The sequence below is a fragment of the Ferrigenium kumadai genome (genome assembly GCF_018324385.1).
Taxonomy (GTDB): domain Bacteria; phylum Pseudomonadota; class Gammaproteobacteria; order Burkholderiales; family Gallionellaceae; genus Gallionella; species Gallionella kumadai.
This window is the reverse complement of sequence record NZ_AP019536.1, coordinates 2,098,648-2,211,847: the sequence shown is the minus strand read 5'-3', so window position 1 is coordinate 2,211,847 and position 113,200 is coordinate 2,098,648. Positions and strand designations below refer to the sequence as shown.

General features: G+C 61.5%; 107 protein-coding genes and 3 tRNA genes (2 of these 110 running past the window's edge). 67 read left to right on the top strand and 43 right to left on the bottom strand.

The features are described from left to right. From FGKAn22_RS10730 to FGKAn22_RS10705, 6 genes are all read left to right on the top strand, one after another. Positions 1-127, top strand: partial view of a sigma-54-dependent transcriptional regulator gene (locus FGKAn22_RS10730; protein WP_212785632.1) — the end only. Its footprint begins 1,214 nt before the window's first position; only the last 127 of its 1,341 coding nucleotides appear in the window; its start codon lies beyond the left edge, outside the window; its stop codon occupies positions 125-127. Beyond that, on the top strand, positions 117-656 hold the full coding sequence (gene ampD / locus FGKAn22_RS10725) for a 1,6-anhydro-N-acetylmuramyl-L-alanine amidase AmpD (RefSeq protein WP_212787215.1): 540 nt from the start codon (positions 117-119) through the stop codon (positions 654-656). Before FGKAn22_RS10730 ends, ampD begins: the two co-directional genes overlap by 11 nt. A 155-nt stretch (positions 657-811) precedes the next feature. After that, positions 812-3,664 carry a ribonucleoside-diphosphate reductase subunit alpha gene (locus FGKAn22_RS10720; protein WP_212785631.1) on the top strand — a complete coding sequence of 951 codons (2,853 nt, stop codon included), beginning with the start codon at positions 812-814 and terminating at the stop codon, positions 3,662-3,664. Between the two features lie 193 nt (positions 3,665-3,857). Continuing rightward, the gene (locus FGKAn22_RS10715) at positions 3,858-4,988 is read left to right on the top strand and encodes a ribonucleotide-diphosphate reductase subunit beta (RefSeq protein ID WP_212785630.1); all 1,131 of its coding nucleotides are present in this window, start codon (positions 3,858-3,860) and stop codon (positions 4,986-4,988) included. Positions 4,989-5,385: 397 nt separating this feature from the next. Next, a complete protein-coding gene (locus tag FGKAn22_RS10710) occupies positions 5,386-6,207 on the top strand; it encodes a histone (protein ID WP_212785629.1) in 822 nt (273 codons plus the stop codon). A gap of 173 nt (positions 6,208-6,380) precedes the next feature. After that, a complete protein-coding gene (locus tag FGKAn22_RS10705) occupies positions 6,381-7,367 on the top strand; it encodes a patatin-like phospholipase family protein (RefSeq protein WP_246487393.1) in 987 nt (328 codons plus the stop codon). Here the strand turns inward: FGKAn22_RS10705 and FGKAn22_RS10700 are convergent. Next, the gene (locus FGKAn22_RS10700; RefSeq protein WP_212785628.1) at positions 7,364-7,933 is read right to left on the bottom strand and encodes an Ntn hydrolase family protein; all 570 of its coding nucleotides are present in this window, start codon (positions 7,931-7,933) and stop codon (positions 7,364-7,366) included. The two genes, FGKAn22_RS10705 and FGKAn22_RS10700, sit on opposite strands and share 4 nt — an antisense overlap. Positions 7,934-7,978: 45 nt before the next feature. On the opposite strand from FGKAn22_RS10700, the gene pabB reads away from it, so the two are divergent. Beyond that, positions 7,979-9,310 (top strand): aminodeoxychorismate synthase component I, encoded by a 1,332-nt coding sequence (gene pabB / locus FGKAn22_RS10695; RefSeq protein ID WP_212785627.1) that lies wholly within the window; start codon positions 7,979-7,981, stop codon positions 9,308-9,310. 101 nt (positions 9,311-9,411) lie between these two features. Here the strand turns inward: pabB and FGKAn22_RS10690 are convergent, their stop codons facing one another. Genes FGKAn22_RS10690 through FGKAn22_RS10675 form a run of 4 tightly spaced genes read right to left on the bottom strand, consistent with a single transcriptional unit; the run spans position 9,412 to position 13,239 of the window. Further along, entirely contained in the window at positions 9,412-11,523 is a 2,112-nt protein-coding gene (locus FGKAn22_RS10690; RefSeq protein WP_212785626.1) for a RelA/SpoT family protein, read from the bottom strand. Positions 11,524-11,544: 21 nt separating this feature from the next. Further along, on the bottom strand, positions 11,545-11,751 hold the full coding sequence (rpoZ, locus tag FGKAn22_RS10685) for a DNA-directed RNA polymerase subunit omega (RefSeq protein ID WP_212785625.1): 207 nt from the start codon (positions 11,749-11,751) through the stop codon (positions 11,545-11,547). 3 nt (positions 11,752-11,754) lie between these two features. After that, entirely contained in the window at positions 11,755-12,372 is a 618-nt protein-coding gene (gene gmk, locus FGKAn22_RS10680) for a guanylate kinase (protein ID WP_212785624.1), read from the bottom strand. Positions 12,373-12,375: 3 nt separating this feature from the next. Beyond that, on the bottom strand, positions 12,376-13,239 hold the full coding sequence (locus FGKAn22_RS10675; RefSeq protein ID WP_212785623.1) for a YicC/YloC family endoribonuclease: 864 nt from the start codon (positions 13,237-13,239) through the stop codon (positions 12,376-12,378). 61 nt (positions 13,240-13,300) lie between these two features. On the opposite strand from FGKAn22_RS10675, the gene FGKAn22_RS10670 reads away from it, so the two are divergent. The 5 genes from FGKAn22_RS10670 to hemW are packed head-to-tail and all read left to right on the top strand — an operon-like array spanning position 13,301 to position 17,815. Beyond that, positions 13,301-14,092: a PP2C family protein-serine/threonine phosphatase gene (locus FGKAn22_RS10670; protein WP_212785622.1), complete on the top strand. Its 792-nt coding sequence runs from the start codon at positions 13,301-13,303 to the stop codon at positions 14,090-14,092. A gap of 25 nt (positions 14,093-14,117) precedes the next feature. Further along, positions 14,118-14,837: a ribonuclease PH gene (rph, locus tag FGKAn22_RS10665; RefSeq protein ID WP_212785621.1), complete on the top strand. Its 720-nt coding sequence runs from the start codon at positions 14,118-14,120 to the stop codon at positions 14,835-14,837. Positions 14,838-14,866: 29 nt separating this feature from the next. Next, entirely contained in the window at positions 14,867-15,460 is a 594-nt protein-coding gene (gene rdgB / locus FGKAn22_RS10660) for an RdgB/HAM1 family non-canonical purine NTP pyrophosphatase (protein ID WP_212785620.1), read from the top strand. A 49-nt stretch (positions 15,461-15,509) separates the two neighbouring features. After that, positions 15,510-16,610, top strand: coding sequence for a DUF484 family protein (locus FGKAn22_RS10655; protein ID WP_212785619.1), 1,101 nt, complete (start codon positions 15,510-15,512; stop codon positions 16,608-16,610). An 11-nt stretch (positions 16,611-16,621) separates the two neighbouring features. Further along, positions 16,622-17,815 carry a radical SAM family heme chaperone HemW gene (gene hemW, locus FGKAn22_RS10650; RefSeq protein WP_212785618.1) on the top strand — a complete coding sequence of 398 codons (1,194 nt, stop codon included), beginning with the start codon at positions 16,622-16,624 and terminating at the stop codon, positions 17,813-17,815. Between the two features lie 87 nt (positions 17,816-17,902). On the opposite strand, the gene FGKAn22_RS10645 is transcribed toward hemW, so the two are convergent. The 4 genes from FGKAn22_RS10645 to thiS all read right to left on the bottom strand — a co-directional run bounded on the left by FGKAn22_RS10645 (position 17,903) and on the right by thiS (position 20,435). Next, positions 17,903-18,427, bottom strand: coding sequence for a hypothetical protein (locus FGKAn22_RS10645; RefSeq protein ID WP_212785617.1), 525 nt, complete (start codon positions 18,425-18,427; stop codon positions 17,903-17,905). Between the two features lie 57 nt (positions 18,428-18,484). Then, a complete protein-coding gene (trmB, locus tag FGKAn22_RS10640) occupies positions 18,485-19,180 on the bottom strand; it encodes a tRNA (guanosine(46)-N7)-methyltransferase TrmB (protein WP_212787213.1) in 696 nt (231 codons plus the stop codon). 83 nt (positions 19,181-19,263) lie between these two features. Further along, on the bottom strand, positions 19,264-20,058 hold the full coding sequence (locus FGKAn22_RS10635; RefSeq protein ID WP_212785616.1) for a thiazole synthase: 795 nt from the start codon (positions 20,056-20,058) through the stop codon (positions 19,264-19,266). Positions 20,059-20,231: 173 nt separating this feature from the next. Further along, positions 20,232-20,435: a sulfur carrier protein ThiS gene (thiS, locus tag FGKAn22_RS10630; protein WP_212785615.1), complete on the bottom strand. Its 204-nt coding sequence runs from the start codon at positions 20,433-20,435 to the stop codon at positions 20,232-20,234. Between the two features lie 58 nt (positions 20,436-20,493). On the opposite strand from thiS, the gene FGKAn22_RS10625 reads away from it, so the two are divergent. After that, positions 20,494-20,567: transfer RNA gene (locus FGKAn22_RS10625), tRNA-Gly, on the top strand. A gap of 128 nt (positions 20,568-20,695) precedes the next feature. Then, entirely contained in the window at positions 20,696-21,469 is a 774-nt protein-coding gene (locus tag FGKAn22_RS10620) for a nuclease-related domain-containing protein (RefSeq protein ID WP_212785614.1), read from the top strand. A 63-nt stretch (positions 21,470-21,532) separates the two neighbouring features. Here FGKAn22_RS10620 and FGKAn22_RS10615 read toward each other — a convergent pair whose 3' ends face one another. From FGKAn22_RS10615 to FGKAn22_RS10600, 4 genes are read right to left on the bottom strand one after another with little or no spacing between them, the layout of a single operon-like run. Further along, positions 21,533-22,495: a M48 family metalloprotease gene (locus FGKAn22_RS10615; RefSeq protein ID WP_212785613.1), complete on the bottom strand. Its 963-nt coding sequence runs from the start codon at positions 22,493-22,495 to the stop codon at positions 21,533-21,535. An 11-nt stretch (positions 22,496-22,506) separates the two neighbouring features. Next, the gene (locus FGKAn22_RS10610; protein ID WP_212785612.1) at positions 22,507-23,004 is read right to left on the bottom strand and encodes an SH3 domain-containing protein; all 498 of its coding nucleotides are present in this window, start codon (positions 23,002-23,004) and stop codon (positions 22,507-22,509) included. After that, entirely contained in the window at positions 23,001-24,710 is a 1,710-nt protein-coding gene (locus FGKAn22_RS10605) for a CHASE2 domain-containing protein (protein ID WP_212785611.1), read from the bottom strand. Before FGKAn22_RS10605 ends, FGKAn22_RS10610 begins: the two co-directional genes overlap by 4 nt. A 30-nt stretch (positions 24,711-24,740) precedes the next feature. Continuing rightward, positions 24,741-25,958, bottom strand: a complete 1,218-nt coding sequence (locus FGKAn22_RS10600; RefSeq protein WP_212785610.1) for an MFS transporter — start codon at positions 25,956-25,958, stop codon at positions 24,741-24,743. 112 nt (positions 25,959-26,070) lie between these two features. Here FGKAn22_RS10600 and dnaE point away from each other — a divergent pair, with 112 nt between their 5' ends. The 9 genes from dnaE to FGKAn22_RS10555 all read left to right on the top strand — a co-directional run bounded on the left by dnaE (position 26,071) and on the right by FGKAn22_RS10555 (position 39,418). Further along, a complete protein-coding gene (gene dnaE / locus FGKAn22_RS10595) occupies positions 26,071-29,595 on the top strand; it encodes a DNA polymerase III subunit alpha (RefSeq protein WP_212785609.1) in 3,525 nt (1,174 codons plus the stop codon). Between the two features lie 165 nt (positions 29,596-29,760). After that, complete coding sequence (locus FGKAn22_RS10590) at positions 29,761-30,114, top strand: hypothetical protein (protein WP_212785608.1); 354 nt, start codon at positions 29,761-29,763, stop codon at positions 30,112-30,114. Between the two features lie 41 nt (positions 30,115-30,155). After that, positions 30,156-31,889 (top strand): S8 family peptidase, encoded by a 1,734-nt coding sequence (locus FGKAn22_RS10585; RefSeq protein ID WP_212785607.1) that lies wholly within the window; start codon positions 30,156-30,158, stop codon positions 31,887-31,889. Positions 31,890-32,108: 219 nt separating this feature from the next. Further along, positions 32,109-32,828, top strand: a complete 720-nt coding sequence (locus FGKAn22_RS10580) for a glutathione binding-like protein (RefSeq protein ID WP_212785606.1) — start codon at positions 32,109-32,111, stop codon at positions 32,826-32,828. A 56-nt stretch (positions 32,829-32,884) separates the two neighbouring features. Beyond that, complete coding sequence (locus tag FGKAn22_RS10575) at positions 32,885-34,027, top strand: efflux RND transporter periplasmic adaptor subunit (protein WP_212785605.1); 1,143 nt, start codon at positions 32,885-32,887, stop codon at positions 34,025-34,027. A 22-nt stretch (positions 34,028-34,049) separates the two neighbouring features. Further along, entirely contained in the window at positions 34,050-37,235 is a 3,186-nt protein-coding gene (locus FGKAn22_RS10570) for an efflux RND transporter permease subunit (RefSeq protein ID WP_212785604.1), read from the top strand. After that, positions 37,232-38,641 carry an efflux transporter outer membrane subunit gene (locus FGKAn22_RS10565; RefSeq protein WP_212785603.1) on the top strand — a complete coding sequence of 470 codons (1,410 nt, stop codon included), beginning with the start codon at positions 37,232-37,234 and terminating at the stop codon, positions 38,639-38,641. Before FGKAn22_RS10570 ends, FGKAn22_RS10565 begins: the two co-directional genes overlap by 4 nt. Beyond that, positions 38,638-39,135, top strand: coding sequence for a hypothetical protein (locus FGKAn22_RS10560; RefSeq protein WP_212785602.1), 498 nt, complete (start codon positions 38,638-38,640; stop codon positions 39,133-39,135). The genes FGKAn22_RS10565 and FGKAn22_RS10560 overlap by 4 nt, the downstream gene beginning before the upstream one ends. Positions 39,136-39,202: 67 nt before the next feature. Beyond that, positions 39,203-39,418 (top strand): YgaP family membrane protein, encoded by a 216-nt coding sequence (locus tag FGKAn22_RS10555; protein ID WP_212785601.1) that lies wholly within the window; start codon positions 39,203-39,205, stop codon positions 39,416-39,418. 31 nt (positions 39,419-39,449) lie between these two features. On the opposite strand, the gene pgl is transcribed toward FGKAn22_RS10555, so the two are convergent. Both pgl and gnd read right to left on the bottom strand, forming a co-directional pair. After that, positions 39,450-40,175, bottom strand: coding sequence for a 6-phosphogluconolactonase (gene pgl / locus FGKAn22_RS10550; protein WP_212785600.1), 726 nt, complete (start codon positions 40,173-40,175; stop codon positions 39,450-39,452). Between the two features lie 8 nt (positions 40,176-40,183). Continuing rightward, complete coding sequence (gene gnd, locus FGKAn22_RS10545; RefSeq protein ID WP_212785599.1) at positions 40,184-41,161, bottom strand: phosphogluconate dehydrogenase (NAD(+)-dependent, decarboxylating); 978 nt, start codon at positions 41,159-41,161, stop codon at positions 40,184-40,186. Positions 41,162-41,337: 176 nt separating this feature from the next. On the opposite strand from gnd, the gene zwf reads away from it, so the two are divergent. Next, positions 41,338-42,849: a glucose-6-phosphate dehydrogenase gene (gene zwf / locus FGKAn22_RS10540; protein ID WP_212785598.1), complete on the top strand. Its 1,512-nt coding sequence runs from the start codon at positions 41,338-41,340 to the stop codon at positions 42,847-42,849. Between the two features lie 56 nt (positions 42,850-42,905). After that, positions 42,906-43,250, top strand: a complete 345-nt coding sequence (locus tag FGKAn22_RS10535) for a cupin domain-containing protein (protein WP_212785597.1) — start codon at positions 42,906-42,908, stop codon at positions 43,248-43,250. 87 nt (positions 43,251-43,337) lie between these two features. On the opposite strand, the gene FGKAn22_RS10530 is transcribed toward FGKAn22_RS10535, so the two are convergent. Continuing rightward, a complete protein-coding gene (locus FGKAn22_RS10530) occupies positions 43,338-43,988 on the bottom strand; it encodes an SGNH/GDSL hydrolase family protein (RefSeq protein ID WP_212785596.1) in 651 nt (216 codons plus the stop codon). Between the two features lie 281 nt (positions 43,989-44,269). Here FGKAn22_RS10530 and FGKAn22_RS10525 point away from each other — a divergent pair, with 281 nt between their 5' ends. Next, a complete protein-coding gene (locus FGKAn22_RS10525; RefSeq protein ID WP_212785595.1) occupies positions 44,270-44,680 on the top strand; it encodes a YciI family protein in 411 nt (136 codons plus the stop codon). Positions 44,681-44,739: 59 nt separating this feature from the next. Then, complete coding sequence (locus FGKAn22_RS10520) at positions 44,740-45,006, top strand: hypothetical protein (RefSeq protein ID WP_212785594.1); 267 nt, start codon at positions 44,740-44,742, stop codon at positions 45,004-45,006. 27 nt (positions 45,007-45,033) lie between these two features. On the opposite strand, the gene FGKAn22_RS10515 is transcribed toward FGKAn22_RS10520, so the two are convergent. The 4 genes from FGKAn22_RS10515 to metG form a co-directional block, all read right to left on the bottom strand. Beyond that, positions 45,034-45,840, bottom strand: coding sequence for an SDR family NAD(P)-dependent oxidoreductase (locus FGKAn22_RS10515; RefSeq protein ID WP_212785593.1), 807 nt, complete (start codon positions 45,838-45,840; stop codon positions 45,034-45,036). A 12-nt stretch (positions 45,841-45,852) separates the two neighbouring features. Continuing rightward, positions 45,853-46,137, bottom strand: coding sequence for an acylphosphatase (locus tag FGKAn22_RS10510; RefSeq protein WP_212785592.1), 285 nt, complete (start codon positions 46,135-46,137; stop codon positions 45,853-45,855). After that, positions 46,134-47,819: a SulP family inorganic anion transporter gene (locus FGKAn22_RS10505; protein WP_246487392.1), complete on the bottom strand. Its 1,686-nt coding sequence runs from the start codon at positions 47,817-47,819 to the stop codon at positions 46,134-46,136. Before FGKAn22_RS10505 ends, FGKAn22_RS10510 begins: the two co-directional genes overlap by 4 nt. A 132-nt stretch (positions 47,820-47,951) precedes the next feature. Further along, positions 47,952-50,048, bottom strand: coding sequence for a methionine--tRNA ligase (gene metG, locus FGKAn22_RS10500; RefSeq protein ID WP_212785591.1), 2,097 nt, complete (start codon positions 50,046-50,048; stop codon positions 47,952-47,954). A 102-nt stretch (positions 50,049-50,150) separates the two neighbouring features. Between metG and dcd the strand changes: the two genes are divergently transcribed. From dcd to FGKAn22_RS10470, 6 genes are all read left to right on the top strand, one after another. Beyond that, the gene (dcd, locus tag FGKAn22_RS10495; RefSeq protein ID WP_212785590.1) at positions 50,151-50,717 is read left to right on the top strand and encodes a dCTP deaminase; all 567 of its coding nucleotides are present in this window, start codon (positions 50,151-50,153) and stop codon (positions 50,715-50,717) included. Between the two features lie 4 nt (positions 50,718-50,721). Continuing rightward, on the top strand, positions 50,722-50,943 hold the full coding sequence (locus tag FGKAn22_RS10490; protein WP_212785589.1) for a hypothetical protein: 222 nt from the start codon (positions 50,722-50,724) through the stop codon (positions 50,941-50,943). 78 nt (positions 50,944-51,021) lie between these two features. Next, positions 51,022-53,274 (top strand): arginine/lysine/ornithine decarboxylase, encoded by a 2,253-nt coding sequence (locus tag FGKAn22_RS10485; RefSeq protein ID WP_212785588.1) that lies wholly within the window; start codon positions 51,022-51,024, stop codon positions 53,272-53,274. Between the two features lie 19 nt (positions 53,275-53,293). Further along, positions 53,294-53,806: an O-acetyl-ADP-ribose deacetylase gene (locus tag FGKAn22_RS10480; RefSeq protein ID WP_212785587.1), complete on the top strand. Its 513-nt coding sequence runs from the start codon at positions 53,294-53,296 to the stop codon at positions 53,804-53,806. Further along, entirely contained in the window at positions 53,803-54,225 is a 423-nt protein-coding gene (locus tag FGKAn22_RS10475; RefSeq protein ID WP_212785586.1) for an RNA-binding S4 domain-containing protein, read from the top strand. The genes FGKAn22_RS10480 and FGKAn22_RS10475 overlap by 4 nt, the downstream gene beginning before the upstream one ends. Before the next feature lie 40 nt (positions 54,226-54,265). After that, a complete protein-coding gene (locus FGKAn22_RS10470) occupies positions 54,266-55,333 on the top strand; it encodes an NADH:flavin oxidoreductase/NADH oxidase (protein ID WP_212785585.1) in 1,068 nt (355 codons plus the stop codon). 79 nt (positions 55,334-55,412) lie between these two features. Here the strand turns inward: FGKAn22_RS10470 and FGKAn22_RS10465 are convergent, their stop codons facing one another. Further along, entirely contained in the window at positions 55,413-56,318 is a 906-nt protein-coding gene (locus FGKAn22_RS10465; protein ID WP_212785584.1) for a LysR family transcriptional regulator, read from the bottom strand. Positions 56,319-56,409: 91 nt separating this feature from the next. Between FGKAn22_RS10465 and FGKAn22_RS10460 the strand changes: the two genes are divergently transcribed. From FGKAn22_RS10460 to FGKAn22_RS10445, 4 genes are all read left to right on the top strand, one after another. Beyond that, entirely contained in the window at positions 56,410-57,276 is an 867-nt protein-coding gene (locus FGKAn22_RS10460) for a pirin family protein (protein ID WP_212785583.1), read from the top strand. 89 nt (positions 57,277-57,365) lie between these two features. Then, positions 57,366-57,767, top strand: a complete 402-nt coding sequence (locus tag FGKAn22_RS10455) for a VOC family protein (RefSeq protein ID WP_212785582.1) — start codon at positions 57,366-57,368, stop codon at positions 57,765-57,767. Between the two features lie 54 nt (positions 57,768-57,821). Continuing rightward, positions 57,822-58,889: an alkene reductase gene (locus FGKAn22_RS10450; RefSeq protein ID WP_212785581.1), complete on the top strand. Its 1,068-nt coding sequence runs from the start codon at positions 57,822-57,824 to the stop codon at positions 58,887-58,889. Then, positions 58,889-59,434: a protein disulfide oxidoreductase gene (locus FGKAn22_RS10445; protein WP_212785580.1), complete on the top strand. Its 546-nt coding sequence runs from the start codon at positions 58,889-58,891 to the stop codon at positions 59,432-59,434. Before FGKAn22_RS10450 ends, FGKAn22_RS10445 begins: the two co-directional genes overlap by 1 nt. 9 nt (positions 59,435-59,443) lie before the next feature. On the opposite strand, the gene FGKAn22_RS10440 is transcribed toward FGKAn22_RS10445, so the two are convergent. The 3 genes from FGKAn22_RS10440 to FGKAn22_RS10425 all read right to left on the bottom strand — a co-directional run bounded on the left by FGKAn22_RS10440 (position 59,444) and on the right by FGKAn22_RS10425 (position 63,321). Continuing rightward, positions 59,444-60,568 (bottom strand): hypothetical protein, encoded by a 1,125-nt coding sequence (locus FGKAn22_RS10440; protein WP_212785579.1) that lies wholly within the window; start codon positions 60,566-60,568, stop codon positions 59,444-59,446. Positions 60,569-60,872: 304 nt separating this feature from the next. Beyond that, a complete protein-coding gene (locus FGKAn22_RS10435) occupies positions 60,873-61,160 on the bottom strand; it encodes a hypothetical protein (RefSeq protein ID WP_212785578.1) in 288 nt (95 codons plus the stop codon). Between the two features lie 46 nt (positions 61,161-61,206). Then, on the bottom strand, positions 61,207-63,321 hold the full coding sequence (locus FGKAn22_RS10425; RefSeq protein ID WP_246487391.1) for a peptidase U32 family protein: 2,115 nt from the start codon (positions 63,319-63,321) through the stop codon (positions 61,207-61,209). A gap of 134 nt (positions 63,322-63,455) precedes the next feature. Between FGKAn22_RS10425 and FGKAn22_RS10420 the strand changes: the two genes are divergently transcribed. Beyond that, entirely contained in the window at positions 63,456-64,382 is a 927-nt protein-coding gene (locus FGKAn22_RS10420; protein WP_212785577.1) for a hypothetical protein, read from the top strand. A gap of 5 nt (positions 64,383-64,387) precedes the next feature. On the opposite strand, the gene FGKAn22_RS10415 is transcribed toward FGKAn22_RS10420, so the two are convergent. From FGKAn22_RS10415 to FGKAn22_RS10405, 3 genes are read right to left on the bottom strand one after another with little or no spacing between them, the layout of a single operon-like run. Next, the gene (locus tag FGKAn22_RS10415) at positions 64,388-64,927 is read right to left on the bottom strand and encodes a dihydrofolate reductase (protein WP_212785576.1); all 540 of its coding nucleotides are present in this window, start codon (positions 64,925-64,927) and stop codon (positions 64,388-64,390) included. 2 nt (positions 64,928-64,929) lie between these two features. Continuing rightward, positions 64,930-65,289, bottom strand: a complete 360-nt coding sequence (locus tag FGKAn22_RS10410; RefSeq protein ID WP_212785575.1) for a four helix bundle protein — start codon at positions 65,287-65,289, stop codon at positions 64,930-64,932. A 41-nt stretch (positions 65,290-65,330) separates the two neighbouring features. Further along, positions 65,331-66,125, bottom strand: coding sequence for a thymidylate synthase (locus tag FGKAn22_RS10405; protein WP_212785574.1), 795 nt, complete (start codon positions 66,123-66,125; stop codon positions 65,331-65,333). Positions 66,126-66,185: 60 nt separating this feature from the next. Between FGKAn22_RS10405 and FGKAn22_RS10400 the strand changes: the two genes are divergently transcribed. Next, positions 66,186-67,634, top strand: a complete 1,449-nt coding sequence (locus FGKAn22_RS10400; protein WP_212785573.1) for a M17 family metallopeptidase — start codon at positions 66,186-66,188, stop codon at positions 67,632-67,634. 17 nt (positions 67,635-67,651) lie between these two features. On the opposite strand, the gene FGKAn22_RS10395 is transcribed toward FGKAn22_RS10400, so the two are convergent. The 3 genes from FGKAn22_RS10395 to FGKAn22_RS10385 form a co-directional block, all read right to left on the bottom strand. Then, complete coding sequence (locus tag FGKAn22_RS10395) at positions 67,652-68,908, bottom strand: sensor domain-containing phosphodiesterase (RefSeq protein ID WP_212785572.1); 1,257 nt, start codon at positions 68,906-68,908, stop codon at positions 67,652-67,654. 11 nt (positions 68,909-68,919) lie between these two features. Then, positions 68,920-71,043, bottom strand: a complete 2,124-nt coding sequence (locus FGKAn22_RS10390) for a methyl-accepting chemotaxis protein (RefSeq protein ID WP_246487390.1) — start codon at positions 71,041-71,043, stop codon at positions 68,920-68,922. A gap of 294 nt (positions 71,044-71,337) precedes the next feature. After that, positions 71,338-72,003: a dUTP diphosphatase gene (locus FGKAn22_RS10385; RefSeq protein WP_212785570.1), complete on the bottom strand. Its 666-nt coding sequence runs from the start codon at positions 72,001-72,003 to the stop codon at positions 71,338-71,340. A 213-nt stretch (positions 72,004-72,216) separates the two neighbouring features. Between FGKAn22_RS10385 and FGKAn22_RS10380 the strand changes: the two genes are divergently transcribed. Next, positions 72,217-72,477, top strand: a complete 261-nt coding sequence (locus FGKAn22_RS10380) for a DUF5062 family protein (protein ID WP_212785569.1) — start codon at positions 72,217-72,219, stop codon at positions 72,475-72,477. A 55-nt stretch (positions 72,478-72,532) separates the two neighbouring features. Here the strand turns inward: FGKAn22_RS10380 and FGKAn22_RS10375 are convergent, their stop codons facing one another. From FGKAn22_RS10375 to FGKAn22_RS10355, 5 genes are all read right to left on the bottom strand, one after another. Next, positions 72,533-73,033, bottom strand: coding sequence for a BCAM0308 family protein (locus tag FGKAn22_RS10375; RefSeq protein WP_212785568.1), 501 nt, complete (start codon positions 73,031-73,033; stop codon positions 72,533-72,535). Positions 73,034-73,151: 118 nt separating this feature from the next. Then, positions 73,152-73,568: a YqaA family protein gene (locus tag FGKAn22_RS10370; RefSeq protein WP_212785567.1), complete on the bottom strand. Its 417-nt coding sequence runs from the start codon at positions 73,566-73,568 to the stop codon at positions 73,152-73,154. A 10-nt stretch (positions 73,569-73,578) separates the two neighbouring features. After that, a complete protein-coding gene (locus FGKAn22_RS10365; protein WP_212785566.1) occupies positions 73,579-74,385 on the bottom strand; it encodes a DUF4197 domain-containing protein in 807 nt (268 codons plus the stop codon). Positions 74,386-74,393: 8 nt separating this feature from the next. After that, positions 74,394-76,154, bottom strand: coding sequence for a dihydrolipoyl dehydrogenase (gene lpdA / locus FGKAn22_RS10360; RefSeq protein ID WP_212785565.1), 1,761 nt, complete (start codon positions 76,152-76,154; stop codon positions 74,394-74,396). A 16-nt stretch (positions 76,155-76,170) separates the two neighbouring features. Next, complete coding sequence (locus tag FGKAn22_RS10355) at positions 76,171-77,430, bottom strand: glutamate-5-semialdehyde dehydrogenase (protein ID WP_212787211.1); 1,260 nt, start codon at positions 77,428-77,430, stop codon at positions 76,171-76,173. 75 nt (positions 77,431-77,505) lie between these two features. Between FGKAn22_RS10355 and trpC the strand changes: the two genes are divergently transcribed. Further along, a complete protein-coding gene (trpC, locus tag FGKAn22_RS10350; protein WP_212785564.1) occupies positions 77,506-78,294 on the top strand; it encodes an indole-3-glycerol phosphate synthase TrpC in 789 nt (262 codons plus the stop codon). 18 nt (positions 78,295-78,312) lie between these two features. Then, on the top strand, positions 78,313-78,939 hold the full coding sequence (coq7, locus tag FGKAn22_RS10345; RefSeq protein ID WP_212785563.1) for a 2-polyprenyl-3-methyl-6-methoxy-1,4-benzoquinone monooxygenase: 627 nt from the start codon (positions 78,313-78,315) through the stop codon (positions 78,937-78,939). 84 nt (positions 78,940-79,023) lie between these two features. Here the strand turns inward: coq7 and FGKAn22_RS10340 are convergent, their stop codons facing one another. Continuing rightward, a complete protein-coding gene (locus FGKAn22_RS10340) occupies positions 79,024-79,440 on the bottom strand; it encodes an OsmC family protein (RefSeq protein WP_212785562.1) in 417 nt (138 codons plus the stop codon). Between the two features lie 10 nt (positions 79,441-79,450). Then, positions 79,451-80,215, bottom strand: coding sequence for a YdcF family protein (locus FGKAn22_RS10335; RefSeq protein WP_212785561.1), 765 nt, complete (start codon positions 80,213-80,215; stop codon positions 79,451-79,453). A 181-nt stretch (positions 80,216-80,396) separates the two neighbouring features. On the opposite strand from FGKAn22_RS10335, the gene rplM reads away from it, so the two are divergent. The 6 genes from rplM to erpA all read left to right on the top strand — a co-directional run bounded on the left by rplM (position 80,397) and on the right by erpA (position 83,882). After that, positions 80,397-80,834, top strand: a complete 438-nt coding sequence (gene rplM, locus FGKAn22_RS10330; protein WP_212785560.1) for a 50S ribosomal protein L13 — start codon at positions 80,397-80,399, stop codon at positions 80,832-80,834. Between the two features lie 2 nt (positions 80,835-80,836). Further along, positions 80,837-81,229 (top strand): 30S ribosomal protein S9, encoded by a 393-nt coding sequence (gene rpsI, locus FGKAn22_RS10325; RefSeq protein WP_212785559.1) that lies wholly within the window; start codon positions 80,837-80,839, stop codon positions 81,227-81,229. A 93-nt stretch (positions 81,230-81,322) separates the two neighbouring features. Beyond that, the gene (argC, locus tag FGKAn22_RS10320) at positions 81,323-82,351 is read left to right on the top strand and encodes an N-acetyl-gamma-glutamyl-phosphate reductase (RefSeq protein WP_212785558.1); all 1,029 of its coding nucleotides are present in this window, start codon (positions 81,323-81,325) and stop codon (positions 82,349-82,351) included. Beyond that, entirely contained in the window at positions 82,348-83,091 is a 744-nt protein-coding gene (locus FGKAn22_RS10315; protein WP_212785557.1) for a DUF6776 family protein, read from the top strand. Before argC ends, FGKAn22_RS10315 begins: the two co-directional genes overlap by 4 nt. A gap of 13 nt (positions 83,092-83,104) precedes the next feature. Continuing rightward, positions 83,105-83,512 (top strand): bactofilin family protein, encoded by a 408-nt coding sequence (locus FGKAn22_RS10310; RefSeq protein WP_212785556.1) that lies wholly within the window; start codon positions 83,105-83,107, stop codon positions 83,510-83,512. A 19-nt stretch (positions 83,513-83,531) separates the two neighbouring features. After that, complete coding sequence (erpA, locus tag FGKAn22_RS10305; protein WP_212785555.1) at positions 83,532-83,882, top strand: iron-sulfur cluster insertion protein ErpA; 351 nt, start codon at positions 83,532-83,534, stop codon at positions 83,880-83,882. Between the two features lie 50 nt (positions 83,883-83,932). On the opposite strand, the gene FGKAn22_RS10300 is transcribed toward erpA, so the two are convergent. Continuing rightward, positions 83,933-85,033: an anhydro-N-acetylmuramic acid kinase gene (locus FGKAn22_RS10300; protein WP_212785554.1), complete on the bottom strand. Its 1,101-nt coding sequence runs from the start codon at positions 85,031-85,033 to the stop codon at positions 83,933-83,935. Between the two features lie 7 nt (positions 85,034-85,040). Then, the gene (locus FGKAn22_RS10295) at positions 85,041-86,342 is read right to left on the bottom strand and encodes a M23 family metallopeptidase (RefSeq protein ID WP_212785553.1); all 1,302 of its coding nucleotides are present in this window, start codon (positions 86,340-86,342) and stop codon (positions 85,041-85,043) included. 203 nt (positions 86,343-86,545) lie between these two features. Between FGKAn22_RS10295 and tyrS the strand changes: the two genes are divergently transcribed. Both tyrS and FGKAn22_RS10285 read left to right on the top strand, forming a co-directional pair. Beyond that, positions 86,546-87,742 (top strand): tyrosine--tRNA ligase, encoded by a 1,197-nt coding sequence (gene tyrS / locus FGKAn22_RS10290; protein ID WP_212785552.1) that lies wholly within the window; start codon positions 86,546-86,548, stop codon positions 87,740-87,742. Positions 87,743-87,806: 64 nt separating this feature from the next. Continuing rightward, complete coding sequence (locus FGKAn22_RS10285; RefSeq protein WP_212785551.1) at positions 87,807-88,715, top strand: adenylate/guanylate cyclase domain-containing protein; 909 nt, start codon at positions 87,807-87,809, stop codon at positions 88,713-88,715. A 27-nt stretch (positions 88,716-88,742) separates the two neighbouring features. On the opposite strand, the gene FGKAn22_RS10280 is transcribed toward FGKAn22_RS10285, so the two are convergent. The 4 genes from FGKAn22_RS10280 to FGKAn22_RS10265 all read right to left on the bottom strand — a co-directional run bounded on the left by FGKAn22_RS10280 (position 88,743) and on the right by FGKAn22_RS10265 (position 94,774). Next, positions 88,743-90,458 carry a protein kinase domain-containing protein gene (locus tag FGKAn22_RS10280; RefSeq protein WP_212785550.1) on the bottom strand — a complete coding sequence of 572 codons (1,716 nt, stop codon included), beginning with the start codon at positions 90,456-90,458 and terminating at the stop codon, positions 88,743-88,745. 45 nt (positions 90,459-90,503) lie between these two features. Continuing rightward, a complete protein-coding gene (locus tag FGKAn22_RS10275; protein ID WP_212785549.1) occupies positions 90,504-92,087 on the bottom strand; it encodes an EH signature domain-containing protein in 1,584 nt (527 codons plus the stop codon). Beyond that, the gene (locus tag FGKAn22_RS10270; protein ID WP_212785548.1) at positions 92,084-92,731 is read right to left on the bottom strand and encodes a flagellar motor protein MotB; all 648 of its coding nucleotides are present in this window, start codon (positions 92,729-92,731) and stop codon (positions 92,084-92,086) included. The genes FGKAn22_RS10275 and FGKAn22_RS10270 overlap by 4 nt, the downstream gene beginning before the upstream one ends. 81 nt (positions 92,732-92,812) lie before the next feature. Continuing rightward, positions 92,813-94,774, bottom strand: a complete 1,962-nt coding sequence (locus FGKAn22_RS10265) for a MotA/TolQ/ExbB proton channel family protein (RefSeq protein WP_212785547.1) — start codon at positions 94,772-94,774, stop codon at positions 92,813-92,815. Between the two features lie 224 nt (positions 94,775-94,998). Between FGKAn22_RS10265 and rpsU the strand changes: the two genes are divergently transcribed. From rpsU to FGKAn22_RS10180, 17 genes are all read left to right on the top strand, one after another. Further along, entirely contained in the window at positions 94,999-95,211 is a 213-nt protein-coding gene (gene rpsU / locus FGKAn22_RS10260) for a 30S ribosomal protein S21 (RefSeq protein WP_013292349.1), read from the top strand. A gap of 33 nt (positions 95,212-95,244) precedes the next feature. Then, complete coding sequence (locus tag FGKAn22_RS10255; protein ID WP_212785546.1) at positions 95,245-95,691, top strand: GatB/YqeY domain-containing protein; 447 nt, start codon at positions 95,245-95,247, stop codon at positions 95,689-95,691. A 59-nt stretch (positions 95,692-95,750) separates the two neighbouring features. Beyond that, on the top strand, positions 95,751-97,475 hold the full coding sequence (gene dnaG, locus FGKAn22_RS10250) for a DNA primase (RefSeq protein WP_212785545.1): 1,725 nt from the start codon (positions 95,751-95,753) through the stop codon (positions 97,473-97,475). Between the two features lie 104 nt (positions 97,476-97,579). Beyond that, a complete protein-coding gene (gene rpoD / locus FGKAn22_RS10245) occupies positions 97,580-99,511 on the top strand; it encodes an RNA polymerase sigma factor RpoD (RefSeq protein WP_212785544.1) in 1,932 nt (643 codons plus the stop codon). Between the two features lie 8 nt (positions 99,512-99,519). Next, a tRNA-Ile gene (locus FGKAn22_RS10240) sits at positions 99,520-99,596 on the top strand. 55 nt (positions 99,597-99,651) lie between these two features. Next, positions 99,652-103,425 carry an ATP-dependent RNA helicase HrpA gene (gene hrpA, locus FGKAn22_RS10235; protein WP_212785543.1) on the top strand — a complete coding sequence of 1,258 codons (3,774 nt, stop codon included), beginning with the start codon at positions 99,652-99,654 and terminating at the stop codon, positions 103,423-103,425. 45 nt (positions 103,426-103,470) lie between these two features. Further along, positions 103,471-105,657, top strand: a complete 2,187-nt coding sequence (locus FGKAn22_RS10230) for an NADP-dependent malic enzyme (protein ID WP_212785542.1) — start codon at positions 103,471-103,473, stop codon at positions 105,655-105,657. 9 nt (positions 105,658-105,666) lie between these two features. Continuing rightward, positions 105,667-105,900 (top strand): hypothetical protein, encoded by a 234-nt coding sequence (locus FGKAn22_RS10225; RefSeq protein ID WP_212785541.1) that lies wholly within the window; start codon positions 105,667-105,669, stop codon positions 105,898-105,900. 7 nt (positions 105,901-105,907) lie between these two features. Beyond that, complete coding sequence (locus FGKAn22_RS10220; RefSeq protein ID WP_212785540.1) at positions 105,908-107,074, top strand: patatin-like phospholipase family protein; 1,167 nt, start codon at positions 105,908-105,910, stop codon at positions 107,072-107,074. Continuing rightward, positions 107,071-108,057, top strand: coding sequence for a biotin--[acetyl-CoA-carboxylase] ligase (locus FGKAn22_RS10215; RefSeq protein ID WP_212785539.1), 987 nt, complete (start codon positions 107,071-107,073; stop codon positions 108,055-108,057). Before FGKAn22_RS10220 ends, FGKAn22_RS10215 begins: the two co-directional genes overlap by 4 nt. Beyond that, a complete protein-coding gene (locus FGKAn22_RS10210) occupies positions 108,054-108,776 on the top strand; it encodes a type III pantothenate kinase (protein ID WP_212785538.1) in 723 nt (240 codons plus the stop codon). The genes FGKAn22_RS10215 and FGKAn22_RS10210 overlap by 4 nt, the downstream gene beginning before the upstream one ends. Beyond that, positions 108,776-109,507, top strand: a complete 732-nt coding sequence (locus tag FGKAn22_RS10205; protein WP_212785537.1) for an SPOR domain-containing protein — start codon at positions 108,776-108,778, stop codon at positions 109,505-109,507. Before FGKAn22_RS10210 ends, FGKAn22_RS10205 begins: the two co-directional genes overlap by 1 nt. A 31-nt stretch (positions 109,508-109,538) precedes the next feature. After that, positions 109,539-109,615 (top strand) — tRNA-Met (locus FGKAn22_RS10200). Positions 109,616-110,256: 641 nt separating this feature from the next. Then, positions 110,257-111,612 (top strand): tRNA (N6-isopentenyl adenosine(37)-C2)-methylthiotransferase MiaB, encoded by a 1,356-nt coding sequence (gene miaB / locus FGKAn22_RS10195; protein WP_212785536.1) that lies wholly within the window; start codon positions 110,257-110,259, stop codon positions 111,610-111,612. Next, on the top strand, positions 111,612-112,577 hold the full coding sequence (locus FGKAn22_RS10190) for a PhoH family protein (RefSeq protein WP_212785535.1): 966 nt from the start codon (positions 111,612-111,614) through the stop codon (positions 112,575-112,577). Before miaB ends, FGKAn22_RS10190 begins: the two co-directional genes overlap by 1 nt. Beyond that, positions 112,570-113,019 carry an rRNA maturation RNase YbeY gene (ybeY, locus tag FGKAn22_RS10185; protein ID WP_212785534.1) on the top strand — a complete coding sequence of 150 codons (450 nt, stop codon included), beginning with the start codon at positions 112,570-112,572 and terminating at the stop codon, positions 113,017-113,019. Before FGKAn22_RS10190 ends, ybeY begins: the two co-directional genes overlap by 8 nt. An 8-nt stretch (positions 113,020-113,027) precedes the next feature. Further along, positions 113,028-113,200: the 5' end (the start) of a CorC family transporter gene (locus FGKAn22_RS10180; RefSeq protein WP_212785533.1), read on the top strand. The gene runs 667 nt beyond the window's last position; 173 of the gene's 840 nt are visible here — the first part of the coding sequence; it begins with the start codon at positions 113,028-113,030; its stop codon lies beyond the right edge, outside the window.

The following is a 113,200-nucleotide window of genomic DNA, read 5'->3' as shown; positions in this document are numbered from 1 at the left end:
GCTGGAAGCGTTGCAGCAGACCGGCTTCAACCGCACGGCGGCGGCGAAGCTGCTGGGGCTGACATTCCGGACCATGCGCTACCGCATGGAGCGATTAGGTATCAAGGCGCCGAATGATGCGGATTGACGCGCAGGGCCTGCTGGTGGGAGGCGACTGTATCCCGTCGCCCAACTTTGACGAGCGTCCCGCCGGTGCCATCGATCTGCTGGTGATCCACAACATCAGCCTGCCGCCGGACAAGTTTGGCGGCGATGGCGTGCAGCGACTGTTCACCAATACGCTGGATGCGGAGGCGCATCCGTATTACCGGGCCATCGCCGGACTGAAGGTGTCGGCGCATTTCTTCATTCGCCGCGACGGACGGCTCATCCAGTTCGTTCCTTGTTCAAAACGTGCATGGCATGCCGGTATCTCCTCCTGGCAGGGGCGTGAACGTTGCAACGACTTCTCCATCGGCGTCGAGCTGGAGGGCTGCGATACCCTGCCATTCACCGATCTGCAGTATGAGGCGCTCCACCGGCTGACGCTGGCCTTGCGTGCGACCTATCCGCTGCGCGGCATTGCCGGGCACAGCGACATCGCGCCGCAACGAAAGACCGATCCAGGGCCGCATTTCGACTGGCTGCGCTACCTTTCGGGGCTGTGCGAAGCATAAATGCGCGCATGTAAATTGGCCGAAATATATAGGCCTTTTTTTAGCTTGCAATATTTTGGTTAACTACTACAATTAGCTCCGCCGCTGATAAAAAATACTAGATATAGTGGTTTTGCGGTTTTTTGAAGTTAACAGATACCAAAGGGAGTGAGTACATGTTGCATGCTGCTACAGATAGCGTTTCTACTTCTCCAGTGCTTTCCAGCGTCGTTCCAGATCAGGCTTCCTCTTCTTCCAGTTCGTTCGAACAATATAAGGTGATCCGCCGCAACGGTTCGGTGGTTTCGTTCGAGCCTTCCAAGATTTCGATCGCATTGACCAAGGCATTCATCGCTGTGAACGGCGGTCAGGGAGCTGCATCGGCGCGTGTGCGCGAGATAGTTGAGCAGTTGACCAATGGCATCGTTGCCGCGATGCTGCGCCGCCAGCCGCACGGCGGCACGATGCACATCGAGGATATTCAGGATCAGGTCGAGCTCGGTCTGATGCGTTCCGGCGAGCACGACGTTGCGCGTGCCTATGTGTTGTATCGCGAGGAGCGTTCGCGCTCGCGCGCCAAGGTCAAGAGCCAGGAGCCGGTGCATGTCATCAACGTCACCGGCGAGGACGGTATCGCGCGTCCGCTGGATCTCGATCGTCTTTCCGCGCTGGTGCAGTCGGCTTGCGCCGGGCTGGGTGAGGTGGTCGACGCGGATGCGGTCATCAAGCTGACGCTCAAGGATCTGTATGACGGCGTGGCTGCGAACGAGGTACGCAAGTGCCTGATCCTTTCCGCGCGCTCATTGATCGAGAAGGAGCCGGCCTATAACTTCGTCACCGCGCGCCTGTTGCTCAATAATATGTGCGCCGAAGTGCTGGGCGAAGAAGTGACGCCGGACGAAATGACGACGCGCTATGCCGAATATTTCCCGCAGTTCATCAAGGAGGGTATCGCGGCGGACCTGCTGGATGCGCGCCTGGCACAGTTCGACTTGCAGCGCTTGGGGCAAGAGCTGGATGCGCAGCGCGACCTGCAGTTCGGTTACCTCGGTCTTCAAACCCTGTATGACCGCTACTTCCTGCATGTGCACGGCAAGCGCATCGAACTGCCGCAGGCCTTCTTCATGCGCGTGGCGATGGGCCTTTCGCTGAATGAGATCGATCGTGAGGCGCGTGCAGTGGAGTTCTATCGTCTGCTGTCGAGCTTCGACTTCATGAGCTCCACGCCGACCCTGTTCAATTCCGGCACGCAGCGTTCGCAGCTGTCTTCCTGCTACCTGACTACCGTGGCCGACGACCTCGACGGCATCTATGAGGCGATCAAGGAGAACGCGCTGCTGGCGAAGTTCGCTGGCGGCCTCGGTAATGACTGGACGCCGGTACGTGCACTCGGCGCCCACATCAAGGGAACCAACGGCCAATCGCAGGGCGTGGTGCCCTTCCTCAAGGTGGTGAACGACACTGCCGTGGCTGTGAACCAAGGCGGCAAGCGCAAGGGCGCAGTGTGTGCCTATCTGGAAACCTGGCACTTGGATATCGAGGAATTCCTCGATCTGCGCAAGAACACCGGCGACGACCGCCGCCGCACGCACGATATGAACACTTCGAACTGGATTCCCGACCTGTTCATGAAGCGTGTGATGGAAGGCGGCGACTGGACTCTGTTCTCGCCATCCAATGTGCCCGACCTGCACGACAAGTTCGGCGCCGATTTCGAGCGCGCTTACACCGGCTACGAGGCGAAAGCAGCCAATGGCGAGCTCAAGCTGTTCAAGAAGATTCCTGCAGCCAGCCTGTGGCGCAAGATGTTGACCATGCTGTTCGAAACCGGCCACCCATGGATCACCTTCAAGGACCCATGCAATATCCGCTCGCCGCAGCAGCACGTCGGTGTGGTACACAGCTCCAACCTTTGTACCGAGATCACACTGAACACCAGCGACAACGAGATCGCCGTGTGTAACCTCGGTTCGGTCAATCTGGCGGCGCACCTGTATCCCAAGGGGCACGAAAAGGCCGGTCAGCTCGATCACGACAAGCTGCGCCGCACCGTGAGTACGGCGATGCGCATGCTCGACAACGTGGTGGACATCAACTACTACGCCGTGGGCAAGGCGCGCAATTCCAACCTCAAGCACCGTCCGGTCGGCCTGGGCATCATGGGCTTCCAGGATTGCCTGCACGAACTGCGCATTCCTTACTCGTCGGAAGCGGCGGTCGAATTCGCCGACCGTTCGATGGAGGCGGTGTGTTACTACGCTTACTGGGCTTCTACAGCGCTGGCCGAGGAGCGCGGGCGTTATGCCAGCTATCGCGGCAGCCTGTGGGATCGCGGCATCCTGCCGCAGGATTCGCTAGCCATGCTGCGCGAAGAGCGCGGTGGCTACGTCGAAGTGGATATGTCGTCGACTATGGACTGGGATGCTCTGCGTGCCCGCATTAAGCAGTACGGCATGCGCAATTCCAACTGTGTGGCGATCGCGCCGACGGCGACCATTTCCAACATCATCGGCGTGTCGGCCTGCATCGAACCGACCTACCAGAACATCTTCGTGAAGTCGAACCTGTCCGGCGAATTCACCGTCATCAACGAGCATCTGGTTGCCGACTTGAAGCAACTGGGCCTGTGGGACGAGGTGATGATCGCTGACCTGAAATATTTCGACGGCAGCTTGGCGAAGATCGACCGTGTGCCGGTGGAGTTCCGCAACCTGTACGCCACCGCGTTCGAGGTCGAGCCGAGCTGGCTGATCGAGGCAGCGTCGCGCCGCCAGAAGTGGATCGACCAGGCGCAATCGCTGAACATCTACATGGCCGGCGTATCTGGCCGCAAGCTCGACGAGACATACAAGCTGGCGTGGGTGCGCGGTCTGAAGACGACCTATTACCTGCGTACGCTGGGTGCGACTTCCGCCGAAAAATCGACGGGCCGCGCCGGCGCGTTGAATGCAGTGCCGACCACCGGCGGTGTAGCGGAAGAACCGAAGTTCTGTTCGATTGACAATCCTGAGTGCGAAGCCTGCCAGTAGGCAGGTTCGCACCCCGGGTTGCGGCGAAGGCTAACTTGTTCAGCAAGTTAAGCCCGAAAGGGCGGCCGTAGCCACAAGCCTGAATGCGAGGCTTGCCAGTAGGCAAGCCTTGTGGCGGGATCGGGCGAAGCCGCCCCAAGCCGCAAAGAATTGAAGAACAGTAATGCTCAACGAGCGATAAAGAGAGGGCAATATGCTGACATTCGAAGACAACATCAAGCCGGCTGCGATGCCGCTTGGCGTGGGCCGTGCAACCGCGGGCGGCGCATCCGCCGATTGGGACGTCGCCCAAGCCGAGCAGGCTCCCACCGCGCGCGTGCGCGTCGAGGACAAGGCCATCATCAACTCCCGTGCCGACGTGAACCAGCTGGTTCCGTTCAAGTACAAGTGGGCGTGGGAGAAATATCTGGCGGCCTGCGCCAACCACTGGATGCCGCAGGAAGTGAATATGACCGCGGACATCGCCTTGTGGAAGAGCGACCGCCTCAGCGAGGATGAGCGCCGCCTGGTCAAGCGCAACCTCGGCTTCTTCACGACGGCGGACAGTCTGGCTGCGAACAACATCGTGCTCGGTACTTATCGCCATATCAGCAATCCGGAGTGCCGCCAGTTCCTGTTGCGCCAAGCATTCGAGGAAGCGATCCATACCCACGCCTACCAGTACATCGTCGAAAGCCTGGGGCTGGACGAAGGTGAGGTGTTCAACGCTTATCATGAAGTGGCCAGCATCCGCGCCAAGGATGAGTTCCTGATCCCGTTCATCGAGACGCTGACCGATCCCGCATTCAAGACCGGCACGCCGGAGGCAGACCAGAAGCTGCTGCGCAGCCTGATCGTATTTGCCTGCATCATGGAAGGTCTGTTCTTCTATGTCGGGTTCGTGCAGATCCTGGCGCTGGGCCGTCAGAACAAGATGACCGGCGCTGCCGAGCAATACCAGTACATCCTGCGCGACGAATCCATGCACCTGAACTTCGGCGTGGACGTGATCAACCAGATCAAAATGGAGAATCCGCACCTGTGGACGCCCGAGTTCCGCAACGAGATCCGCGGCCTGTTCCTGAAGGCGGTCGAACTGGAATATGCCTACGCGGAAGACACCATGCCGCGCGGCGTGCTCGGACTCAATGCCGGGATGTTCAAGGAATACTTGCGTTTCATCGCCAATCGCCGTTGCCAACAAATCGGTATTGACGTACTGTATCCGGGTGCGACCAATCCATTCCCCTGGATGGCGGAAATGATCGATCTCAAGAAGGAAAAGAATTTCTTCGAGACTCGTGTTACCGAATATCAGAGCGGCGGCGCCTTGTCTTGGGACTAACTTGGGCTTAAAACGATTGATGACATTCAGTTATTACTTATCAAACTTGAGACGATGGTCCGTCCGTAGCGGGATGGGGATTTAAAAGACGCGTCACCGTGATTTCACGGTGGCGCGTTGTTTTATGCAAGACAGAGTGCCATGCCCGGAGGCGTGCCGGTGATACCAGCAGTCAGGAAAAAGGATTTCGGTCATTGATAGTTATGCATGGCCACTCGGTTTGGACAGCAAAGAACTGTCCCGCTGATCAACGTTGTATGGCCATCGACTAAGTCTGCGAGAAACGCAGCAAGTCGCTGGTTAAAAGGCTTCGGTCATACCGCATTGCGGTGTGCTGGGGGTGTAGTAGTCGTAGGTGTTGTATTTCGTTAACTTTCATTAACTCAAGGAGGTTGAAATGGCAGCAGAGAAGAAAACTAAACCAGCAGCAAAGAAGGCAGCTCCCGCCAAGAAGGCCGTAGCGGCGAAGAAGCCAGCAGCAAAGAAGGCAGCTCCCGCCAAGAAGGCCGTAGCGGCGAAGAAGCCAGTAGCAAAGAAGGCAGCTCCCGCCAAGAAGGCCGTAGCGGCGAAGAAGCCAGTAGCAAAGAAGGCAGCTCCCGCCAAAAAGGCCGTAGCGGCGAAGAAGCCAGCAGCAAAGAAGGCAGCTCCCGCCAAGAAGGCCGTAGCGGCGAAGAAGCCAGCAGCAAAGAAGGCAGCTCCCGCCAAGAAAGCCGTAGCGGCGAAGAAGCCAGTAGCTAAAAAGGCAGTAGCAGCCAAGAAGCCGGCAGCGAAGAAAGTTGCAGCCAAGAAGCCGGTAGCTAAAAAGGCAGTAGCAGCCAAGAAGCCGGCAGCGAAGAAAGTTGCAGCCAAGAAGCCGGCAGCTAAAAAGGCAGCGCCAGCCAAGAAGGCAGTAGCAGCTAAGAAGCCGGCAGCGAAGAAAGCAGCACCGGCCAAGAAGGCAGTAGCAGCTAAGAAGCCAGCAGTAAAGAAGGCAGCGCCTGCCAAAAAGGCCGTAGCGGTGAAGAAGCCGGCAGCAAAGAAAGCAGCACCCGCCAAGAAGCCTGCGGTGAAGAAGGCAGCTCCGGCAGCCAAGCCAGCAGCAGTCAAACCGGCAGCGGCTCCGGCTCCTGTAGCAGCGGCTAAGCCAACGACACCTGCTCCGGCTCCTTCCGCACCTGCACCTGTTCGTCCGGCAGCAACATGGCCTTTTCCGACTCCGGGAATCGGCAAGCCGAACTGATCGGGCGTGTCGCTGTGGTGGCAGCCCCAGAGGCTTAGGCGTCCGGGGCTTACCACAGTAGTACTGCTTTGGGGGCGCACTGAAATCGAGTGCGTGCGCCTTTTTATTTTGCCAATCCAGCATTGGCGCGGTTTTCTCTTCCGTCACAAACTTGAACGCTTGTGATAGGCTTTGTGTTCCCTGAATTTTTCCATCACCCTGTGAAGATCGCGCGCCAGACTCTGTTCCTTGTGCTGTTGCCATTTTTGCTGGCAGCCTGCGCGTCGACGCCGCCGATCCAGTACAAGAATGTGGTCCAGCCGCAGTCGGTCTTCATCGAGCCGATCCAGTCCGACAGGCCCATCGTGGCGCTGGCACTGGGGAGCGGCGGCGAACGCGGCTTTGCCCATGTGGGCGTGATCAAGGCGCTGGAGGCGAACGGCATCAGCATCGATATCGTGGTGGGCACCAGCGCGGGTAGCGTGGTGGGAGCGTTGTATGCGGGAGGCTATAAGGGCGACGCGCTGGAACAGCTGGCGCTCAAGCTTGACCAGGCGCAGCTTGACGACTTCGAGCTGTCCAAGCGCGGTTACATCCGGGGCGAACTGCTACAGGACTTCGTCAATAAGGCGCTGAAGAACCGCTCCATCGAACAGCTCGACAAGCCCTTCGTCGCGATCGCCACCCAACTCGGCAGCGGCAATGCCGTCGCCTTCAATCGCGGCAACACCGGCATGGCGGTGCGCGCATCGAGCAGCATACCTGGCGTGTTCCTTCCGGTGGTGATCGGCGGAGAGGAATACGTGGACGGCGACCTGAAGAAGCCGGTGCCGGTCAGCGTGGCGCGCGAGATGGGCGCGGACATCGTGATCGCGGTGGACATCTCGCAGCAGCCCAAGGACAATCCTGCGCCGGAAGACATCATCGACACGCTCACGCAGAGCATCCGCATCATGCGCCAGTCCATTCTGGCGCGCGAACTCGAGGCGGCGCAGATCGTGATCCGTCCTGCCATCGGGCAGACCCCGGAGATCGATACTGCCAGCAAGCGGCGCCTGATCAAGAACGGCGAGGATGCGGCCGTCGATGCTCTGCCGCTGATCCGCGACTGGCTGCAGAAGATCGCCAACGAAAAGACGCTGGAGCGCGCCGAGAGGCAGCGCCTGCCAAAAACGCGTTAATTCTTTAGCGCGACACTATATACCGTGATTGGTGCGGCGCTGTTCTTGTCCAGCGCGATGCCCGCCTCCACTCCTGCGCGAGCGATCTCCGCCGCGCTGTCGTAGCGCGGATAAGCATGGTGCAGCGCGCCGAGCGCGAACTCGTGGCCCGAACCGATGGCCCAATACTGCGTGTACTCGAACACCTCGCGCATCGAATAGATGCCGAAGATGCCGTTGGCATTGGCGATCAGCGCGGTGATCTGGCTCGATTCGTAAGGGTCTTCCTCGTCCTCCTTTGGATTCAGGAAACACTCCTCCTTGAGGATGGGATGCAGCTTGCGAAAGGTTTCAAAAATCTCCGCCTTGCTGTTAAGCTGTACATCGGGTGTCTTGGCCAGCAGGTTAGCCAGCACCAGATGGTGCGCCGCGCTGCCGCACACGCCGACGTAGCTGTCGCCGATGTGCAGGATCTTGTCGTGCGAGGCGTCGAGATGCGAGGGCAGGCGCGTGTTGCCGAAAGTGGTCAGCGTGTCGGCCGCGATTGCGGCGATGCCGTTCTTCCTGACTGCGACGATGGTGGTCATGGCATTACTCCAGATAAAAGTACCGATATTATCCCCGATTGATCGATGAGCTTCTATTGCGCTGAACTTCCCTACCGAGTCGATGCCAGCGGTTACTTCGCCGCGATCGCAGATCTGCCGTGGGCGGCGTGGCTGGATAGCGGCAGCATGGCGCGCTACGACATCCTTACCGCTGCGCCACAACACACCGTTGTGCTGGATGCAGCGACATCTGTCGATCCGTTCGCATTGCTGCGCGAGTACCTGGATGCGCCACATGCCCCTGTGGATGGCATCCCATACGCTGGTGGTGCGCTGGGGTACTGGAGCTATGACCTCGCGCGGTGCATGATGCATCTGCCGGACGTGGCGCAGGACGCCGAGGGCCTGCAGCTGATGGCAGTCGGTATCTACGACTGGGCGCTGGTGATGGATCATCAACTGCGCACCGCAAAGCTGGTATCGCACCAACGTTATGCGGAGACCGCAGCCTTATTGCCGCAGTTGCTGTGCCGCCTGCAAGGCGAGGCGCCATCGCCGCCGGATGACTTTCGCGTGCGCGGCAGGATCGAATCCAACTTCACCCGCGATTCGTACCGGACCGCATTCGATGCGGTGCAGGGCTATCTGCAGGCGGGCGACTGCTACCAGATCAACCTCGCGCAGCGCTTCAGCGCAGAAGCCGAGGGCGATGCCTACGGCGCCTACCTCGAGTTGCGCCGGCTCAGCCCCGCGCCGTATTCCGCCTTCCTCAACCTGCCGCAGACGCAGATACTGTGCGCCTCGCCTGAACGTTTCCTCAGCGTCAGTGCCGGGCATGTAGAGACCAAGCCGATCAAGGGCACACGTCCCCGCGGACGGGATGCGGCAGAAGATGCACGGCTCGCACAGGAGCTGTGCGCCAACCCGAAAGACCGCGCGGAAAATCTGATGATCGTCGACCTGCTGCGCAACGACCTTGGCAAGAGTTGCGTGCCCGGCTCGGTGCGAGTGCCCAAGCTGTTCGAGGTGGAGAGCTATGCCAACGTGCATCACCTGGTGAGTACGGTGGAAGGCGAGCTGGCGCCGGAGCACGATGCGCTCGACCTGCTGCGCGACTGTTTCCCGGGCGGCTCCATCACCGGGGCGCCGAAGCAGCGCGCCATGCAGATCATCGAACAGCTCGAACCGCACCGGCGCGGCGTATATTGCGGCGTGATCGGGTACGTGGGTTTCGACGGCAACATGGATACCAACATCGCCATCCGAACAATGGTCTATTCCGGTGGTCAGATAAGGTGCTGGGCGGGCGGCGGGATCGTCGCCGATTCGCAATGGGAGGCCGAGTATCAGGAGACGCTGGACAAGGCTTCGGCGATGCTAGGGTTGTTACGAAAGTTCGGCGGCGTCAAAGACTAACCCCCGATTTTGTTGTTGGGTAGCATTGCATAGCCATCTGAAACGATAGCCAAGTCATTGGTTATCGCCGCGCTTAACCCAACCTACAGCAGCGCATTGGCTTACCCCGCGTTCTTCACGCGAATGATCCTCACCACTTCCTGAATCTTGCGCAGGCTGCGCATGACGTTGGCGAGGTGCAGGCGGTTGTTCACTTCCAGGGTGAAGTACAGCGCGGTGTATTCGCCTTCACTGACGAAATTGACATTGCTGATGTTGGATTCGGCCTCGGCGATCGCGGCGGCGACCTTGGCCAGCACGCCGCGCTGGTTGGCGACCATGAGCTTGATGCTGATCTCGAAGGTGCGGTTGATGTTCTTGGCCCATACCACGTCGAGCCATTGTTCTCCGCCGCTGCGCCCGCGGAGTGTAGGGCAGTCGTGGGTGTGAACCACCAGTCCCTGGCCGCTCTTGATGACGCCGATGATCGGGTCGCCGGGGATGGGGCGGCAGCACTTGGCGAATTGCACCGCCATGCCTTCGGTACCGTGGATGGTGATGGCGGCGTGGTGGGATGTCTCGCTGGGCACGGTTTCGCCGATGTTGGCCAGCTGCCGCGCAACCACCATGTTGAGGCGACGGCCGAGGCCGATGTCGGCGAGGATGTCCTGTCTGGTCTTGCCCCCGGTCTCTTTCAGCAGCTTGTTCCAGTGTGCCTCGTCCATGTCCTGCGGCTTGACGCCGAGCGTGTGCAGCGCCTGGTTGAGCAGGCGTTCGCCGAGTTGTGCCGATTCGCCGGACTGCATGGTCTTGAGGAAGTGGCGGATGTGGCTGCGTGCCTTGCTGGTGGTGACGTAGGTGAGCCACACCGGGTTGGGCTTGGCGTGCGGTGCGGTAATGACCTCGATGCGGTCGCCGTTGCGCAGCTCGGTGCGCAGCGGCACCAGTTCGTGGTTGACCTTGACGGCGATGCAGCGGTTGCCGATGTCGGTATGCACGTTGTAGGCGAAGTCCACGGCGGTCGCGCCGCGCGGCAGCGACATGATCTTGCCCTTGGGGGTGAAGACATACACCTCGTCGGGGAACAGGTCGACCTTAAGGTGCTCCAGGAACTCGGCGGAGTCGCTGCTCTGGCTCAGGCTTTCCAGCAACTCCTGCAGCCACTGGTGGGTCTTCTTGTGCAGGTCGTTGATCTTGGTGTATCCGCTCTTGTACAGCCAGTGCGAGGCCACCCCCGCATCGGCGATGCGGTGCATCTCGTGGGTGCGGATCTGGATCTCGATGGGGGTGCCGAACGGGCCGAACAGCGTGGTGTGCAGCGACTGGTAGCCGTTCACCTTGGGGATGGCGATGTAGTCCTTGAACTTGCCGGGGATGGGCTTGAACAGCCCGTGCAGTGCGCCCAGCGCCACGTAGCAGGACGGAACATCGTCCACCAGCACGCGGAAGCCGTAGATGTCGAGCACCTCGGCGAAGGCCAGCGACTTGCTCTGCATCTTCTTGTAGATGCTGTAGATATTCTTTTCGCGGCCGGACACGTCGGCGTGGATGTGCTGCTCGTCCATGCGCTGGCGGATCGCGTCGAGGATCTTTCCGACCACTTCGCGGCGGTTGCCGCGCGCGACCTTGAGCGCCTTGGCCAGCACCGCGTAGCGGTTGGGGTGCAGGTGCTTGAAGCTCAGGTCTTCAAGCTCGTGGTAGATGTCGTTCAGGCCGAGGCGGTTGGCGATGGGCGCATAGATCTCCATGGTCTCGCGCGCGATGCGTTCGCATTTCTCGCGCGACATGGATTCCAGCGTGCGCATGTTGTGCAGCCGGTCCGCCAGCTTGATGAGGATGACGCGCACGTCGCGCGCCATCGCCATCAGCATCTTGCGGAAGTTCTCCGCCTGCGCGTCCTCGCGCGTCTCGAACTGGATGCGGTCCAGCTTGGAGAGGCCGTCGACCAGGTTGGCCACGGGTTTGCCGAACTTATCGGCGAGTTGGTCGAGGGTGACTTCGGTGTCTTCGACCACATCGTGCAGCAACGCGGCGACGATCGCCTGCACATCGATGTGCAGCAGCGTCAGGATGCGTGCGACGGCGATGGGGTGGGTGACGTACGGGTCACCGGACTTGCGCAGCTGGCCCTGGTGCGCGGCCCGGCTGAATTCGATCGCCTCACGGACGTGGTCGACGTCCTGCGGCTTAAGGTAGGCGGAGACTTCCTCGAGTAGTAGGTCGGCGTCTGCCATTCATCGTTACTTCCGGCCGGTTCAGGCCTGGCCGCGGTTGAGGATTTCCTTGCCCACCTTGCCTTCGCTGATCTCGCGCAGGGCGACGACGGAGGGCTTGTTCTTGGTGTCTTCGACCAGGTGGGCCGCGCCGTTGGCCAGCTGGCGCGCACGGTAGGCGGCGGCCAGGGTCAGTTCGAAGCGGTTAGGGATTTGCGAAAGACATTCTTCAACGGTGATGCGTGCCATGATTTACTCCGGATGCTGTAACTGGTTGATCAAGTCCTGATGGCGGGCGAGTTGCCGCGTGCCTCGCAGTCGTGCGGAAAGCACCACCGCATTGAGTTCGCGCAACGCCTCGTTCAGATTGTCGTTAATAATAACATAGTCGAATTCGGCGACATGGGCGACATCCTCGCGTACCGCCGCCAGACGCTTGGCGATCACCTCGTCGTTGTCCTTGCCGCGGCCTTTCAGGCGCTGCTCCAGCGCCTCCAGCGAAGGAGGCAAGATGAAGATGCTGACGCAATCCGGGAACAGCTTGCGCACCTGCGTCGCGCCCTGCCAGTCGATCTCAAGCAGGATGTCGCGCCCCTGAGCGATCTGCTCGCTGATCCAGGTCTGCGAGGTGCCGTACAGGTTGCCGTAGACTTCCGCGCTTTCGAGGAACTCGCCGCGCTTCGCCATCGACATGAAGGTGTCGCGATCGACGAAATGGTAGGCCTCGCCGTCCATCTCGCCGGGGCGCGGATTACGCGTGGTGTAGGAGACCGACAGGTCGATCTGCGGATTGATATTGAGCAGGGCGTGCACCAGGCTGGTCTTGCCCGCACCGGACGGCGCACTGACGATGAATAGACTTCCCGACATGATTTACTCCAGGTTTTGAATTTGCTCGCGCATCTGCTCGATGAGGATCTTCATCTCCATCGCGCTGCGCGACACTTCGGCATCCACCGACTTCGAGCCGAGGGTATTGGCCTCGCGGTTCAGTTCTTGCATCAGGAAATCCAGCCGCTTGCCCACCGCGCCGCCCTGCGTGAGGATGCGGCGCATCTCCGTCAGGTGGCTGGCGAGCCGCGACAGTTCCTCGTCCACGTCGATCTTGCTGGCGAATAGCGTGATCTCCTGGCGGATGCGCTCGTCCTCGGCGTTCTGCATCGCTTCGCGCAGGCGCGCGATGAGCTTCTGTTCATAGGCGGCGATGGCGGCGGGGACATGGGGTATCACGCCCTCGCGCAGCGACTCGATCTTCTCCACGCGCTGCAGCAGGAAGTCCTTCAGCTTCTCGCCTTCGCGGGCGCGCGAAGCGGAGAACTCTTGCAGTGTTTCCTGCAGCAGATCCAGCAACGCGGTGCGCAGCTCATCTGCCGATGCGGTAGGCGTCTCCAGCACGCCGTTCCAGCGCAGCACATCGGCCACGCTCAGGGTGCGGGCTTCCGGCAGCGCATCCTGCACTTCCTTGTTCCAGGCGGCGAGTTGCAGCAGCAAGTCGCGGTTCAGGGCGGCGCCGCTCTGCGCGGAACGCGCGGCATAGTTGACGCGGCATTCCACCTTGCCGCGCTGCAGCTGGGCGCTGATCGCCTCGCGCATCGCGCCCTCGAAGACGCGAAGCTCGTCCGGCATGCGGAACTGGAGGTCAAGGTAGCGGGAGTTGACGGCGCGCAGTTCCAGCGTCAGCGAACCGCTGTCGAGCTCCGCGCTGGCGGCGGCGTAGCCGGTCATGCTCAAGATCATTGTAGGGGCTTTCGAATAAAGGACTGTGCTCAGGGGGCGCATTATATTACGATTGAGCCCCATGAACTTCTCGATACACCAGGCCAGCCACATCGGCAACCGCAAATACAACCAGGATCGGGTTGCCTATGCCTATAGCAGCGACACGTTGCTGCTCGTGCTGGCGGACGGCATGGGCGGGCATATGCACGGCGAGCTGGCGGCGGCCCTGGCCATCGAGACTTTCGTCAATGAGTTCGGGAAGCATGCCCAGCACCGCATCGACAACCCGCTGGGATTCATTGCCGACACCATGCGCCTAGCCCACGAGGGCATCATGAAGTTTCCGCACGACAAGGATCAGGCCTTTCCCGGCACGACTTGCGTGGCAGCGCTGATCCAGGACGGCAATCTGTATTGGGGACATGCGGGCGACTCGCGCCTGTACCTGCTGCGCGACGGCACTGTGCATGCCAGGACGCGCGACCATTCGATGGTCGGCCAATGGCTCGAATGGGGCATGATCTCCGCCGAAGAAGCGCGCATCCATCCGCAGCGCAACCAGATCACCAACTGCCTCGGCGGCATCGAGGACCTCTACTACATGGAGCCCGGCGGCCCGGTCGCACTGGAATCCGGCGACGTGCTGCTGCTCGGCAGCGACGGCCTGTGGAGCCCGTTCACCGACGCCGAGCTGGCCAAGGCATTCGCTACCAGTCCCGTCTCCGAGGTGCTGGACGGCCTGGTCGCGCGCGCGCTGGAGCGCGAGCGCGGCCGCTCCGACAACGTGACCGGCCTGGCTGTGCGCTGGGGCGGCGCGGAAGCCGCCCACGATACCGCCGAGCCGGTCACCCGGGTTCTCGAGATCCAATAATTTTCCTTTTTCACGAGTAGTCACCATGCGTCCAAGTTCCAGACAGCCGAACCAGCTTCGTTCCATCCGCATCACCCGCAACTACACTAAACACGCCGAAGGCTCGGTGCTGATCGAGTGCGGCGACACCAAGGTCATCTGCACCGCCAGCGTCGACGAGAAGGTCCCGCCGCACAAGAAGGGCAGCGGCGAAGGCTGGGTGACAGCCGAATACGGCATGCTGCCGCGTTCCACCGGCAGCCGCATGCCGCGCGAGGCGGCCAAGGGCAAGCAGTCCGGCCGCACCCAGGAGATCCAGCGCCTGATCGGCCGCAGCCTGCGCGCCGTGGTCGATCTCGGCAAGCTCGGCGAGCGCACCATCCAGCTCGACTGCGACGTGATCCAGGCCGACGGCGGCACGCGCACCGCCAGCATCACCGGCGCCTTCGTCGCGCTGCACGATGCGGTGACCGGGCTGATACAGAAGGGGCTGGTGGCAGAGAATCCGCTCAAGGATTTCGTCGCCGCCATCTCGGTCGGCATCTACGAAGGCACACCGGTGCTCGACCTCGATTACGACGAAGACTCCGCCTGCGATACCGACATGAACGTGGTGATGCTGGGCAGCGGCCACTTCGTCGAAGTGCAGGGCACGGCCGAAGGCCATCCCTTCTCGCGCGAGGAGATGGACACGCTGCTCGAACTGGCGAAGAACGGCATCTCGCAACTGGTCGAGATGCAGCGCACGGCGCTGGCGAGGGATTAACCTCCGTATGAATCGCGCCCCTACATAAAATGCAAAAACTCGTTATCGCCTCCAACAACGCGGGCAAGCTGCGCGAATTCCAGCACATGCTGGCACCGCTCGGCATCGAGGTGCTGACGCAGGGGCAACTCGGCATCTCCGAGGCCGATGAACCGCACTGCACTTTCGTCGAGAATGCGCTCGCCAAGGCGCGCCACGCCAGCCGCGCGAGCGGGCTGCCCGCCCTGGCGGACGATTCAGGCATCTGCGTCGATGCGCTGGGCGGTGCGCCCGGCGTGCAGTCCGCGCGCTACGCGGGCGACAACCCGAAATCCGACCAGCGCAACAACGAAAAACTGCTGAGGGAGATGCAGGGCATCACCGACCGCCGCGCCCATTACTACTGTGTGCTGGTGCTGGTGCGTCACGCCGACGACCCCCAGCCCATCATCGCCGAAGGCGAATGGCACGGCATGATCGCGCACGAAGAGCGCGGCGACGGCGGCTTCGGCTACGATCCGCTGTTCTGGCTGCCTGAGTTCGACAAGATGAGCGCGGAACTGTCGCGCGACGAGAAGGCGCAACTCAGCCATCGCGCGAAGGCGCTGAAGATATTGCTGCAGCGGCTCGGCACCGTGCGCTGATTGCGCCGAGCATGGCTCACTACATTTTTGACCGGCCGCAATTGTCCTGATGGCGAACGATCTGCAAACCGAAAACCAGCTCCTGCGCCGGCAACTTCAAACCTTGCTGGATGAGGCGCGCCTGAACGAAAAGAAATTGCGCCGCCTTGAACAACTGGAAAAGCAGTTGATCGCCACACGTTCGTTGACCGAACTCATCCAGGTGATGCTGCAGGACTACAAGTCCGCATGCGACACCGACGCGGTCACCCTGGTGCTGGCCGATCCGGAATATGAGATCACGCGTTTCCTGGAGGCAGAAACACGGGGGAATGCCGAAGTTCCCGGGCTGGTCCTGCTCGAAAAACTTTACGCCGACAATGTGCGCCCGTATCTGGGTGCTTTCGATCCTGAACTGCAGGGCGCCATATTCGACCCTTGGCCGGACGGATGCCAATCGATGGCCCTGCTGCCATTGATGCGACAGGACGAATTGATCGGCAGCCTGAATCTGGGCAGTTGCAAGGCTGAACGATTCGCTGCCGACAGCGGCACCGATTTCCTCGAAAGGCTGGCGGCCATTTTCACCATCTGCCTGGAAAATGCGCTCAATCACGAACGCCTGAAATTGGCCGGCCTGACCGATCCCCTGACCGGCGTCCATAATCGCCGTTATTTCGAGACCCGCTGCCATGCCGAAGTCGCGCATGCGCGGCGCCATCGCCTGCCTCTTGCCTGCATGTTCCTCGATATAGACAAATTCAAGAGCATCAACGACACCCTCAGGCATCTTGCGGGGGACGAGGTGCTGCGCAGCGTGGCGAGGCAGGTCAAATCCCTGCTGCGTACCAACGACGTGGTCGCCCGCTACGGGGGCGAGGAGTTCGTGGTGTTGCTGCCGAACACTGCACACAGGTACGCATGCGAAGTCGCCGAGCGCATCCGACGCACGATAGCCGCCCAACCGTTACAGCCGCTGCCGGGCGAGCGCCTGACGGTAACCATTTCCATCGGCGTTGCGATGCTGCCCGAAAAGCTGTCTGAAGATGACCGCACATCCGCTCAGAAGCTGGTGAGCTCGGCCGATGCCGCGTTATATCGGGCGAAAGAAGGCGGGCGGAATCGAGTGGTCTGTGCGGAAACTGGCCCTTTGGCCGCCTGCGAGAGCTGAATCCTTAATCAATGACTATCCACCTTTTGCATCCCGTCGGCATCAGATCCCAGGAGGTCAATTTCCAGGCGATGCCGCCGCTGTCGCTCTACATCCACATCCCGTGGTGTGTGCGCAAATGTCCCTACTGCGACTTCAATTCGCACGAGGCGCGTAATGCGTTCCCTGAAAAGGAATACGTTGCGGCGCTGGTGCGCGACATCGAACTGGCCTTGCCGCAGATATGGGGGCGCAAGATATACACCGTGTTCTTCGGCGGCGGCACGCCCAGCCTGCTATCCGGCGAGAGCGTCGCCGAGATACTGCGCCAGGTGCGCATGCTGCTGCCGCTCAACCTCGATGCCGAGATCACGCTGGAGGCGAATCCCGGTTCGGTAGAAGCGGAGCGCTTCGCGGCCTATCGCGACGCGGGCGTGAACCGCCTGTCGCTGGGAATCCAGAGCTTCGATGATGCGCATCTGCAGGCGCTGGGGCGCATCCACAGCGCGGACGAGGCGAAGCGCGCCATCGAGATCGCGCAGCGTCACTTCGACAACATCAACCTCGACCTGATGTACGCGCTGCCGCAGCAGACGCTGGAACAGGCGTTGCAGGATGTGCAGAGTGCCTTGCAGTTCGCGCCGCAGCACCTGTCCTGCTACCACCTCACGCTGGAACCGAACACGCTGTTCTATCGCAATCCGCCGCCGCTGCCGGATGACGACGCGAGCAGCGAGATGCAGCAGCGCATCGAGGCGCTGCTCACAACTCATGACTACGAGCATTACGAGACCTCTGCCTTTGCGCAGCCGAAGAAGCGCGCGCGCCACAACCTCAATTACTGGCAGTTCGGCGATTACCTGGGCATCGGCGCGGGTGCACACAGCAAGTTGAGCTTCCACGACAAGGTATTGCGCCAGATGCGCCACAGGCAGCCGCAGGCCTATCTCGATGCGGTGGCGCGATCAGCGCCGGTGCAGGAGGAGCACGAGGTCGCGGCAGCCGACCTCGGCTTCGAATTCATGATGAACGCGCTGCGCCTGAACGAGGGGTTCGACAGCGCGCTGTTCCAGGAGCGCACCAGCCTGCCGCTGCTTACCATCCGGCGCGAACTGGATGAGGCCGAGCGGCGCGGGTTGTTGGTCCGCGATCAGCAGCGCATCGCGCCGACCGAGCTGGGGCGGCGTTTCCTGAATGACTTGCTGCAGATATTCTTGCGTGAATGAGTGTGCCGGGCTCGCGACATGGCGAGCTGGAGAAGGGCGCCGCAACCTGCTGAAGCTGGCGGTCGCGGCGCTTTCTCTTTGAAAAAGCTAGGCCTTGCTGCTACTGCTCGCGGGCTGTGTACGCGCCTCATGCCTTGCTTTTTTTCCGTTCGGCTTTTTGCACGCAACATTCATCCTTTTCTTGTGCATGGCCGGCTTCTGGGCTGAACTCATGGCTTGCTCGGCAGTTGGGCAGGTGCACTTGCCGGCTGGGAGGGCGGCCTGTTTTGTCGCCGCGGACTCTTTGGCAGCCGCCTGTTTCGTGGCAACCTCGTTTGCGGCAGATTCCGCTTCGTTCGAGTTCATGCAGGTGTTGAGGTAACTGGATTTTGTGTCCCCCCGCAGCTTCATGTTCTTCACATTCTGCTGGCAGAAACGAAGCTTGTTTCGTTCAAACTCCTCTTTGACATTGGCTGGGGCGCTGACCAGTGCCATGCAGGAGTTGATGTAGGCACCGCGTTCGGACGCCTTCAAGTGCATACTGTCGGGGATGCAGCGATTCGGGTCGGGTGCTGCCAGGGTGGAAGTGGAGATGAATAACAAGGAACACGTAAACAAAACGCTGGGTTTCATTTTTGCCTCCTTTTGTCTATGTAGACGATGCCACTCTAGTGGCCGGAAGCGAAAATGTTAATCGGGTGAATGCCGCAGAAACACCAGGTCCCACACCCCATGTCCGAGGCGCAAACCGCGCTGTTCGAACTTGGTGAGCGGGCGGTATTCGGGGCGCGGTGCATAGTCCGCTGCAGTGTTCTCCAACAGCGGCTCCTCGCTGAACACGCGCAATATCTGCTCGGCGTAGTCCTGCCAGTCGGTCGCGGCGTGGATGTAGCCACCGGGTTTGATTTTCTGCACCAGCTTCGCGATGAACGGCGACTGGATCAGGCGGCGCTTGTTGTGGCGCGCCTTGTGCCAGGGGTCGGGGAAGAAGATGTGCACACCGTCCAGCGTGCCGTCGGCGATCATGTCGCGCAGCACTTCGACCGCGTCGTGCTGGATGATGCGGATGTTGGATATCTGCTGCGCGTCGATCAGTTTCAGCAGGTTGCCCACGCCCGGCGTATGCACTTCCAGACAGAGGTAATCGTTTTCCGGATGCGCCTGCGCGATGGTCGCGGTGCTGTCGCCCATGCCGAAGCCGATCTCCAGTATCTTCGGCGCGCTGCGCCCGAAGGCCTGGTCGAGGTTCAGCGGCTTGTTCTCGTAAGGGATGCCGTAGCGCGGCAGCAGCGTGTCCACGGCGCGCTGTTGCGCGGGCGAGAGATGCCCCTGGCGCAGCACGAAGCTGCGGATGTGGCGGTTGCGGAGGTCGGTGGTGTCGGTCATGTGGATTGTAGGGGCGCGATTCATCGCGCCCTTGAACTATTCGAACAACAAGGGCGCGATGAATCGTACCCCTACGGATGTGTTTAGTTGCGCACCGAGCCGATGATGCCCGCCGTCGGCGAGCTCGGGCTGGCGCTGTACAGCTTCTTCGGCATGCGTCCGGCCAGATAGGCCTCGCGTCCGGCTTCCACGCCCTTCTTCATCGCGGATGCCATCAGCACCGGATTTTGAGCCGCGGCGATGGCGGTGTTCATCAGCACGCCGTGGCAGCCCAACTCCATCGCGATGGCCGCGTCGGATGCGGTGCCCACGCCCGCGTCCACGATCACCGGCACCTGCACGCGCTCCATGATGAGTTGCAGGTTCCACGGGTTCAGGATGCCCATGCCCGAACCGATCAGCGAGGCCAGCGGCATGATCGCCGCGCAGCCGATGTCTTCCAGCTGCTTCGCGACGATGGGATCGTCCGAGGTGTACACCATCACCTGGAAGCCATCGGCCACCAGCGTCTTCGCCGCGGCGATGGTCTCGATCACGTTGGGGTACAGCGACTGCGGGTCGCCCAGCACCTCCAGCTTGACCAGCGAGTGGCCGTCGAGCAGTTCGCGCGCGAGGCGCAGCGTGCGCACCGCATCGTCGGCGGTGTAGCAGCCGGCGGTGTTCGGCAGGTAAGTGAACTTCGACATCGGCACCGCGTCGAGCAGGTTGGGCTCGTTGGCGTTCTGGCCGAGGTTGGTGCGGCGGATCGCCACCGTCACGATCTCCGCCCCGCTCGCATCCAGTGCCGCGCGCGTCTCGGCGAAGTCCTTGTACTTGCCGGTGCCGACCAAGAGGCGCGAGTTGTAGCTCTTGCCCGCGATGATGAGTTTGTCGTTCATGTCTAAATTTCCTGAATCGTTAAATCTTTGGACAGGGTGTTGAAAAACGTAGCGAGGAGGCCAGCTGCGAGGCGCACGGAGCACAGCGATCGAGACATACCTTGTGGGTAGGCGAGGAAGCGAGCACCGCGCAACATGGCAGATGGTCTCCGCAGTAGTTTTGCAACATCCGGTCAGCCACCGCCCACCGCCACCACGATCTCCATCCTGTCCCCGTCCGCGATCTGCTGCGCCGCGAAGGTGCTGCGCGGCACGATCTCGCCGTTGCGCTCCAGCGCGATGCGCTTGCCCGTCAACCCCATCTCCTCGATGAGTTCTGCGATGCTGATGGCTCGGGGGAATTGGCGCGACGCGCCGTTGATGCTGACCGTTATCACTTTGGGACTCTCTGAATTGCCGATGGCCGTGTTAGAATGCGCCCGCATTTTACACCAAGCGGGTGTAGTTCAATGGTAGAACGGCAGCTTCCCAAGCTGCATACGACGGTTCGATCCCGTTCACCCGCTCCATTCCTCGCCGCGTTCGCGGTATCTTTCCTGAATATCTAGGCCTTTCGGCATATTGTTTTCGAGGCAAAGCTCGGGTACGGTCGCCGTTACGGCGTTTTTGCCGTCTCCTTTACGTTAGGTAACTTCACATGCACCTTACTTCCGTACTGAAACCTCTCTTAGATCAACTGTGGTGGCTACTACCGCTGCTTATTGCGACGGGTATCGCCAAAACTCCTTGGTTCAAAGGGTTCTTTGGCGAGTTGCTTGTCCGGCTATCTGCAAGGTTCCTGCTCGCCCCTAATGAGTACCGAGCGATACATAACGTAACGCTAAAAACACCGGACGGAACGACGCAAATCGATCACGTATTCGTATCACGATTTGGCGTATTCGTTGTTGAAACAAAAAACTATAGTGGCTGGATATTCGGAGATGAAAATCAAGCCATGTGGACACAGAAACTCTTCAAAACTACTAACAAGTTTCAAAATCCACTTCGCCAGAACTTTAAGCACATCAAGGCGCTTGAATCCTTGACCAGTCTTCCTTTTGAAACATTTCACTCTGTCATTGTCTTCGTAGGTGGCAGCGAATTCAAAACAAAAATGCCACAGAATGTGGCCTACGCTGGCAGATACATCTCCTACATCAAGTCAAAGACAAGCCCCATTCTTTCTGCCGCCCAAGTTGAAGCCGTGTGTTCGGCGATCAGCAACGGCCGATTGGCTCCATCGCTCGCGACAAATCGTGAGCATGTGGAAAATGTTCGGCATCGCTTGGATCCCGATGCTCCAAGGTCATGTCCCAAGTGCGGAGCTGAGATGGTTCAGCGTACAGTGAAGAGCGGCGATAAGGCAGGTAGTAAATTTTGGGGGTGCTCCGCGTTTCCGAAGTGTCGCACCATCCAAAACGTTGTCTAAACCTGCATTCGAGTGGGGAACCCAGAAGCGGGCTGCCCCTCATTTGAACGTTAAGCCCACTGGCTACTTGATCCGGTACAGCCTCTTCTCTAGCGTCTTCCCCTTCACCCCGTCGAAGCGGTCGTCCATCGCGGTGCCCAGTTTCGCCAGGCGGTCGTCGGGATGCGGGTGGGTCTTGAACAGCAGCGCGACGTCGCCGTCGTCCTTGGCGAAATGGCCGATCTGCTGCAGTACGGCGGGCAGGCCGAAGGAATCGTAGCCGGCGCGCGTGGCGAGCACGACGGCGATGCGGTCGGCCTCGAACTCGGCGTCCTTGTCGAGTGAGCGCGATACGATCTCCGCGCCGCTGCCGATCAGGTTCTGCACGCGGTCGCTGCCGCCGCTGACGTTCTTCGCGATCGCCTGGCTGCCGAGGTCGATCAGCTTGCTCTGCTGCAATATCTTCAGGTGGTGCTGGCGGATGACATGGCCGACTTCGTGCGCGAGCACGCCGGCCAGTTCGGCCTCGCTCTGCAGTAGCTTGTACAGGCCCTTGGTGACGAAGATGTAGCCGCCGGGCGCGGCGAAGGCGTTGACGTCGTTCGACTCGATCACGCCGAAGTGCCAGATGAGATCCGGGCGCTCGCTCTGGTCGGCGACCCAGCGGCCGACGTTGTTGACGTACTTCTGCAGCTTGGCGTCCTTGACCAGCGGGGCCGCGCCGAGCAGGTTGCCGGCGATCTGGCGCCCGATGGCGGTCTCCTCTTCGACCGAAACGGCGGACTTGCCCGTCACTTTTTCCTGCACGCCCTGCTTGAGCGCCTTGAACAGTTCCTGCTCGAACGGGTTCGCGGCCCACGCGCTGCCGGAGATCAGGGCCAGCGCTAGTACGATCGACAGTTGAACTCCCGTTATCCTTCGATACGCGCGAGAAACCGCGCTACTCAGGACGAACGGGAGTTCGTTGAGTTGGTATCCGAACTGTTCGCCCTGAGTAGCTCGCGTAGCGAAGGGGGAGAAGCTTTGAATTGCACTATTTTTGTTCATGGCAGTCCTCCTCATTTCGGCGCGGGCAGGTAGTCGAACGGGCGCGCGGCGAGCTGGCCCTGTGCGGCGAACTTCGCCGCCGCGCTCTTGCCGGTGGCGTAGGACTCGGCGCGCTTCAGCTCTTCCTCATTGAACTTGGCGGCCTTCAGCTCTTCCTCGTTCAGTCCGCGGATGCCGGTGGTCGCCACCACCTTGCCGGTGCCGGCGCGGCCCGAGGCCAGCCCGAGCAGGCCGGAGGCGTCGCTGCCGCCCTTGCGCACGTCGCCCTTGCGGATGCTCAGCATGCGCACCCAGCCCTGGCCCTTGGCGCTCTTCACCTGGAACCAGCCGCCGTCTTTCTTGAGGATGTCCACCTTGTCGCCGGTCGCCAGCGTCGCCACGGTCTTCGCGTCGCGGAACGGCTCGGCCTTGATGTCGTCGTTCTTGAGCGCGGTGCCGCTCTCGGCGGCATGCAGCGCACCGCTCAGCAGCAGCGCGCCCAGCGTCAAACCCAATTTGGTGATCTTCATGTCGGTTCCTTCTCCTGTCTGTCCCATTCCAGCAGCGCTTCGGCGAACATCACGCGCCAGCCTGCTGCAGCCTCTGCACCGCCCGCGATGCGTCCCTGATGGATGAAGTGGTTCGCGGCATTATCCGGCTGGACGAGATGGCGCTGCAATACGGTCGGCAATGCAGCCAGCACCGCTTCGGCGTCGCGCCGGATTGCGTCCTGTGCTTCGGCATCGTCGGCGGGGGCGACCCATGAGATTGCCAGCGTGTTTTCGAACAGGTCCCACAGTCCCTTCTGGTCGCCGGTGAGCACTTCCACGCTCTTGGCTGCGGCACCGGTCTTCTCCAGCGCGTGGCGTATCTTCTCCACCGTCGCTGCGCGAAGCACGTTGCGCTCGCTGTCGAGACGGACCAGCAGCAGCGTGGCCTGCAGCTCGCCGCTGCGCGCCGCCGCCGCACGCACCATGTTCTGCTCCAGCGCCTTGCCCGTCGCCATCGCATACAGGCGCGCGACGGTGAAGAAGGCGAGGCCCACCGTCACCGGGCCGGTGAGGTTGACGTAGGTGGTGGTGAGATTGATGCTGGCGTAGGTGATGCCGATCAGGATGAACTGCGACAGACCGAACAGCCGGTCGATCTTGTCGCGTCCCGCGTTGCGGTAGAAGCCCCATGCCGTCAGCCACACGATGGCCAGCGTGATCAGCAGGTACAGCACGCGCCCCTCGGGGTAGCGCAGCGCGTCGCCGTGCTTGAAATTGTCGATGGCGGTGGCGAGGATCTCCACGCCGGGGAACATGCGGTCCATCGGCGTCGCCTTGATGTCGAACAGGCTGGGTGCGGTCGAGCCGATGATGACGATCTTGCCCTTGAACTCGTCCTGCGGGCGCTTCTTCTCCTTGCTCCCCATGTCGGCGAACACGTCGCTGAAGTTGACGTGGCGGTAGGTGAAGGGCTTGCCACGCCAGTTGAGCAGCACCTGCTGCGCGTCCGGCTTCGCCCAGCCCATGTCCTGCGCGAGGCGCGACGGCAGTGACGGCAGAGCCCAGCCGTAATCCTCGCGATAGACGTTGTAGCGGCGCGCGACGCCGTCGCTGTCCGGGTAGATGTTGTGCAGCCCGAGGCGGCCACCGGCCAGCGCGGACTGGAAGTGCGGCAGCACCACCGCGACGGCCGCCTTGTCGTCGGGTTGCGCCTCCGGCAGCGGCGTCACGCCGGGGATCATGGAGGGCTTGATTTGGCTCAGCGCGTCGGCGGACGGGTCGAGCCGCAGCATGGGGAAATAGGTGTTGGAAGTCTGAGCGATGGCCGCATCGAAATAGGCGTCGCTGTCCGGGTTGTACACGTCCGCATCGCTGAACAGGATGTCGAACACCACCGCCTTCGGCTGCTGCTTCTCGATGTTTTCGAGGAACTCGCCCAGCACCTGGCGCGGCCACGGCCAGCGGCCGTAATCCTTGGACATCGCCGCAAGACTGGCCTCGTCGATATCCACGATGACGATGTCGGGATCGGGCTTGGGCACGATGAGGCGGTAGCGCACCATGGTGTCGAACGCGGCCTGGCGCATCTCGGCGGTCTTGTGCAGCACGGTCGCGTCGAGTATCGCAAGCACGCTGAACAGCCCGGCCAGATAGAGGTAGAAGCTGTGCTTCCACAGTTGCGCGAGCTTTTCGGCGAGCTGTTCGCGCGCCTTCAGGATGCGGCTGATGAAGAGTTTCCAGGTCATGGGTTGCTCCCTGAGGTGCGGGCCGTCATTCTATGCCGGTGGACGCTGCTCGTGCATCGAGATGCGCGAGACGAACCAGATCGCGAGCAGGTTCGCGGTCACGGCCACATAGCCCACCATGCCGTAGTCGGCGATATGCCCGTTCGCGTCCTGCGAGATGATGTAGCCCGCGAGCGTGGTCGCCAGCCCCATCGCGAGCGCCTGCGTGGTGGCGTTGAGCGACATGAAGGTTCCGCGTAGCTTGGGTTGCGCCGACGAGGTGATGATCGCCATCGCCGGGATCATGCGGCCCGACACCAGTACGAAGAATGCGGTGGTGAAGATCAGCCAAAGCCACAGCGGCGACGTGCCGACGTGCGTCACCACCAGCAATGGCAGCATCGCCGCGAGGGCGACGAGGCGGTAGACCCTCACCTTGCCGCGCACGTCCGCCCAGTGGCCGATCAGGCGCGCGGTGACGAGTGTTGCGGCGCCGCCGATCAGGTAGATGTAGGGAATGTCGTGCTGCGAGATGCCGACATTGTGGACCGCATACACCGTGATGTAGGGGATCACGGTGAAACCGGAGAAGATGATCAGCGCCGAGAACAGCAGCGCGCGCAGATGATTGGCATCGCCAAGCACGGCGAACATCGGGGCGAACGGGTGCGCCTGTTTCTCGGCATCGAGATGGCGGCGCAGCTCCGGCAGCACGCGCAGGCCGACGACGATGAACAGCACCACCAGCACGGCGATGAAGACGAAGGGCGCGCGCCACTGGAAGTGGTTCGCCAGCCACAGCGACAGCGGCACGCCCGCGACCGTGGCGACCGAGAACGCCGCCGACACCATGCCGCCCGCCCTAGCACGGCGCTCGAACGGAATCACGTCGCCGATGATGGTGTGCGTCATCGCGCCCATCACGCCGCCGAACGCGCCGGCCAGCCCGCGTGCGGCGAGCAGCGTGGCGTAGCCGGGTGCTAAGGCGCAGGCCAGCGTCGCGATGCCGAACAGGGCGAACATGGTCAGCAGCATGCCCTTGCGCTCGAAGCGGTCGACGAAGATGGCGGTGAGCAGGCCGGACAGCGCCGCGCTGAAACTATAGGAGGCGACCAGCAGGCCGAACTCGTGCGTGGTGATGCCGAGCTCCGCGATCAGGATTGGCCCGAGCGGCATCATGATCATGAAGTCGATCACGTGGGTGAACTGGATGCCTGCGAGGGTGAGCAGCAGGTATTTTTCGCGTTGGGGCGTGAGGGCGGTCTGCATGTGTCCGGGATAAAAGACTCAAAGCCGGATTCTAACGTTTTGAATCGCCGGCAAGAAATTTTTGCGTCGCCGACGGTGCTAGAATCGCCCCTCGAAATTACAAGCTTTGATCATGCCGCAACCATCCTTCGTCCATCTCCGACTGCACAGCGAATACTCCATCTCCGATGGCATGCTGCGCGTGGACGAGGCGGTCTCCGCCGCGAAGGGCGATTCCATGCCCGCGCTGGCGCTGACCGACCTGAACAACGTGTTCGGGCTGATCAAGTTCTACAAGTCGGCGCGCGGATCGGGGGTGAAGCCGGTGCTCGGTTGCGACGTGTTCGTCACCAACGATACCGACCGCGACCGTCCTCACCGCCTGCTGTTGCTGTGCCAGTCGCGCGAGGGCTACCTGCTGTTGTGCGACTTGTTGTCGCGCGCCTACCTGGAGAACCAGTATCGCGGCCGCGCCGAGGTGCGGCGCGAGTGGTTCCACGAGGGAACGGGCGGGCTGATCGCGCTGTCCGGCGCGCATCTGGGCGATGTCGGTTCGTCGCTGCTGACCGGCAATGCGGCGCAGGCCAGGCAGTATGCGCAGGAATGGGCCGCGCTGTTCGCCAACCGTTACTACATCGAGGTGCAGCGCTGCGGCTTTGCCGATGAGGAGCTGCACATCCACGGCGCCACGCGGCTCGCCGCCGAACTGGCGTTGCCGGTGGTCGCCACGCATCCCGTGCAGTTCCTCAAGGCGGAGGACTTCAAGGCGCATGAGGCGCGCGTGTGCATCGCCGAAGGCTACGTGCTCAACGACAAGCGTCGCGCGAAAGCCTTCACCGAGCAGCAGTATTTCAAGACCCAGGCCGAGATGGCGGAGCTGTTCGCCGACCTGCCCGAGGCTTTGCAGAACAGCGTCGAGATCGCGCGCCGCTGCAACCTGACTCTTGTATTGGGCAAGCCGCGCCTGCCGGATTTCCCGACGCCGAACGGCGAGAGCCTCGACGACTTCCTGCGCGGCGAGGCCGAGCGCGGGCTGATGCAGCGCATGGCCGCGCTCTACCCGGACGAGGCGGTGCGCGCCGCGAAGCTGCCTGAATACATGGCGCGACTGAAGTTCGAGACCGAGACCATCATCCAGATGGGCTTCCCGGGCTACTTCCTGATCGTGGCGGACTTCATCCGCTGGGCCAAGGCCTACCGCTCGAAGGCGTTCCCCAACGGCGTGCCGGTCGGCCCGGGGCGCGGCTCCGGCGCGGGCTCGCTGGTGGCCTATTGCCTGCTGATCACCGACCTTGACCCGCTGCGCTATGAGCTGCTGTTCGAGCGCTTCCTGAATCCCGAGCGCGTGTCCATGCCCGACTTCGACGTGGACTTTTGCCAGGACGGTCGCGAACTCGTCATCAACTACGTGAAGGACAAATACGGCGCGCACTGCGTGTCGCAGATCGCCACCTTCGGCACGATGGCGTCCAAGGGTGTGATCCGCGACGTCGGGCGCGTGCTGGACTTTCCCTACGGCCTGTGCGACCGGCTGTCCAAGCTGATTCCGCTGGACGGGCCGAAGCCGGTGTCGCTCGCCAAGGCGCGCGAGATGGAGCCGGAGATCAGTACGATCATCGCCGAAGAGGAGGGCGTGGACGAGCTGATGGAGCTGGCCGAGAGCCTGGAAGACATGACGCGCAACGTCGGCATGCACGCGGGCGGCGTGGTGATCGCGCCGGGCAAGCTTTCCGACTTCTGCCCGCTGTATTGCGCCGAAGGCAGCGAAAGCACGGTGAGCCAGTACGACAAGGACGATGTCGAGGCGGTCGGCCTGGTGAAGTTCGACTTCTTGGGTCTACGCACACTGACGATCATCGACTGGGCGGTGCGCTACATCAACAAGCTGCGCGAGAAGAATGGCGCGACGGATGTGCCGGCGTTCGACATCGACCGGATTCCGTTGGACGACAAGGCGACCTACGATCGCATCTTCAAGAACGCCAATACCAAGGCGGTGTTCCAGTTCGAGTCGCGCGGCATGCAGGACACGCTGGTGAAGGCCCAGCCGGACTGCATCGACGACCTGATCGCGCTGAACGCGCTATACCGCCCCGGCCCGATGGACTTCATCCCCGACTACATCAACCGCAAGCACGGCAGGGAAAAGGTCATCATCCCGCACCCCCTGCTGGACAAAGTGGTGAGCAGCACCTACGGCATCATGGTGTACCAGGAGCAGGTGATGCAGTCGGCGCAGGCGGTCGCGGGCTACACGCTGGGCGGTGCGGACATGCTGCGCCGAGCGATGGGCAAGAAGAAGCCCGAGGAGATGGCCGAGCAGCGCGGCATCTTCGTTGCGGGCGCGGCGAAGAACGACATCGACGAGAAGAAGGCGAACGAAATCTTCGACACGATGGAAAAGTTCGCGGGCTACGGTTTCAACAAATCGCACGCCGCCGCCTATTCGGTGGTCGCCTACCAGACCGCGTACCTGAAGTGTCACCACGCGGCTTCGTTCATGGCCTCGACGATGACCTCGGAAATGGTCAACACCGACAAGGTCAGCTTCTTCTACCAGGATGCGTTGCAGCAGGGCCTGAAGATGCTGCTGCCGGATGTGAATTCGTCGGATTACCGCTTCGCGCCGGTGGACGAGAAGACCATCGCCTACGGCCTCGGCGCGATCAAGGGCACCGGCGAGGCGGCGATCGAGAACATCGTCCAGGCGCGCGAGCGTGGGCCGTTCAAGGACCTGTTTGACTTCTGCCGCCGCGTGGACAAACGCGTGGTCAACCGCCGCACCATCGAGGCGCTGATCAAGGGCGGCGCGTTCGACAAGGTCAACGACCACCGCGCCAGCCTGATGGCGACGCTGGATGCGGCGCTGGCGAGCGCGGACCAGCAGGCGCGCGCGGCGAATCAGAACAGCCTGTTCGGCGACGACGAGGCAGACGAGGTGCTTGCCGCGCAGTATGCCGAGGTGCCGCGCTGGACGCTGCGTGAGCAGCTCGCACACGAGAAGATCAGCCTCGGTTTCTATCTCGGCGGCCATCCGTACCAGGAATACGAGAAGGAGCTGACGAAATTCATCAAGGTGAAGCTCGGCGACATCACGCCTGCGTTCGTTGGTAAGTCATCCGGCGGGGGAGGGTATGGCAACGGCGGACAGGGCAGGCCGCGCGGCGTTGCGGTGACGCTCGCCGGCATCGTCTCGGGGCAGCGCATCATCCAGACGCGGCGCGGACGCATGGCGGTGATCATGCTCGACGACGGCAGTGCGCAGATCGAAGTGACCGTGTTCAACGAGGAATACGAGCGCAGCCGTCCGTGGATTAAGGAAGACGAGTTGCTGGTCGTGCAGGGCAAGGTGGCGCTGGACGAATACTCCGGCGGCATGCGCGTCAGCGGCGAAGAACTATTCGACTTCGCCTCGGCGCGTTCCCACTTCGCGCAACATCTGGCGCTGAACTGCGACGGCAAGGTCGGCATCGCGCGATTGAAGGAAATCTTCACGCCATATCGCGAGGGCAAATGCCCCGTGCTGATCCACTACCGCAACCAGGATGCGACCTGCCAGCTGCGCCTCGGCGAGGCCTGGCAGGTCACGCTGCACGACGACCTGGTGCGCGACCTGCGCGCGGCGCTACAGCCGGAGAACGTGAAAGTGGTCTACTGACAGTGGTATGTCGGGTTGGAGTTTGTTCGCCGAGCCGACTATGCACTTTCTTTCGTAGGTTTTCCTTACGCCGAATACACCGTCAACCCCATGGATTTATTCATGGCGGCGACTACACTGCGCCATTCACGCATCTCTTAACCGTTAGGTTGTTGGGGGCACTCCATGCGAACCATCCTGACTTTCCTGTTGGTTTTCGCAATCCTTACCGCCTGCGGAGCAGTCGAAAGCAAATCGCCGGGCGCCAGCGTTAGTTTCTATAAACCCTCCGGTTCCGTGCAATGCATGGGTGGAGGTCAGTCATTGCAGGCCATGGAGCGCCAACTCGCCGACGCGGGCATCCCGGTCCTCACTTCCGCCTGCGGAGTCGATGGGAAGGTCTATGCGGCAGTATGTGGCGCTGCCGATGGCCGCATCGGAATCTTTGTCATCCCCGCGGCCCGGGCACAAGCCGCAACGGCGCTCGGCTTTGCTCCGTTGAGCAGTCTTCCTGCCGCAACTGAAGTCGTATGTCATTGACAGTTCAACCGACCAAACGAAAAAACAAAGAGAGGTGAATCATGACTCAGTATCGGCTATTGAAGGCCTTTCGCGTTGCCGCCACTTTGCTGACGGCGATCTTCCTGCTGGCGGGATCCCGTGGCATACAGGCTGCCGGCGGTCAGGGCGTGCAAGCCGTCGCCCTGCACAACGGACATGAGGTCGTGCCCGGTGAGATCCTCGTCAAGTTCCACGACCAAGCGACGGCCGCGGTGGGGGCGCAGGAGATGGATGTGGAGATGGATGCCGATCGTGACGAGGAGGTCGGAGACAAGTCGAGGCGCCGGATCCATTCCCGCCGATACGATACGGCGACCTTGCTGGCGATCACGTCCAAGCGTACCGACGTCGAGTACGCCGAACCCAACTACATCGTTCGCACCTTCCAGGTGCCGAATGACCCCGGCTTCAACCTGCTATGGGGATTGAACAACACCGGCCAGGCCGTTATGGGAACATCCGGAACAACCGGCGCGGACATACGCGCGACACAGGCGTGGGCGACGACGACCGGCAGCCCGCTGAACGTGGTCGCGGTCGTCGATACGGGAATCGACTACGCTCACCCCGACCTCAGCCAGAATGTCTGGTCGGCGCCTGCCGCCTTTACGGTCAACATCGGCGGCCAGTCCATCACCTGCGCCGCAGGCACCCACGGGTTCAATGCGATCACGAATTCGTGCGACCCGATGGACGACTACGGGCATGGCACGCACGTTTCCGGCACCATCGGAGCCGCCAGCAACAACAATGTGGGCGTGGCGGGCGTCAACTGGACCGCAAGCATCATGGGCGTGAAATTCCTCGACCAGAACGGGAGCGGAACGATCGCCGATGCGATCAATGCGATCGAGTTCGCAATCCAGGTGAAGAACAAATTCGGACTGAACGGGGGAAACGTGCGCGTGCTGTCGAACAGCTGGGGCGGAGGCGGATTTTCGCAGGCGCTGTACGACGAGATCATGAAAGCGTACGTCAATGACATGCTGTTCGTCGCGGCAGCCGGAAACGCCGGATCCAACAACGACATGATGCCCAGTTATCCGTCGAGCTATACGGCGCCAAACGTGGTGGCAGTGGCAGCTACGGATAGCAACGACGGGCTTGCATGGTTCTCGAACTATGGTGCGGCGACAGTCGCGCTCGGTGCTCCCGGCGTCAACATCTACTCGACCATGTCGCAAATCTCTACCATGTGGCCGGGCAAGCAATATGAGTATCTCAGCGGTACTTCGATGGCGACGCCGCACGTATCCGGCGTCGCCGCCTTGGTGCTTTCCGTCGCCGCATGCGGGAATCTCGATGTCGTGAGCCTGAAAAATGCTTTGCTCAATAACACGGATTCGATCCCGTCACTTGCCGTCAAGATAAACAATGGCCGTCGGCTCAATGCCGACAAGGCCGTAACCAATTGTGCAGCGGCGGCGCCGACACCGACACCGCCAGTGCCGCCGCCCGCCGCCGACTTCAATATCTCGGCCAGTCCATTGTCGAACTCCGTCAAACGCGGACGATCGGTCGCGTTTACTGTGACCACTGCGGCTGTGAACGGGGGCAACCCCGGCCCGGTCAGCTTTAAGGCGGCAGGACTTCCGAACCGGGCGTCGGCGAGCTTCACGCCGAACCCCGCAACAAACTCGACGATGATCGTGAAGACGAACAGCAAAACCCCGACTGGAACCTTTATGCTGACGATCACCGGGACAAGCGGGGCGTTGTCTCACACGGCGACGGTCTCGCTGCGGGTGAGATAGCGTGCGAAAGTCGGCGTGCTGCCGATACTTTTCCAGCACGTCGGCCAAGCCGATCATGAGCCGCCGGGCACTACTTGCAGGCTGAAACTACAGCACCTGTAGCAGGAAACTACCTGCAATCCCGAATTAATAAGTCTCACCAGACCGGCTAGATTGGCTATCCGATATCCGTGAATCCGGATGCTCAATGAGCAATCCTGTTCAAACAAAGGATGAGCCATGATAGACCTCTATTACTGGACCACCCCCAACGGCCACAAGATCACGATGTTCCTCGAAGAGGCGGCCCTGCCCTATCGCATCGTTCCGGTAAACATCGGCAAGGGCCAGCAGTTCGCACCCGACTTCCTGCGCATCTCTCCCAACAACAAGATGCCGGCCATCGTCGACCATGAGCCCGCCGATGGAGGCCCCCCGCTGTCAGTCTTTGAATCGGGGGCGATCCTGCTCTATCTGGCCGACAAGATCGGACGCCTCATTCCGCAGGACCTGCGCGGCCGCATCGATACGCTGCAGTGGCTGTTCTGGCAGGTCTCCGGCCTGGGGCCGATGGCGGGGCAGAACCATCACTTCAGCCAGTATGCGCCGGAGAAGATCCCATATGCCATCGAGCGTTACCTCAAGGAAACCTCACGCCTTTACTCCGTGCTGGACAAGCACCTCGCCGGACGGACATTCATCGCGAACGAATACTCGATCGCCGACATCGCCTGCTATCCCTGGATCGTGCCTTATGAGCGGCAGGGACAGAAGCTGGAAGATTTCCCCAACCTGAACCGCTGGTTCAAGCTTGTCCGCTCGCGGCCTGCGACGCAGCGGGCCTATGCGAGGGCGCAGGAGGTCAACAAGGACACGACGCTGAGCGAAGACGCGAAGAAGATCCTGTTCGGCCAAGATGCCAATACTCAGCATGCCTTCATGCAGCAGCGGCTGGGTTGACCGTGGGAAAAGGAGGCTTAAGCGATGGTGTGCCTGGATAAAAAGGAAGAATAGTCATGAGCCACATTGTGATGGTCGGAAGAGGCTGCCTCGCCGTGCTGTTGCTTCTGGCGATGGCGGGCTGCAACAACAAAAACGCGCCTCCGCAGCCGCCGCCTCCCGAAGTGTCGGTGCTCAAGCTGAAGGCCGGGCCGGTCACGGTATACGAGGAGTTCGCTGCGCAGACCGAGGCGGTCGATACGGTCGAGATCCGCGCCCGCGTCAGCGGCATCCTGGAACGCCAGGGGGTTGCCGATGGAGCCAGGGTGAAGAAGGGCGATCTGCTGTTCGTGATCGACCAGCAGCCGTTCATCGCCGCGCTGACCCAGGCCAGGGCCAACCTCGCGCAGGCGCAGGCCTCCCATGTCAATTCGAAACAGAACCTGGAGCGGGCGCTGCCGCTGTTTGCCGACAAGGCGGTCAGCAAGCAGGAACTGGATGCCGCCATTGCCAAAGAAGCAGCCGACGCCGCCAGCATCGAGTCGGCCAAGGCACAGGTGGAACAGGCCAGCCTGAACCTTGGCTACACCACGCTGCGTGCGCCCAGAGACGGCGTCATGAGCAAGGCCCTCGTCAAGCAGGGCGGGTTGGTGAATGCCTCGACGACGCTGCTGAATACGCTCTATTCCGAGGATCCGGTCTACGTCAATTTCACCATCAGCGACCGGGAGTTGGGCGAACTGGACAAGCGGCTCAAGTCTTACGCGGAACAGGGGAAGGAAAAAGAATCCGTGTTCAGGCTGAAGCTCGCCGATGGCGGCGACTACAAATATGGCGGCAAACTCGACTTCCTGGATGCGGCCTTCGATCCCAAAACGGGAACCCTGCAGGTTCGGATCTCCGTTCCCAATCCTGAACATACTCTCAAGTCAGGCCAGTTCGTGCGCGTGACCCTGCCTGCCTTCGATAGGCCGGATGCGATCCGCGTGCCGCAAAAGGCCGTGCTGGAGTTGCAGGGCAACCAGTCGGTGTTCGTCGTCGGCCCGGACAATAAAGTCGTTCCGCGCGATATCACCGCCAAAAAACGCATCGACAACGACTGGATCGTCGAACGGGGGCTCAATGCGGGAGAACTGGTGGTCGTCGAGGGCATCCCGAAGATCAGGCCGGGCCTCACGGTAAAGCCCGTCACGGTCACCACCGGCCAGAATCACGGCTGAGACCGAACGGGAGCGATGCGCCGTGTTTAACTTCTTCATCGACCGCCCTGTCTTCTCCACGGTCATCTCGCTGATCATCACCCTGGCCGGGGCGGTGGCGGCGCTGGGTCTGCCGATCACGCAATTCCCGCAGATCGTTCCGCCGCAGGTACTGGTGACGACCAGCTTCCCCGGCGCCAATGCCGATGCGGTAGTCCAGTCCATCGCCTCGCCGATCGAACAGCAGGTCAACGGCGCGAAGAACATGCTCTACATGGATTCGAAGAGCGCCAACGACGGCTCATACAGCCTCACGATCACTTTCGATGTCGGCTCCAGCCAGGACCTGGACGCGGTGGATGTGCAGAACCGTATCGCCATCGCTCAGAGCCAGCTGCCGGCCGACGTGATCCGGGAGGGGATCACCGTGCGCAAGCAATCGACCGATTTTCTGGAAGTGCTTGCACTGACTTCACCCGACCGCCGGTTCGACACCACCTTCCTCAGCAACTATGCGCTGCTCCACATCCAGGACACGTTGTCGCGCATTCCCGGCGTGGGCTTCGTTCGAATCTTCGGGGCGCGCGACTACAGCATGCGCATCTGGCTCGATCCGGACAAGATGGCGCGCCTGGGCGTGACGGCGGGCGATGTGCAGCGCGTGGTGCAGGAGCAGAACGTGGTGGCACCGGCCGGACGCATCGGTGTGCCGCCGGTTCCCAAAGGGCAGCAGATGCAGTATTCGGTCACCATCAAGGGGCGGCTCGCCGATGTTTCGCAGTATGAGGACATGGTCATCAGCGCCGGCCCCGGCGGGCAGATCGTCCACCTCAAGGACATTGCACGCATCGAGTTGGGCGGCGCCGATTACAGCATCAATGTGCAGGAGGGCAGCCTGCCCGGCGTGTTCATGGGCATCTTCCTGCAGCCCGATGCCAACGCACTCAATGTGGCAAAACGGGTCAGGCAGGCCATGGATGACATGGCCCAGAAGTTCCCGGAAGGAATGGTCTATTCCATTCCCTACACGACCACGCCCTTTGTGACCGAGTCGCTCAAGGAGGTGCTGAAGACACTGGGTATAGCCTTCATGCTGGTGTTGCTGGTCGTATTCGTGTTCCTGCAAAGCTGGCGCGCCACGCTGATCCCGATGCTGGTCATCCCGGTGTCGCTGATCGGTACTTTTGCGGCGTTCGCCGCACTCGGCTTTACCATCAACACACTCACGCTCTTTGGCCTGGTGCTTGCCATCGGCATCGTGGTGGACGATGCGATCGTGGTGGTCGAGGCGGCGCAGCGCAGGCTGGATACCGAGCAGATCACGCCCAATCAGGCTGCCAAGGCGGCCATGGCGGACGTAGGTGCGCCCGTCGTCGCGATCGCGCTCGTGCTCTCTGCGGTGTTCATCCCGGTGGCTTTTCTGGGCGGGCTGACCGGGCAGCTCTATAAACAGTTCGCGCTGACACTGGCCACCTCGGTTCTGTTGTCGGCCATTGCCGCGCTGACCCTGACCCCGGCGCTGTGTGCCCTGTTGTTGCGGCCGGCTGCGCATGTCAAACCGCATGGCGTGGTGGGGCGGTTTTTCGACGGGTTCAATCGCCTCTTCGGGTGGTTCACGCGGCGATACACCGGATCGGTGGTGATCCTGGCACGCAGGTCGCTCCTGGTGGCGCTCACTTTCTTCGTGCTGCTCGCCGCCTTGTACGGCCTGATGAAGACCCGTCCCACGGGGCTGGTGCCCGATGAGGACCAGGGGTACATGTTCTCGCTTTTGCAACTGCCGCCCGGGTCATCGCTGGAGCGCACCAATGCAGCCGTCCAGCAGTTGACCAGGATCGCCAGCGAGGTGAAGGGGGTGGATGGCGTCGCATCGGTAAGCGGGTTCAACGTGCTCACCGGATTGCCCACTTCCTACAACGCGACTTCCTTCATCAGGCTGAAGCCCTGGGCGGAGCGCGAAGGGCCGGGGCAATCGGCCGCCGAGATCCTGCGCACGCTGACCGTGCGCCTCAACAATGAGATCAAGGATGCCAATGTGCTGGTGCTGAATCCGCCGCCGATACGGGGCCTCTCCACCGCCGGCGGCTTCGAATTCGTCCTGCAGGACCAGGCGGGCGGCGACCCGAAACAGTTTTCCCAGGTGCTGCAACATGTTCTGGGCGAGGCGCGCAAGCGGCCGGAGATCGGTTTCGTGTTCGCCAATTACGATGACCGCACGCCGCAGATCGAATATGAGGTGGACCGCGAAAAGGTGAAGTCCCTGGGCGTTTCCCTCAACGACCTGTTCTTTACCTTGCAGACTTTCATGGGCGGCTACTATGTGAACGACTTCAACCTGTACGGGCGGACTTTCAGGGTGCAGGCTCAAGCCGAGGGAAATGCGCGGACGAAGCCGGACGACATCAACCGCTATTATGTGCGCAGCGCCAACGGCGACATGGTGCCGCTCGGTACCTTGCTGAAGCCCAAGGCCATCAGCGGCCCGGAGTTCTACGAGCGCTACAACATCTATCGCGCAGCCACCGTCAACGGGGTTCCCGCGCCCGGGTTCAGTTCAGGGCAGGCCGCGCGGGCCATGGAGGAGGTGGCCAGGACGCTGCCCCAGGGCTACGGCTATGAGTGGACCGGCGCCACCCTGCAGGAGAAAAGGACGGGTGGACAGACGGGCTACATCTTCGTGCTGTCGCTGATGTTCGTGTTCCTGGTGCTGGCCGCGCTGTACGAAAGCTGGGCGATGCCGGTGGCCATCCTGCTCGTCATACCCTTCGGTGTGCTCGGCGCCTTCTCGGGTCTTGCAATGCGCGGATTCGCCAACAATGTGTACGCGCAGATCGGGCTCATCATGCTGATCGGGCTCGCCGCGAAGAACGCCATCCTGATCGTCGAGTTCGCCAAGCTCGCTCATGAGCGCGGAGCGGGCATCGTCGAGGCGGCCAGGAACGGGGCTCAATTGCGGCTGCGGCCCATCCTGATGACGTCTTTCGCCTTCATCTTCGGCACGCTGCCGCTGGCGATCGCCACCGGAGCCGGCTCGGGCGCCAGGGAGTCGATCGGCACCACCGTCGTGTCCGGCATGCTTTTCGCCACCATGATCGGCATTTTCGTGATCCCGGTCTTCTATGTGGTCATCCAGCGCATCAGCGAACGCAAGCGGCCGTTCCGCAACGAAGCGGTCGAGGACACAAAAACGCCAGAGCAGATGGCCGGGCCGGAGAAAGGCAAACCATGAGAGCGATGGCTGTGATCATGCTCGGTGCGGGAATGCTGGCGGCGTGTTCGGTGGGGCCGGAATACAAGCGCCCGGATCTGGATGTGCCCGGCGCATACCGTTTCCAGGATGCGAAACCGGGCGGGGCATCCATCGCCGACCTGGGGTGGTGGGAGGTCTACCGGGACAAGCAGCTGCAGGGGATATTGCAGGCCGCGCTGGAAAACAACCGCGACATAAAGACCGCCGCTGCCCGCGTGGCAGAGGCGCGCGCCCAGGTCGGGGTGAGCCGCCTGGACCGGTTCCCGCGAGTCGATGTCACGGTAGGTGATACGCGGCAACGCACCTTGCAGGTGGGGCGGTATTCCATTCTGGAAATCGCAACCGGTTTGGCGCAGGTGTCGTTCGAGGTCGATCTGTGGAAGCGGCTCGCCAGTCTGAGCGATGCGGCCAAGGCCAACCTGCTTGCCACGGAGTATGCGCGCGATGCGGTGAAGGTGACCCTGGTGAGCGATGTCGCCGTCGCCTACTTCAACCTGCTGGCGCTCGACCAGCAGTTGCGCATCACGCAGAGCACCATCGCCAACAGCGAGAGATTCCTGGCGCTCACCCAAGCCAAGTCTCGCGAGGGAGCTGCGTCCGGTCTGGACGTGAGCCGTGCGGAAGCAAGCCTGGCATCGGTCAAGGCCAACCAGTCCGACATCCAGCGGCAGATCGCGCAGACCGAAAACCAGATGCAGATCCTGCTGGGAAAAAATCCGGATACCCTCGCAAGAGGGAAGATGGATGAGACATCCATGGCGGTTCCGCCTGAGGTGCCTGCGGGGCTGCCTTCGGCTTTGCTCGAACGCCGTCCCGACCTGCGCCAGGCCGAGGCCGGCCTGATCGGCGCGACGGCCAACGTGCGGGCGGCCAAGGCTGCGCTGTTCCCGACCCTCTCCCTTACCGGCAGCTATGGTTCGCAGAGCCTGGCGTTCTCCAGCCTGTTCAGCGGCGGGTCGCAGGTGTGGTCGTACGGCCTGAATTTCCTGCAGCCCATTCTCGACTCGCAGCGCAACGGCTACCAGGTCGATGCGGCCAAGGCGCGCGAACAGCAGGCGCTGCTCCAGTACCAGAGTGCTGTCGCGCAGGCGTTCCGCGAGGTGTCCGATGCGCTCGTCGCATGGCAAAGCTATAACCAATTCCTGCGTGACCAGGAGCAGCAGGTCAAGTCTTTGCAGGAGGCGAATTCACATGTGCTGCGCCGTTACGAGATCGGCTACTCCTCCTACTTCGAGGTGATCGACGCCAGCAACAGCCTGTATGCCGCGGAGCTGCAGCGCGTGCAGGCGTACCGCAATAGTCTGGTCTCGCTGGTGCAGCTATACAAGGCGCTGGGCGGAGGCTGGGCGGGGATATATCCGGATCAGCCAACAGGAAAGCCATGAGACTGGTAGCGATATCGTTGACCGCGCTGTTGCTGTGCTCCTGTGCATCCTACAGCGGACGCGGCCTCAAACCCGGTGAGGCAAGCCTGGACGACGTGATCCATACCATGGGAGCGCCCGCCATGCGATGGCAGAATGCCGACGGGGCGATGCAACTGGCTTATCCGCGCGGACCGCTGGGTTTCGATACTTACATGGTCTTTGTCGGGCGGGAGGGAAAATTGCAGCGTATCGAGAATGTGCTCAAGCCCAGATATTTTTCTCTTGTCCGGGTCGGCATGACCAAGGATCAGGTGCTGCGCATTCTGGGGCCTTCGGTGCCCGCCTGGACGGGGTACTACAAGGCTCGCGACGAACTTGCATTGGAATGGCGTTATTGCAGCGACTGGCGAGCGGCAACGCGCTTCGATGTGCTGTTCGACGGCAGCAAAGGCACGGTGCGCTCGACCTTTAGTCGGACTGAGTCTTGCGGACCCGGGGATTGTCCCTGCTGACAGCCAAATCACCACATAGCATCCCGCCCCATTTTTTGCTTGTAGATAACTTACTCAGGAGGTCATCATGAAATGCAATGTCGGTACAGGAATCGATCGCATCGGTCGCACCGTCATCGGGATAGCGTTGCTCGATCTTGGATTGGTTGGGCCCCTCGGAATGACAGGGCGGATAGTGATAACGGTTATTGCGGTTGTCGTGCTGGCAACCGCGATCGTTCGCTTCTGCCCTGGATATGCGATCTTCGGGATCAGCACCTGCAAAGACGAAGAAAAGAAATAGCGGCGATACCGCTTTGGGATAAAGCCCGTTCCTAAGAAAACCGCGGTTTGTCCGAGGGAGTGGGAAGATCACCGACGTCGCTCAAGAAGATATCGACCCCGGCGGGCGGGCATATCCTGCTTGCCGGGATGGCGACGCCCGCTTGCCAGTTCATGACGGCCTCCCGTTTGTCTTTTCCGCTGACCAGAAACAAGACACTTGATGCACGGCTCAAGCGTGCAGCGCTGAGAGAGACTCGTTGTGAAGGCGGCTTGGGGGCATCGAGTACCGGCACGACCGTTGACAATGCCTTCATATGTTCCCAGGCAGTGGCGGGGAACAGACTGGCGGTGTGGCCATCCTCGCCCAAACCAAGCAGCACCAGATCGAATTCTCCGACCTCCGCGAGGTCCTGTGCATAGCTGGCCGCCGCCGCATCGGGACCGAGCTCTCCCGATATCGGATGGATCTGCCGAGGTGGGATGGCTACATGATCGAGCCATGCGCTTCGTGCCATGTGGCTGTTGCGCTCGGGGTCTTCGGCAGGCAGGCAGCGCTCGTCGCCGAAATAGATATGCCACGCAGACCAATCGGTGTCGGCGTCGCGCAGTGCGCGATAGATGTTGCGCGGCGTATCGCCACCGGACAGAACGATGCGGAAAGCACCCCGCGCGGCGATGGCCCGTTCAGCGTTCTCCAGGATGAAACGGCAAGCCGCTTGCTCGAAGGCCATGCTGCTGTCGAATTCGTGCCAGCGGCATGTCTGTGACGCATCCATGCCGACGACTACTTGTTCTTCGGCTCAATATGTCCGCCAAAGCCTTGGCGCATGGCGGACAACATCTTCTCGGAGAAAGTGTGTTCCCGGCGCGAGCGGAAGCGTGCGTAGAGGGCGGCGGTGAGCACCTCGGCCGGCACCGCTTCTTCGACGGCAGTCTGCACGGCCCAGCGGCCCTCGCCGGAGTCTTGCACAAAGCCGCCGTAATTCGACAGATCGGGATTCTGCGCCAGCGCATCCGCCGACAGGTCCAGCAGCCAGGAAGTCACCACGCTGCCGCGCCGCCAGAGCTCGGCGATGTTGGCCAGATCGAACTCATAGCGCTGATCCGCGGGCAGCGAATCGGCATTGGCGTTCTTGAGAATGTCGAAACCTTCGGCGTAAGCCTGCATCAATCCGTACTCGATGCCGTTGTGCACCATCTTGACGAAATGTCCCGCCCCGGAAGGACCGCAATGGAGCCAGCCGTGTTCTGCGCTGCCGCCGGCGGTTCGGTTCGGAGAGGGTGGGATGCCGGCACCGCCGGGCGACAGCGTGACAAACACCGGTTCCAGATACTTCACCGCGACGGCATCGCCGCCCACCATCAGGCAGTAGCCCCGCTCGCGCCCCCACACGCCGCCGCTCGTGCCCGCATCCAGATAGTGGATGCCGCGTTGGGCGAGTATCTTTGATCTCCGCACATCGTCCTTGAAATAGCCGTTGCCGCCGTCGATGATGACGTCGCCTGCTGCAAAATAGCCGGCCAGTTCCATCACGGCTGCTTCGGTGGCGTCGCCCGCCGGCAGCATGATCCATGCGGCGCGCGGCGGCTCAAGCATTTCCGCCAGCTCACGCAGGCTGGTCACTCCGATCGCCCCTTCGGTAACCAATCGCTCCATGGTTTCCGGATTGCGATCGTATACGACGCAGTCGTGGCCGTCCTTCATCAAGCGGCGCGTCATGTTGGCCCCCATGCGCCCCAGTCCCACCATCGCGATCTGCATCCTGCTTCTCCTTGTCGATCGATTCGCAACAACGGCAAGAATCAAGCACATGCGGGCGGATATCAATGGGGTCAGGACATTAGAGACAAGCGCCTCTGCTATCGCAAGAATACCGGCGATAAGAATTGCCCCTCTGCGGACAGCTTGGGATGTCCGGCACGTTAAGGAGACATGCCATGAAAGCAGCGATTGCCTCAAGCGACACCCTGTTTGTCCTGTTCGGTGCCAGCGGCGACCTTGCCTGGCGCATGGTGGTTCCGGCACTGTTCGATCTCTATCTCGACAAACATTTGCCGGAGCGATTCCGGCTGCTGGCCGTGGGTCGTTCGGATGCCGGCGATGCCGCCCTCGCCGAGCACTATTTCAAGGGCGTCGCCGAAAATTCGCGCCGCGGAGCACCGCCTCCCGATGCATGGCAAGCTTTCTGCGGCATGATCCGCCACATCAGGATCGACGTATCCGCGCCGGAGGATTTCAGCAAACTGGGCAAGGCGCTGGAGATATATGAAACGGAATGGGGCGGCAAGGCCGAGCGAGTGTTCTACCTGGCCACGCCGCCTTCCCTGTTCGAGCGCATCGCACTCGGTTTGGGGGCGGCAGGTCTGTCGCAGGACCGAGACCATGTACGCATGGTCGTCGAAAAGCCGCTCGGGAACGACCTGGATTCCTTCCGCCGCATCAACGATGCGCTGTGTCGGATCTTCGAAGAGCGGCAACTGTTTCGCATCGATCATTATCTCGGCAAGGAAACCGTGCAGAACATCCTGGCCATGCGTTTTGCGAATCCGATCTTCGAGCCGATATGGAACCGGCGCTACGTGGACCACGTCACCATCACTGTCGCCGAAACCCTGGGCGTCGGGAAGCGCGGAGGCTACTACGAACATGCCGGCGCGCTGCGCGACATGGTGCAGAACCACTTGCTGCAACTGCTGTGCCTCGTTGCGATGGAGCCTCCCGTTGCCTACGATGCGGACGACATCCGCGACAAGAAGGTCGATGTCCTCCATGCCGTGCGACCGATACCGCGTGACACGGTGGATAGCTTTGCAGCGCGCGGCCAGTATGCCGAGGGGTGGATACAGGGCGCCAAGCTGGCGCCTTATCGCGACGAGGCGGATGTCGATCCGCACTCCAACACGGAGACCTATGCCGCGCTCAAGCTCTATGTCGACAACTGGCGCTGGCAGGACGTGCCGTTCTATCTTCGCACCGGCAAATGTCTCGCGGCCAGTGTCTCAGAGATATCCATCCGTTTTCGCGATGTTCCGCATCGCGCCTTTCCCGCCTCGGCCGGACTGAATGCGCAGCCCACCAGGCTCATCATTCAGATGAGCCCGGAGCAGGGCATCGTGCTCAAGTTCATGGCCAAAGAACCCGGCTCACAGTTGCGGCTGCGTCTCGTCGACATGCGCTTCAGCTACATGGAGGCCTTCAAGACCGACACGCCGGCAGCTTACGAAACCCTGCTGCGGGATGTCATGGTCGGCGATGCCACCCTGTTCATGCGCGCCGACCAGGTGGAAGCGGCCTGGAAACTAGTCATGCCGATCCTCGACGTCTGGGCGGAGAATCCGGCAGCGGATTTCCCCAACTACGCTGCCGGAACCTGGGGGCCGGAATCTGCCGACCTGCTGGTGGCACGCGACGGCAACAGCTGGCTGACGCCGACTATCACCAAGGCATGACAACCGGAAGTTCTTGACTACAAGTTAGGCCTTGGAAGTACCGAAAGGAGAGCACGATGAGCAACGAACAGGTGGCACCTGAGACGAGCGGTGTTACGGTGAAGTTACTTGCAACGGTTGATCTTGGCCCTGAGATCGAGGGTATGGCAGGGCGCCAACTTCGCATGCGTATGGTGACCATCGAGCCTGGAGGCGTCTTCGGCCCGATTCACGACCATCAAGGCAGGTCAGGCACCGTCTACATACTGCAAGGAACGATCACTGACCATCGAAATGGAGTCGCTACGGACTATGGGCCGGGAGTGGGCTGGCCCGAGGATAGAAACACCACACACTGGCTTGAGAACAGAGGAACAATTCCGGCGGTGGAGATTTCGGTCGATATAGTCAGGCAAGAGTAAGAGCTCATGCCCGACATCTAACGTGAAGCTGAGGGGGGCGCCGAAGGTGCGTCCCAGCGACCGGAGGGCGCGAACTTGAGCGCAGGGTTAGAGCATATTTTTCAAAAGCAGCGGTTTAACAACTTTGGCCATTGCGTTACCAAGAGCCAAGTGCTGCTCAAGATCAAGATGCACTCCATCTACATTGCTTGATGTGATTACGCTGCCAGCATCGAAGAAATGGCAACCAACTTCTTCGCACACCAACCGATAGGCGGCAGACAACCCAACGCACTTTGTTTCGCCGCCCTCGAATTTTGGCGCAATCGGTCCTTTCGGCGTTCGGATGGCTGGCGGCGCAACCACAAGTATTTGTGGCACGGGCATGCCTGGCTCGATAGGCGCTGTGCGGATGGCGGATACGAGCGCACTAATTCCTTGAGATGAGTGCCATGCGTTGTACTGGTGCATAGACTGGAAGTCGTTTGTTCCGAGCATAAGAACAACAAGCTCAAGCGGCGAGTGAATTTCGATTCGTTGAGCCAACCCGACAAGACCATTCCGTCCGGGTTTGAAGGGATCATCCCATACGGTACGCCGACCGTTCAGGCAGTCTTCGACAACCCGAACTTTCTGACCAGAAGAACAAAGGGATATTTCCATGACGCCCGGCCAGCGTTGCTCGAAATGCAGGCGCTTCCGTGTCGTTGGGATAATGCCCCAGGACAACGAATCAGAGTAGACCAGTATGTGCTGCATGGGGGCTCCTGGATATGTGCTCTAACGTTGGAAGTGAGCGCCGCAGGCGCGGAGTCCGTTGCTCAAATAAATCTGAAGCGAAGCATTGCAGCATCTGGGCGGAAACGCAATATGCCCAATGGGTAAAGCTTCCTTAGTGGAGCACTGACGGTGCCACTCTCAGCCGTTCACTCATTCCCTAAGCAATTCAGCTTATTTCTCATTGGACGTTTCTGGTTCACGATTCAGGTCAGCGCCTAGTCGCGTCTTCATTGAACCTGTGACCGGAAGGAGTCCCCGCCATGCGATTCATGATGCTGATGATTCCCAAGGGATATGAGAAAGCGGAGCCGGGCGCCATGCCCGCTGCCGAGGCCGTCGCGGCGATGATGAAATACAACAAGTCCCTGCAGGATGCCGGTGTACTGCTCTCGCTCGACGGTCTGCATCCGCCCTCGATGGGCGCGCGCGTGACCTTTTCGGGCGGCAGGCCCACGGTGATCCGAGCCCCTTTCCCCGGAGTGGACGAAACGCTCGGCGGCTACTGGATGATCCAGGTGAAGTCGAAAGAGGAGGCCATCGAATGGGCGTCGCGCTGTCCGGCTTCCGACAACGAGATCATCGAAATTCGCCAGGTGCAGGATATTTCCGATTTCCCTCCCGACGTTCAGAAGGCTGCGGCAGGGTTCGCAGAGATGCAGGGAGCCGTTTAGCCGCGTTGAGACTGACGCAGAAACATCCGCTACTAAACCATCGAAGAAAGGAGTTCCCAATGACCCGGCATAAAGTGAAGAGGAATGAGTTCCGCCTGGAAAGCGGACCTGTCGTAAACCTCGAGTACTGGACCGATCCGACATCCGTTCACGTCGCCGCGTTCGACGTGGACGGGCAGCAGGTCTCGCGGGCCGCATATCATGCCTCGCTCGACGGTGCCGATGCTCTCGCTCCCGAGTTGCAGGATGCCCTGGTCGACAGCCTGGCCAACGCGCTCGAGTACGCACTCATCCGGAATCCGGAATTGCACGTTCGAAAACGGTAAAAGAAACCGGAGTCGCTCCCGGTTGCCTCAAACAGGCAGCCAGGGGCGCAGGGCCTTCGCTGTCCACTCCCACAACTGTTGTGCAAGCTGTTCGTCCTCGGCCAGCGCCGAGGGGCGGACGGCGGTGCAGCGGTCGAAGTACTTCCCTGTCATTCCCTTGACCGCGGGCGAGGTGGCGAGGAACACCGGGGTCTGCGCGCCCTCGGTCACGGGGGCGCCTTTCATGTCGAATCCGGCATGCAGCAGCTTGGTGCCGATCACGCCCGGATGCAGGCTGTTGGAGGCAAGCCACGGTTCGCGCCGCGCCAGTTCGGCGGCGAACAGGGCGACGGCGAGCTTGGAATTGGCGTAGGCGTGGTAGCCGTCGAAATGCCGTTCGCTGTTCAGGTTGTCGAATGGGATGCGTCCGCTCTGGTGCGCGATCGATGCGACCGTGACCACGCGGGGCTCATCCGATCTTTTCAGCAATGGGAGCAGCAGGTTCGTCAGCAGGAAAGGCGCGAGGTAGTTCACTGCGAGCGTCATCTCGAAGCCGTCCCTGGTGAGCCTGAACTCATTCATGTATACGCCGGCGTTGTTGACCAGCACGTCGAGGTGCGGCAGGCGGGAGAGGAGGTCCTGCGCCATGCGCTGGATTGCGGCAGGATCGGTCAGGTCGGCGTGGGCGAGGTGCAGCACGGCTTTCGGCGCGGCATCCTGGATCGCATCGCGGGCGTGTCGCGCCTTCTCCTCGCTGCGCCCATGCACCACCACTTCATGTCCCAGTGTGGCCAGTTCCCTTGTGGTCTCAAAGCCGATGCCGTCGGTTGCTCCGGTAACGAGGATGATGCCCATGTCCACCTCTACTCAGTAAAGGATTTCAAAGCTGCTGTGCGTTCCTTCGCTTGGTTCGACTTCGACTCGTTCCACCCGCGCATGTTCCGGGCCGCGATGCGCCCAGTGCACGATGGCCTCCACGGCGGCGGGCGCTCCCTGTACCTCGGCTTCCACCGTGCCGTCGCTGCGGTTGCGCACCCAGCCGTCGATGCCAAGCCGTTGCGCCTCGTGGCGCATCGAGTCGCGGAAGAACACGCCTTGCACCCGTCCGTGGACGACGAGACGCAGCGTTTCCTTCCGCGGTGTGGTCGTCATGCCTTTTGGGGCAACAGCTCTTTCGCGCGCTTCAGCGCGTCTTCAAGATTCGCCACCACGTTCTCCGTGCCGATCTGGGCGAAGAATCCTGCCTGGTGCATCAGGAAGTAGGGCTGCGTGTGCGGGCCGCACAGGATGAGGTGCTTGCCGTGCTTGCGCAGCTTGCCGTGCAGGTGCTCGAGCTTGTGCAGCGCGCTGGCGTCCATGCTGATGACTTCGTGCATCTTCAGGATGAGCACATCCGGTTCGGCGTGTGTCGTGGAGAGGATGGCTTCGAGCTTGTCCGCCGCGCCGAAAAACAGCGCGCCGAACACGCGATAGATCATCACGCCCGGCGGCACGCCTTTGCGCAACAGCGTGGACTCGCCATCGTCCATCTGCGGCGATTCTTCCGCCACGCTGACGTGGGTGAGGTCGGTGATGCGCTTGATGAAGAAGAGGATGGCGACGAACATGCCCACCTCGACCGCGACCGTGAGGTCGAAGATCACCGTGAGCAGGAAGGTGGCGAGCAGCACGGCGCTGTCGCTCTTCGGGTACTTGTGCAGGGTGCGGAAGCCTTCCCATTCGCCCATGTTGATGGCGACCACGACGAGGATCGCGGAGAGGGTGGCGAGCGGGATGTAGACCGCGAGCGGCGCGGCGACCAGCACGATGACCAGCAGGGTGAGTGCGTGCACGATGCCGGAGACCGGGCTGGTGGCGCCGGAGCGCACGTTGGTCGCGGTGCGGGCGATGGCGCCGGTGGCGGGGATGCCGCCGAAGAAGGGCGTGACGATGTTGGCGATGCCCTGCGCCATCAGTTCCTGGTTGGGGTCGTGCTTGTCGTCGATCATGCCGTCCGCCACCGCGGCGGAGAGCAGCGACTCGATCGCGCCGAGCAGCGCGATGGTCATCGCCGGGGCGATCAGGTAACGCAGCGTCTGGAAGGTGAACTCGGGCGGATCGAAGGTCGGCAGGCCCTGCGGGATGCCGCCGAAGCGCGTGCCGATGGTCTCGACAGGCAGGTTGAACAGCGCGACCACGGCGGTGCCAAGCACCAGCGCGATGATGGGCGAGGGCAGCTTCTGCGCCCAGGCCTTGGGGTAGAACCAGATGAACAGCGCCGATACCGCAGCCAGCACGAGCGTGAGGAAGTCCACCGTATTCGCCGCGTGCGCGATGGCCTGCAGCTTGGGGAAGAAGTCGGCGGGCATCACGTCGATCTGCAGGCCGAAGAATTCCTTCACCTGGCTCAGCGCGATCAGCACGGCGATGCCGTTGGTGAATCCCATGATCAGCGGGCGCGGGAAGAACTTGATGAGGTTGCCCATGCGCGCCGCGCCCATGGCCACCAGCATTACGCCCGCCATCATGGTGCAGATCAGCAGGTTGGCGTAGCCGTACTGCATGATGATGCCGTAGACGATGACGATGAACGCGCCCGTCGGACCGCCGATCTGCACGCGCGAGCCGCCCAGTGCGGAGATGATGAAGCCGGCGATGATGGCGGTGAAGATGCCTGCTTCCGGTTTGGCGCCGGAGGCGATGGCGAAGGCGATGGCGAGGGGCAGGGCGATGACGCCGACGGTGATGCCGGCGGTGATGTCGGTGGTGAGGCGCGCTTTGTCGTAGCCGCGCAAGGCGTCGATCAGACGCGGGCGAAAGAACTGGGAGAATTTCACCAAAAGCGAATTGTCCATAGTTGCTGTGTCAGCACCTCCTTAGTAACAAGGGATTCCGATTTCCCCATGAAAAAGAAATCCTGTAGGAACGCCACCTCGGCGCGATTCGCGTGCAAGGCACGCTCCTACAAATATTGTTTATATTTTTCCTTATTTAATCCGCATCCCCGGCTGTGCGCCCTCGTCCGGCGACAGCACGAACAAGCCCGGCGCTTCGCCAGAAGCCGCCAGCACCATGCCTTCGGACATGCCGAACTTCATCTTGCGGGGGGCCAGGTTGGCGACCATCACGGTCATGCGGCCCTTGAGCTTCTCCGGATCGTATGCCGACTTGATGCCCGCGAACACGGTGCGCGGCTGCGCCTCGCCGATGTCCAGCGTCAGCTTGAGCAGCTTCTCGGCGCCTTCCACATGCTCGGCGTTGGCGATGCGCGCCACGCGCAGGTCGACCTTCATGAAGTCGTCGATGCCGATGGTCTCGGCGATGGGCGCGATAGTCTTCTGCTCACCTTGCGGTTGAGCAGAAGGCGTGTGCTGCTGGTGTTCGGCGTGGCGTGTCTCGGAATGTGATTCGGTCATGGGTTTCAGGCTTTCCTGGTTGGCGGCGATCATCGCCTCGATCAGCTTGGGATCGAGGCGGGTCGCCAGATGTTGATAGGCGTTGATGTGTGTTGGCAATACGGCGAGATCGGCCCAGTTGAAGTCGCGGTCCATACCGAACAGTTCGCGTGCTACGCGTGAGGTCAGTGCAGGCAGCACCGGGCTCAGCAGGATAGACAGCACATAGAAACCGTGCAGTGCAAAAGAGCTGACTTCTTGTAGCTCTTTACGCTTGGATTCATCCTTGGCCAGCGTCCACGGCGCAGCGGCAGCGATCTCGCCGTTGATGCTGTCGGCGATAGCCATGATGTCGCGCAGCGCACGAGCATAATCGCGAGACTCGAAGGATTGGGCTACGACGCCGTCGCTGCCCTTGGCGTAGTCGAGCAGCGACTTCGAATCTGCGAAGGCCAGCTTGCCGTCAAAGAACTTGGTGAGGAATCCGGCACAGCGGCTGGCGATGTTGATGTACTTGCCGATCAGGTCGCTGTTCACCTTCGCCACGAAGTCGTCGAGGCTGAGGTCGAGGTCCTCCATCGTGCCGTTCAGCTTGGACGCGTAGTAGTAGCGCAGGTATTCGGTGTTCTTGATGTGGTCGACGTAGCTGCGGGCCGTGATGAAGGTGCCGCGCGACTTGGACATCTTCTCGCCGTTGACGGTCAGGAAGCCGTGGGCGAACAGTTTGGTCGGAGTGCGGAAACCGGCGTGTTGCAGCATCGCGGGCCAGAACAGCGCATGGAAGTAGAGGATGTCCTTGCCGATGAAGTGGTACAGCTCGGCATCCGAGCCGGGCTTCCAGTAGTCGTCGAAGTCCATGCCGGTGGCGTCGCACAGTTGCTTGAAGCTGCCCATGTAACCGACGGGCGCGTCCAGCCAGACGTAGAAATACTTGCCCGGCGCGTCGGGGATCTCGAAGCCGAAGTAGGGCGAGTCGCGTGAGATGTCCCAGTCGGTGAGTTTGTTCTCGCCTTCGGCACCCAGCCATTCCTGCATCTTGTTGGCCGCTTCGGGCTGCAAGGCGCCGCCGCGCGTCCACTTGCGCAGGAATTGCTGGCAGGTATCGGCGGAAAGCTTGAAGAAATAATGGTCGGAATTGCGCAGTTCCGGTTTTGCGCCGGATACGGCGGAGAACGGGTTGATCAATTCCGTGGGGGCATAGGCCGCGCCGCACACTTCGCAGTTGTCGCCGTACTGGTCTTTTGCATGGCACTTCGGGCATTCACCCTTGATGAAGCGGTCCGGCAGGAACATGTTCTTGACCGGGTCGTAGAACTGCTCGATGGAGCGCACCTCGATCAGGTTCTCGGCCTTGAGCGTGCGGTAGATGCCCTGGGCGAAGCTCTTGGTCTCGCCGGAGTTGGTCGAGCCGTAGTTGTCGAAAGCGACGTGGAACGCCTTGAAGTCGTCGTAGTGCTCCTGCCACACGCGCGCGATCAGTTGTTCCGGCGTGACGCCTTCCTTCTCTGCACGCAGCATGATGGGCGTGCCGTGGGTGTCGTCGGCGCACACGTAGTGGCACTGGTTGCCGCGCATCTTCTGGAATCGCACCCAGATATCGGTCTGGATGTACTCGACCAGGTGGCCGAGGTGGATGCTGCCGTTTGCGTAGGGCAGGGCGGAGGTGACGAGGATCTTGCGCGTGGTCATGGATTGTTGCCAATGCTGTAAAGGCGCGGATTTTAGCAAATCACACGCTCCGGCGGCTAATTGGTTAAAATCGCGCCCGCACAAACCCATCAAGGAAGCACGATGAGCATCAAATCAGACAAGTGGATACGGCGCATGGCGGAGGAGCACGGCATGATCGAGCCGTTCGAGCCGAACCAGGTGAAGGAAGTGAACGGCCAGAGGATCGTGTCCTACGGCACGTCCAGCTACGGCTACGACATCCGCTGTTCCAACGAATTCAAGCTGTTCACCAACATCAACAGCACCATCGTCGATCCCAAGAACTTCGACCCCAACTCGTTCGTGAAGGTCGAGGCGGATTACTGCGTCATCCCGCCCAACTCCTTCGCGCTGGCGCGCACCGTGGAATACTTCCGCATCCCGCGCAGCGTGCTGACCGTGTGCCTGGGCAAGTCGACCTATGCGCGTTGCGGCATCATCGTCAACGTCACGCCGTTCGAGCCGGAATGGGAAGGCTACGTCACGCTGGAGTTCTCCAACACCACGCCGCTGCCCGCGAAGATCTATGCCAACGAGGGTGTGGCTCAGGTGCTGTTCTTCGAGTCGGACGAGATCTGCGAGACCTCGTACAAGGACCGCGGCGGCAAGTACCAGGGCCAGGTCGGCGTGACCTTGCCGAAGATCTGATCCGATGCCTCACCGTAAGAGGATAGTATGGCGTTCTCCCAAGGGGGATGTCATCGCCTGCGTGGAGAAGAACAAGGTGCTGCAGGAGAACCTCGTCGAGATCCGCCAGGTCTGCCAGGATGCGCTGGAGGACGCCGTGCTGATGGGCTGCGACGAACAGCAGTTCCGGGCGGTGCTGGCCGAGCTGGTGGCATCCCTGGAGAATCCCTATCCGCAGGATGAGTGATTTCCCGACGTCCTGACACACAGTAGCCGTAAATCTGCGACAATCCGCGCCAATTTTTACCCCCTTCGGGAGTGAGCCATGAAATTTAGATTCCCAATAGTCATCATCGACGAAGATTTCCGTTCCGAAAATGCCAGCGGTCTGGGCATTCGCGCGCTGGCCGCTGCGATCGAGAACGAAGGCATGGAAGTCCTCGGCGTCACCAGCTATGGCGACCTGACCTCGTTCGCGCAGCAGCAGAGCCGCGCCTCGGCGTTCCTGCTTTCCATCGACGATGAGGAATTCGGCGGCGGCAGCGCGGAAGAGACTGAAGCGGCGCTGAAGACCCTGCGCGCCTTCGTCGAGGAGATCCGCTTCAAGAACGCGGATATCCCCATCTATCTGTACGGCGAAACGCGCACCTCGCGCCACATCCCGAACGACATCCTGCGCGAACTGCACGGCTTCATCCACATGCACGAGGACACGCCCGAGTTCGTGGCGCGCCACATCATCCGCGAGGCGAAGTCCTACCTGGATTCGCTCGCACCGCCGTTCTTCCGCGCGCTGCTGCACTACGCGCAGGATGGTTCGTATTCCTGGCACTGCCCGGGCCATTCGGGCGGCGTGGCGTTTCTGAAGTCGCCGGTGGGCCAGATGTTCCACCAGTTCTTCGGCGAGAACATGCTGCGCGCCGACGTGTGCAACGCGGTGGACGAACTCGGCCAGCTCCTCGACCACACCGGCCCGGTGGCCGCTTCCGAGCGCAACGCCGCGCGCATCTTCAATTCCGACCACCTGTTCTTCGTCACCAACGGCACTTCGACCTCGAACAAGATCGTGTGGCACTCGACCGTAGCGCCGGACGACATCGTCGTGGTGGACCGCAACTGCCACAAGTCCATCCTGCACTCGATCATGATGACCGGCGCGGTGCCGGTGTTCCTGACGCCGACACGCAACCACTATGGCATCATCGGCCCGATCCCGAAATCGGAGTTCGAGCCGGCGAGCATCCAGCGCAAGATCGACGCGAACCCGTTCATCAAGGACAAAACCAAGAAGCCGCGCATCCTCACCATCACGCAGAGCACTTACGACGGCGTGGTTTACAACGTCGAGATGCTGAAGGAGATGCTGGACGGCCGCATCGACACGCTGCACTTCGACGAGGCCTGGCTGCCGCACGCGGCGTTCCATGACTTCTACAAGGACATGCACGCGATCGGCAAGGACCGGCCGCGCGCGCAGGAATCGATGATCTTCGCGACGCAGTCCACGCACAAGCTGCTGGCGGGCCTGTCGCAGGCATCGCAGATCCTGGTGCGCGAGTCGCAGAGCCGCAAGCTCAACAGCCACGTGTTCAACGAGGCCTACCTGATGCACACCTCGACTTCGCCGCAGTATTCCATCATCGCCTCGTGCGACGTGGCCGCCGCGATGATGGAGCCGCCGGGCGGCACCGCGCTGGTGGAAGAGAGCATCGCCGAGGCGATGGACTTCCGCCGCGCGATGAAGAAGGTGGACGAGGAATTCGGCCAGGACTGGTGGTTCAAGGTCTGGGGGCCGAACGACATCGCCGAGGAGGGCGTGGGTTCGCGCGAAGACTGGGTGCTGAAGGCTTCCGACAAGTGGCACGGCTTCGGCAAGCTGGCCGAAGGCTTCAACATGCTCGACCCGATCAAGGCGACCATCATCACGCCGGGACTGGACGTGGACGGCGACTTCTCTGATTCCGGCATCCCCGCGTCCATGGTCACCAAGTACCTCTCCGAGCACGGCGTGATCGTGGAGAAGTGCGGCCTGTACTCGTTCTTCATCATGTTCACCATCGGCATCACCAAGGGCCGCTGGAACACGCTGCTCACCGCGTTGCAGCAGTTCAAGGACGACTACGACAAGAACCAGCCGATCTGGCGCATCCTGCCGGAGTTCGCCGCGCGGTTCCCGCAATACGAGCGCACCGGCCTGCGCGACCTGTGCCAGCAGATCCACGACGCCTACAACAAACACAACGTGGCGCGCATGACGACAGAGATGTACCTGTCCGACATGCAGCCGGCGATGAAGCCGTCCGACGCTTTCGCGAAGATGGCGCACGACGAGATCGAGCGCGTCGAGATCGACAAGCTCGAGGGCCGCATCACCGCCGTGCTGCTCACGCCTTATCCGCCGGGCATCCCGCTGCTGATTCCGGGCGAGATATTCAACAAGACCATCGTCGACTACCTGAAGTTCGCGCGCGACTTCAATCAGCGCCTGCCGGGCTTCGAGACCGACATCCATGGCCTGGTCGCGGAAGAAGTGGACGGCGTGAAGCGCTACTTCGTGGACTGCGTGAAGCAGGGTTAACCTCACCCCGCCCCGTGCCATGTCCGCGCTGATCCACGCAGTAAGGGCAGACATCACCACCCTCAAGGTCGACGCCATCGTGAATGCGGCGAACCACTCGCTGTTGGGTGGTGGCGGGGTGGACGGCGCGATCCACCGCGCGGCAGGGGCGGAGCTGCTGGCCGAATGCCGCACCCTCGGCGGCTGTGCGACGGGCGACGCCAAGCTTACCAAGGGCTATCGCCTTCCCGCGAAGCTCGTCGTCCATACCGTCGGCCCCGTCTGGAACGGCGGCACGCACGGCGAGCCGGAGCTGCTCGCCTCCTGCTACCGCCGCTCGCTCGAAGTGGCCGCGCAACACGGCGTCCGCTCCATCGCATTTCCCTCCATCAGTACCGGCGTCTACGGCTATCCCTTCGAGCAGGCCGCGAGCATCGCGGTGCAGACCGTCAGGCAAATGCTGCATGAATTGAAGAGCATCGAGGAAGTGGTCTTCTGTTGTTTCTCCGGCGGCGATCTCGCCGTCTACGAAAAACTCCTGGCATCCGCATGACTGAAGAAACCGGCAAACTGCGTATAGACAAATGGCTGTGGGCTGCGAGATTCTTCAAGACGCGCAGCCTTGCCGCCGACGCGGTGGAGAGCGGCAAGGTCACGATGAACGAAGCGCGCATCAAACCCGCGAAGGCCGTGGGCGTGGGCGACCGGCTGGAGATACGCGCCGGGCAGTACCGCTTCGATGTTGAAGTGCTCGCAATCTCCGGTAAACGCGGCCCCGCATCGGAGGCCCAGAAGCTCTACCGAGAGACCGAGGAAAGCAGGGCGAAACGCGAAGCGCTCTCCGCCCAGCTCAAATTGATGCCTCAACCTTCATTCAAGGGCAGGCCGACCAAGCGCGACCGGCGCGAGATCGAGCGCTTCGAGTCGGGAAGCAGGAAGGGCGGGGCGTGGGGAAGTTTCGAGCCTGATTGAGCATTGCCAGTCCAACCGAAGTCGCAAGGAGGATGAACGCATGAGCAAACTGTTTTCGAGTTTCAGGTTGCGCAGCACCACATTCAGGAACCGCATCTTCGTCTCGCCCATGTGCCAGTACTCTGCGCTGGAGGGCGTGCCCAACGACTGGCACCTCGTGCATCTGGGCAGCCGCGCGGTCGGTGGCGCCGGACTGGTGATGGTCGAGGCGACCGCCGTGGCTGCAGAGGGCCGCATCTCGCCCCATGACCTCGGTTTGTGGAACGACCGTCAGGCTGAGGCGTTCGCGCCCATCGCGCGCTTCATCGCCGAACACGGCGCGGTTCCCGCCATCCAGCTCGCACACGCAGGTCGCAAGGCGTCCACCGACGCTCCCTGGCTCAGCGGCAGCCCGCTCAGGCCGGAGCAGGGCGGGTGGCAGGTGGTCGCGCCGAGCGCCGTCCCCTTCTCGCGGGAATCGCCGATGCCGCGTGAACTGACTGTGACGGAACTGGACGGCATCGTGCAAAGTTTCACCGATGCCGCCAAGCGTGCACTCGCTGCCGGCTTCAAGGTGGTGGAGATCCACATGGCGCACGGTTACCTGCTGCACCAGTTTCTGTCGCCGCTCACCAACCGCCGCACCGACGATTACGGCGGCAGCCTGGAGAACCGCGCGTGCCTGCCGCTGCGGGTGGCGCACGCGGTGCGCGAGGTCTGGCCGCATAACCTGCCGCTGTTCGTGCGCATCTCTGCCTCGGATTGGGTGGAGGGGGGCTGGGATTTGGCGCAGTCGGTTGCGCTGTGCCGCTGGCTTAAAGAGACCGGCGTGGACCTGATCGACTGTTCCAGCGGCGGGCTCACCCCCGACGCCAGGATTCCCGCTGGCCCCGGCTTCCAGACGCCCTTTGCCACCGCCATCCGACAGGAAGCGGGGATCGCCGTCGGTGCGGTCGGCCTCATCACCGACGCGGCGCAGGCCGAGCAGATCGTCGCCACCGGCCTCGCGGATGCGGTGCTGCTCGCACGGGAATTGCTGCGTGATCCGTACTGGCCGCTGCATGCGGCGCGCGAACTGGGCGCGGAAGTGGAATGGCCGAAGCAGTATTTGCGCGCCAAGCCGGCATGACAACCCACAGGCTGCAACGAATGAGCATAAGCGAGCGAAGCCCTGCGGCCCCGTCCGACTTGGCAGACTCCGGGACCTTTCAGCCCTTCGCCATGAACCGCTCGAGATGTGCGAGGAAGACGCGCGTCTTGGCCGGCAGGTAGCGGCGCATCGGCATCACTGCCCACACGGGGACAACCGGCAGCGACCAGTCCGGCAGCACGCGCACCAGCCGTTTGCGACGCACATCCTCTTCAGCAAAGTAGTCCGGTAACACGCCGATGCCGGCCCCCTCCAGCAAGAGCTGGTGGATCACGCTCGGCGAGTTTATGGTGAGTCTGCCGGGAGGGACGTTTGCCCAGCTCTCTTTTCCGCGGGTCAGTTTCCACGGGATCGCCGCACCGCGACCGGACAGCATGCGCACCGCACTGTGCGTCATCAGGTCGTCGGGATGCTGCGGCAGCGGATGCAACGCGAGATAGATCGGGCTGGCATAAAGATGGGGGCACAGTTCGTCTATCTTGCGCGCCACCAGTGTCGCATCGTCATCCAGCGGACCTATGCGTATCGCCAGGTCGAAACGTTCGCCGATCAGGTCGACGCGCCGGGCGGACAGGTCCAGCTCGATCTCGATCTCGGGGCAGGTTTCGATGAAGGTAGCTATCGCGCGCGATAGCCGTTGCTCCGCGTAATCGGCCGGCATCGAGATGCGCAACCGTCCGCGCGGCTGCACATCCTGGCTGCGCACGAAGTCCTGCGTGGTCGCGACTTCCTCGGCGACGCGGCGGCAATGGTCGAGAAACTCCTGGCCGAATTCGGTGAGCGTCAGGCGGCGTGTGGTGCGTATCAACAGACGCTGGCCCAGTGCCGCTTCCAGGTTCGCCAAGCGGCGCGAGACCGTGGCTTTGGGCATGGCGAGATGTTCGGCGGCGCGAACGAGGCTCACCTGTTCGACGATGGTCGCGAACAGGATCAGGTCATCGGCAGAGAGGTTCTTTTGTTCCATTATCGGGATAGTCTATCCCGTAATGCTGGCTTTATCTATGTTTTCGATACGCATAAGATGCAGTCATCTTCACTCACTAGAGGAGTCGATCATGAACACAATCGCTCAGACAGCCGTGCACCAATCGCGCGGCATCGAACGTCTCGTCGAAGGTGTCGCCACGTCGGATGGCGCGGGCGTGAAGCTGACCCGCGTGCTCACCGGCAAACTGCAACGCCGTCTCGATCCTTTCCTGATGCTGGACGCGTTCGGCAGCGACAACCCGGACGACTACATCGCGGGCTTTCCGGACCATCCGCATCGCGGCTTCGAGACGGTGACCTACATGCTCGCCGGGCGCATGCGGCATCGCGACAGCGCGGGGCATGAAGGGCTGCTGCAAAACGGCGGCGTGCAGTGGATGATCGCCGGGCGCGGCGTGATCCACTCCGAGATTCCCGAGCAGGAAAACGGCGTGATGGAGGGCTTCCAGCTGTGGCTAAACCTGCCCGCGCAGAACAAGATGCGTGAGCCCTGGTACCGGGATTTTCCCAGCGAGGCGATCCCCGAATATGTGACGCCCGATGGTGTGACCGTGCGCGTGATCGCCGGGAGCAGCAACGGCGTGGCGGGTGCGGTCACGCGCGAGATCACCGAGCCGCTGTACCTCGACATCCACATCCCGGCAGGCGCCGGATTTTCAACCGCGGTACCGGCCTCGCATAACGCCTTCATCTACGTCTATCGCGGCGCGGTGCAAGTCGGCGATACGCCGGTCGAATCGCACCGCATGGGGATATTGAGCAACACGCCGGAAGCCGATGGCGTGGTCATCGCGTCGACGGAGGATGCCCGCCTGATCCTCGTCGCCGGTAAGCCGCTCAACGAGGCCATCGTGCAGTACGGGCCGTTCGTGATGAATACGCCGGAAGAGATACAGCGGGCGCTGCAGGATTTTGGTTCCGGCCGCTTCGCTTAACATCCGCTGGGCGGTGTTAGCCTGCACCGAAACTGCGTTTTGGTTCCGGCCGCTTTGCATGATTTACCATGTCACTTTAAAGGGGCACCATGAATAAACCGATTACAAACGGTGCGCATCATATCGGGCTTGCCGTATCGAAGCTGGAGGAAAGTGCAAACTTTTTTACCTCTTTGCTCGGCTGGAAGGAAGTGCGCAGGAATGAAGGCTATCCGGCCATTTATGTAAGCGATGGCAGCATCATGGTTACCCTTTGGGCGATCAAGGATGAGCCATCCGTCCAATTCAACAGGCATAAGAATATCGGGCTGCACCACGTGGCTTTTAATGTTGAAAACGAGGATGACTTGATCAGGATTCACAAGCGACTCACAGACAACGGAACCAGCATTGAATTCGCCCCGGAGCGATTGGGACAGGGGCCTGCGAAACATATGATGTGCCATGAGCCAAGCGGCATCCGTGTGGAATTCATATGGCCAGGAAAATAGATGTACGAAACGGTTGGTTTTTCACATGATTTCAAACGAACCAAGGAGCACAAGATGACCACCACCCTGTTCACCCCCGCCGCGCTTGGCAAACTGCAACTGAAGAACCGCATCGTCATGTCGCCGATGACCCGCAGCCGTGCCATCGGCAACGTGCCGAACGAGCTGATGGCAAAGTACTACGGCATGCGCGCCGGGGCAGGGCTCATCATCACCGAAGGAACTTCGCCATCGCCGAACGGCCTGGGCTATGCCCGCATCCCCGGTATGTATTCGGATGCGCAAGTACAGGGCTGGCGCCTGGTGACCGACGCCGTGCACCGGGATGGTGGTCTGATCTTCATACAACTGATGCATACCGGCCGCGTCAGCCATCCCGCAAACATGCCGGCCGGAACCAGGATACTCGCGCCATCCGCCATCGCAGCACCCGGCACGATGTGGACGGACAGTGACGGGCCGCAGCCGCAGCCGGCACCCGTCGAGATGAGCGAGGCCGACATCGATCATGCCATCGCCGAATATGCCCACTCCGCCAAGCGTGCCATTGAAGCGGGCTTCGACGGCATTGAGCTGCACGGGGCCAACGGCTATCTGATCGACCAGTTCCTCAATACCGCCTCGAACAAGCGCGCCGACCGATGGGGCGGCAGCATCGAAAACCGTATCCGCTTCGCCGTGGAAGTCGCGCGGGCATGTGCCGCCGCCATCGGCGCGGAGCGCATCGGCATGCGAGTCTCGCCCTATGGTGTGTTCAACGGCATGGCGCCCGATGCCGAAATGGATGCGATGTATGAACGCCTGATGGCCGAGCTGAGCGGCATCGGCCTGGCATACATCCACGTCGTCGACCACAGCTCGATGGGGGCGCCCGAAGTCAGTCCCGTAATCAAGGCGAAGATACGCGCCGGCTTCAAAGGCAAATACATCCTCTCCGGCGGCTATGACCTGGCGCGCGCGAATGCGGACCTCGACGCGCAACGCGGCGATCTCGTCGCCTTCGGCCGCCCGTTCCTCGCCAATCCGGACCTGGTGGAGAAACTGCGCAACGGCAGCCCGCTGGCCGCGCCGGACCCCGACACCTTCTACACGCCGGGCGAAAAGGGATACACGGACCTTTGATGCGTTGCCTCACCTGCGAGCTGGTGCGACGGCTGTCCCGGGTGCGCAAGCCCGGTCCGTTCCTGAAGAATGCCCTCACCGTACTGCTGTTCGTCGCAGTCGTCGTTGGCATACGCGCCTGGCAGCAGCGCGACATGGCCGGCGGCGCAGCCCCGGAGTTACAGGGCGTCACGCTCGCGGGCCAGAACTACATCTTGCCCGCGCATCCCGAACGTCCCGTGCTGGTGCATTTCTGGGCGAGCTGGTGTCCGGTCTGTCGTGCCGAACAGGGCAGCATCGCCGCCATCGCGAAGGACCATCCGGACACCATCACCGTCGCAATGCAGAGCGGCAGGCCGGAAGAAGTCGTACGGCACATGCGCGAACAGGGCATCGCTTTTCCGGCGGTGAACGATGCGGACGGCAGCATCTCGAGGACATGGGGCGTGCATGCCGTGCCCGCGAGCTTCATCGTCGCGCCGGACGGCGAGATAAGCTTTATCGAGGTCGGCTACACCACGGAGATCGGGCTCAGGCTGCGGCTTTGGTTGGCCGGAATCGTTTGATTCGGATGGCTATTCTTGGGGCAGGATGAGGTCGGCGGTGCTGGGGCAGATCCAGCGCGCGTATTCGCGAGAGGCATCGATGCAGCCGCCATCTGCATAAACGTCCTGGGGGTCCCGCATTCGCATCATCCGGTTGAGAATGCGCTCGACCTCACCGGGGGTGCTCAACGTGGCGCGGACGCGCTCCTCGACGATGGCTTCATCCATCTGCGAATTGCCCTCGGCATCCTGATAAACCCCGTCGCGCCAGTGGTAGATCTCGATACATTTCGATGCCAGGGTGTAAGGCTTGTCGCAATTCCAGAAATTGGTAAACAAACCGCCCCCCATATAGATGACCCAGGAGCCCTCGTAACCGGAAACATCCGCGGAGCGCTCGTCCGGATTGCGGAACCACAGGCGCTCACCCGGAACGTAGTATCCCGGCGGCAATGGCTCGTCCATCGAACCATATTCCCGCAGGAAAACGTCGTGGTACTGCCGCGACATGATGGCCCGCGATTCCCATTGCCGCTGAAGCTGCTGCAGCAGCACCGGATTGCATGTGGCGAGTTCCTGCGCGATGCCGAGCAGCATCACGTATTCCGTGGCGCGGTAGCAGGAGAAGGAATATTGCTGGCCGGACACCTCCGGTTGGGTCGCCTTGCGCAGCGCCTCGATCAGCGGCTTGCCCGGCAGGATGGTAAAGCCGCGTTCTTCCGTGTAAGTCCAGTAATCCGTGGGCCGTTCGATCTTGCTGGTGTGGAAGGCGAGCGCCGTGCGGCGGGCCGCCTCGGCGACGTTCCGCCGGACGCGTATCGATGCGACGAGCTCGTCATGACTCGGGTACTCGAATGTCACCGGCCCCAATAGCATCGCCAGCAAAATTTCCTTTTCGAGATCGGAGGGATTCGACAGGGAATCGAGGCCGAGCCTCTCGCAAAGTTGCCGTGTGTCGCAACCCGGCGCCCACTGGTGCCGCAAATCCGGGCGCAGCCGGAATCGGACGCCTTGCTCGCCTGCGTCGGTGGCCTCCATATACTGGTCGATACCGTGAGCGGCAGCCTGTTCAAAGAACTTGCGACCTGTTTCAGCCATATCCGGGGCGCTTTCCCCGCGAATCAGAATTCCCCCGGTACTTTGCCGAATATCCATCTCGTTCCGCATCCTTTTTTTAGTATCGAAGCGCCGAATTTTGCGGCGCAACTGTACCCAAGCAACCGGATAATTACAAGGAACTGAGGGCAGCGAACCGGCAAATGGCGGCGCACTGTGGCAAGGCGCTAGTCAGAGGGGAGTGCGCGCACTCTTCGAAAAGGAGGTCGTCCTTCGACCCCCATCAACGTTTGCTGAGTCAAATTACAGGAATAGCCAAAGGGGCTCGAAATGTTTTAAAGACATCTCGAGCGTCCCTTTAATTGTTGATGCAGGCGTTGCCTTGCCGACCTAAAAAATGCGCCTACTCACCTGCGCACTTGGCAATGGCTGCGTCAGTCTCCAGATCCAGGCAATGCCTCAGGTCGAGATTCTTCGGGCGCGGTTTTTTTGCTTTGGCGTGCTTGGCTGGAGCCAGAGGTTTGGCTGCTGGCTGAGCTGCCTGCGCAGGGGCGGGCGGCACTGCTGATGCCGGTGCCGCAGGTGGGGCTGCGGGAGTCTGTACCTTGCCCGCCGTCTCCGCGGCGGCAAGCGCCGCACCGCTGAATGACAATGCTGCAACGACAATCACATTCATAATTGTGGTTTTCATGCATCGCTCCTCACGTGGATGAGGAGCCTAATGTACCGGAGTTGGATTATTTTTGCGAATGGCGGGGATGAAACGTCACCGGCACGGCCGTTGGCGGCGGTGTCTTCAGGATGTGTTTCTTCATCTTGCCCATGACGTGCATCTCGCACGCCTTGCAGTCGAATTCCAGCCGCAGCTTCTCGCTGCCGTTGACCAGCGTCATCGGCTCGGCGCGCACCGTGCCTTGCACGCCGGTCACGCCCTTGGCCTGTTTCGGGCACAGGCTCAGGGAGTAGCGGATGCAGTGGCGCGTGATCATCAGCGAGACCTCGCCCGCTTCCTGGTGCTGCTCATAGGCGGCCTCGACCAGCTTCACGCCGTGCCTTGCATAGAAGGCCTGCGCGGCACTGTTGTATACGTTGGCGAGGTAGGAGAGCGATTCTTCCGGGTACTTCGCGGGGGGCTCGATCGCGGTCTTGCTCAGCGGGCGCACGTAAGCGGCGAGGCGCGCCGCTTCGAGTCTTTCCACGGCGTCTCGGCGCAGCTTGTTAAGTGCGGAGCTCGGGACGAACCAGGGCTGGTCCCAGTGGATGGTGATTGCTGAAGACTCATCATCCGGCTGTAGGAGCGGGCCCTGCCCGCGATCATTTTTTGTGTCGCGGGCCCCCGCAAGGGGGACGCCGGCGGGTGCCCCGCTGCTGCGCAGCGACCCTTTCGCAGCAGGGCCCGCTCCTACATCGCGCAGCTCGAAATCGGTGTTGCCGAAGCGCGACAGTTGTTCGCGTACGCTGCCTTCCGCTTCTGCCGGATGTTGCGCGGGCTGCTTGTCGAAGGCGATGGCGGAGGTCGCAGTGATGCTGTCCTCGTCCCGCAGCGTGAGCGAGAAACCGTCGGCGGTTTCGGCGAACGCCGCGCTGATGCCGATCTTGCGCTCGGCGGATTTTTTGGCGAGCGCTTGTTCCCACGCGTGGTCGCTGTTGCGGTTGATGTCGAGGCCGATGCGCAGGCCGGCCAATTCGAACATCTTTTCGTTGGGCCATATGCGCCACGCCTTGGCCATCCCCCTGGCCGTTTCAACTTGGCGCACGCTGTTCGCGCGAATGCCGTGCGTTTCGCGCTTGTGCAGGTAGTTGAGGCCGTCGCCGTTTGCCAGCGTCTCGTCCGTTTCAATCTCGAACCAGTCTGGGCCGATCTTGCTCACCTGGCCGATCAGCGTGCCCGCGAAGGTGGGTGTGTCGAATGCACCGATGTCTGACTTGCGGCCGTTCGAGAAATAATCTGTCGCTCCGCGATGGAAGGTCTTGTCCGGATCGGGCGTGAACAGCAGTTTCGTCTTGCCGCTGGATGCGGCATGCAGATCCGTACGTTCTTCCAGTATCCCGTCCAGCAACTGGCGGTAGTGCCCGGTGATGTTCTTCACGTAAGGCGCATCCTTGTAGCGCCCCTCGATCTTGAAGCTGCGCACGCCCGCGGCGATCAGGGCGCGCAAGTTGTCGCTCTGGTTGTTGTCCTTCACCGACAGCAGGTGCTTGTCATAGGCGACCACGCGGCCCTGTCCATCGGTCAGCGTGTAGGGCAGGCGGCAGGCCTGCGAACAGTCGCCGCGGTTAGCAGAGCGCCCGGTGTGCGCGTGGCTGATGTAGCACTGGCCGGAATAGGCCACGCACAGTGCGCCGTGGATGAAGTGCTCGATCACGGTATCGGCAGGCACGGCGGCGTGCACCCGGGCGATCTCCGAGATGGTGAGTTCGCGCGCCAGCACGATCTGCGAGAAGCCGACATCGGCGAGGAAGCGCGCCTTCTCTGGCGTGCGGATGTCGCACTGGGTGGATGCGTGCAGTGCTATGGGCGGCAGGTCGAGTTCCAGCAGGCCCATGTCCTGCACGATCAGCGCGTCCACGCCCGCGTCGTAGCAGTCATGCGCGAGTTTCCGTGCAGCTTCGAGTTCGGCGTCATGCAGGATGGTGTTGAGGGTGACGAAGATCTTCGCGCGGAACCGGTGCGCAAATTCGACCAGTGCGGCGATGTCTGCGAGCGAGTTGCCCGCCTTGTCGCGTGCGCCGAATGAGGGCCCGCCGATATAGACGGCATCCGCGCCGTGGAGGATGGCCTCGCGGGCGATGTCGGTATTCTTGGCGGGGGCGAGCAGCTCGAGGGCTTGGGAAGAGAGGTATTCAGACATGGTGCAATTATACCGGACGGGGCGGCTCGCCTTGTCCGGGATGGCTCGTCAAATGGCAATCTGATGTGTAATATCGGCTCAAATCCACCATCCGGCGACAGCTGGACTCAATACGGCAAGGTCGAACTATCCCCATGAAGCAAGCGGACTACGCGAAAACGCTGGAGTGGCTGAAGACGAATCCCTCCCTGGACGAGCTTTGCGCCAGATTTCCGGAGGAGTGGGCGCGGGTGCAGCAGGATATCTCTGCCATCGTCGAGCGCGGCGTCGCGGAAGAACTGAAGGCTTATCTGGAACGCCTGTCCGCGCGGACGCCCCAGCAGAACAGGGACGCCGCCCTGTCGCAATTCGTCCGTAGCCGTATGGCTCACGAGTCCGTCAAGAAACTTTGCCTGTCCACGCTGGCTGCGGATACGGGCGTGAAGAAAGGCAAGCTGCGCTTCAACTGGCTCAACGGCTTCATCGCCCAGAGGCTGCTGTTTGCACGGGGGCTGGAACGCAAGCCTGTCTCGCTCTCCTGGTTCCGCCTGCTCTGGCCGCTGGTCTGGCAGAAGAAGCGGCTGATGCCGCTGGTTCAGCCTAAAGGGATCTATTGTTTCTACTCGCGCGAACTGATCGAAGCCTTGGCCGGGATGATCGAGTCCAGAAACTGCCTGGAGATCGGGGCGGGGGACGGTACCCTGACACGGTTCCTGAAGGATAGCGGTGTGGAGCTCACCGCAACGGACAACCACGGCTGGAGCCAGGCGGTGCAGTACCCGGAATGGGTGGCCAAGCTTGATGCGCGAGAGGCGCTGGCAGCCTATGCGCCGGAGGTGGTCATCTGTTCCTGGCCGCCGGCGCAGAACGATTTCGAGCGCCATGTGTTCGATACGCCCAGCGTGCAGCTGTATATCGTCATCGGCAGCCGTCACCAGTTCGCTTTCGGCAACTGGAAAGACTACTTGCGGCAATCCGTTTTCGATCTTGAAGAGGATAAAAGGCTGGGTGCGCTGGTGCTGCCGCCCGAACTGGAGCCTGCCGTTTACGTATTTCGGAGAAAGTTGCCGGCCAGCCGATAAGGCCGTTACCGGCCCTTGCGGCGGTAGGTGACGAAGTGGTATTCCAGCGGCTGCGGTTCCTGCTGGCTGCGCACCTCGCGCGCGGTTTCCTGCCATACGTTCCTGTCGAACTCCGGGAAGTGCGCGTCACCTTCGACGTCCTGCTGGATCTCGGTGATGTAGAGCGTGTCCGCCAAGTCCAGCGATTGTGTATAGATCTCGGCGCCGCCGACGATGAATACCTCGCTGTCATTTGCGCAAGCCGCGATCGCATCCTGCAGCGAATGCGCCATCACGCAGCCTTCGATCTTCAGGTTCCTGTCGCGCGTCACCACCACCGTGGTACGTCCCGGCAGTGGCTTGCCGATGGAGTCGAACGTCTTGCGTCCCATGATCATGTGATGCCCCATGGTCAGCGCCTTGAAGTGCTTCAGGTCTTCCGGGCAGCGCCAAGGCAGGGTGTTGTTCACGCCAATGGTGCGGTTCTTCGCCATCGCCACGAGGATGGAAAGGCGGGATTCAGGATGCCGGATACGGGATACAGGGGAAGGTGTGGAGGAATGCATGGTTATGCTTCTTTCGCAGAGAGCGATTTTTTCAGACCGTTGAGCATCCGGGCGATTTCTGAAATCTTTTCCAGGATGGCCGAAACTTCTTCGGCAGGAAGGAAATTCAGCCTTTCGGCAATTTGCATTTGCGTTTCAAGTTCCATCAATGAGCCATAGGCAATCGAGATATGGTTCAAATACGCCCCTGTCGCTTTGCGGCCATGCCCTTCTGCAATGTTGGAGGGAATGGAAACTGCCGCTCGTCTCGCTTGCGAGGAGAGGCCGAAGCGTTCTTCATTCGGGAATACGGCAGTGACCTTATAGACTTCCGTTACCAAGTCCATCGCTTTTTGCCAAACGACCAGTTCCCGGTAATCCATCTCGCCTCGCCCCCTGTATTCCGTATCCTGTATCCCGAATCCTAAACAGCGACCGGTGCCTTGATCGCGGGGTGAGGGTCATAACCCTCTAAAGTGAAATCCTCGAACTTGAAGTTGAAGATATCCTGCACGTCGGGGTTGATCTTCATGGTCGGCAGCGGGCGCGGCTCGCGCGACAGCTGCAGCGCTGTCTGCTCCATGTGGTTCGAATACAGGTGCGCGTCGCCGAAGGTGTGCACGAAGTCGCCGTATTTGAGGCCGCACACCCGCGCCATCATCATGGTCAGGAGCGCATAGCTCGCGATGTTGAACGGCACGCCGAGGAAGATGTCTGCGCTGCGCTGGTAGAGCTGGCAGGAGAGCTTGCCGTCTGCGACGTAGAACTGGAAGAAGGCATGGCAGGGCGCGAGCGCCATCTGGTCGAGTTCGCCCACGTTCCATGCCGAGACGATGATGCGGCGCGAGTCGGGATTGTTCTTGAGCTGGTCGATGGCGATCTTGATCTGGTCGATCACGCGGCCATCCGCCGCTTCCCACGAGCGCCATTGTTTGCCGTATACAGGGCCGAGGTTGCCGTTCTCGTCCGCCCACTCGTCCCAGATGCTGACGCCGTTGTCCTTGAGATACTTGATGTTGGTGCTGCCCTGCAGGAACCACAGCAGTTCGTGGATGATGGATTTCAGGTGGCACTTCTTGGTGGTGACCAGCGGGAAGCCCTGCGACAGGTCGAAGCGCATCTGGTAGCCGAATACGCTGGTCGTGCCTGTGCCGGTGCGGTCGGATTTTTTGGTGCCGTGGTCCAGCACGTGCTGCATGAGGTCTAAGTAGGCGCGCATAAATATTCGGGGGCGAATGCCACGTATAATCGCGGCGTTGAATGACTTTTCGAGGACGTAATGCTAGCACAACTGACCCTGACTCCCGCCCTGCCCAAGACGCTGAACGCCACGCACCTGCTGGTGTTGTTGCCCAAGGCCAAAACGCTTGCCAAGGACGTGCCGCACGGTGAGTTGCTCGCTGCCGTGCTCAAGCGCCGCGACATGAAGGCGGAAGAGCTGGCGAAGTCGCCGGTCGCGGCCAATGCGGCGGACGGGACGCTGGTGGCGTGGGCGATGCTGGACCTCGACAAGGATACGTTTGCGCAGCAGGTACAGGTGCGCAAGGCGTTGCAATTGCTGCTGGACGAGCATCCCAAGAGTATCGCTATCGTGGTGCTGGGCGACGATGCGCAATGCAAGCGTGCGGCGGAACTGGCGGTATATGGCGCGTGGGTGAACGGTGCGCCGTTGCCGGTGCATAAAAAGAAGGACGAGCGCAAGCCGCTGCAGAAGATCGAGCTCTACGGTTGCGCGGACAAGAAGATATTCGCGCCGCTCAAGGCGCAGGCGGAAGGAAATCTGCTGTGCCGTGAGCTGACCGCGCTGCCGCCCAACGAGCTGACGCCGGGGCAGTACCGCGTGCGCGTGAAGAAGCTGGCGCAGGACAACGGCTGGAAGCACGAAGAGTTCGACATGAAGAAGCTGCGCAAGATGGGCGCTGGCGCGTTCGTTGCGGTGGCGCAGGGCAGCGACCCGGAGGATGCGGCCATCGTGCATCTTTCGTACAAGCATTTGAAGGCCAAGCAGAGCGTCGCGCTGGTCGGCAAGGGCATCTGTTTCGACACCGGCGGGCACAACCTCAAGCCGTCGCGCTACATGCACAACATGCACGAGGACATGAATGGCTCCGCGGTTGCGCTGGGCATCCTGCTCGCCGCAACCGAACAAAAACTGCCGGTGAACATCGACTGCTGGCTGGCGCTGGCGCAGAACCACATCAGCCCCAAGGCCTACAAGCAGAACGACATCGTGAAGGCGCTCAATGGCACGACGATAGAGGTGATGCACACCGACGCCGAAGGCCGCATGGTGCTGGCCGACACGCTGACGCTCGCCTCCCGCGCGAAACCCAACCTGATGATCGACTTCGCCACCCTCACCGGCAGCATGGCGATGGCGCTGGGCGCACGCTACAGCGGTGTGTTCGGCACGACCGAGGAGCTGGCGCAGCGCGCGGTGGGCATGGGCAAGCAGACCGGCGAACGCCTGTGTGCTTTCCCGCAGGACGAGGATTACGAGCCCGCGCTGGATTCCAAGGTCGCCGACATCAAGCAGTGCACGCTGGATGGCGAAGCCGACCATATCCTCGCCACGCGCTTCCTCAAGCGCTTCGTCGAACACGATACGCCCTGGTTGCATGTGGATCTTTCCGCCAGCCGCTGCGAGGGGGGCTTGGGCATCGTCGCTACCGACGTGACGGGCTTCGGCGTGGCCTGGGGGGTGGGGATGCTGCACGGCGCGCTATAGTGCGGGGCTGACACACGCTACGGTGAATATTCGTCGTGCTCCAGGTCGAGGCAGAGGACTCGCGCCACACCGGCTTCGTTGAATGAAATGGATAGCGTGATGCAAAGCCTGCCGGTGGCCACGGACAGATAAGGCCGGGTCACCTGCACTTCGCCCGGCTTGTGCAAGGCGCGCCGCCAGTAGGAACGGCGTATCCAGATGGCGTTGCTTGCGTTCTCCAGCGGGCGGAAGCGTATGTCGCCGGCGTGAGCTTTTCCTGCCGCCGCACGGCTGTCGCCGATCTGGCGGCCTTCATGGTCGATGAGGTAGCAACGGTCGGCGCCATTCATGCCCAATAGCCGGTCGATGGCGGGACAGTGCAGGCTTTCCCGGGCGGCCACTTCGATGGCGGCGCGGTGCAATGCCGGCATATGGGCGGCATTGCGGTCTGCCTGATCCTGCCGTTGCAGCCGCGAACGATAACCATGGATCAGACTCAGGATCGTGTCGCTGGATTCGCTCATCGTGAGCGGTTGCGCTGCGGGGCGGGCGAAATAATACCCCTGAGCCAGATCGGCGCCGCTTTCCATGGCGAGCATCGCTTCGTATTCGTCTTCTATCCCTTCGATCAGCACGATACAGCCGGCCTCATGCAGCAGGTTGACCAGCCCGGGAAGTACCCTACGTGCGGCGGCGTCCTGCCTGGCAAAGACCAGGGTGGAACGATCGAGTTTGACGATGTGGGGTTTGATCTGCCAGATCCGGCCGAAATTCGAGTGGCCGATGCCGAAGTCGTCGATGGCCACCAGGCAGCCGCGGTCCCGGTAGAACGACACGGCATCCGCCAGTTGATGATCGTCGAAGGTGGCATCTTCGAGAATCTCGATGACGACACGTTCCGGCGGCAGTCCAACCTCTTCCAGAAGTTCTTCGAAGAATCTGCCGTAATGACGGCCTTTGACGCTGACGGAGGGATGGACGTTCAGGAATATCCAGCTGTTGTCGTCGTTTGATCGGATGAAGTTGTGGATGTGCACGGCGCGGCAGAGCCGGTCCAGATGAACCAGTTCGGACTCGTTGGCGACACCGGCAAACAGCGCCGGAGGCGACACGGCGGAGTTGTCGCAGTGCGTGGCGCGCACCAGCGCTTCATATCCGACGCTGCGGCAGTGCGACAGGCTGACGATGGGTTGAAATGCGCTGCGTAGCGTGAAATGGCGGTGATGGCCGGTCACGCCGGCCTCTCCATGTTGCAGGTGCATCAGGATGCGTCGTGTCTCGTCGTTAGATTTCATGGCGGCGGCGTTCAATGCTGGGTGACCTGGAACTGGTCCGCGAGGCTCTTGATCCGGCCCGCGGTCTGCCTGGCTTGTGCGGCACTGGAATTGAGCTCGTTCAATGCGCCGCGCATCGATTCCGTGATCTGCGCGACTCCCTGGACGCTTTGTCCGTAGCTCAGGGTGCTGTCGGAAATGTCCTGGATGATGGTGAACATGCGCTCCAGGATCTGCTGCATGCCAGACTTGTCCGAAGCGGCTTCTTCCGCGAGGCGCAGGCTTTCTTCCATGTTGCCCATGCCGGACTCCATGATGGTGATCGCATCGCGCGCCTGGACTTGCACGGTCGAGATCATCAGGCTGATCTCGCGGGTCGCCTGTGCGGTGCGCTCGGACAGTTTGCGCACTTCGTCGGCCACGACCGAGAAACCTCGACCCGCTTCGCCGGCGCGTGCGGCCTCGATGGCGGCATTGAGGGCGAGCAGGTTGGTCTGGTCGGCGATCTCGTTGATGACGGTGACGATCCGGCCGATCTGCGCGGTGCTGTCGCTGAGCGTCTTGATGGTGCAGGATGACTCGTTTATCGAGGTGCGGATGCCTTGTGTGCGGCTCCGCACCATCTTGAACTGCATGCGCGCTTTATCCATCGCCTCCTGCATGGCCGCGCGGATCTCGCTTGCCGTGTGGTTCGCGGTGTCGATGTCTGCGAGCTGCCGGTGCAGGGAGGTGATGATGCCGTTGACCGCATCCAGCACGTGCTTGGCGGCATCCGTGGCCTCCCGGTTCTTTGTGGCGACCCGGTGCTGCAGGTTGTCCATTTCGACTATGCCGCCGATGACCCTGCCGACGGTACCGTCCAGCGTGTCGATGAAGCTGTTGATCCACTGCGCCATCATCGCCGGCTCGTCGGCAGTACGGTGGTCGCGCTCGATACGCTGCGCCAGGTTTCCGCCTTCTTCTGCGATGCTCCTGATCATTTTCCCCATGCCGCGCATGCGTCCGACCATCGGGTTGCTGCCGAAGCGATAGAAGATCGTGGCACCCAGTGCCAGCAAGCCCAGATTGATGGACTCCGTGGCGGCGACGCCGAGAGAGAGCCCGTGGCCCACTGCCATGCTGGCCAGCCACGTTGCAAGCACCACGCCGAGATAGAGCCTCATCAGTCTGAAATTGACGGAGCGGAAACGGAACACCTCTTCCAGGTCGGCTTCGCACATCATGCCCCAGGTGTCGGGAGAGCCGGGCATCTGGAAGGTGATGCCCTTGCCGACCACCGGGACGTGGCGATAGTCGGCATATCCAGGATAGGCGACGAAGAGGTTGTGCCCTCGTGCGATGGTTTCGCGCACGCCGGGGTGCAGGGAGTTGGTCGCCGGATCGGTGAACATCAGCTCGAACTCGGTGTGGTTCCGGATCTGCACGGTGCCGTACGCGGTGTGCACGCCCTGCCTGAGGTTGTCGCCGAGGGTGAAGGTGCTGTCTTCGAAGCGGGAGCGCGAGAGCGCCGTGCCGGGCCTGATGGCCGGGTCGAACACCGGCTTCACCATGAACAGGTAGTTGTCGCCGGATTCATGATAGATATGCCCGGCTTCGCGCTGGATGAGGTCTCCGACGACATCGTTGGGAACCCGACCGCACAGGCAACCGAGCAGTTCGCCGTCCTGCATCAGCGGCAGGTAGAACATCAGGGTTACGGCATCGTGGAATCGGGAGGACGAGGGACCGATGCGTTCGGTGGCTTTGTCCAGGTAGGGGCCGTGCAGGAAACGCTGCTGCATCGCGTGTTCGATGACGCGCGGATCGAGGTCGGCCTGGCCGATCCGCGCTGGGCAGGTCGATGCGAGTACCTTGCCGTCCTTGCCGATGACGAACAGTTCGGAAAAGTCCTGGAAACGGACGGTCTCGAGAGTGTCCTGGATGCGTTGCGGATGCCGGAAGTGTCGCGCGATCTCCTCGCCCAGGTTTTCCAGATGTGACCATTGCTGTTCCGCCCAGCCCTGCAGGATGCTGACGCGGTTTGCGGCGATCCCCTCGAAGGTCTGCTCAAGTATCGGGTAACGGTGCCGGTTGACGAAGCAAGCCCAGCGCATGGCGATCTTGCCGGTTTTGCCGAGCCAGGGCAGCCAGCCCCGCTCGCCTGCGGTCAATTGCATTTCCTGACTTTTTAACATCGCATGTCATCTCTGCTGTTGGATGATGCTCAATCAGCAATATGCATGCCATGAGGTTATAAATCAGGCGAAATGTACTGCAGATGCAATGGCGCGGCCGATATGCCCGTGCGCTCCCGGTAGCGCGAGTACAAAAGAGTGCATGCGTTGTATTCCCCACACCATAACGGTGCGCTTTGCCCTGAATATTTTGAACTGGAGGCGGGGAGGGCGGCGCGCCGGGAGGGAGAGGGGGCAGCGGATTATGGCCGCTGCGCCAGGTGCCGGCCTTGGCACTCAGCCGGCAACGACGATATATCTTGCCTTGAGCGACTGGTAGAGCGCGTCGCGCACATCGTCCGCATTCAGATCGACCGTTTCAAGCACCTCGACCAAGTGTTCGTTGTCTTCGCGCCCGCCCCAGATCTTGATGTAAGTGCCGGTCTTGTAGCCGTGGTCCTGGCGGAACACGTTGAGCACGTTCTTGCCGATGTATTGCTTGAACAGGTCCGTCCAGTTCGTTCCGCAATCCAGCAGCAGCGATTCGAACAGCGCCAGGTTGGTGCGTCTGGCCGCGGCCAGACCGACCAGCAGGTCGAGCTTTTCCAGCAGCTTCATCTGGGCCAGCATGTAGTACTGGTTGTCGAACTGCACCGATTTCTGGTGCAGGTTGAGTTCGGAGAGCATCTCCATCTTCGCCAGCGCAACGTTGCCGTGCTTCTCCTGGATGGCGGCCGACAGGATGAAGTGCCAGATATCGACCAGTTCCATGCGCAGCTGGGCCATGTCGCAGTCCTGCTTCTTCCACCACTTCCAGCCGTGATGCTCGATCGCCTCGACGCCTTCGACCTGAATGGCGCGGTGCCAGTTGTTGTTGGCCGCGACCCAGTCGGGATTGACCTTGCTGTTCATGCCGTCCTGCAGTTCCAGCATGGTGGTGAGTTGTGTTTCGGTGAGCGTCATTGTTCGTGTGAAAATTTGGGGGGCGCGCATTTTACAACATGGGGAGCCATTCCCGGTCTCTACGTATCGCCACTGATTTCTTCACCGTACGGTCCGGGAGTATGCTGGCGGCCGCACCTGAGTTGGGACAGCAATACGTCCAATCGGCCGACGGCGCAGACCGGTCTTTTCACGGTGCACCACGCAGCACTCTAAAACTTGACGGGAGTCGCCATGAAGAAATTGAAAAACGAAACAGCGTTGTTCAAAGAAGCCCTGCTTGCGGGCGTGAGGTATGCGGAGGGGCGGGGCGTGGTCGAATTCGAACCAACCGATTCGGCAAGCGAGAAGCTGTTATACATCTACAGGCTGATGGTCCACGACAAAGTCATGCAGCCCTTGCCCGAAGATCAGGTCGCCGAAAAATCCTTGCGGCACAAACTGGCCATCTGGTACGCCAAACAATTGCCCAAGGAGCATCCGCTTCTGAAGTGACAAGCAGCTTGGCAGTATCGGGACAGCCAAGCGGCCATCCCGTGCAGACGAGGCGCTAACGCTGCCAGTTGACGCGCAGCAGGAGTTGTTCCGGGTTGTAGTGGAATTCCAGTTCGCCCTGGTAGGCGTGGTGCAGCGCCTCGCCGATGCCGCGGGCGAGGTGGATGTCGGTGGTGGTGACCGTCATACCTTCGGGCTTCTTCTCAATGTCCATCACGCGCTGCAACGGGTGTTGCGCCTTCTCGCGCGCCTCGTGGTTGTGAACCAGGCTGAGGATCTCCGCTTCGTGGGTGGCGGCGAAGTCGCCGGAGATGTGCAGATAACCCGCAGGGAACTCGTCGTGCTGCCGGTGGCAGGCCGGGCAGAGGGTCTCGTGCGCCTGCGCCGGTTTCTCGGCCCATTGCCAGTGGCCGGATTTGAATACGGCGCCGCAGCCGGGGCAGACGGTCGGTTCCGGCAGCTTGCCCTGCATCTTGTAGCTGTCGTGCACCGCTTCCTGCAACAGGCGGTCGCGGCGGATGGGATGGAATGCAGCATTTCTGGACTGGCTGGTCATGATCGGCTCCTTCTTGTTGATGGTTCGCGTCACTTACTGCTGGGGGCAGTGTACTCAGCTTCGGAGACCGGAACAATGAGGGTTTTGCCTTACTGTCGTGGACAGGCGGGTTGCGTGGTTACTGCGTGAAGATGAACGCGTATCGCATGCCCGAAGCAATCAGCCAGTAGCGCGCGAACTTGCCGATGGCCATGAACAGCGCAGCCTGCCACGGATTGAGCCGCAGCCAGCCGGCGGCGAGGCACAGCGCATCGCCGATCAGCGGCACCCAGGCCAACAGCAGCGCGGGCGTGCCGTAGCGGCGCACCTTCTCCACGTGCTTGAGCTGCTGGGTCTGAGGCAGCAGCCAGCCCATGCCGAAGGTGATCATGCCACCGATGGTATTGCCGAGCGTGGCGACGCCAAGCGCGATCCACAGCGTTTCTGGATAGGCCTTGAGCACGCCGAACAGCACTGCTTCCGATCCGCCGGGAAGCAATGTCGCGGCGAGCAGGCTGCTGAGGAAGAGCGAGGCGAGGCCGGCGGTTTCGCTCACGGACTGAGGGTTATTGTCCGCGCAGGACGGAGAAGACTTTTTTCGCGAGGTTGCCGGTGGCTTCCAGCGGATTCGCGCGTATGGCCTTCTCCTGTTCGGCCATCATCAGGAACAGGCCGTCGAGCGCCTTGCGCGTGATGTAGTCGTCGAGCTTCGCGTCACGCTCTTCCACCAGGCCGACCTGGGCACCCTTGCCGGCGAACCGGTCATAGGTCTGCGCCAGCTTCACCTTCTGCATGGATTTCGCGACGATGGGCTTGAACTTGCCCGTGAGCGCGGTTTCGGTGGTCTTGCGGAAGTATTGCGTCGCGGCATCGTCACCGCCGGTGAGGATGGCTTTCGCGTCTGCCACGGTCATCTGCTTCACTGCGCCGATCAGCAACGTCTTCGCTTCCGGTACAGCGGCCTCCGCGGCGCGGTTCATCGAGGTGACGAGGTCATCGGCGTAACTTCCCATGCCGAATTTGCGCAGCAGATTGTCGGCCTTTTGCAGGCTCTCCGGCAGCGGGATACGCACCTTGTCGTTGCCGAGGTAGCCGTTCTCTTTTGCCAGGTTCCTGACTGCCGTTTCTGCGCCTTGGGTGAGGGCCTGCTTCAGGCTCGCGACCTGATCCTTGTTGCTGAACATGGACAGGTCGGAAGTCTGGGACTTCGCCGCAGGTGCGGGCGATGCGGCTGCCGGCGCGCTGACTGGAGGTGCCGCCTTGCCGATGTTGCCCAGCTGCTCCTTGTTGAGCAGGTCGCCCAGATTCAGTGCGCTTGCCTGTGCGGAGCAGGCAAGCAATGAAACAGCCAGCAGACGGTGCAAGTTCGGCATATTGCCTCCTATTTTTTGCGCGGCGGCATCAGGTCGGTGATGGTGCCTTCCGCCATTTCCGCCGCGAAGTTGAAGGTCTCCGACAGCGTCGGGTGCGGATGGATGGTCAGGCCGATGTCTTCCATGTCCGCGCCCATCTCCAGCGCCAGCACGGCTTCGGCGATCAGTTCGCCCGCGTTCGTGCCGACGATGCCCGCGCCGAGTATACGGCGTGTTTTCGGATCCAGCAGCACCTTGGTTGCACCTTCTTCGCGTGCGATGGAGAGAGCACGGCCCGAAGCAGCCCACGGGAAGGAAGCTTTTTCGTATGCAATGCCCTGCGCCTTGGCTTGCGTTTCGGTCAGGCCCATCCATGCGATCTCGGGATCGGTGTAGGCGACGGACGGGATGGTCAGCGGCTCGAAGAATGCCTTGTGGCCTGCAATGTTCTCGGCCGCGACCTTGCCTTCATGCACCGCCTTGTGCGCCAGCATCGGGTCACCGACGATGTCGCCGATCGCGAAGATGTGCGGCACGTTGGTGCGCATCTGCTTGTCGACCGGGATGAAGCCGCGCTCGTTGATGATGAGGCCAGCCGCTTCGGCATTGATCTCGCGCCCGTTCGGACGGCGGCCGACGGCCATCAGCACCTTGTCATAGACTTGCGGTTCGGCCGGAGCCTGTTCGCCTTCGAAGGTGACTTTCAGGCCAGCCTTGGTCGCCTCGATTTTCGTCACCTTGGTCTTCAACATGATGGCTTCGTAACGCTTGGCGATGCGGGTGTGCAGCGGCTTGACCATGTCCTTGTCTGCGCCGGGCATCAGCTGGTCCATCAGTTCGACCACGGAGATCTTCGCGCCCAGTGCGTCATACACCGTGGCCATCTCCAGGCCGATGATGCCGCCGCCGATGACCAGCATGCGCTTGGGCACGTCCTTCAGCGCCAGTGCGCCGGTGGAATCGATGATGCGCGGATCGTCGTATGGGAAACCGGGGATGCGCGCCACGCTGCTACCTGCGGCGACGATGGCGTTGTCGAAGGTGACGATCTTCTCGCCTTCGGCAGTCTGCACTGAGAGAGAGTTGGGCGAAGTGAATTTGGCGGTGCCGCGAACCACTTGCACCTTGCGTTGCTTGGCGAGTCCGGCGAGGCCGCCGGTGAGCTTGCCGATCACGCTTTCCTTCCAGGTACGGATGGCATCGATGTCGATCTTCGGCTTGGCGAAGGTCACGCCGTGATGCGATACCTCTTCCGCCTCGTTGATGACCTTGGCCACATGCAGCAGCGCCTTGGACGGGATGCAGCCGACGTTGAGGCACACGCCGCCGAGCGTGGCGTGTTTTTCGATCAGCACGACTTGCTTGCCGAGATCGGCCGCGCGGAACGCGGCGGTGTAGCCGCCGGGGCCTGCGCCGAGCACCACGACTTCAGCGTGGATGTCGCCCTTGATCGAGGATACAGGAGACGGGAGACGGGAGACGGGGGGCGGTGCCGCAGGCGTTTCCGGGGCTACGGGGTTAACTGAATCCTGTATCCCGTGTCCTATATCCTGGCTCTCAAGCAGCAGGATCGCCGAGCCTTCGCTGATCTTGTCGCCGACCTTGACCTTCAGCTCCTTCACCACGCCGGCGGCGGGCGAGGGGACGTCCATCGTCGCCTTGTCGGTTTCCAGCGTGATCAGAGTCTGTTCCTTCTCAATCGAATCGCCGGGTTTCACCGCGATCTCGATGACGGCGACGCCCTTGAATCCGCCGATGTCCGGCACTTTGATTTCGATGGTTTGGCTCATGTTGTTCTCTTTCTTTTTAGATTCTGACTTGCCCGTTGCCGAGCACGATGTATTTCTGCGAGGTCAGTCCTTCCAGTCCGACCGGGCCGCGCGCGTGGATCTTGTCGGTGGAGATGCCGATCTCCGCGCCCAGACCGTATTCGAAACCGTCGGCGAAGCGCGTCGAGGCGTTGACCATCACGCTGCTGGAATCCACCTCGCGCAGGAAGCGCATCGCCTTGGTGTAGTTCTCGGTGACGATGCTGTCGGTGTGCTGCGAACTGTAGGTGTTGATGTGCGCGATGGCCTCGTCCAGGTCGCTCACCACGCGCACACTCAGGATGGGGGCGAGGTATTCGGTGCGCCAGTCTTCCTCGGTCGCCGTGTTCATCTGCGGGATGATGGCGCGCGCGGCGTCGTCGCCGCGCAGCTCCACGCCCTTGTCGAGGTAGATCCTGCACAGGTCGGGCAGCACCTGCGCGGCGACGCTCTTGTGCACCAGCAGGGTCTCCATGGCGTTGCATACGCCGTAGCGGTGGGTCTTGGCGTTGTCGGCGATGCGGATGGCCTTCTCGAGGTCGGCCTCGTCGTCGATATATACATGGCAGATGCCGTCCAGGTGCTTGATGACGGGCACCTTGGCCTCTTCGGAGATGCGCGCGATCAGGCTCTTGCCGCCGCGCGGCACGATCACATCCACATACTCCTTCATGGTGATGAGTTCACCCACCGCGGCGCGGTCGGTGGTGCTCACCACCTGCACTGCGGTCTCGGGAAGTCCCGCTTCGCGCAGGCCCTGATGCACGCAGGCGGCGATGGCCTGGTTGGAATGGATGGCTTCCGAGCCTCCGCGCAGGATGGCAGCGTTGCCGGACTTCAGGCACAGGCCGGCGGCATCCGCCGTCACGTTGGGGCGCGATTCGTAAATGATGCCGATGACGCCGAGCGGCACGCGCATCTTGCCGACCTGGATGCCGGACGGACGGTATTTCATGTCGCTGATCTCGCCGATGGGATCGGGCAGAGCGGCGATCTGGAGCAGACCTTCGGCCATGGACTTCACGGTCTTCTCGGTGAGCGTGAGGCGGTCGATGGAGGCGGCATCGAGCTCCTCGATTTTGGCTTTTGCCACATCCTTGGCGTTCTCGGCGATGAGCTTGGCGCTGTCGGCCAGAATGGCGGCCGCGATGTTCTCAAGCGCGCGGTTCTTTGCATTGGTATCGGCCATGGCCATCGCGCGCGACGCGGTGCGTGCCTGCTGTCCGACCTGTTGCATGTATTTCTTGATGTCTTCCATCGTGCGTGTCTCGTTGGAGCGGACGTGCATTTTACCATCCTGCTAGAATGCGGGCCTCATTCGAAAGAACAAAGCATGTCCGATATTCTGAAGAAGATACTCGCCGTGAAGGCGCAAGAAGTGGCCGCGGCGCAAGCGGCCAAACCGCTGGCACAGATCCGTGCCGAGGCCGAGCAGGCCGGACCGGCGCGCGATTTTGTCGGCGCGATACGCGCCAAGATCGCGGCCGGCCGGGCCGCGGTGATCGCCGAGGTTAAGAAGGCCAGCCCCAGCAAGGGCGTGTTGCGCGAGGACTTTCGCCCCGCCGAGATCGCCGCAAGTTACGCGCAGCACGGCGCAGCCTGCCTTTCCGTCCTGACCGACGAGCAGTTCTTCCAGGGCGGCGAGGAATACCTGAAGCAGGCGCGTGCCGCCTGTACCCTGCCGGTGCTGCGCAAGGATTTCATGGTGGACGAGTACCAGATCTACCAGGCGCGGGCGATGGGCGCGGACGCCATCCTGCTGATCGCTGCGGCGCTCGATGTGAGGCAGATGCAGACATTCGAGGCGCTGGCACACAGCCTTGGCATGGCGGTGCTGGTGGAGGTGCATGACGGCGAGGAGCTGGATGCGGCGTTGCAGCTCTCCACGCCGCTGATCGGGGTGAACAACCGCAACCTGCGCACCTTCGAGGTCAGCCTGCAAACCACGCTGGGGTTGTTGTCGCGCATTCCGCAGGGGCGTATTGTGGTCACCGAAAGCGGCATCCTCAGGGCGGAAGACGTGAAGCTGATGCGCGACCATCAGGTGAACGCCTTCCTCGTCGGCGAAGCGTTCATGCGCGCCGGCGATCCGGGCGCGGAATTGGCGAAAGTGTTCGCGTAACTCAACCAGGGAGGCAATATGTTGAATCTGGATCATCTGATCGTCGAATTCGATAAGGGGCTGCGTACCCTGTTCAGTCAGGCGCACAGTGCGCGCCCGCATCCCGATGCGAACATGTCCGATGCCCCCATGGACGAGGCGGAGCGCAAGCACGCCGCCGGGCTGATGCGCATCAATCACAGCGGCGAGATATGTGCTCAGGCTCTATATCAGGGGCAGGCACTGACGGCGCGCGATCCCGCGGTTCAGGCGAAGCTGCAGCAGGCGGCTCAGGAAGAGACCGAGCATCTGGCTTGGACCTCGAAGCGCGTACATGAACTGGGCGGACACCTGAGTGTGCTCAATCCGCTCTGGTATACCGGCTCGTTGACACTGGGGGCATTCGCCGGGTTGCTGGGTGACAAGTGGAATCTGGGTTTTCTCTCCGAGACCGAGCATCAGGTCGGCGGGCACCTGCAGAGCCATCTGGAGAAATTGCCGCCGCAGGATGCGAAGAGCCGAGCGGTGGTCCAGCAGATGTATGTGGACGAGACCAAGCATTCGGAGATGGCGAAGGAGATGGGCGGCGCCGATCTGCCTGCGCCGGTGAAGTTCGCGATGAAGGCGACTTCGAAGATATTGACGCACACCGCCTACCGCATTTAAGGGAAGAGAGAAGAGGGAAGGGACTGCACCTTCGGCGCTCAAGGGTAAAACCCTTCTCCCTTCCCTCTTTACCCTTCCCCGCCGTTACTCCTGAATCACTTCGAAATCATGCGTCATCTCGGCGGTAGCGCCGAGCATGATAGAGGCCGAGCAGTATTTCTCTGCCGATAGCTTGACGGCCTTTTCGACGGCTTCCGGTTTGATGTCCTTGCCCTTCACCACGAAGTGCATATGTATCTTGGTGAATACCTTGGGGTCGGTCTCGGCGCGTTCCGCTTCCAGTTCGACATAGCAGTCGGAAACCGCCTGACGGCTTTTCTTCAGGATCATGATCACATCGATGCTGGAGCAGCCGCCCGCACCGAGCAGCAGCATTTCCATCGGGCGCGGGCCGAGGTTGCGGCCGCCTGCAGCGGGCGCGCCGTCCATCACCACGGCATGGCCGCTTTCGGCTTCTCCCACGAAGGCGATCCCTTCGATCCATTTGACGCGAGCTTTCATGTTGTTCTCCTTAATTTGAGATGGTTGATCTTATTCGATACCACAGCAGCCCGATGGCTTCATGGACGAAAATCTTGCTGTCGACCAGGCTTTCGGCTCGCGGCAGGAAGGCGAGCAGGTCGGTGCGGTAGCGCGTGGTGAAAGCGGTCGGCGCTTCGACAACTTCGAATCCGGCACGGCGGAACACTTCGGCGGCGCGCGGCATGTGCCAGCCATGCGTCACCAGATAGATTTTGCGGATGCCTTGCTGTTGCAGCATGCGGAAGGAATGATGCGCGTTTTCAAAGGTGTTGTCGGAAGTGTCCTCGGTCCAGCGCACTGGGATGCGGAAATCCTGCTCCAGCGCTACCTTCATCTGTTGAGCCTCGGACAGCTGGTTGCCGTGCGGCTTGCCGCCGCTCACTAGTATCGGCTTGCCGGTCTCGCGCTGCAGCCTTGCGCCGTAGCGCAGGCGAACCAGCGTTGGTTCGCTGACGGTGTCCTGTCCGGCATAATCCGGCGCATGGAAATAAGTCCCCCCGCCGAGGATCACGATCGCATCGGCTTGCTGGCGCTGGATGTCCGGTATGGAAGTGCGCTCTTCAAGCAGATGCAGCCCGCTCTCGGCAACATAAGGCGTGGAGGCGAGCCAAAGCAGGGCGAGCGCGGTGAGGAGTACGGCCTTGGCGGACTTTTTGCGGCGGTACAATAAAAAGATACCCAACGCGAGCACGAGCAGCAGGCTCAGCGGCGGCAACAGGAAGGCGGCGACGGTATTGGTGGTGAACCAGGACATAATATTGGGGCCGGTGCGGCAACGGGGCGCATCTTAACATCGCTTCTGGCTTGGCTCCGTCCGGGTTGTTTGGATTGGGCAGATTACGTTCGGCCAAAATAGCGTTTGACAGTGGCGGGGTGGCTGAAATAGAATGCGCGCCCTTCGAGGTTTACTTATTGAATTTTTAGGAATAGTGGCTATGAAAACATTTTCCGCTAAGCCCCAGGAAGTCCAGCACGACTGGCTTCTGGTTGACGCAGCAGACCAAGTGCTGGGCCGTTTGGCTGCCCAAATCGCTGCGCGTTTGCGTGGCAAGCACAAGGCAATCTACACACCGCACGTGGACACCGGCGACTTCGTCGTCGTGGTCAACGCGGACAAGCTGCGCGTGACCGGCAACAAGGCGGAAGCCAAGTTGTATCATCGCCACACCACTTATCCGGGCGGCCTGTACACCACCAACTTCACCAAGTTGCAACAGCGTCATCCGCAACGCGTGCTGGAAAAGGCCGTCAAGGGCATGCTGCCCAAGGGCCCGCTGGGCTACGCGATGCTGCGCAAGATGAAGGTGTATGCCGGTGCGGATCATCCGCATGCCGCGCAGCAACCGAAACCCGTTAACCTGCTGAAGGCTTAATCATGAGCGTGAATTACAACTACGGAACCGGTCGTCGCAAGAGTGCGGTGGCTCGCGTCTTTATCAAGCCGGGCAAGGGTGACATCGTCGTGAACGACAAGCCGGTCGATGTGTTCTTCTCCCGCGAAACCGGTCGCATGATCGTGCGCCAGCCGCTGACGCTGACCGAGACACTGGGCAAGTTCGACATCATGGTGAACGTCACTGGTGGCGGCGAAGCCGGCCAGGCAGGTGCTGTGCGCCACGGCATCACCCGCGCGCTGATCGATTACAACGCCGAGTTCAAGCCGGTGTTGAAGCAAGCAGGTCTGGTGACCCGCGATGCACGCGAAGTTGAACGTAAGAAGGTCGGTCTGCGCAAGGCCCGCCGTCGTAAGCAGTTCTCCAAGCGTTAATCGCTGCTGTCGTATCCTGCAAAAGCCGCCTTCGGGCGGCTTTTGCATTGGGGTTTGTTGTATGATGCAGGACGTTTTTGAGGAAGATTCAAGATGATTAAAGTTGGCATAGTTGGCGGCACAGGCTACACCGGCGTGGAGCTGCTGCGCCTGTTGGCGGCGCATCCGCAGGTGGCGTTGCAGGTGATCACTTCCCGTGCCGATGCCGGCACCAAGGTCAGCCAGATGTTCCCCAGCTTGCGCGGCTATGTAGATCTGCCGTTCACCCATCCCGACGAGGCGAAGCTGGAACAGTGCGACTTGGTGTTCTTCGCCACGCCGAACGGCATTGCCATGCAGCAGGTGCGCGCGCTGCTGGATGCGGGCGTGAAGGTGATCGACCTCGCCGCGGATTTCCGTATCAAGGATATTTCGGAGTGGGAGAAGTGGTACGGTATGACCCATGCCTGCCCGGATCTGGTCGCCGAGGCAGTGTACGGCTTGCCCGAGGTGAATCGCGCCCAGGTCAAACAGGCGCGGTTGGTGGCCAATCCCGGTTGTTACCCGACCGCGGTGCAGCTGGGGTTCATCCCCTTGCTGGAAGCTGGCGTGATCGAGCCGGGCAGCCTGATCGCCGATGCCAAGTCGGGCGTTTCCGGCGCAGGGCGTAAGGCGGAGATCCCGACGCTATTCTCCGAAGCCTCCGACAATTTCAAGGCCTATGGCGTGGCGGGTCATCGCCACTTGCCGGAGATCCGGCAGGGCTTGGGCTGCGTGACCGGCCACCCCGTCGGGCTGACCTTTGTGCCGCACCTGACACCGATGATCCGCGGCATCCATGCCACGCTGTACGGCAGGCTGACGCGCGATGTGGATCTGCAGGCGCTGTTCGAACAGCGTTACGCCAACGAGCCGTTCGTGGATGTGATGCCGGCCGGCAGCCATCCCGAAACGCGCTCGGTGCGCGGCGCGAACCGCTGCCGCATCGCGGTGCACCGGCCGCAGGGCGGCGACACCGTGGTGGTGCTGTCGGTGATCGATAACCTGGTCAAGGGCGCAGCGGGCCAGGCGGTGCAGAACATGAACATCATGTTCTGCCTGCCGGAATCGACTGCGCTGGACAACGTGCCGCTGCTCCCATGAGGATGTGGCGGCGCGTCAAGCGCAGGTTCGGCATTTCCGCGCCGCGCTTGGCGGTGCGGCCTCATATCCCGTGGTATCTCCGCTGGAGCATGACGGTGCCGTTCCTGGTCGCGTCGCTGGGCTTGGCGTGGTGGGCCTATGGCAGCGGCCTGGAGTTGGCCGGGTTTCACCGCAGCGAGGCGCAGCAGGAATTGGCGCAGCTGCGCGAGCAGGTTACCAGCCTGAGCACGGAGAATACGCAACTGCACGACCAAGTCGCGCAGTATGAGCGGCAGATCCAGATCGAACAGGCCAGCAATCAGGAGGTTTCCCGGCAGCTGAAGGTCCAGGCGGACGAGAATGTCGGCCTGCAGGAAGACTTGGCCTTTTTTCAGAACCTGACCGCGACGCATGGCAAGGAAGGCGAGCTTGGGGTGCACCGCCTGAGGCTGGAGCATGACCAGATGCCCGGTGAGTACCACTTGCGCATGCTGCTGGTGCGGGGCGGGCAGCGCGCCAAGGAGTTCGTCGGCAGCTACCAGTTGGTGGCTACCGTGCTGGAGAACGGGCAGCGCACGACGCGCATGTTCCCCCAGGAAGCGTCCGGGAATGCCCAATTCCAGCTTGGTTTCAAGTATTATCAGCGCATCGAACAAAGCATACAGTTGCCCCCGGATGCGCAGCTGGAAAGCGTGCAGGTGCGCATATTCGAACAGGGCGCGCGCGAGCCGAAGGTGCGGCAGAGCGTGAACCTTTCATAGCAAGGAGCAGAACATGTTCAGCAAGAAGCACAGCAAGCCCCAGAATCGTATCGATTCACTGATCGGTGCGGGAACGTCCATCGCGGGGAACCTGAATTTCAGCGGCGGGATGCGCATCGATGGCGAGGTCAACGGCAACGTCATTGCTGCGCCCGGCAAGCCAAGTACGCTAGTGCTGAGCGAGCACGCGCGGGTGAACGGCGAAGTGAGCGTCACCCACCTGGTCGTCAACGGTACGATCAGCGGGCCGGTGACTGCGAGCGAATATTTGGAACTACAAGGCAAAGCCAAGGTCTCTGGCGATGTGCATTACAAAACGTTGGAGATCCAGCTGGGTGCAATCGTCGAAGGGCGCCTGATTCACAGCAACGCGGCCGTGCAGGACAAGGTGGTGGCCTTCAAACTGAGCAGCGGCGAATAACCATTTTTTAGGAGAGAGCATGAACGCAGTGACTGAAACGCAAGACCCGCTGATCTTTACCGATAGCGCGGCGAACAAGGTAAAGCAACTGATCGAAGAGGAAGGTAATCCAGACCTGAAGCTGCGCGTGTTCGTCAGCGGAGGCGGCTGTTCCGGTTTTCAGTATGGTTTTACCTTTGACGAAGTGACGAACGAGGATGACACCGTGATGACCAAGAACGGCGTCCAATTGCTGATCGATCCGATGAGCTTCCAGTACCTGGTCGGTGCAGAGATCGACTACACGGAGGGATTGGAAGGTTCGCAGTTCGTCATCAAGAACCCCAACGCCACCACCACCTGCGGTTGCGGTTCATCGTTCTCGGTATAACCGGTTCTGAGGGGTGTTGAGAAACGGGGCGCAGATGCGCCCCGTTTGTTTTATGCGGGATAGATCGCGCCCAGCACGCAGGGATGGCGCGCGCCTGTGACGGCCGGCAGGTTGGCCGGCTTGTTTTCCAGGGTCTGCTGCGCCAACCAGGCGAAGGCGATGGCTTCCAGATAGTCGCCACTCACCCCCAGATCGTCAGTCGTACCTACGGTGCAATCGGGTAGCAGGGCGGTGAGGCGGGTGCGCAGGGCCTGGTTGTGTGCGCCGCCGCCGCACAGATAGATTTCCCTCGCCCCACGGCAATGCAGTTCGATGGCCTGCGCGATCGTCCGGCAGGTCAGCTCCAGCAACGTGGCCTGCACGTCTGCCGCCGTTTCGCTGCCTTCCAGTCTGTCTTGCAGCCACGACATGTTGAACAGGTCGCGACCGCTGCTCTTGGGCGGCGCCAAGGCGAAGAACGGTTCGGCCAGCATATGCTCCAGCAACAGGGGGCGTACTTTGCCGGATGCGGCCCACTCGCCGTTTTCGTCGTAAGCCTTGCCGGTATGTTGCATGCACCAAGCGTCCATCAGCAGATTGCCGGGGCCGCAGTCGAAACCCGAGGCGGCGCCTTTCGGCGGCAAGTTGGTCAGGTTGGAGATGCCGCCTATGTTGACGACGACGCGGTGGATGTCTGCATGGCGCAGGATACGGTCGTGGAAGGCTGGTACCAGCGGCGCGCCTTGTCCTCCAGCGGCGATGTCGCGGCTGCGGAAGTCGCTGACCACGGCGATGCCGGCCAACTCCGCGAGCAATGCGGCATTGCCGATCTGCAGGGTGTAGCCATGCTCGGGGCGGTGGCGGATGGTCTGGCCGTGGCAGCCGATGGCTCGGACCTGAGTTGGCGCGGTGCCGGCAAGATCGAGCAATCGTTCGATGGCTGCCGCATACAGCGCTGCCAAGCGGTTGCCGGCCAGGAGCGTGCGGTGCAGTTCGTTGTGGCCGGGCTGGTGCAGCGCCAGCAGCTCGCCTTTCAGTGCATCGTCAAACGGGAGATAGTATCTGGACAGAAGCCTGGGCTGGGAATCGCTCAAGTCAGCGAGGACGGCATCGATGCCGTCCAGGCTGGTTCCCGACATGAGCCCGGCATAAAGCTCGGCAGGTTGTCCCACGAACGGCTTAATCGAGCTTGGCGAGGTTGGTGTTGCGCAACTGGTTCAGGCGGGCAACGAAGTTGTCTGCCAACGAGCGGAAGGCGGGCATGTTGGTCGCATCCACCGGCATGGCGTTGGGCAGCGCGACGCGCAGCGGATCGCGCTGCTGGCCATCGAGTTTGAACTCATAGTGCAGGTGAGGGCCGCTGGTCATGCCGGTCATCCCGACAAAGGCGATTACGTCGCCCTGCCCGATCCGCTGGCCGCGATACAGTCCCTTCGCGTAACGCGAGAGGTGGCCGTAGACAGTGGTGTAACGACCGCCTTGATGGTTGACCATGACAACGTTGCCGTAGCCGTTCTGATTGCCGACGTACGATACTACGCCGTCCGAAGTGGCCTTCACCGGCGTGCCGATGGGCGCTGCAAAGTCCACACCCTTATGGGCACGCCACTTGTTCAGTACGGGGTGGAAGCGCGAGTTGGAGAACCCCGAACTGATGCGCGAGAAGGCGATGGGCGAGCGTAGGAAGGCTTTGCGTACGCTCTTCCCCTCCGGTGTGTAGTAGTCGCCATGTTCCGCATCGCGCTGGAAGTATACGGCGCGGTAGGCTTGGCCCTGATTGACGAATTCGGCAGCCTGGATGCGCCCGGTGCTTACCAGTGCGCCGTTGCTGTAGGCCATTTCATAGACCACGGTGAATTTGTCGCCACGCTTCAGATCGTGATGGAAATCGATGTCGCCGCTGAAGATCTCGGTCAACTGGTTTGCTGCACCCTCGGGCACGCCGGCGGCATCGGTCGCGGCGTACAGGCTGGTCTTGATCTCGCCGGTGCGCACGAACAGGCGCTTTTCCAGTTGAGCGGGAAGGATGCGGGCCTTGAAGTCTTCGCCCAGCTTTTCGATCACGATCTGGGCGCCGTTTTCTCCAAGATAGCGCAAGGCGACCAGGCTGCCTGCAGCGCTGGTTTCGGCCTGCACTTCCTTGCCAACCGCCAGCTTGCGGAAGGATTCCGCGGTGGCGTCGGTGCGCAGGAAATTGCTGGCCGCGGCGTCGTCCACGTTCAGGCGGCGCAGCAGTTCGGCGACAGTGTCGCCGCGCTGCACATGCTCGCTGCGCCAGAAGCTGGCGACGGTGGCCGGGGCAGGGGCGACCTTGGGCAAGGCGAGCTCTTCGACGGCAAGCTTGGTCGAGTCCAGGCCGAGCTTGCTTTCCGGCACCAGGCCGAAAGCAGTCACGACGCCCAGCAAGGGCATGGTGGAGAGGGTGACGAACCAACGCAATTTCAATTTGCGTTCTTGGCTGAGCAGGTTTTGGGTTAACATTCGCGCCTCCTTGAATTGCTACGCGGCATTTACAACGCTTTGTTTTTTCAATTGGTGCGCACTTTAACAGAAAGTGCTTACCCCTCAAAATCAAACTGATGGATGGGGAGTGTAAAAAACGGGCGGCAAATTATGGCCGACGAGCGGTTGAAAATCTGGAATGAGCGGTAATGCTTTGAAACTGGTATGAAATGATGGCTGAAATGACACCACAGGATGTGCTCGCGCAGATCAAGCGCGGAGCCGATGAGATTCTGATAGAAGGCGAATTGAAACAAAAGCTTGCGCTTGGGCGCCCGTTGCGCGTCAAGGCGGGTTTCGATCCCACCGCCCCGGATTTGCACCTCGGTCACACGGTGCTGCTCAACAAGATGCGCCAGTTACAGGATTTGGGTCATCATGCGCTGTTCCTGATCGGCGATTTCACTGGCATGATCGGCGACCCCACTGGCAAAAACGCCACCCGTCCGCCGTTGTCGCGTGAGCAAGTGCTCGCCAATGCGCAGAGTTACCGCGACCAGGTGTTCAAGGTGCTCGATCCGGAGAAGACCGAGATCGTGTTCAACTCAGCCTGGATGGACAAGTTCAGCGCGGTGGACCTGATCAAGCTGGCGGCTACCCACACCGTGGCCCAGATGCTGGAGCGCGACGATTTCGGCAAACGCTACAGGAGCAGCCAACCCATTGCCATCCACGAATTCGTCTACCCGCTGGTGCAAGGCTACGACTCCGTTGCTCTCAAGGCCGACATCGAGCTTGGCGGCACCGACCAGAAATTCAACCTGCTGATGGGGCGTGAATTGCAGCGCCACTACGGTCAGCCGGCGCAGTGCATACTCACCATGCCATTGCTGGAAGGTCTGGATGGGGTGAACAAGATGTCCAAGTCGCTGGGCAACTATGTCGGTATCACCGACACGCCGCAGGATATGTTCGGCAAGCTGATGTCGGTTTCCGATGAATTGATGTGGCGCTATCTCGAATTGCTGTCTTTCCGCAGCCTGGCCGAAATCGCGGGTTGGCGCGAAGAGGTGAAGCAGGGGCGCAATCCCCGCGACATCAAGGTGTTGCTGGCGCAGGAGATCGTTGCGCGCTTCCATTCGCACAAGGCTGCCGTGGATGCGCTGGCGGAATTCGAGGCGCGTTTCCGGCAGGGCGTATTGCCCGATGACATGCCGGAGGTTAATGTTTCCGCAGTCGATGGCAGCATCGCCATCGCCAACCTGCTCAAGCAGGCCGGGCTGGTCGACAGCACATCGGAGGCGTTGCGCATGATCCAGCAGGGCGCGGTCAAGCTGGATAGTGAAAAAGTCAGCGATAAGGCGCTGCAGCTCAATGCGGGGGCGGTCGTGGTGGCGCAAGTCGGCAAGCGCAAATTCGCCAGAATCACGGTTCAGTGAGTTGTGGCTGCGGCTACCAAAAATGACGTTACAATTAGCCACTTAACTGGCTGGTTTTAGGGGCATGACAAAAACAGCGTCATCCAGTATCGAGCGGGAAATGGCCGTGCTGTTCGCCGATATCAGCGGCAGCACGCGCCTGTATGAACTTCTTGGCGATACGAAAGCGTTTGCCGCCATCAACGGCTGTCTCGACATATTGAGGCGCGTGACGGCCGCGCATGGCGGACATGTCGTGAAGACTATAGGCGACGAGATCATGGCGGTGTTGCCTAGTGCGGATGCGGCGGTGCAGGCAGCTTGCGAGATGCAGACCGAGGTGACCGCGCAACCGCCGGTGGAAAACACTCCCATCATGGTCCGTATCGGCCTGCATTTCGGGTCGGTGCTCGAAACGGATGCTGATGTGTTCGGCGATACCGTCAACATCGCGGCACGCATGGTGAATATCGCCAAGGGCGGCCAGATCATCACTTCGGATTCTTCCGTCTCGACGCTTCATCCCATCATTCAGTCCAGCGCGCGCATGCTCGATGCGTTGACCGTAAAAGGCAAGGCTGAGGACATCCATGTGTTCGAGATCGTCTGGCATGAGAGCGAGGAAATGACCATGATGGTGGGGCGCACCCATGGGCTGCCCATCCATGAGTCTGCCGTGCGCCTGGTTCACCAGGGCCGGGAATTCTTGATCAACGCCGAACGGCCTTCGGTCGTCATCGGCAGGGACGAACAGGCGGACATCGTGATCGAGGATCGCAGGGCTTCGCGCATTCACGCCAAGATCGAACGCCGGCGCGACAAGTTCGTTTTCATCGACCAAAGCTCGAACGGCAGCTATGTCACCATCAGCGGCGAAAAAGAGATCCAGTTGCGGCGTGAGGAGTTTGTGCTGCACGGGAACGGCAGCATCAGTCTGGGGCATGCCTATGCCAAGGATCCCAGCGAAGTCGTAGAGTTCTTCTGCGTTTATTGAAGATCGGGCTTGGCGGCGTAGCCCATGCTACGAGAACATGCGCAGGACATACCAGATTGCAGCCCCTGCGACGGCAATCGCTGCAACCACCGCGATTGCCCTGATCCTGGCGCGTGCGCGGCGCGCCTGCTCTGCCTCTTCCGCCTCGCGACGAGCCTCGGCTCGAGCCCTGGCTTCGGCGTACTCGTTCTCACGGCGTAACCGCTCATCCTCCGCCAGTTTGCGTTTTGCCTCTGCATCGGCCCGCAGCTTGGCTTCGGCGAGTTCTTTCTCGCGGCGCGCCTCTTCTTCTTCGGCTTCCTTCCTGCGCTTGATCCTGGCTTCCAGTTTCTGTTTGGCCTCGGCTTCCAGTTTGCGTTGAATTTCGCGCTCGGCCTCGCGTTCGGCCATCACGTCAGCCAGCCGTTTTTCCTTTTCAGCCATGACACCAGCCAGTTCCCGGGCGCGGCGGGCTTGCTCCTCGGTATCCTTTTTGCGTTGGGCTTCCACCCTGGCTTTGGTCTCGGCGGCCTCGTTCTTGATCTCGCCTATTTTCCGGGCGAGACGCGCTTTTTCTTCGTCTTCCTTCTGGCGCTGGGCATCTGCTTTTGCCTTGGCTTCTTCGGCTTCCTTGTCGCGGCGAGCCTGTTCTTCGATCGCCAGCCGGCGGCGCTCAGCCTCCTCGCGCGTTTGGGCGTCGGCCTTCTCCAGCGCCGCGATGCGCAATCTGGCCAGTTCGGTAAATTGGCCGGCGGGATATTCTTCAAGGTAACGCTGGAAGTCCGCCTTGTTCCGGCTGTCGGTGATGCTCCGCCAGGATTCGATATCGCCCTGGCGCGGCGTTGCCTTGAAAGCGGCGCCGCCAGGCAGCACGATGGTCGAATCCGTCGCATCAAACATCTCATCTGCGGCAATCAGGGGCTTGTTCGGGACACCCGAAGGTATGGTGCTCGCCGCTAGCTTGAGCGCCTCCATGAACTCGGCGGCCGTCTGGAAACGCTCGCCCGGTCGTTTGGCCATGGCTTTCCTGACCACCTCATCGAGGGCTTTGGATACGGCGGGGTTGAGTTGCGAGGGCGGCACCGCTTCCTGGTTCACCGCCTTGTGCATGATGGTGATCACACTGCCGGTGAACGGGCGCGTGCCCGTGAGGAATTGGTAAAGGACGACTCCGGCGGAATAGATGTCGGTGCGGCGATCCACCGATTTCCCCATGAACTGCTCGGGCGACATGTAGGAAGGGGTGCCGAGCACGATCCCGACCTGGGTCAGGTGCGTCGACTCGATTTTGGCGATGCCGAAGTCCGCCACTTTTACCTGGCCGTCCTCGGTGATCAGGATGTTGGCCGGCTTGATGTCGCGATGCACCACGCCGCGGCTGTGCGAATAATCCAGTGCATCGAGCAACTGCAGCACGATGCGGATGCCGTTCCTGATCTCGAAGCGCTCTTCGTGGTCGAAGTATTCCTTCAGCTCCTTGCCGCGGATGAGCTCCATGACGATGTACGCCATTTCTTCATCTTCTCCGTACTCATAGACGGAGACGATCTTCGGGTGTGTGAGCCGCCCCGCAGCCTGCGCTTCGCGGCGGAATCTGCTGAAGGCTTCTTCCGCCTCCGTCTTGTCGAACGATGACTTCAGGACGGTCTTGATGGCGACGGTGCGCTGGATGAGCGGATCGAACGCTTCGTAGACGACGCCCATCGCCCCGCGCCCGAGTTCCCGCCAAATTTCGTATTTGCCGAGTCTGGTTAATTCTGCCATTGAGATTGATCGTTGATCATAAGAAGGTGGACGCCGTTCCGGATTCTACACGCGGCAGTAACCCGCCTCATCCGGCGACGGGTTGAAACCCCATCCCAGCAGCACCGACCATGCCTCCGTTCCGCATTGCGTCCGGTCGGTCGGGCGTATCCATTCCTGCCCGCCCCGGGATCTCAGATCATCGTGCTGGCAGTGATATTTCCTGCAGAATGCCTTGATGGAATTTTCGGTTGCGCCCATCAGCTCGGCGAATTTCCCTTCCCATAAGAGCTGGCTGCTGTCCTGGTGGCGGAGGGCTTTCGAACGCGGCGCGGTGCCGATGCCCTGAGTCATCTTGCTCGCGCTCAGTGCCCCGACCTCCACCCAGCCTTTGCTCAGATAGAAGGGGGGCAAGCCGTGGCGGGTGTCGTAGAAATAAGCCGGATTGTGATGGTTGTTGAACTCCACGACGTGATGCTCGCCGAATTGCATGATGAGCGCATGGGTGTCGCTCTTGCCCTCAGTCAGCCTGACGATAAGGCTTTGAGCGTGGTGCCTGAACATATGCAGTTCCAGGTTGCCGCGGATGAAGGCATCGCTGCCCAGCGCGAAGTACATGCCCTGCATGTCCCCGCAATACAACTCCCAGAAATTCCGGCGGCGCGGATTTCTCGCATTGTCGTCCGACAGTATCGATAAGAACCTATCGAGCAAGTGCCGCCTTAGGGAATGTGCGACCATCCCTCGCGCTTCCTGGTCGCATTGCCATTGGTGGGCATTGGCCGCGAGCCAGGGATTGCCCCATTGCTTGACCGAAAAATCCCGGAGCGCAGCGCCAATCTCCATCTGCTCGCTGCGCACGTGGCGGTTCAGCAGCAGGGTCAGCGCCGCACCGGCATGCAGCGGATGGGCGATCAGCAACAGCAGGAGGCTGTCGATGTTTGCGCCAAACGAGGCGTCATCCAGGGCAATGGCCTCCCTGATCTGGGAGAAAACGATCTTGCGGATGATCCAGCTGTCGCCACTGATCTCAAGGCGCTCGCGCAGGTCGTCGAATATCTCGAGATTTTCCTCCAGATCTGCCAGTTGGTAGGGCTTGCAGGGATCCTTGTCGAGCAGGTTGTGATGGACGGACAACGCGGCGACCCATGCTGGGTTGTAGCCGGGCGTGTCGAGGCAATCCTTGCGCTTGTCCAGGAATTGCCGCAGGGTCTCCCAATTGTGCCGACCCTCGGCAAGGTTGTCCGTGCTGGCGGGGTCGTAGGAGAAATAGCAGTTCAACAAGCCCCGGTAGCATTTGCGGAATGCACGGGTGCGGTAATGGTGCTGGTCGACGTACTCCAGCAGGATGGCGAAGAGTTCGCTGTGCTCGATCAGGCGCTGGGGCGGCGTGCCGAACGGTTGCGTGCAGCCGTAGCAGATCAGTCGCGCCTGGCGCAATCCCGAAACGTACCGGTTCTGTTCGAAAGCACGCAGTGCATCGGCGATGCGGTCTCCGGTCGATTCCTCCAGTTCCGATGTGCCGCCCAGCCAGGCTATCAGTCTGGAGCGTTCATGCGCGATCTGCAGCGAATCGCCGAGACGTATTCTGGCGAGCGCGACCTGGCTGACGTTGTGCAGTGTTCGCTGCAGTTGGTCGAGGGCGCTCATATCCGGCAGGTTCCGAAATCGCCGCGCGGGATTTCGAGATTTGCCGGGCGGACTTCATCGAGGCCGAAGAATTCCAGGCGCAGTTCGATGCGGCGGCTTTCTTCCAGGGATGCCTTGGCCGAGTTGAACGAATATCCCCCGACCAGGAACAGCTCGCGGACCTGCTCCAGTTCGGCGGGACTCAGCACATGCTCCTGCGTGGGCGGCGGAGCGAGCAGCACGCAAAGCACGCGCTGGCTGCGCTGCAGGCTCAGGTTGAGGTTCAGCAGGTAGTCGCCGCGCTGGTCGGCGAACCCCTCTGCGACGATGCGCTTGACCCATTTCTTGCCCAGTTCTTCGCGGGCGATAGAGAGCACTTCCGAGACGAAGGTGCTGAGGTACTGTGCCTGTTCGTTCGACAGTCGCGAGCTGCCGGTTTCGAAGCGTGCGCGGTCGCCGAAATCGATCACGCTACGGTTCTTGTCGATGGAGATGCCGGGATATTGTTGGGTTGCCTTCTCGATCTTCGCCAGGATCTGGTCGATTTCATGCGTGCGTTCGACTTCCCTGCGCTCCGTTTCGGAGACGTTGTTGGTGATCGCGAGCAGCGCCACGCTCATGACCAGCAGGAACATGACCATCAGCGCGGGACATGAGGTCGGCATACGAGATCCAGAATGGCTTCGCCTTCCTCCTTGTTGCGGTTGCCGAGTACGATCAGCTTGCCGAGCATGATGGGCGGCTACCTAGGCGTGGCCGGCTGCGGTGCCGAGGGTGTCTTCCAGTTCCTGGATACCCTCGCGCAGCAGTTTCACGGAATCGGACAGCGCCTGGTGGAAGTCGCGGTTGGCCTCGCCGACCGCCTTGGTCATGCCGTCGCTGAAAGACTGGTGCGCCTCGCCCAGCACTTCGGAGACTCTGGACAGGTAGCTGTCCGCCTCTTTTTGCGCCTCCACCAGTTTTGCCGCGGCCCCTTCGATGCGCGTGATCACGTCGCTCGACATGGAGGCCTCGCGGCGCGCCTGCTCGACGATGGCCTGCATCGACCCTACCATGCCGGCGATCGAATCGCGCACCGACTGATGGTCCGCCAGCATGCCGCTCAATCCCTTGGAGGCCGCGGATACCGAGCCGGCGGCCTGAGAGAGTTGGTTCGCCACCTGCGAAGATTTGTCCAGCGTGGCGGTGACGCCCTGGCCTGCTGCGGCGAAGTCTTTGGCCGCAAGGTACAGGGTGTCTGCGCCGTTATTCATCTTGGACAGCGCTTCGCCTGTTGTGCGCCGCATCGCCTCGACGGCGGCACGCATTTCGGTGGCGGCACGATTCACGCTATCCACGACCGCTTCGACATGACCGCCGAACTGTCCGACGACATTCTGGCTCTTGATGGCCAATTCATCGTGGTACTTCATGCTGGCATCCGTTGCGGAACGGACTTGTGCGCTCAGGCTGTCGATGACCTGGCCCATGCGCTCCGACAGGTCGTCCAGCGTGCCCTGCAGTTTCGCCTGCGTCTCGCCTTGCGAGTTGGACACGACCAGCCGCAGTTGGTCGATGAACTCGGTCATCTTGTCGTTCATGATGCGCTGGCGCGATTCTGCCGCCGCCATCGCTTCGGCCAACTGGTCGGCCATCGACGAGGTGCTTCGCAGTCCGGAGGCTTCCACGTTCGAGGCCATCTGCTCAAGGGTGACGACCGCTGCCTGAAGCGCCTGTATGGTTTCCTGCTGCAGGCCGTTGATGCCGGCGATCTGGTTGCCGAACAGATCCTTCATTTGCTGGCTGAAGCCTTGCAGCACGTTGGTCAGTAGGGACTGGACGGCCGCTTCCTGGTCGTTGCGTACCCCCTTGAACGATTCGGCGATCTTGTTGAGCGGCTCCTTCAGGCCGGCTTCGATGCTGCCGACGATGCGGTCCCCGAGAGTGGACGAGGCGGCATTGGCCGCAGCGATCTGCTGTGCCGAGAGTTCGGCGAGCATCTGCTTCAATTCGCCCTTGAGCAGGGTGGCGGTCTGGTTCGAGGACGACTCCGATGCCTTCACCAGCCGGGCCAGGTATTCCTCGCCTGCGCCGCCTTCGAAGAGCGCATCGAGGAGTTGCACGATCTTCTCGACCTCGGCATTCAGGCGGGCGACGAGCAGCTTTTCGATGAAGGTGACGATCATCGCGAGCGTGATGGCCGCTGCCGACACCAGGAATGCTTCCCAGACGCCGTGCAGCAGTTTGTTCAGGCTGTTGCGCACGACGATGGCGTTCTCCGACACCTCGAATGCCTGCAGGCCGATGAGGAGGCCATAGAACGTCCCGATGATACCCACGCCGGTGAACAGCCCCGGCAGGTGCTTGAAGAAATCGGCGCGCAGCGGAATGTCGACGACGATCTCGGGACGGAAGATCGCCCCAGCCGGCATGGTCGAGCGCATGCGTGTGACGGGCTGGCCTGTGAGGGCATCGGTCTCGGTTTGCTTGTGCAGGGTATCCGTGTATTCCTGCCAGAGATGCTCAAGAACGCCGGTTTTATCGAAGATGCGGCCCATGTCGGCGCCCGGCTTTCCCTTCAGGGCCTCCAGCTTCCTGGCGGTGGCGGATAACCGTCTCGACAGGAGCAGGGACGGCAGGAAAAAGAAGAACAGGAACGCGAAGAGCAGAACGCCGAGTATCGCAGCGAAGACATATATATGGTGGGGGAGGTTGGCAAGTGTCGGCATTGGCTTTACTTCTGTTTATATGGTCAGTGGAGCCGTAGGAGGGATGCAGGGCACCGTCCGCGTCGCGCCGCGAAAGTAGCACCCGGCCGGGGTGAAGTCAATTTGGGCGCCGCCCCGGGGCGGGCAGGGTAGGGTATTCAGGTAGAAAACAAATTGTGGTTGTGGGGGGCGGACTGTTTTGCTAGAATCGCGCCCTCAATTTTTTGGTAGAAGGTAGTTTGTTCATGACAACCGTACGTGTTAAAGAGAATGAGCCGTTCGAAGTAGCGATGCGCCGCTTCAAGCGTTCCGTGGAAAAGACCGGTCTGCTGACCGATCTGCGTGCTCGCGAATTTTACGAAAAGCCCACCGCCGAGCGTAAGCGCAAGCTGGCTGCTGCCGTGAAGCGTCACTACAAGCGTCTGCGTAGCCAAACTCTTCCTCCCAAGCTGTACTAAGTCGCGCCCTGTATGGGTGTGGCTGGCTCTGATATGAGTCTCAAGCAGCAAATCAGCGATGATATGAAAGCCGCGATGCGCGCCAAGGATGCGGCGCGCCTCGGGGCTATCCGTCTTTTGCTTGCCGCAATGAAGCAGCGCGAGGTAGATGAGCGCATCGAGCTGTCGGATGCTGATGTGGTCTCCATCATCGAAAAGATGCTGAAGCAGCGGCGCGATTCCATCAGTCAGTATGAGGCGGCGGGCCGCCAGGAACTGGCGGATGTCGAAAAGTTCGAGATGGGCGTGCTGCAAACCTATATGCCGCAACAGCTCGGCGAGGCCGAGATCAATGCGGCCATCGTTGAGGCTGTCGCCGCGACTGGCGCTGCCGGTCCGCAGGATATGGGCAAGGTGATGGGTGTGCTTAAACCCAAGCTGGCCGGTCGTGCCGACATGGGCAAGGTTTCCGCGCTGATCAAGGCGCAACTCGCCAAATAAATCCAACCCGGTTGAACGTTCTTCCGGCTCGTGGTCGGGAGAAATGAAAGGGTGCTGACTTGATTCCAAAAAGTTTCATTCAGGACTTGCTCAATCGTCTCGATATCGTGGATGTGGTCGAGCGCTATGTGCCGCTCAAGAAGGCCGGGGCGAACTATGTCGCCTGCTGTCCCTTCCATAACGAAAAATCCCCTTCCTTTACAGTCAGTCAGACCAAGCAGTTCTACCATTGCTTCGGCTGCGGCGCCCACGGCACCGCCATCGGCTTCGTCATGGAACAGGCGGGGCTGGGTTTTGTCGATGCGGTGGAGGAACTGGCGCGTGGTGCCGGGCTGGAAGTGCCGCATGAGCGCTCTGCGGCGGGCGAGCAGCACCAGAAGGTCGCGCCCGACCTGTACGGGGTGATGCAGACCGCGACCCGCTACTACCGCGAACAGCTCAAGCAGTCGCCGCGCGCCATCGATTACCTCAAGCGTCGCGGACTTTCCGGCGAGATCGCGGCGAAGTTCGGCATCGGCTATGCGCCGGAAGGTTGGCAGAACTTGGTTGCTGCGTTTCCGGATTACCAGAGCGACAGCTTGAGCGAGACCGGACTGGTGATCGTCGGCGACGAGGGCAAGCGCTACGACCGCTTCCGCGACCGCATCATGTTCCCGATCATTAATGTGCGGGGGCAGGTCATCGGTTTCGGCGGGCGTGTGCTGGACAAGGGGGAACCCAAGTACCTCAACTCGCCCGAGACGCCGTTGTTCGAGAAGGGCCGCGAGCTATATGGCCTGTTCCAGGCGCAGAAGGCGATCCGCGCCGCGCAGCAGGTGCTGGTGGTCGAGGGTTACATGGACGTGGTGGCGCTGGCGCAACACGGCGTGGAGTATGCCGTGGCGACCCTGGGTACTGCGACGACGCCGTACAACGTGCAGAAGCTGCTGCGCATGGTCGATCACATCGTGTTCAGCTTCGACGGCGACAAAGCCGGGCAGAAGGCGGCATGGCGCGCGCTGGAGAATGCGCTACCCCATTTGCAGGACGGCAAGCGCATCAGCTTCCTGTTCCTCCCGGTGGAGCATGATCCGGACAGCTTCATTCGCGAATTCGGCAGGGAGGCGTTCGAGCGGCGCGTGCAGGAAGCCATGCCCCTGTCGACTTATCTGTTGCGCGAGATCAGTGCTGAACTGGACTTGCGCACGCCGGAGGGGCGCAACCAGTTGCTGCAGCGCGCCAAGCCGTTGCTGTCCGCCATTACTGCTCCTGCCGCGGCGCTGTTGCTGCGCAAGGAAGTGGCTGCATTGGCTGGCGTGAGCCAGGCGGAACTGGAAGCGCTGTATGACATCAAACCCGTCGCTCGTGTGGCGGTACGGGCGGCCCCCCAGAAGGCGCGGCGCGTGCCGCCATCCGCGCTCCGATTGTTGCTGCAATGCCTGATCGCACAGCCGTCGCTGGGCGCGCAGATGAGCGGCGACTGGCAAGACGAAGGCAGCGAGGCCGAGGCGATCTCGGGGTTGCTGGCCGTGTTGCGCGAGGCGGATTTTGCCCTGAGCGGTCCGGCGCTGACGCAGATGTTCCAGGGGACGGTGCACGAGAAGGTGCTGGCGGCGGTCGAGGCGGACATGCTGAGCTGGGGCGAGTCGTTCGATGTCGAGGCCGAGTTCGCCGGCCTGATGGGCAAACTTACCGAGGAGCAGCGCCGCCGGCAGTTCCATGCCTTGCAGGCGAAAGCGCAGGGCGGGCTGGCAAGCCTGAGTGATTCGGAGCGCGAGCAGTATTTGAGGTTATTACAGCGGTAGGCCGGGCAATGGGGCTAACCCATTAATCGGGTAGAGAAAGAGTCGGTGGAATCGGGTATAATCCGCCGTTTTCCACGCCAACATGCAACGGGGAATCGGAGAATATGGCAACACCTAAGGACAAGAGGAAGCAGGACAAGAAATCGGCTGACGTGATCGAACAGCCGGTCGTTGACCAGCAGCAGGACATCGAGGCACGCCGTACGCGCCTGAAGGCCCTGATCGTGCTGGGCAAGGAGCGCGGCTACCTGACTTACGCCGAGATCAACGACCACCTGCCGGATATGCTCGAGGTCGAGCAGATCGAGGGTGTGGTGAGCATGATCAACGACATGGGTATCTCGGTATGCGATGTCGCGCCTGATGCCGAAACGCTGATCATGACCGAGACTGCTCCGCCCGTGGCCGACGAGGATGCTGCCGAGGAAGCTGAAGCCGCCCTGTCCACCGTGGACTCCGAGTTCGGCCGCACCACCGACCCGGTGCGCATGTACATGCGCGAAATGGGCACGGTCGAGCTGCTTACCCGCGAAAAAGAAATCGAGATCGCCAAGCGCATCGAAGAAGGCCTGAAGCACATGATCCAGGCGATTTCCGCCTGTCCGGCGACCATCGCCGAGATCCTGGCACTGGCCGCAAAGGTTGAAAACGACCAGTTGCGTATCGACGAACTGATCGACGGTTTCGTGGATAGCGAAGACGAGGCCGTGATTGGCGAGGAGGGCGACGAAGAGGCCGAGGAAGAAGGCGCCGAGGAAGTCTCCGACGAAGAAGAGGACGAAGACGCCACTGCGGCTGCCGCGGCGGCCAACTTGGCTCAGCTGAAGGCCGACGCGCTGGCGCGCTTTGCCATCATCGCCGACCTGTTCGTCAAGATGGGCAAGGCCTACGAGAAGCATGGCTACCGCAGCAAGCAGTACGATAAGTTGCAGACCGGCATCTCCGACGAACTGATGAACTTCCGCTTCTCGGCGAAGCAGGTGGACGCACTGTGCGACACGATGCGCGGCCTGGTGGAAGAGGTGCGCCGCAGCGAGCGCAGCATTCAGGATCTGTGCGTGACCAAGGGCAAGATGCCGCGCCCGCATTTCATCAAGGTCTTCCCGGGCAATGAAGACAACCTGGAATGGGTGGTTCAGGAACTGAAGGCGAAAAAACCCTATTGCGAAACGCTGGAGCGATACCAGCACGCCATCGTCGAGCAGCAGCAGAAGCTGCTCGACCTGCAACAGCGCGTGGGCATCCCCATCAAGGATCTGAAGGAGATCAACAAGCAGATGACCAACGGCGAAGCCAAGGCACGCCGCGCCAAGCGCGACATGATCGAGGCCAACCTGCGTCTGGTGATCTCCATCGCCAAGAAATACACCAACCGCGGCCTGCAGTTCCTCGACCTGATCCAGGAAGGCAACATCGGCCTGATGAAGGCCGTGGACAAGTTCGAATATCGCCGCGGTTACAAGTTCTCGACCTATGCGACATGGTGGATCCGCCAGGCGATCACCCGCTCCATCGCGGACCAGGCGCGCACTATCCGCATCCCGGTGCACATGATCGAGACCATCAACAAGATGAACCGCATCTCGCGCCAGATCTTGCAGGAAACCGGTGTCGAGCCGGATGCCGCGACGCTGGCGATCAAGATGGAGATGCCCGAGGACAAGATCCACAAGATCCTCAAGATCGCCAAGGAACCAATCTCGATGGAAACACCGGTGGGCGACGACGACGACTCTCACCTGGGAGACTTCATCGAAGACCAAAACACCACCGTGCCGATCGACGCGGCGGTGTACGAGAGCCTGCGCGGCGCGACCAAGGACATTCTCGACAGCCTGACGCAACGCGAAGCCAAGGTGCTGCGCATGCGTTTCGGTATCGAGATGAACACCGACCACACGCTGGAAGAAGTCGGCAAGCAGTTCGACGTCACCCGCGAACGCATCCGCCAGATCGAAGCCAAGGCCCTGCGCAAACTGCGCCATCCTTCGCGCTCCGAGAAGCTGAAGAGCTTCCTCGACAGCGAAGGCAGCTGATTGCTTTCGGGCCTATAGCTCAGTTGGTTAGAGCAGAGGACTCATAATCCTTTGGTCGTAGGTTCAAGTCCTACTGGGCCCACCAAACGAGGGATTAGCCAGGTGCTGATCCCTTTTTCTTTTATGGGGTTGTTTTCGCCGTGAATACCGTGTTGCCCGCAAGTGCGCAGCGCCGCAAGGCGCGTCTCGAATCCCTCGCCGCTATCGAGTTTCCCGCCGACCTGCCGGTGGTGGGCAAGCGCGAGGATCTGGCGCGCGCGATCCGCGACAATCAGGTGGTCATCGTGTGCGGCGAGACCGGGTCGGGCAAGACTACCCAATTACCCAAGATATGCCTGACCCTGGGGCGCGGCGTGCTTGGCTGCATCGGCCATACCCAGCCGCGCCGTGTGGCGGCACGTTCGGTGGCGTCGCGCATCGCGCACGAACTCAAGACCGAGCTCGGCGGTGCGGTTGGCTACAAGGTGCGCTTCAACGACAAGGTTTCCGCGGACACCAGCGTCAAGCTAATGACCGACGGTATCCTGCTGGCGGAGATCCATAGCGACCCGCTGCTGCGCGGCTACGACACCATCATCGTGGACGAGGCACACGAGCGTTCGCTCAATATCGATTTCCTGCTGGGTTACCTCAAGCGGCTACTGCCGCGGCGTCCCGACCTCAAGCTCATCATCACCTCGGCGACGCTGGATGCTGATCGCTTCGCGAAGCATTTCGGTGCGCAGGTGATCGAGGTGTCGGGGCGCAGCTACCCGGTCGAGACCCGCTACCGGCCGTTGCAGCTCAGCGATGAAGGAGAGGCTCAGGATGTGCCGCAGGCGGTGAGTTCCGCGCTGGATGAGCTGGCCGCGGGCGGGCTGCGCGGCGACGTACTGGTGTTCCTGCCGGGCGAGCGAGAGATACGCGACACGGCGGAAACGCTGCGCAAGCATCATCCGAAAGGCATCGAGGTGCTGCCGCTGTTCGCACGCCTGTCGGCGGCGGAACAGGACAAGGTGTTCAAGCCCACTTCCGGCATGCGCCGCGTGGTGCTGGCTACCAACGTCGCGGAGACTTCGTTGACCGTGCCCAACATTGGCTACGTGATCGACAGCGGACTCGCGCGCGTGAACCGCTACAGCATTCGCCAGAAGGTCGAGCAGCTGCACATCGAGAAGGTCTCGCGCGCAGCAGCGAACCAGCGCGCGGGACGCTGCGGACGGGTGATGAGCGGCGTGTGCATCCGCCTGTACGACGAGGCGGACTTCCTGCAGCGTAGCGAGTTCACCGACCCGGAGATATTCCGGGTCTCGCTGGCCACCGTGATCCTGCGCATGAGCGCGCTCAACCTGGGCGACATCGCCGAGTTCCCCTTCATCGAACCGCCCAGCCCGCGCATGATCGCGGACGGCTACCAGTTGCTCGCCGAATTGGGCGCAATCGACGAGTCCCGGGAGTTGACCCGGATCGGCCACGAGCTGGCCAAGCTGCCGCTCGACCCTAAGGTCGCTCGCCTGCTGCTGGCGGGACGGCAATACCATTGCCTCGACGAGATCCTTGTCATCGCCAGCGCGCTGTCGGTGCAGGACCCGCGCGAACGCCCGCTGGACCGGCAGGAGGCGGCGGATGCCGCGCACAAACGTTTTGCCGACGAACGCTCCGATTTTCTCGCCTACCTGAAAGTGTGGGCGTGGTTCCAGGAGGCGGTAGCGCACAAGAAATCCAACCGCCTGCTGGCGGAAGAGTGCCGCAAGAATTTCCTGTCCCCGTTGCGCCTGCGCGAATGGCACGAGCTGCACCAGCAGCTGCACGCGCAGGTCGCCGAGATGGGGATGAAGGAAGGCGAAAAACTTATGCCCGGGTACCCGAACGAACAGTCCGCGCGCTACGAGGAGATACACAAGGCGCTGCTCTGCGGTCTGCTCGGCAACATCGGCATGAAGGGCGTGGAAGGTAACGAGTACCTCGGCGCGCGCGGCATCAAGTTCGTCATCGCGCCGAATTCGGTGCTGGCGAAGAAGGGCGCGAAGTGGGTGATGGCGGCGGAGCTGACCGAGACGCATCGTCTGTATGGGCGTTGCCTCGCGCGTATCGAACCGGAGTGGCTGGAAGAGGTCGGGGCGCACCTGATCAAGCGGCACTACTACGACCCGCACTGGGAGAAGAAGGCCGGACAGGTGGTCGCCTATGAGCGCAGCACCTTGCATGGCCTGTTGCTGAATCCGAAGAAGCGCGTGCATTACGGGCCGATGAATCCCGCCGAGTCGCGCGAGGTGTTCATCCGCCAGGCGCTGGTGGAGGGCGAGTTCGACACGCGCGCGCCATTCTTCGCCCACAACCAGAAGCTGATCGCGGACATCGAGGCGCTGGAACACAAGGCGCGCCGCCCCGACGTGCTGGTGGACGACGAGCTGATCTTTGCCTTTTACGACAGCCGCCTCCCTGCGGACATCCATAAGGGTGCGACGTTTGAGCATTGGCGCAAAGAGGCGGAGCGCGACAACGCGAAGCTGTTGTACCTGAAGAAGGACGACCTGATGCGCCATGAGGCGGCAGGTATCACGACCGACCAGTTCCCGCCGCAACTGAAGATAGACAACGTCAGTTTCGCACTGGGCTACAACTTCTCGCCTGGCAAGAGCGACGACGGCATCACATTCAGCGTGCCGCTCGCACTCATCAACCAGGTGAGCGCTACGCGCTGCGAGTGGCTGGTGCCCGGCCTGCTGGCGGAGAAAGTACAGCAGCTGATCAAGACGCTGCCACAGCGGCTGCGCCGGCATATGGTGCCTGTGCCCGAATTTGCAGCGGCCTTCTGTCGCGAGGTGCAGCCGTCCAACACTGCGCTGTTGTCCGCTCTGGCGCGCTACATCCGCGAGCAGAAACAGGTCGACGTTCCGCTGGACGCGTTCCGCCTCGAGCAACTGCCGCCGCACCTGTTGATGAACTTCCGCGTGATCGACGAGCACGGCCGTCAGCTCGGCATGTCGCGCAATTTCGCGCAACTGCACGGCGAGCTGGCTTCGCGCGTCGCCCCTGTCGCAGTCGCGGCAGCGGCGGAAGAGAAGGGCGAGGGTGATGCCGCCGCGGAGCAACGATACACATCGTGGAGTTTCGGTGCATTCGCCGAGACGCGCGAAGTGAGGCGCGCCGGCCAGAACGTCACACTGTTTAACGCGCTGGTGGACGATGGGGACGCGGTGGTGCTGCGCGCCTTCGATACGCGCGAGGCGGCGCAGGTGGCGCATCGCGGCGGGCTGCGCCGCCTGTTCATGCTGCTGTTGAAAGAGCAGGTGAAATATCTGGAGAAGAACCTGCCGGATGCGCAGAAACTGTTCATGCTGTTCATGCCGTTCGGCACCCAGCAGGAGTTGCAGCAGCAGATACTCGCGCTCACATTCGATCGCTGCTGCCTGAACGATCCCTTGCCGTCGAACGAGGCGGAGTTCACCGCGCGCGGCAAGGAGGCGAAGAACCGCCTGCTGCTGATCGCGCAGGAGATCGCGCGGCTGGTCGGCAACATCCTCAACGAATACCAGGCGGTGCAGAAGAGCCTGCCGCAGATCAAGGCACATGCCCAGGCTGCACAGGACGTGCGCGCGCAGCTGGAAGGCTTATGCCACAAGCGCTTCGTCGCTGCGACGGCCTATGAGCGCCTGCAGCATGTGCCGCGCTACCTTAAAGCCATCAGTCTGCGCATCGAGAAGCTGCGCAGCAACCCGGTGCGCGATGCGCAGTGCATGAGCCAGATGCAGCCCCTGTTGCAGGCGTTGCAGAAACAGCGCCAGGCGCAGCAGGGAAAGCCCGACCCGCGCATGGACGAGTTCGCATGGTTGCTGCAGGAGCTGCGCGTGTCGTTGTTCGCGCAGGAACTGAAGACCCCGGTGATCGTGTCGGTGAAGCGGCTGGAAAAGATGCTGGCGGCTATGCGTTGAGTCAACAAGCTATAATCCGATAACTGTTCGATATTCGAGGAATAAATGGACAAGAAATTGCGCGAAGCCGCGCTGCAATACCACCGCCAGTCCCCGGCGGGCAAGATCACTGTGGAGCCGAGCAAGCCGATGCTGACGCAGCGCGACCTCGCGCTGGCGTACTCGCCCGGCGTTGCGGCGGCGTGCGAGGAGATCGTGCGCGACCCGAACGAGGCGCGCAACCTGACCGCGCGCGGCAATCTGGTGGCGGTGATCTCCAACGGCACGGCGGTGCTGGGCCTGGGCAACATCGGCCCGCTGGCGGGCAAACCGGTGATGGAAGGCAAGGGCGTGCTGTTCAAGAAGTTCGCGGGCATCGACGTGTTCGACATCGAGATAGCCGAGAACGACCCGGACAAGCTTGTGGACATCGTCGCGGCGCTGGAACCGACCTTCGGCGGCATCAATCTGGAAGACATCAAGGCGCCGGAGTGTTTCTACATCGAGCGCAAGCTGCGTGAGCGCATGAGCATCCCGGTGTTCCACGACGACCAGCACGGTACGGCGATCATCGTCGGTGCGGCAATGTTGAACGGCCTCAAGGTCGTGGGCAAGGACATCGCGAAGGTCAAGCTTGTGGTGAGCGGTGCTGGCGCGGCGGCGCTGGCTTGCCTGGACATGCTGGTCGGTCTCGGCGTGAGAATGGAAAACATCACCGTCACCGATATCAAGGGCGTGGTCTACAAGGGCCGCCCCGAAGAGATGGACGACAACAAGGCGCGCTATGCGGTGGAAACTTCCGCGCGCACGCTGGGTGAAGTCATCGCGGGTGCTGACGTGTTCCTCGGCCTCTCCGCCGGCGGCGTGCTAAAGCCGGAGATGGTCAAACTGATGGCCGACCGGCCATTGATCTTCGCGCTGGCGAATCCCAATCCGGAAATTTTGCCGGAGCACGCCAAGGCGGTGCGTCCCGATGCGATTCTCGCGACCGGACGGTCGGATTATCCGAATCAGGTGAACAACGCGCTGTGCTTCCCCTATATGTTCCGCGGCGCGCTCGACGTGGGGGCGACCACCATCAACGAGGAGATGAAGCGCGCGGCGGTGCGTGCCATCGCAGAGCTTGCCTGCGCCGAGCAATCGCATGCGGTGGCCGAAGTGTATGGTGACGAGGAATTGCGCTTCGGCGAGAACTACCTGATCCCCAAGCCGTTCGACCAGCGCCTGATCGAGCGCGTCGCCCCCGCCGTGGCGCAGGCCGCGATGGACAGCGGCGTGGCGACGCGCCCCATCGCCGACATGGGGGCGTATCGCGAGCAGATATCTCACTTCGTGTACCAGTCCGGCCTGTTGATGAAGCCGGTGTTCGAGATGGCGAAGCGCCACCCGCAACGACTGGTGTATGCCGAAGGCGAAGATGAGCGTGTGCTGCATGCGGTGCGCGTTGTGGTGGATGAAGGATTGGCGAAACCCATCCTGGTCGGCAACGCCGCGGCCATCGCTCAGCGCATCGAGAAGCTTGGCCTGCGCCTCAGCGTTGGCGAAGATTTCGAGCTGGTGGATAGTTCGAGCGATGCGCGCCACCCGACCCTGATCGCGGCGACGCTGGTGCGCGAAGGCCGTGCCGATGCGATGCTGTGCGGCACCTCCGCGAAGCTGCAGGAACATCTGTGCCACGTGCAGGACGTGGTCGGCTTGCGCCAAGGGGCATCGGTGTTCGCGGCGATGAACATCCTGATGTTGAGGGAGCACACGCTGTTCATCTGCGACACGCATGTGAACCTCGATCCGACTGAGGAGCAGATCGCCGAAATGACGCTACTGGCGGCGGAAGAAGTTCGCCGCTTCGGCATCACGCCGAGGGTGGCGCTGCTGTCTCATTCCAACTTCGGCAGCCATGACGATGCCTCGGCGCGCAAGATGTGCCGCGCGCGCGAGTTGCTGGAGCAGAGGGCGCCGGAACTGGAAGTGGAAGGCGAGATCCACGGCGATGCCGCCGTCTCCGTCGCGATCCGCGCGCAGTTGTTCCCCGATTCGCGCCTGAAGGGCGACGCCAACCTCCTGGTCATGCCCAGTCTGGATGCGGCGAACATCGCCTTCAACCTGCTCAAGGTACTGGCGGGCGATGGGATCACCATCGGGCCTGTGTTGCTGGGGGCGGCGAAATCGGTGCATATCCTGACCACTACCTCTACCGTGCGCCGCATCGTCAACATGAGCGCGCTGGCGGTGGCCGGCGTCAAAACACATTAGGAGAGCACGATGAACAAGCAAGAGGTTGAAATGCTCAGCAATGAGATCGAGATGCTGATGGCCGAGCGCGCACGTCTGCTCAAGGTGGTCGGCGCGGCTGCAGTGCTGGTGGCGAACACCGATGAGAAGAGTTTGCCGGATGGCGCGGTAAATGCGGCGGAGGTACTGTCCCAGGCGCTGAATGCGCTGCCAGAAGAGACGCTGAAGGACGCGCTGGAGTCGGTGAAGGCCGAAGTCGAATAGCGTGCACATGGAAGAGCGCGTCGGACTGATACTCACCGGCGGCGGCGCGCGCGCCGCCTATCAGGTCGGCGTGCTCAAGGCGATCGCCGAACTCCTGCCACGCCGCGCGCATAACCCCTTTCCGGTGATCTGCGGCACCTCGGCCGGTGCACTCAATGCCGCGACCATCGCGGTGAACGCGCAGAACTTCCGCAAGGGGGTGGGCTACCTCAACAACATCTGGAAGAATTTCCACGCCAACCAGATCTACCGCACCGATGTGGTCGGCGTGTTCAACAACACCATGTTGTGGCTGGCAGGGATGATCCTGAGCGGCTTGGGGATCAACAAACTCAAGCAGATATCCTTGCTCGACAACTCGCCCTTGGCCGAGTTGCTGGATGAGATCCTGCCCTGCGACAAGATACAACCGCACATCGATGCCGGTCGGTTGCGCGCTTTGAGCATCACGGCATCCGGCTACGGTTCCGGGCAATCCGTCACGTTCTACCAGGGCGTGGATGAGATCGCGCCATGGCGGCGAACCCGGCGGATCGGCGTGCCGACGCGCATCGATAACAGGCATTTGCTGGCCTCTTCTGCGATCCCGTTCATCTTTCCCGCGACCCTGATCAACCGCGAATACTTCGGCGACGGGTCGATGCGCCAGATCGCGCCGATCAGTTCCGCGCTGCATCTGGGCGCGACGCGCATCCTGGTGGTCGGTTCCACCAATGACGGCCTCGAGCAAGGCCGGCACCCGGATGGCAGCGAATATCCCTCGCTGGCGCAGATCGCCGGGCATGCGTTGAACAGCATTTTCCTCGACAGCATGGAAGTCGACCTGGAGCGGGTGCAGACCGTCAATCGCCTGGTTTCGATGATGCCGGAGGATATGCGTCAGCGCACTGGCCTGAAGCACGTCGAGATGCTGGTGATCTCGCCCAGCGAATCCATCGACAAGATCGCCGCAAGCCATGCCCACGACCTGCCCTGGACGATACGCATGCTGCTGCGTCTGGCCGGCGCAGGGAAGCAAAGTGGCAATGCGACGCTGGTCAGCTTCCTGTTGTCCGAGAAAAAATATTGCAGCGCGCTGATCGATCTCGGTTACCGCGATGCGATGCAGCGCCGCGACGAGATCGCGCGCTTTTTCGAAGTGCGTGCCCATCGGGACGAGGGGATGCCGCAATGAATGCGGATTCGGTCCAGGCGCGTACCTGGCGGCTGCTGGAGCTGCTGGCGGATGGGGAGTTCCATTCCGGCGAAGCGCTGGCGCAGCAATTCGGCCTGTCGCGTGCCAGCGTGTTCAATGCGCTGGAAAGCGTGGCGGAATACGGCATAGAACTGCAGCGCATCCGCGGGCGGGGTTACCGGCTGGCCCGTCCCTGGCAACGCCTGGAGCGCGACGAGATCCTGCGCTTGCTGGGCAAGGAGGCGACTCGCTTCGACATCGAGGTGCTGGCACAGGCGACTTCCAGCAATGCCTTGCTGCTGCAGCGCGCCGCGGCGAATGCTGCAAGCGGCAGCGTGCTGGCGGTGGAATTGCAGACCGCGGGGCGCGGACGACTGGGGCGCGCCTGGCATTCCGGGCTGGGCAATGCGCTGACCTTTTCGCTGTTGTGGCGCTTCGAGTGCGGCCTGAACGCGCTGTCCGGGCTGAGCCTGGCGGTGGGCGTGGCGATCGTGCGCGCGTTGAATGAATTCGGGGCGCAAGGCGTGAAGCTGAAATGGCCGAACGACGTCCTGACCGATCAGGGCAAGCTGGCGGGCGTATTGATCGAGGCGCAGGGCGACATGCTCGGCCCGAGTGCGGTGGTGATCGGCATCGGCCTCAACTGCACTCTGTCTGTGCAGCTTGAGCGGCAGATCGATCAGCCCGCCAGCGCCTTGGACGAAGTGTGCGGTAACATGCCATCGCGCAACCAGTTGCTGGCAGCTCTGCTGCGCGAACTGGCGGCTGTCCTGCAGCAGTTCGCGCAGGACGGGTTCGCCGCATTGCGCGACGAGTGGGAGCGATACCATGTGCACCAGCAGAAGACGATTCAATTACGCATGCCGGATGGCCAAATAGTCAGCGGAATCGCATGCGGTGTGAGCGATTCCGGCGAGCTGTGCGTGGAAACCGCGCAGGGGCTGCGCCAGTTCAATTCAGGTGAAGTGGGAGGACTGCGATGAGGCTGCTGCTCGACGCAGGCAACACACGCATCAAATGGGCCCTGGTGAGCGGGGATGAATGGCTGCGCAGGGGCGATTCGCCGACCGAGCGGGCGGAGGAATTGTCGCAGCAGCTGGCCGATGTCGGCGAGGTGCGTCAGATCTGGGTGAGCAATGTCGCCGGCGAAACGGTGGCGCGGCATATCCGCGAGCTTCGTGTGGGGCAGCATGGTGAGCCACACTTCATCGTCGCCCGCACAATGCAATGCGGCGTGCGCAACGGCTATGACGATCCAGCGCAACTGGGCAGCGACCGCTGGGCCGCCCTGATTGCGGCATGGCATCTGGCAGGCCGGGGGTGTCTGGTGGTGAACAGCGGCACGGCGACCACGGTAGATGCCTTGTCGGCGACGGGCGAGTTCCTTGGTGGGCTGATACTGCCGGGGATGGTGCTGATGCAGCGCAGCCTGTCGGCGTCAACCGCACGGATCAGACTTGCGCAGGGTAGCTATGCTGCGTTCCCGAAAAATACTGCCGATGCGCTGTTCAGCGGGGCGATCCAGGCCAGTTGCGGCGCGATCGGGCGGCAGCATGCGCTGCTGGACGATGCGGGCGCGCCCGTGGTGCTGGGCGGCGGGGCTGCGGAAATCCTGCGCGAGCACCTTAACCTTCCGCTGCTCGTCGTGGATAATCTGGTCCTGCAAGGGATTTTGTTAATCGCACAGGAAGCGAGCGAGTGATGAGGACGTTATTCTGGATTCTGTTGCTGGGGAATGTGATTTTCTTCGCGGTGATGCAGTGGGGCGGGCTGATGGCTGGCGACGAACAGGCGGCGCAGCCGCAACCCCCGCTGAATGCTGAGAAGATCCGCCTGGCGGATATGCCGCAGAGCGCGCCAGTCGCAGCCTTACCGGCCTCTGTTCCCGCCTCGGCGCCTGTGGCAGTCCCGGCGCCGGTCGAAGTGACACCGGCCCTTCGCGCATCGACCAAGCTCGATATGCTGGCCTGCATGGAATGGGGGGAGTTTTCAGGCGCGGACTTGAAACGGGCGACGGCGGCCTTAGGGGCCTTGCGGCTTGGGGATCGGCTGAATCAGCGCCAGGTCGAACAAAGCATCGGCTATTGGGTGTACATCCCCCCGCTCAAGGACAAAGCTGCGGTCGCGCAGAAGATCGCACAGCTCAAGGCGCGCGGCATCGAGGAGTATTTTGTCGTGCCGGATGCGGGACCCTGGTTGCATGCCATTTCGCTCGGTGTATTCAAGACTCAGGAGGCGGCGCAGAGCTTCCTGGAAGGGCTGCGCGCCAAGGATGTGCGCTCGGCCCAGATCGGTGAGCGCGCCAGCAAACTCAAGATGACCGTATTTGTGCTGAATGGGCTGGATGGCACAGCTGAAGCCAAATTGACGGCGATGCAGAAGGATTTTTCCGGAAGCGAGCTAAAGAAAGTGCCATGTGCATTGACAAGGTAGGCGGAAATCTGGAGAATGCCGCGCTCTTCGCGGTGATATAGCTCAGTTGGTTAGAGCACAGCACTCATAATGCTGGGGTCGGTGGTTCAAATCCACCTATCACCACCAAACAAGCAGAAATAAAAAACTCCAGCCTAGGCTGGAGTTTTTTATTTGGTGCTGTGCAACTTCGATTTACTTGTTGTCTGTGAAAAGCTGCTTCACCATCCACAGAGCAAAGCTTACAACAAACAGGCTAGCGCCAATTGATACCAAGTCAGCGATGTACGACATTTTTCTCCTCCCGAGAGAACTAGGTTAAACACAACAACGAAATGGGTATTCGAATCCTAGCACAGTTATTTTTTATGGCAAGCATTTTGTAAATGCACGGCGAGCCCGATGGGTAGACCCATAGGCAACGGGGGAGGCTGGAGAGGAGAAAGCGGGGAGTTGTTAAAAACTCCCCGCTATAAGTTTCTGCTTAGCTCTTGAAGAGCTGGATGGTGATCCACACGGCAAATGCAACTGAGAACAATGCGGTACCAATAGATGCTACGTCTGCAATAATCGACATGTTTTCTCTCCCTTGAAAGTGTTTAAGTTTTGATGACACTTGCGGTGGCAATAGTTGACTAAATTAAAGACAATAGCCGACTAAAGCTTTTTTTATTATACAAGCATTTTTGTCGACAATTCCCACAATTTAATTGTGGATTAAGCAGGTCGGGTTTGATGGAAATCTTCAGGAATTCAGGAATCGATACAGCGTGTTAACGAAACTCTATATAAAGACCTACGGTTGCCAGATGAACGAGTATGACTCGGACAAGATGGCGGATGTCCTGCGTGCCTGCGAGGGCATGGAGCAGACCGACAAGCCGGAAGAGGCCGACGTCATCCTGTTCAATACCTGCTCGATCCGCGAGAAGGCCGAGGAAAAGGTGTTTTCCGATCTGGGGCGCGTGCGTCCGCTGAAACAGGCAAAACCGGGCCTGCTGATCGGCGTGGGCGGCTGCGTGGCGAGCCAAGAGGGCGAGGCCATCGTCAAGCGCGCGCCCTATGTGGACGTGGTGTTCGGCCCGCAGACGCTGCATCGACTGCCGCAGCTCCTTCAGGCGCGGCGCGAAACCGGGCTGCCGCAGGTGGATATCAGCTTCCCCGAGATCGAGAAGTTCGATCATCTGCCGTCAGCAGAAACGGCATCCGGCGCGGCTTTCGTTGCCATCATGGAGGGCTGCAGCAAGTATTGCACATTCTGTGTGGTGCCCTATACGCGTGGCGAGGAAGTGTCGCGCCCGTTTGCCGACGTGATGCGTGACGTGGAGGAGTTGGTCGCTCAGGGCGTGAAGGAGATCACCCTGCTGGGCCAGAATGTGAACGCCTACCGCGGCGCGATCGACGACGGCGACGACATAGTGGATTTCGCGTTCCTGTTGCAGGCCATCGCGGCGCTGGATGGTGTGGAGCGTCTGCGCTACACCACCTCGCATCCCAAGGAAATGACGCGGCGACTGATCGATGTTTACGCGAACACGCCCAAGCTGGTCAGTCATCTGCACCTGCCGGTGCAGTCCGGTTCGGATCGAGTTCTGGCGGCGATGAAACGCGGCCACACCGTGCTGGAATACAAATCCATTATTCGCCAGGTGCGTGCGGCGCGTCCCGACATCAGCATCACTTCGGATTTTATCGTCGGATTTCCAGGCGAGACCGAGCAGGATTTCGAGGCAACGATGAAGCTGATCGAGGAGGTTGGCTTCGACGTCAGTTTCAGTTACCTGTATAGCCCGCGTCCAGGAACGCCTGCTGCCGAGCTGCACGATGATACCCCGCATGAGGTGAAGGCTGCGCGCCTGAAGCGCTTGCAGGATCGCATCACGGAACTGGAAAATGAAGTCGCGCAAGCGATGTTGGGCACAGTACAGCGCGTGCTGGTCGAGGGCACATCGAAGAAAGATGCACAGGAGCTGGCGGGGCGCACCGACAACAACCGCGTGGTGAATTTTCGCGGCTCGCCCGATATAACCAGATCGCAGGCCATGATCGGCCGCTTCGTCGAGGTGAAGATCACCGAGGTGGTGAGACACACATTGCGTGGTGAGTTAGTATTGAGCGCATCTTGATGAATACAGAGATCCATACGTTGCAATTCGCACTCGAGCCGCTGGACAACCAGCGGCTGGCGCACCTGTGCGGCCCGCTGGACGAAAACCTGCGCCAAATCGAGACGGCGCTGGAAGTTACCATCGCACGGCGCGGCGAGCACTTCAGCGTGCAGGGCGCGCAGGCGGAACTGGCACGCGAGGTGCTGCAGGATTTCTACCGCGAGGCGAAGCACGACATCACGCTGGAGCGTCTGCAGCTCGGATTGATCGAGGCGATGAAGTGGCGCACCGAACCCCAGCCTTCCAATGACTTCATTCCGTTGCTGATGACGCGCAAGGCCGAGATTCGCGGGCGCACGCCGCGCCAGAATAGTTATCTGCAGGCGATACAGGAACATGACATCACCTTCGGCGTCGGTCCGGCCGGCACCGGCAAGACCTATCTCGCCGTGGCCTGTGCAGTGGATGCGCTGCAGCGCGAGACGGTGCGCCGTCTGGTGTTGGTTCGGCCGGCGGTCGAGGCCGGCGAGAAACTCGGCTTCCTGCCCGGCGACCTTACGCAGAAAGTCGATCCTTATCTGCGTCCGTTGTACGACGCGTTGTACGACTTGATGGGGTTGGAGAAGGTCAGCCGCGCCTTCGAGCGCGGCGTGATCGAGATCGCACCGCTGGCCTACATGCGCGGGCGCACGCTGAACCACTCATTCATCATCCTCGACGAGGCACAGAACACCACGCCGGAACAGATGAAGATGTTCCTGACCCGCATCGGTTTCGGCAGCAAGGCGGTCATCACCGGCGACGTCACGCAGATCGACCTGGCGCGCGGACAGAAAAGCGGGCTGGTCGAGGCGCGCCACGTGCTGGAGGATGTGCGCGGCATCGCGTTCAGCGAATTCCTCGCCGAGGATGTGGTGCGCCATCCTCTGGTGCAGAAGATCGTTACGGCCTATGAGCGCTATGAAGAGAAAAGAAATGCATAAGACTACGCTACCCAAACTCTCCCTGGCCGTGCAATACGCCAGCGAATCGGCGCATCTGCCGACTCGGCCGCAGTTCCGTCGCTGGGTCAAGGCTGCGCTGCAGCGCGACGTGAGCCTGACGCTGCGTATTGTCGACGAGGTCGAGGGGCGCGAACTGAACAAGGGGTATCGCGGCAAGGACTATCCGACCAATGTGTTGACGTTCGTTTATGACGATGAGCTGCTGTACGGCGATGTGATCGTCTGCGCGCCCGTGGTGGAGCGCGAGGCGCGAGAGCAGCATAAGGATCTGCTGGCGCACTATGCGCACATGACCATCCATGCGCTGCTGCACCTGCAGGGCTACGACCATGAGAACGATGCCGATGCCGCCGAGATGGAAGCGCTGGAAACGCGGCTGATGTTAAAATTGCGCCACCCCGATCCTTATCAGGAAACTTAAAGCACTAAATGGACTCACCCGAGAGTAACAAACCCAGCCTGTTAGAACGCCTTTCCGCACTGTTGCTGCGCGAACCTGAAGACCGCGAGCAACTGGTCAAACTGCTGCACTCCGCCTACGAACACAATCTGCTCGACGCCGACGCGCTGTCCATGATGGAAGGCGTGCTGCAGGTGTCCGA

Excerpts from the sequence above, each read along its gene's own strand:
- FGKAn22_RS10455 (WP_212785582.1), top strand. The coding sequence starts at position 57,366 with ATGAATAAACCGATTACAAACGGTGCGCATCATATCGGGCTTGCCGTA.
- FGKAn22_RS10395 (WP_212785572.1), bottom strand. The coding sequence starts at position 68,908 with ATGAAATCTAACGACGAGACACGACGCATCCTGATGCACCTGCAACAT.
- FGKAn22_RS10445 (WP_212785580.1), top strand. The coding sequence starts at position 58,889 with ATGCGTTGCCTCACCTGCGAGCTGGTGCGACGGCTGTCCCGGGTGCGC.
- FGKAn22_RS10385 (WP_212785570.1), bottom strand. The coding sequence starts at position 72,003 with ATGACGCTCACCGAAACACAACTCACCACCATGCTGGAACTGCAGGAC.
- FGKAn22_RS10515 (WP_212785593.1), bottom strand. The coding sequence starts at position 45,840 with ATGGGCATCATCCTCGTTACCGGAGCAACCGACGGCATCGGCTTTGAG.
- FGKAn22_RS10580 (WP_212785606.1), top strand. The coding sequence starts at position 32,109 with ATGATAGACCTCTATTACTGGACCACCCCCAACGGCCACAAGATCACG.
- FGKAn22_RS10460 (WP_212785583.1), top strand. The coding sequence starts at position 56,410 with ATGAACACAATCGCTCAGACAGCCGTGCACCAATCGCGCGGCATCGAA.
- FGKAn22_RS10275 (WP_212785549.1), bottom strand. The coding sequence starts at position 92,087 with ATGAGCGCCCTCGACCAACTGCAGCGAACACTGCACAACGTCAGCCAG.
- FGKAn22_RS10435 (WP_212785578.1), bottom strand. The coding sequence starts at position 61,160 with ATGAAAACCACAATTATGAATGTGATTGTCGTTGCAGCATTGTCATTC.
- FGKAn22_RS10410 (WP_212785575.1), bottom strand. The coding sequence starts at position 65,289 with ATGGATTACCGGGAACTGGTCGTTTGGCAAAAAGCGATGGACTTGGTA.
- zwf (WP_212785598.1), top strand. The coding sequence starts at position 41,338 with ATGAAAGCAGCGATTGCCTCAAGCGACACCCTGTTTGTCCTGTTCGGT.
- FGKAn22_RS10715 (WP_212785630.1), top strand. The coding sequence starts at position 3,858 with ATGCTGACATTCGAAGACAACATCAAGCCGGCTGCGATGCCGCTTGGC.
- FGKAn22_RS10210 (WP_212785538.1), top strand. The coding sequence starts at position 108,054 with ATGAGGCTGCTGCTCGACGCAGGCAACACACGCATCAAATGGGCCCTG.
- FGKAn22_RS10405 (WP_212785574.1), bottom strand. The coding sequence starts at position 66,125 with ATGCGCGCCTACTTAGACCTCATGCAGCACGTGCTGGACCACGGCACC.
- dnaE (WP_212785609.1), top strand. The coding sequence starts at position 26,071 with ATGCCGCAACCATCCTTCGTCCATCTCCGACTGCACAGCGAATACTCC.
- FGKAn22_RS10645 (WP_212785617.1), bottom strand. The coding sequence starts at position 18,427 with ATGAAACCCAGCGTTTTGTTTACGTGTTCCTTGTTATTCATCTCCACT.
- FGKAn22_RS10375 (WP_212785568.1), bottom strand. The coding sequence starts at position 73,033 with ATGACCAGCCAGTCCAGAAATGCTGCATTCCATCCCATCCGCCGCGAC.
- FGKAn22_RS10675 (WP_212785623.1), bottom strand. The coding sequence starts at position 13,239 with ATGATCTTGAGCATGACCGGCTACGCCGCCGCCAGCGCGGAGCTCGAC.
- FGKAn22_RS10270 (WP_212785548.1), bottom strand. The coding sequence starts at position 92,731 with ATGCCGACCTCATGTCCCGCGCTGATGGTCATGTTCCTGCTGGTCATG.
- FGKAn22_RS10710 (WP_212785629.1), top strand. The coding sequence starts at position 5,386 with ATGGCAGCAGAGAAGAAAACTAAACCAGCAGCAAAGAAGGCAGCTCCC.
- FGKAn22_RS10205 (WP_212785537.1), top strand. The coding sequence starts at position 108,776 with ATGAGGACGTTATTCTGGATTCTGTTGCTGGGGAATGTGATTTTCTTC.
- FGKAn22_RS10615 (WP_212785613.1), bottom strand. The coding sequence starts at position 22,495 with ATGAACAAAAATAGTGCAATTCAAAGCTTCTCCCCCTTCGCTACGCGA.
- FGKAn22_RS10190 (WP_212785535.1), top strand. The coding sequence starts at position 111,612 with ATGAATACAGAGATCCATACGTTGCAATTCGCACTCGAGCCGCTGGAC.
- erpA (WP_212785555.1), top strand. The coding sequence starts at position 83,532 with ATGAACGCAGTGACTGAAACGCAAGACCCGCTGATCTTTACCGATAGC.
- FGKAn22_RS10255 (WP_212785546.1), top strand. The coding sequence starts at position 95,245 with ATGAGTCTCAAGCAGCAAATCAGCGATGATATGAAAGCCGCGATGCGC.
- FGKAn22_RS10365 (WP_212785566.1), bottom strand. The coding sequence starts at position 74,385 with ATGCCGAACTTGCACCGTCTGCTGGCTGTTTCATTGCTTGCCTGCTCC.
- FGKAn22_RS10420 (WP_212785577.1), top strand. The coding sequence starts at position 63,456 with ATGAAGCAAGCGGACTACGCGAAAACGCTGGAGTGGCTGAAGACGAAT.
- FGKAn22_RS10285 (WP_212785551.1), top strand. The coding sequence starts at position 87,807 with ATGACAAAAACAGCGTCATCCAGTATCGAGCGGGAAATGGCCGTGCTG.
- FGKAn22_RS10415 (WP_212785576.1), bottom strand. The coding sequence starts at position 64,927 with ATGCATTCCTCCACACCTTCCCCTGTATCCCGTATCCGGCATCCTGAA.
- FGKAn22_RS10225 (WP_212785541.1), top strand. The coding sequence starts at position 105,667 with ATGAACAAGCAAGAGGTTGAAATGCTCAGCAATGAGATCGAGATGCTG.
- FGKAn22_RS10670 (WP_212785622.1), top strand. The coding sequence starts at position 13,301 with ATGAACTTCTCGATACACCAGGCCAGCCACATCGGCAACCGCAAATAC.
- FGKAn22_RS10600 (WP_212785610.1), bottom strand. The coding sequence starts at position 25,958 with ATGCAGACCGCCCTCACGCCCCAACGCGAAAAATACCTGCTGCTCACC.
- tyrS (WP_212785552.1), top strand. The coding sequence starts at position 86,546 with ATGACACCACAGGATGTGCTCGCGCAGATCAAGCGCGGAGCCGATGAG.
- trmB (WP_212787213.1), bottom strand. The coding sequence starts at position 19,180 with ATGACCGACACCACCGACCTCCGCAACCGCCACATCCGCAGCTTCGTG.
- FGKAn22_RS10635 (WP_212785616.1), bottom strand. The coding sequence starts at position 20,058 with ATGAACGACAAACTCATCATCGCGGGCAAGAGCTACAACTCGCGCCTC.
- FGKAn22_RS10610 (WP_212785612.1), bottom strand. The coding sequence starts at position 23,004 with ATGAAGATCACCAAATTGGGTTTGACGCTGGGCGCGCTGCTGCTGAGC.
- FGKAn22_RS10230 (WP_212785542.1), top strand. The coding sequence starts at position 103,471 with ATGGACAAGAAATTGCGCGAAGCCGCGCTGCAATACCACCGCCAGTCC.
- FGKAn22_RS10465 (WP_212785584.1), bottom strand. The coding sequence starts at position 56,318 with ATGGAACAAAAGAACCTCTCTGCCGATGACCTGATCCTGTTCGCGACC.
- argC (WP_212785558.1), top strand. The coding sequence starts at position 81,323 with ATGATTAAAGTTGGCATAGTTGGCGGCACAGGCTACACCGGCGTGGAG.
- FGKAn22_RS10510 (WP_212785592.1), bottom strand. The coding sequence starts at position 46,137 with ATGACGACCACACCGCGGAAGGAAACGCTGCGTCTCGTCGTCCACGGA.
- FGKAn22_RS10335 (WP_212785561.1), bottom strand. The coding sequence starts at position 80,215 with ATGTCCTGGTTCACCACCAATACCGTCGCCGCCTTCCTGTTGCCGCCG.
- hemW (WP_212785618.1), top strand. The coding sequence starts at position 16,622 with ATGACTATCCACCTTTTGCATCCCGTCGGCATCAGATCCCAGGAGGTC.
- FGKAn22_RS10310 (WP_212785556.1), top strand. The coding sequence starts at position 83,105 with ATGTTCAGCAAGAAGCACAGCAAGCCCCAGAATCGTATCGATTCACTG.
- rph (WP_212785621.1), top strand. The coding sequence starts at position 14,118 with ATGCGTCCAAGTTCCAGACAGCCGAACCAGCTTCGTTCCATCCGCATC.
- FGKAn22_RS10555 (WP_212785601.1), top strand. The coding sequence starts at position 39,203 with ATGAAATGCAATGTCGGTACAGGAATCGATCGCATCGGTCGCACCGTC.
- gnd (WP_212785599.1), bottom strand. The coding sequence starts at position 41,161 with ATGCAGATCGCGATGGTGGGACTGGGGCGCATGGGGGCCAACATGACG.
- FGKAn22_RS10525 (WP_212785595.1), top strand. The coding sequence starts at position 44,270 with ATGCGATTCATGATGCTGATGATTCCCAAGGGATATGAGAAAGCGGAG.
- FGKAn22_RS10315 (WP_212785557.1), top strand. The coding sequence starts at position 82,348 with ATGAGGATGTGGCGGCGCGTCAAGCGCAGGTTCGGCATTTCCGCGCCG.
- FGKAn22_RS10535 (WP_212785597.1), top strand. The coding sequence starts at position 42,906 with ATGAGCAACGAACAGGTGGCACCTGAGACGAGCGGTGTTACGGTGAAG.
- lpdA (WP_212785565.1), bottom strand. The coding sequence starts at position 76,154 with ATGAGCCAAACCATCGAAATCAAAGTGCCGGACATCGGCGGATTCAAG.
- FGKAn22_RS10690 (WP_212785626.1), bottom strand. The coding sequence starts at position 11,523 with ATGGCAGACGCCGACCTACTACTCGAGGAAGTCTCCGCCTACCTTAAG.
- pgl (WP_212785600.1), bottom strand. The coding sequence starts at position 40,175 with ATGGATGCGTCACAGACATGCCGCTGGCACGAATTCGACAGCAGCATG.
- FGKAn22_RS10425 (WP_246487391.1), bottom strand. The coding sequence starts at position 63,321 with ATGTCTGAATACCTCTCTTCCCAAGCCCTCGAGCTGCTCGCCCCCGCC.
- FGKAn22_RS10265 (WP_212785547.1), bottom strand. The coding sequence starts at position 94,774 with ATGCCGACACTTGCCAACCTCCCCCACCATATATATGTCTTCGCTGCG.
- FGKAn22_RS10355 (WP_212787211.1), bottom strand. The coding sequence starts at position 77,430 with ATGGAAGACATCAAGAAATACATGCAACAGGTCGGACAGCAGGCACGC.
- FGKAn22_RS10520 (WP_212785594.1), top strand. The coding sequence starts at position 44,740 with ATGACCCGGCATAAAGTGAAGAGGAATGAGTTCCGCCTGGAAAGCGGA.
- FGKAn22_RS10530 (WP_212785596.1), bottom strand. The coding sequence starts at position 43,988 with ATGCAGCACATACTGGTCTACTCTGATTCGTTGTCCTGGGGCATTATC.
- FGKAn22_RS10450 (WP_212785581.1), top strand. The coding sequence starts at position 57,822 with ATGACCACCACCCTGTTCACCCCCGCCGCGCTTGGCAAACTGCAACTG.
- FGKAn22_RS10700 (WP_212785628.1), bottom strand. The coding sequence starts at position 7,933 with ATGACCACCATCGTCGCAGTCAGGAAGAACGGCATCGCCGCAATCGCG.
- gmk (WP_212785624.1), bottom strand. The coding sequence starts at position 12,372 with ATGTCGGGAAGTCTATTCATCGTCAGTGCGCCGTCCGGTGCGGGCAAG.
- FGKAn22_RS10220 (WP_212785540.1), top strand. The coding sequence starts at position 105,908 with ATGGAAGAGCGCGTCGGACTGATACTCACCGGCGGCGGCGCGCGCGCC.
- FGKAn22_RS10565 (WP_212785603.1), top strand. The coding sequence starts at position 37,232 with ATGAGAGCGATGGCTGTGATCATGCTCGGTGCGGGAATGCTGGCGGCG.
- FGKAn22_RS10490 (WP_212785589.1), top strand. The coding sequence starts at position 50,722 with ATGCCTCACCGTAAGAGGATAGTATGGCGTTCTCCCAAGGGGGATGTC.
- FGKAn22_RS10475 (WP_212785586.1), top strand. The coding sequence starts at position 53,803 with ATGACTGAAGAAACCGGCAAACTGCGTATAGACAAATGGCTGTGGGCT.
- FGKAn22_RS10560 (WP_212785602.1), top strand. The coding sequence starts at position 38,638 with ATGAGACTGGTAGCGATATCGTTGACCGCGCTGTTGCTGTGCTCCTGT.
- ybeY (WP_212785534.1), top strand. The coding sequence starts at position 112,570 with ATGCATAAGACTACGCTACCCAAACTCTCCCTGGCCGTGCAATACGCC.
- rdgB (WP_212785620.1), top strand. The coding sequence starts at position 14,867 with ATGCAAAAACTCGTTATCGCCTCCAACAACGCGGGCAAGCTGCGCGAA.
- FGKAn22_RS10295 (WP_212785553.1), bottom strand. The coding sequence starts at position 86,342 with ATGTTAACCCAAAACCTGCTCAGCCAAGAACGCAAATTGAAATTGCGT.
- metG (WP_212785591.1), bottom strand. The coding sequence starts at position 50,048 with ATGACCACGCGCAAGATCCTCGTCACCTCCGCCCTGCCCTACGCAAAC.
- FGKAn22_RS10215 (WP_212785539.1), top strand. The coding sequence starts at position 107,071 with ATGAATGCGGATTCGGTCCAGGCGCGTACCTGGCGGCTGCTGGAGCTG.
- rpoD (WP_212785544.1), top strand. The coding sequence starts at position 97,580 with ATGGCAACACCTAAGGACAAGAGGAAGCAGGACAAGAAATCGGCTGAC.
- rpoZ (WP_212785625.1), bottom strand. The coding sequence starts at position 11,751 with ATGGCACGCATCACCGTTGAAGAATGTCTTTCGCAAATCCCTAACCGC.
- FGKAn22_RS10280 (WP_212785550.1), bottom strand. The coding sequence starts at position 90,458 with ATGGCAGAATTAACCAGACTCGGCAAATACGAAATTTGGCGGGAACTC.
- pabB (WP_212785627.1), top strand. The coding sequence starts at position 7,979 with ATGAGCTTCTATTGCGCTGAACTTCCCTACCGAGTCGATGCCAGCGGT.
- rpsU (WP_013292349.1), top strand. The coding sequence starts at position 94,999 with ATGACAACCGTACGTGTTAAAGAGAATGAGCCGTTCGAAGTAGCGATG.
- ampD (WP_212787215.1), top strand. The coding sequence starts at position 117 with ATGCGGATTGACGCGCAGGGCCTGCTGGTGGGAGGCGACTGTATCCCG.
- FGKAn22_RS10390 (WP_246487390.1), bottom strand. The coding sequence starts at position 71,043 with ATGCAATTGACCGCAGGCGAGCGGGGCTGGCTGCCCTGGCTCGGCAAA.
- rpsI (WP_212785559.1), top strand. The coding sequence starts at position 80,837 with ATGAGCGTGAATTACAACTACGGAACCGGTCGTCGCAAGAGTGCGGTG.
- FGKAn22_RS10720 (WP_212785631.1), top strand. The coding sequence starts at position 812 with ATGTTGCATGCTGCTACAGATAGCGTTTCTACTTCTCCAGTGCTTTCC.
- FGKAn22_RS10505 (WP_246487392.1), bottom strand. The coding sequence starts at position 47,819 with ATGGACAATTCGCTTTTGGTGAAATTCTCCCAGTTCTTTCGCCCGCGT.
- FGKAn22_RS10440 (WP_212785579.1), bottom strand. The coding sequence starts at position 60,568 with ATGGATATTCGGCAAAGTACCGGGGGAATTCTGATTCGCGGGGAAAGC.
- FGKAn22_RS10380 (WP_212785569.1), top strand. The coding sequence starts at position 72,217 with ATGAAGAAATTGAAAAACGAAACAGCGTTGTTCAAAGAAGCCCTGCTT.
- FGKAn22_RS10605 (WP_212785611.1), bottom strand. The coding sequence starts at position 24,710 with ATGACCTGGAAACTCTTCATCAGCCGCATCCTGAAGGCGCGCGAACAG.
- FGKAn22_RS10585 (WP_212785607.1), top strand. The coding sequence starts at position 30,156 with ATGACTCAGTATCGGCTATTGAAGGCCTTTCGCGTTGCCGCCACTTTG.
- trpC (WP_212785564.1), top strand. The coding sequence starts at position 77,506 with ATGTCCGATATTCTGAAGAAGATACTCGCCGTGAAGGCGCAAGAAGTG.
- coq7 (WP_212785563.1), top strand. The coding sequence starts at position 78,313 with ATGTTGAATCTGGATCATCTGATCGTCGAATTCGATAAGGGGCTGCGT.
- FGKAn22_RS10620 (WP_212785614.1), top strand. The coding sequence starts at position 20,696 with ATGCACCTTACTTCCGTACTGAAACCTCTCTTAGATCAACTGTGGTGG.
- FGKAn22_RS10590 (WP_212785608.1), top strand. The coding sequence starts at position 29,761 with ATGCGAACCATCCTGACTTTCCTGTTGGTTTTCGCAATCCTTACCGCC.
- FGKAn22_RS10470 (WP_212785585.1), top strand. The coding sequence starts at position 54,266 with ATGAGCAAACTGTTTTCGAGTTTCAGGTTGCGCAGCACCACATTCAGG.
- FGKAn22_RS10575 (WP_212785605.1), top strand. The coding sequence starts at position 32,885 with ATGAGCCACATTGTGATGGTCGGAAGAGGCTGCCTCGCCGTGCTGTTG.
- FGKAn22_RS10340 (WP_212785562.1), bottom strand. The coding sequence starts at position 79,440 with ATGAAAGCTCGCGTCAAATGGATCGAAGGGATCGCCTTCGTGGGAGAA.
- FGKAn22_RS10400 (WP_212785573.1), top strand. The coding sequence starts at position 66,186 with ATGCTAGCACAACTGACCCTGACTCCCGCCCTGCCCAAGACGCTGAAC.
- rplM (WP_212785560.1), top strand. The coding sequence starts at position 80,397 with ATGAAAACATTTTCCGCTAAGCCCCAGGAAGTCCAGCACGACTGGCTT.
- FGKAn22_RS10480 (WP_212785587.1), top strand. The coding sequence starts at position 53,294 with ATGTCCGCGCTGATCCACGCAGTAAGGGCAGACATCACCACCCTCAAG.
- FGKAn22_RS10655 (WP_212785619.1), top strand. The coding sequence starts at position 15,510 with ATGGCGAACGATCTGCAAACCGAAAACCAGCTCCTGCGCCGGCAACTT.
- dcd (WP_212785590.1), top strand. The coding sequence starts at position 50,151 with ATGAGCATCAAATCAGACAAGTGGATACGGCGCATGGCGGAGGAGCAC.
- FGKAn22_RS10485 (WP_212785588.1), top strand. The coding sequence starts at position 51,022 with ATGAAATTTAGATTCCCAATAGTCATCATCGACGAAGATTTCCGTTCC.